This window comes from Glaciibacter kafniensis, assembly GCF_039538945.1.
GTDB classification, from domain to species: domain Bacteria; phylum Actinomycetota; class Actinomycetes; order Actinomycetales; family Microbacteriaceae; genus Cryobacterium; species Cryobacterium kafniensis.
The window spans coordinates 115,343-230,685 of the sequence record NZ_BAABCN010000003.1; the positions used below are offsets into that span (position 1 = coordinate 115,343).

Consider the following 115,343-nt stretch of genomic DNA (forward strand, 5'->3'; position numbering starts at 1 on the left):
GCTCACTACGCGATGGGTGGCATCCCCACCAATGTCAACGCCGAAGTGCTGCGCGACAACACCACCGTCGTTCCCGGCCTCTACGCTGCCGGCGAGTGCGCCTGCGTCTCGGTGCACGGCTCCAACCGCCTCGGCACCAACTCGCTGCTCGACATCAACGTGTTCGGCAAGCGTGCAGGCAACAACGCCGTCGAGTACGTCAAGACCGCCGAGTTCGTTCCGCTGCCCGAAGACCCGGCCGGCTTCGTGCGCGGCCTGCTGGAGAGCATCCGCACCTCAACGGGAACCGAGCGCATCGCAGTGATCCGCAAGGAACTGCAGGAGATGATGGACCAGAAGGCTCAGGTCTTCCGCACCGACGAGTCGCTCTCCGAAGTCACCCAGACCATTCACCTGCTGCGCGAGCGTTACAAGAACATCGGCGTGCAGGACAAGGGTCGTCGGTTCAACACCGACCTGCTCGAAGCCGTTGAACTCGGCTTCCTGCTCGACCTGGCCGAGGTTGTCGTCTTCTCCGCCCGCAACCGCAAAGAAAGCCGCGGCGGCCACATGCGCGACGACTATCCCGACCGCGACGACGCGAACTACATGAAGCACACGATGGCCTACCTGACCGGAGACCCGCACTCTGCGGATGCCGCCGATCACATTGCGCTGGACTGGAAGCCCGTGGTCATCACGCGCTACCAGCCGATGGAGAGGAAGTACTAACGGTGAGCACTGCCACCATCGACACCCCGGTCGCCCCCGAGGCGATCCAGTCATTCACCGTCACGCTGATCGTGCGTCGCTTCAACCCTGAGGTCGACGACGAGCCGCACTGGCAGGACTTCGACGTAGAGATGTACCCGACGGACCGCATCCTCGACGCGCTGCACAAGATCAAGTGGGAGCAGGACGGCTCGCTCAGCTTCCGCCGCTCCTGCGCGCACGGCGTGTGCGGCTCGGATGCAATGCGCATCAACGGGCGCAACCGCCTGGCCTGCAAGACGCTGATCAAGGACCTCGACATCACCAAGCCCGTCTACGTGGAGGCCATCAAGGGCCTGCCGCTGGAGAAGGACTTGATCGTCGACATGGATCCCTTCTTCGAGTCGTTCAAGGAGGTTCAGCCGTTCCTCGTCGCCACCACGAAGGCGAAGGATGGCAAGGAACGCATCCAGACTGTTGCCCAGCGCGAGCGCTTCGACGACACCACCAAGTGCATCCTCTGCGCCGCCTGCACCTCGAGCTGCCCGGTCTTCTGGACCGACGGCCAGTACTTCGGCCCGGCCGCCATCGTGAACGCCCACCGCTTCATCTTCGACTCGCGCGACGAGAACGCCGCCGTGCGCCTCGACATCCTGAACGACAAAGAGGGCGTGTGGCGCTGCCGCACCACCTTCAACTGTTCAGAGGCATGCCCCCGTGGCATCCAGGTGACGCAGGCGATCGCCGAGGTCAAGCAGGCAATCCTGCGCGGCAAGGCGTAACCGCTGGTCACGCTGCTCTCCATCTGACGCATCCGCTCACGTTCTCGTGGGCGGATGCGTTTTTTGTGCGCGGATGCGTGTCCTGTGGGCCTCGAGCGCGCTAGTCGATGTCGTCGTGGCGATGGAGATACATCGTCACGGCGAAGAACACGCCCAGAACGATGATTCCGAGGCCCAACGGAACCAGCCAGATGACCGACACCCCGCTTCCGGCTAGGTGAGGATCAGGTGCGTGACTTGCCGCCTGAGTCGCTGTCTGACGAGACGACAGGGCGAGAAGAGCAGTCGGCGTCATCGCCTCGGGTTGCAATGACGCCGACTGGTTGAGGGACGCACAGCCGGCGGGAACGTCCGCGGGCAGCACGAATGGTGACTTCGACGTGGCCTCGAAAACGCAGACCTGTGAGGTGGCTGCGGAGGCGCCGGGGAGGGCAGATGCCGAAGGTGCTGTGTGCTGACCCCAACCGAGCAGGGTAAGAAGTGCAATCGACGCGACAAAACCGGGGGTCGCACGCACCGGAGAAAGAACTCCTGGAACGCGGGATCGCCACAGCATCGGTGAAAACATGATCAAACCATCCACATTCGGGTTATGGATAGCCGGCTCGGTTCGGGTCAGCAAACTGAATCCTCGCAGGATCGCAAGGCACGTCGCAAGAGGTGAGCGACGCTCATTTACCTTTTGTGCCCCACATTGGGGGCGTGTCGCTCGTCGGCAACATCGACCCACTTCTAATTTTCCGCTCTCCGCATCCGCCGAGTTTCCAGCTGGCTAGGCTGGGCTTGTGAAAATGAGCGCGGTCGTTGACAGGGTGAATGGGATCGTTCGCTGGGTCAACGGACTGCGCCCGGTACGCGTCTTCATGCACTTCGGAGCCAGTAGCGGCGGCATCCTGGCCGGTGGCATGTCCTACCAGTCCCTCTTCGCCGTCTTCGCCGCAATCTGGGTCGGTTTCTCGATCGCCGGTCTGTGGATCGGCGGAAACCCCGAGTTGATGAACGCGCTCTACGCTCTGATCAACCAGTCGATCCCCAACCTGATCGGTCCGGATGGAGTCATCCATCCCTCCGACCTCGACACCGCCACCGTGCTGAGCTGGACCGGCGCCATCGCGCTGGTCGGGTTGCTCTTCACCGCTCTCGGGTGGATGTCGACGACCGCCCAGGCCGTGCGCACCATCTTCAGAATGCCGCCCTCGAAGACGTTCTTCCTCTGGGTCAAGTTGCGGGAGCTCGGCTTGGGACTGTTCTTCGGCATCATCCTGGTGATATCCGCCATCATCTCCATCGCCAGCACTGAGGCGCTCGGCTCGCTCTTCGGGCTGCTGGGCATCCCCCAGGACTCCTTCTGGTTCACCGTGACGGCCCGCGGAGTCGGACTGGCCCTCGTGCTCGTCATCGACACCCTCACACTCGCCCTGCTGTTTCGGGTGTTGTCTGAGGTGCATATTCCGTTTCGCCGACTGATCACCGGTTCGCTACTCGGTGCCGCCGCACTCGGCGTTCTCAAGGTTCTGGGCAGTGCCCTTCTCGGCGGAGCCGGCGCCAACCCACTGCTTGCCGCATTCGCTGTCATCGTCGGTCTGCTCATCTGGTTCAATCTGATGAGCACCGTCATCCTGCTCGCCGCCTCGTGGATCGCCGTCGGAATGAACGACGCCGGGCTGACCCCGCATCAGGTCAGCGCGGAAGCACTGGCCGAGGAGAATCGGCAACGCGAGGAGGAAGCTCTTCGTATCGCAGCGGTGGTCGAGCTGCGAAACGCCAGGGATGCCCGCGCACACGCCCCCTGGTATCGAGTCTGGGCGAGCAATCGCCGCCTGCGGGCGGCCAAGAAGCGCGTGGCCCGCACCAGCCCGGGTGTCGGGCCCACGCCATAGACTTGGCACATGCCGACAAACCTTCGCATTGCCTCGATCAACACGAATGGCGTGCGCGCCGCCTACCGCAAGGGAATGGGCGACTGGCTGGCCGGGCGCGACGTTGACATCCTGGCCATTCAAGAAGTACGTGCGTCGACCGAAGACCTCGAGAGTCTGCTCGGACCAGAGTGGAGCATCCTCCACGACCCGGCGACCGCGAAGGGCCGGGCCGGTGTCGCCCTGGCAAGTCGGTCGACCGCGACGATTCACCGCGTTGAACTCGGCGCCGACGACTTCGACAGCGCCGGGCGCTGGTTGGAGGCCGACTACGAGGTCGGCGGCAAAATCGTCACCGTGGTCAGCACCTACGTGCACTCCGGCGAGGTCGAGACCCCCAAGCAGGTGGAGAAGTACCACTTTCTTGACGCGATGCTCGAACGGATGCCGGCACTCGCGGCCCACAATCCCCTCGCGGTCGTCGTCGGTGACCTGAACGTCGGACACCGCAAGCTGGACATCAAGAACTGGCGCGGCAACGTCAAGCGCGCCGGGTTCCTGCCTGAAGAACGGGCCTACTTCGATCGCATCGTCGGCGCAGAAGACGACCCCGCCTACAACGCCGGAGCCGGTCTCGGTTGGGTCGACGTCGGACGCAAGTGGGCCGGCGAGGCCGACGGCCCGTACACCTGGTGGTCGTGGCGTGGGCAGGCCTTCGACAACGACACCGGCTGGCGCATCGACTACCAGCTGGCGACGCCCGAGCTGGCGGCATCCGTCACCAACTATGCAGTCGACCGGGCTGCGGCCTACGACGAGCGATGGTCGGACCATACGCCTGTCGTTGTCGACTACGCCCTCTAACTCCATACGCCTGGCCCCACACTCCTGGCCCCACACCTTTCGCCCCACACTTTCGCCGCTCGCACTCTGTGCAGTGCGAGCGGCCCAGCACGAAAGAACGACACATGACGAAAACCCGTTTGTACTCAGGCATGCAGCCGTCGGCCGAATCTCTGCAGATCGGCAACTACATCGGCGCCCTGCTCAATTGGAAGTCGCTGCAGCAGACTCACGACGCGTTCTTCTCGATCGTCGACCTGCACGCGATCACCGTCGCGCAAGATCCGGCGCTGCTGCGCGAGAATACCCGCCGCACTGCCGCGCAGTACATCGCCGCCGGCATCGACCCCTCGGAGTCGACGCTCTACGTGCAGTCTCACGTTGCAGCCCACGCGCAACTGGCGTGGGTGCTGAACACCATCACCGGTTTCGGTGAGGCGGGCCGGATGACCCAGTTCAAGGACAAGTCGGCCCGTCACGGCCACGACGGCACCACCGTCGGGCTGTTCGCCTACCCGACTCTGATGGCCGCTGACATCCTGCTCTACGACGCCGAGATCGTGCCGGTCGGCGAGGACCAGCGTCAGCACATCGAGCTGACGCGCGATCTCGCGACCCGCTTCAACACCCGTTTCGGTGAGACGTTCGTGGTGCCGGAGGCCTCCATTCAGAAGGAGACCGCAAAGATCTACGACCTGCAGAACCCGACGGCGAAAATGTCGAAGTCTGCCGAGTCGCACGCGGGAATCATCTGGATGCTCGACGAGCCCTCTGTGACGGCGAAGAAGATCATGCGCGCGGTGACCGACGCAGACGGCGGGATCGTATTCGATCGCGAGAACAAGCCGGGCGTGGCCAACCTGCTCACGATCTATTCGGTGATGGCCGAACGCAGCATCGCCTCGCTCGAAGACGAGTATGCCGGGCGTGGCTACGGCGACCTCAAGAAGGGTCTCGCCGAGGTTGTCACCGGCACGTTCGGTCCGATCCGTGAGCGGGTGCTCGAACTGCTCGATGACCCTGCCGAGCTCGACCGTTTGCTCGCGCAGAACGCGGACAGGGCGGCATCCGTTGCCGATGCGACGTTGGCCAAGGCCTACGACCGCGTCGGCCTCTTGCCGCGGGTGTAGCCATGCAGCCCATCTCGCTCAGCTCGCCCCTGCTTCTGCTCGACCAACCGGTGCTTGCCGACGCCACGTTGATGTTCGAATTCTGTCAGGACCCTGTTTTCGAACGATTCCTCACCGTTCCGTGGCCCTACAACGCCTCCGATGCCGAAACATTCATCTCGCGGTATATACCGGGGGCGTGGAAGTCTGACGAAGAGTACACCTGGGCGCTGCGCGCTCCGGGCTCCACCGACCTCATGGGAATCATCTGTCTGCGGGTGCCGAGCGGGTCGATCGGCTTCTGGCTGGGAGCTTGCCATCGCGGCAATGGATTCATTCCCGAGGCCCAGCGGCTCGTCGCCGATTGGGCGTTCGCCGAGGGCATCGTCGAGGCAATCCATTGGGAGTGCCTGGTCGGAAACATCGCCTCGTCGCGGGTGGCTCGAAAGTCGGGGTTCACCTTCACCGGGGTGGGTCCGTCGCTGGCCGCCTATCGCGACGGCTCGCATCCGCCATCGTGGCAAGGCTGGCTGTATGCCGACGACGATCGTTTGCCGAAGGACGGCTGGCCCCAGGAGGTTCTGGCTCCATGACCGACATTTCGCCTCGTGTCGTGTTGTTCGACCTCGATGACACACTGTTCGCTCACCGCAACGCGGTGGCCGAGGGAATTCTGCGGCATATGCAGATGGCCGGCGGCGTCTTCGGCACCGCGGAACCGGCCGCAGCGATCACGCTCTGGAATTCGCTCGAAGAAGAGCACTATCACTCGTATCTGGCGGGACGGCTCGACTTTCAGGGTCAGCGCCGGGCCCGGGCTCGAGACTTTGCTGCGGCGCACGGCGTGGAGTTGGACGAGGCGGATGCCGGCGCGTGGTTCGACGCCTACTTCGTTCACTACCAGGAGAGCTGGAACCTGCACGAAGATGCCCTCCCCTGCCTCGACGCGCTCGAGCAGGCGGGTGTGCGGCTCGGTTTGATCACCAACGGCGATCTCGCCTTTCAGCGGCGCAAGCTGCAGGCGACCGGGCTGGAGTCGCGCTTCGAACAGGTGGTCGCCTCTGGATCAGTGGGCGTCGCAAAGCCCGACCCTGCCATCTTCATTCTCGCCTGCGAACTCTTCGGGGTGGCGCCGGCATCCGCCGTGTATGTCGGCGATCGCTTGCGCACGGATGCGATCGGTGCGGCATCGGCGGGTCTCACCGGGGTGTGGCTTGACCGCCACGGGGCGTCAGAGGCCACTCTCGCGTCGGCGGAGGCCTCGAAGGCCTCACCGGCCGCCTCCACTCCCCCTGTGGCAGGAGTCGGCACTCTCGAGGCGCCTGGGGCTGCCGGGGCTGCTGAGGCTGCTGAGACGGCTGAGGCGGCTCGTCTCGGCGTCATCCGCATCACGGGGCTGGCGGAGTTGCCCGCTGTGTTGAATCTGCCTCGCTCCCACTGACCCGTCGAGCGGTCGATCGGCTCGACCACCGCCATCCGTCGCGCGGGTTGGGTGCCGCTGCGCGCATTGGGGCCAACGCGCGCAGCGGCACCGGACCCGCGCAGCAGCTTTCGGCGGGAAGTGCCCCGCCTCCAGCGCAGTTGCACGGCTGCGAACGACAGAAGCCCGGGGCCACCTGAGTGGCTCCGAGCTTCCAGAGTGATCGAACTCGTGCCGGTTAGCGCACGTCGTCGTCGACCCAGTCGAGCGTCTTCGTGACCGCCTTCTTCCAATTGCGCAGCAAGCGGTCGCGCTCAGCGGAATCCATGTTCGGCTCCCAGCGTGCGTCTTCCTGCCAGTTCGCGCGCAGGTCGTCGAGGCCGTTCCAGAAACCGACGGCCAGGCCGGCCGCATAGGCCGCACCCAGTGCCGTCGTCTCGGCCACAACCGGACGCACCACCGGCACGTTCAGGATGTCCGCCTGGAACTGCAGCAAAAGGTTGTTGGCCGTTGCGCCGCCGTCAACCTTGAGCTCCGTCAGTGGCACACCGGAGTCGGCGTTCACCGCATCCAGAACCTCACGGGTCTGGAATGCGATCGCTTCGAGCGCAGCACGGGCGATGTGCCCCTTGTTCACGAACCGGGTCAGACCGACCAGCGCGCCACGGGCATCCGCTCGCCAGTACGGCGCAAACAGGCCGGAGAACGCCGGCACGAAGTAGGCGCCACCATTGTCGTCAACCGAAGCGGCGAGCGTCTCGATCTCCTCTGCGGAACCGATCATGCCGAGGTTGTCACGCAACCACTGCACGAGCGAGCCGGTCACCGCGATCGAGCCTTCGAGCGCGTAGTGCACCGGAGCATTGCCGAGCTTGTAGCCGACGGTGGTGAGCAACCCGTTCTTTGAGTGGATGATCTCGGTGCCGGTGTTGAAGATCAGGAAGTTGCCGGTGCCGTAGGTGTTCTTCGCCTCACCCTGGTCGAACGCCGCCTGACCGAATGTCGCGGCCTGCTGGTCGCCCAGGATGCCGGCCACCGGCACCTCGCGCAGCAACGAGTTCTGCCCGACGGTGCCGTAGACCTCTGACGAGCTCTTGATGGTCGGGAGCATCGACTTCGGCACGTTGAATGCAGCCAGGATCTCGTCGTCCCAGTCGAGGGTCTCCAAGTCCATGAACATCGTGCGCGAAGCGTTGGTCACGTCGGTCACGTGCACACCGCCGTCGATGCCGCCGGTGAGGTTCCAGAGAACCCACGAGTCGGTGGTGCCGAAGAGCAGGTCGCCGGCTTCCGCCTTTTCGCGAGCACCCTCGACGTTCTCGAGGATCCAGACGATCTTGGTGCCGGAGAAGTAGGTCGCCAAGGGCAGGCCGACCTTTTGCTTGAAGCGTTCGACACCACCATCGGCGGCGAGTCGGTCGACGATCGGCTGAGTACGGGTGTCCTGCCAGACGATGGCGTTGTAGACCGCCTCGCCAGTGTTCTTGTCCCAGACCACCGCGGTCTCACGCTGGTTGGTGATACCGACGGTGGCAATGTCATGGCGCGTCAGATTGGCCTTCGATAGTGCCTGACCGATGACCTCGCGAACGTTGTCCCAGATCTGCTTCGGATCGTGTTCGACCCAGCCGGCCTGCGGAAAGATCTGCTCATGTTCGAGCTGGCCGGTCGAGATGATCGACCCGGCCTTGTCGAAAATGATCGCGCGACTGCTCGTCGTGCCCTGATCGATCGCGATGACGTAATCGCCCATAGGTAACTCCTTCGTTATGCGTTATGAATGCGGTTCGTAATAAGAAAATTGAGTCGGCGACCGGGTGGTTGCCGGCGGATGCCGTCGGTTACGTCAGGAGCGGCAGCAGCACGATCGACAACCAGCCGGCGAGCAAACCGCCGATGATCGGGCCGACCACTGGAACCCACGAGTAGGACCAGTCAGAGCCGCCCTTGCCCTTGATCGGCAGGATGAAGTGCGCGATACGGGGGCCGAGGTCACGGGCTGGGTTGATGGCGTATCCGGTCGGGCCACCGATTGAGGTACCGATGACGAGCACGAGTAGAGCGACAGGCAATGCACCGAGAGCGGCAAGTCCGCCCTCACCCTGTCGTCCGCCACCGAAGGCGATCACCACGAACACCAGCACGAACGTGCCGATGATCTCGGTGATGAGGTTCCATCCGTAGGAACGGATGGCCGGACCGGTCGAGAAGACCCCGAGCTTGTTTGCCGCTACCGGCTCCTCGTCGAAGTGCTGCTTGTAGGCCAACCAGACAACGATGGCACCGATGATGGCCCCGATCAGTTCCGCTGCAATGTACGCCAGCGTTGAGCCGACGTTCACCGGGACCTGCGCACCACCTCCGAAGTTGTCGGCACCTGAGGCGATAACGCCGAGAACGACAGCCGGGTTCAGGTAGGCACCTGAGTTGTAGGCCACGATCACACCGGAAAAGACTGCGAAGCCCCATCCGATTGTGACCATCAGAAACCCGCCGCCGAGTCCCTTGGTCTTGGCCAGAGCGACGTTGGCGACGACGCCACAGCCGAGCAGCACGAGGAGGGCGGTTCCCACGACCTCCGACAGAAATGCAACACCGAGATTGTCCACTTTGACCCTTTTCCTAGAGGCGCGAGTAAGAAGTCACACTCTCGTGATTCTTGTGAAACCGTATCGGCTCCGCCTCACCCCTTTGGGGGGATTTCGATGCACATTTGTGCAACGTTCCGCGACCTGAAGGGCACCGGAGGACGTCAGTGACCCCTCCGGCCGGTCACGCTCAGGCGCTCGCGAGGGCCTCCTGGCGGTGCGGTGCCAGCACAACGCCGTGTGCTTCGGCGAGTTCCTGAACAGCAGCGGCGATCTCGGCGGTCGCCTGCACATCGTCCCAGCCGAGCACCGGTGCGACAAGCCCGGCGATCTCGGTGAGCAGGTCGAGGCTCAGGCCTCCGACGAAGGCCATACTGGTGCGGCGCAGAAGCACATCGACCAGGTGCACCACTGACTCGCTGGCCGCGAGGTACTCGATTTCCCGGCGGGAGTAGTCGGCGTTGTGACGGAGCGGCGCATCTGGCGCTTCGACAATCGAGGCGATCACGTCGGCAGCCCTGGTTCCGTAGCGGGCGAGCAGAGTGGTGGCACGCGGCACGCCCACCTCGTCGCCGTGCGCGGTCACCCAGACCTGGTGCGCGGCATCCGTGGTCGGAAAGCCCTTGCCGCCGCCGATGGCGAGGCCTTCGGTCGAGACGACGCGCGGCAGGTTGAGCAGGGTCAGGATGTCGCCGCTCAGGTGCTCAGCGAGGGCGCGGAAGGTGGTCCACTTGCCACCGACGAGGCTGAGCAGCGTGCCGGCGCGGGCGCCGAGCGGACGGGACTCGATGCGGTAGTCGCGGGAGACGAAACCGGGCGCTTCGTCGTCGTGCCGCGGAAGCGGGCGCACACCGGAGAAACGGTAGACGATGTCGGAGCGGTCGACGGCGACCTGCGGAAAAACGTGCGCGACGAGTTCGAAGAAGTAGTCGACCTCGGCCTCAGTGCAGCGGATGGGCTGGGTCATGTCGTGCTCAAGGTCGGTGGTTCCGACCAGAACGCGGCCCTTGAGCGGGTAGATCAGCACGATGCGTCCGTCGCTGTGCTCGAAGAAGATCTCCCGCCCGCCCGTTGCGGCCAGAAGTGCCGGGTTGTCGAGCACGACGTGTGAGCCCTTGGTACCGCCCATGAAGGTGCTGGCTTCGCCGAGCGCCTGATTGGTGAGGTCTGTCCACGGTCCGCTGGTGTTGACCACGATGTCGGCGGCAAAGCTGAATTCCTCGCCGGTGACGGTGTCACGCAGGCGCACACCATCCGCATCCATTCCGACAGCCTCGACATAGTTGGCGGCCCGAGCGTGCGGGCCGGCGTCGAGACCGTCGCGCAGCACGTCGAGGGCCAGTCGCTCAGGATCGTGCATCGATGCGTCGTAGTAGGTGGCCGTGTACTTGAGTGCCGGGTTCAGCTCGGGAAGCTGGCGCAGCGACTCCTTCGCACCGCGGAACTCGTGCCGGGGCACGCTGCCGCCGTCGCGCGAGAAGGAGTCGTAGAGGCCGAGGCCGAGCTTGATCAGCAGCGCACCGCGTTCCTGCGGCTTGCCCTGCTTGTGGGTGAGAAAACGCAGTGGGGCCGACAGCACACCGGAGAAGGTCGAGAAGATCGGCACGGTGGTCTTCAGCGGCTTGACGTAGTGCGGGGCGATCTTGATCAGCCCGTTGCGTTCTTCAACCGATTCCTTGACCAGACGGAATTCGCCATTTTCGAGGTAGCGGATGCCGCCGTGAATCATGTGCGACGACGCGGCCGATGCGCCGGAGACGTAGTCACCGCGATCGACGATCGTCACATCGACGCCCTGCAGGGCCAGGTCGCGGAATGTCGCAATGCCGTTGATCCCCGCACCGATGACGAGCACCTGGGCGTTCGGACGCTCCGTGAGAGCTGACGTTGATTTTGACCTTGGCGTGACGTTTGAAGACTTCACGGACTCACCTCTACTGTCGTGTCGGCTTGCAGCGGGGCGAGCCGTGTGTATGAATACAGCTTGAACAATCCGTCACAAACGGTCAAGCTGGATGAACATACGTGCAAGGAGTCACAATGGGTCTGACAGACGACGAAATGCAGTCCGATCGCACCCGCGGTGCGCTCACTGCCGCACACCTGTATTACATGCAGGACCTGACAATGGATGCGATCGCGCAGGAGCTCCACACCTCCCGATCCTCGATTTCACGCCTTCTCAGCCATGCTCGGGCCAGCGGATTGGTGGACATCCAGATCCACTCCCCCCTCGAGTTGCCTGCTCGCCTGCAGAGCGAGATTCTCACCAAGTTCGGGGTCACCGCGCACGTCGTTCCGGTGCCAGACCAGGTCAGTGACGTCGACAGGTTGAACCGTGTCGCGCTCTCCACTGCACGTATTCTCGGACAGTTCTTTGACTCGAACATGTCAATGGGAATCGCGTGGGGTTCAACGGTCAGCGCGATCTCGCGCCACTTGGTTCCGAAGCAAACCCACAATTCGCACATTGTGCAGCTGAACGGCGCAGGCAATACCCGCACGACCGGCATCGGCTACGCGAGCGAGATTCTGCGGCGATTCGGCGACTCGTACGGCGCCCACGTTCAGCAGTTTCCTGTGCCGGCATTCTTCGATGACCCCGGAACGAAATCGGCGATGTGGCGAGAGCGCAGCACGCAGCGCCTGTTGGAACTCCAATCGAAGATGGATGTCGTTCTGTTCGGCATCGGATCTCCGTTCGCCGAGATTCCCAGTCACGTCTACAGCGGCGGCTACCTCGAGTCGGCAGACTACGACGAGCTGAGTCAAGACGGGGTCGTCGGCGATGTGGCGACCGTCTTCTATCGCTCAGACGGCTCGACGGACGGGATCGCCTTGAACGCTCGCGGAACGGGCCCCGAGTTCAGCGTGCTCCGTCGAATCCCGCGGCGTATCTGCGTCGTATCTGGCCGATCAAAGGTCTCGAGTCTGCTCGGAGCGCTTCGAGCAGGACTCGTGACCGATGTGATTCTCGACGAAGGCACGGCCCGGTTGCTGTTGGAATCCGCCGACAGCACACCGACCCGCGAGTAGCGCTACCAGCGGCGGGCGACCTCTTCAGCCCACCCGAAGACCCGTTCGACCCGGTAAACCCGACCCGATTCCGAGGTCACCGTTCCGTCGAAGTAGCCGAAGACCTGATCTTCCCTGCTGAGAAAGATCAGTCGGTTGTAGCGGGATGCCCGGTTGTAGACGGGCGTGAAGTGGAGGTCGACTCTGTCGCTCGTGATCGTCCACGGTGCGAGCCAGTCTGACGTGTCATAGTTCCAGTCGATGTCGGAGCTGATCTTCTCGATTCGGCCGTCGATGCGCAGTGCGTTCTCGGTCGACGGGGTGCCGTCGGTCCATTTTGCCCCGAACTGCAGACCGATCTCATGGCCATCGGTTGTTCCGCTGCCGGATGCCCAGTTCCACAGAATCGAGTACGGCCACCGGCCGCGACCGTGATCAAGCGTCGCATACGCGCCTTCGCCGCGCTCGATGGCGTGCTGGACTCCGTCGACGGAGATGACACCCTGCACCTGCAGGCAGTTGTCTTTGCGCGTGTATTGAAAGCGTCGGTCGTCCCACGGAACGACAACCCCCATGAACTCATGGTCGCGCGGCTCGAAGACGTCGAGTTCGGCGCTCAGTCGCTCGCCGACGAGGGAGAGGTGGGTGCCCGTCGCCGTGGGAGTCATCCGAATTGTCAGCCGTTTGCCCTTGCCCTCCATGGGAATGACCCCCGTCACGCCGGGCAGAGCGTTCTTGCGCGGTGGCAACCACCGCACCTCGACCTCAGACACCGCCGTCAGGGTGTGCAGGTCGAGGGAGAAGGCAGCCAACGTCGACCGATAGTCAGAATGGGAGATGTTGAGCGCGAAGACCTGGGTGGGGGTCGCAATGCACCAATATTCAAAGCGCTTGTTGCGCCCCCAACCCCGGAGGTTCGGGCGAACCATGGCGCTGCGACTCCAGCCGACGGCCTGCGGATTCAGCCTTCCGTTCGGCAGGCAGAGATCAACAGGTTCGAGAAGTTCGATTTCGTGCTTCGCCACTGTCTGGGCGCGGCCATTACCAGTGCGACTGTCGTGCGTGCGGCTCATCGTTATCCCTTTGTCGCGCTCTCGGCGAGTCCCTTGACCAGCCACTTTTGCACCAGCAGAGCGAACACGATCAGGGGAAGAACCGTAATCGTACCGACGGCGGCCAGCTGACCCCACATCGCACCGTTCTCGGTGTCGGCGGCCATGCCTGCGATCGCGACCGGAATCGTCGCCGCATTGCGGTTGGTCAGAACGAGGGCGAACAACAGTTCTTCCCACGCCAGAATGACGCTGAAGATCAGAGTCGAGATGAGGCCCGGCATCGAAATGGGCACGATGATCCGAAAGAACGCGCCGAGCCGGGAGGTGCCGTCGATCATCGCCGACTCTTCGAGCTCCTTCGGCAGCGCCAGGAAGAACGACCGCATCAGCCACATCACATAGGGAATGAGGAAGGTGCAGTAGGCCAGGATCAGGGTGATGTGCAGGTCGGTGATGTTGAGTTTGCGCGCGACCAGAAACATCGGCACGGCGAGGGCGATCGGCGGCACTCCGCGTGAGACCAGGATGAGCACGCCGATTGTCGCTGCCCCCTTGATCCGCAGGCGCGACAGCGCATACCCGGCCATCGCACCGGCGACGACCGAGAGAACCGAGGCGCCGATCGCGACGATCACGGTATTCATCATGCGGTGCGGGATGTCCGCGGCATCCATGTAGCTGCCGTAGTTCGAGAAGGTGATGGGGGCGAAGAACGACGGCGGCGTGGTGAAGATGTCCGTCGGAAGTTTGAATGAGGTGGCGACCATCCAGATCACCGGAACGAGAAAGAGGAAGCAGGCGACCACGCCGGAGATGATCCTGACGTTGGCCCCTGTGCGACTCTTCAAACGTTTGCGGGTGGGTCGGAGCGTGAGAGTGCTCAAAACCTGTCCTCCAATTTCTTGCTCATGGCCAGGAAGATGAGCGTGAGTATCACCGTGATGATGAGGATGATCACGGCCATCGCCGACGATTCTCCGAACTTGAGCGAGCGGAACGCCTGTTCGTAGATATACAGGTTTACGACGTTGGTCGACTGTCCAGGCCCACCGCGGGTGGCGGCGAGGGCGATGTCGAACATCTTGACGGCACCGAGCCAGCGCACGACGAAGGTGGCGGCAATGATCGGTGCCAGCAACGGCATCGTGATGTAACGCAGCGTCTGCCACCAGCGGGTGCCATCGACGGCCGCGGCTTCGAAGACATCCTGCGGCAGCGCCATCAGAGCGGCGGATGCGATCAGCACGATGAACGGGGTCCAGCGCCAGGTGTCGATCATGACGATGCTGACCATGGCCAGGGTCGGGTCTCCCAGCCAGTCAACGGTCGGCAGTCCGACCAGACTTCCCATCCAGTTGAAGACGCCCCAGAGCGGGTCGAGGAGCATTTTCCAGACCCCACCGGCAACAACGGGAACGATGACCATGGGGATGAGGAAGAGGGCGCGGATTAGGCCGCGCCCCCTCCACTCGGCATTGATGAGGAATGCGATCCCAAAACCGAGGAACATCTGAATCGGGAGGGCCAGCACCAGATAGATGGCGGTGACCTTCATCGAGTTCAAGAAACCGCGGTCAGTGAGCACTGTGGCGTAATTCTCCCAGCCCACCCATTCGGAGGGGGCAAAGGTCGCCAGGTCCAACTTCGCAAAGCTGATCTGCACCGTGTACAAGAGCGGGTACGCGAGCACAGCGAGGAGCAGGACTGCAGCGGGGACCATAAACGTCCAGCGGTCGAAGAAATCGAGTACTCGATACTTCTGGAATCGTCGACCGGACTTCGACTGCGCAAGACCGCTGATCGGCTTTGCAATTTGGATCGCATTCATAGTGTTACTTCAGGAGTTTCGTGATGTCGGCGGACATGGTGTCCACTGCTTCTTGTGCGGTGATCTGGCCGGGGATGGCTTCGCCTGTCTGGTCAGCAAGGATCTGCTGCACAGCGTCGGATTCGACCATGCGCGGGCGCCACATCTGTCCAGCGTCGACGGCCTCGAAGCCTTCCTTGATCGCGGCGAAGACCGGAACGAGCCATTCCTGCTCCGGAGTCGAGTTCAGGGTCGACTGGCGCGCGGGGAAGACTCCCAGGGTGTTCGACTGCCATTTCTCGCCGGCCTTCGAGGTCAGCCACTGCACGAGAGCCCAGGATGCCTCGGGGTGGGCGCTCTTGGAGCTGATCGCTGCGCTCCACACACCGCGGTGTGCGCCGGCGGATGCGCTGCCGACGGGGAGAGTCTGGATGCCGACCTGCTCAGGGGTGAGCGTGGTCGTTGTCGGGTCGACAGCGGTTCCACGGTAGACGCTTCCCCAGGTGAACATCGTGGCGAGGCGGCCCTGACGGAATGCCTCGAGCGGCTCGTTGAACTGCCAGGTTGACGCTCCGGGAGGGGCGTACTGCAGCAGATCCATCTGGGTCTGAAGCGCTTCGACGCCCTTCTTGTTGTCGAAGGCAACCGTGCCGTCATCGTCGAGCAGCTTTCCGCCATTCGAGTTCAGAATCGTCTGCCAGATTGTCGGCGTCAGGCTGTCGCGCACGAAGTAGGTTCCGACAGCCCAGGCGTCGACGGCGCCATCGCCATCGGTGTCCTGCACCAACTTCGGAGCCTGCTCCATGTACTCATCCCAGGTGATCTCCGGGGTGGGCGCCTCAAGGCCGGCCTTTTCATAGAGCGACTTGTTGGTGAACATCATCAACAGGTTGCTGCGTGTGGGAACGCCGTACTGCTTACCGTCCCATTCGCCGGCGGCGAGCGCGGCCGGGTAGAAGTCATCCCAGTCGTAGTCCTCGTCGGTCCACGCGGCAGCGCCGGCCTTCAGGTCAAGCAGCCCACCGGTCGATGCGATCTGCGGAATCCAGTTGTCATCGGCCATCACGATGTCGTAACGCGGCTCCGGCGCTGTCATCTCCAGCAGCGTCTTCGAGAGCTGGTCGCCATAGGGAACACCTTCGATGTTGACCTTGATGTTCGGGAATTCCTTGTTGAACTCCGGAACCATGTTCTCTTGCCACTGCTTGGCGTATCCGTCGTTCGCGATCATGGTGATCTCGACCGGCTTGTCGGCCGTGCCGAGCCCGCCGCCGTCGACGGCAGCAGGAGCATCGTTCGATGCCGTTGCACAACCGCCCAGGCTGAGGGCGAGCGCGGCGGTGACGCCACCGGCGATCAGGGTACGACGCATCCGCCGCCCGTTTCCGTGATTCATCTGCATCATTGCAACCTCATTGTTTTCTGTGGTGGGGATGGAGCTAGGGGGATGGAGCAGCTGTGGGGGCACCGCTTTCACCCACGCTGCAGTGCAGCGGTGGGACTCTGCGGGTGAAGCGGTGGCGCCAGAGTTCGGCTCAGATTACGAGTGGTTAATCACGGCGGCCAAACGCCCTGCACAGGTGTGCAGGAAAGTAGCTGGCGGGCGGTTGATTCGTCGATGATCAGGTCGGTGATGAGCCGTCCGGCCAGGGCGCCGTGCAAACTGGCGAGCTTGCTGGCATCGCTGACGACGCAGATTCGCCGAGGCACCGACCGCAGAAGATCCAGGCTGGGACCGCTCGAGCGAGAGTTCATCGCGATATCGGCCCAGGAGCCGTCCGAGCGGTAGAACACCGTCGCGACATCGCCGACCACGCCCTGCGTCTGCAGCTCGGCGAAGTCGGCAGGGTCGATGTACCCCGACTTGTACACGTGCCCGGGAATGTTGGAGTACGGGTCACCCACGCCGAACAGAGCGACATCCATGCGCGATTGCACATCGAGAACGCGACGGATGCTGCGCTCCTCCCACATCGCAACCCTGGTCGACGGGTTATCGAAGAACGCAGGTGCGGGAAACTGTTGCACGTAGGCGCCATAGGCATCACCGAAACGGTGCAGGATCTCGCTGGCGTAGACGATGCCGGTGCTGCGGGTGTGGGCGGCGCCATTGAGCTGAACGATCGTCGAATTGTGGGTGGTTTTCGGCACCACGTGTCGGCTGACTGCGCTGATCGTTGATCCCCACGCGACACCGATGGTCGCGTTCGATCCGACGAACATGTTCAGCAGACGGGCAGCGCTCCCGGCCACCCGTTCGAGCCGGTCGGCGCTGTTCACCTGGTCAGGCACCGGCACGATGTAGGCGTTCACCCCGAAGGCAACCTTGAGACTGTGTTGCAGACGAGGAATGCGCTCGTGCGGCGACTTGACCTGAATGTCGACGAACCCGCTCTTGCGCGCATAGGAGATGAGCCGCGAGACCGATGATCGCGACGTGCCCAGCTCCTCGGCGATGGCCCCCATGGTGAGGTCCTGGATGTAGTAGAGATGTGCGGCTTTCAGCGCCGACTTCGTCTGCTCTGCGATCTCGGTCATGCGGCACCTCCCCTCGTGCTGCTCGCTACGGCTCGGTGCGTCATCAGAACGCCGCCAAGCCGGTCAGCGCCCGGCCGAGGATGAGGGTGTGGATGTCGTCGGTGCCTTCGTAGGTGCGCACGGATTCAAGGTTGGCCATGTGTCGCATCACCGGGAACTCCGAGGTGATCCCGTCACCGCCGAGGAGTGATCGTGCCGTCGATGCGATGGCGATCGCTTCGCGCACGTTGTTGAGTTTTCCGACGCTGATCTGTTCGGGGGTGAGCGTTCCGCGCTCTTTCTGACGACCGATGTGCAGGGCCAGCAGCATCCCCTTTTCGTACTCGACGAACATCTCGGCCAGCTTCTGCTGCACCAGTTGGTTTGCACCGAGGGGACGACCGAAAACGCTGCGCTCGGTGGAACGGGTGACGGCAGCGTTCAGGCAGGAGCGGGCTGCGCCCATTACTCCCCACACGATGCCGAACCGCGCCTCGTTCAAGCAGCTGAGTGCCGCGGAGAGCCCCGTGACGCCGGGCAGGAGCGCATCGCCAGAGACGCGAACGGAGTTGAACTCCACGTCGCACTGCACGGATGCCCGCATGGACAGCTTCGTGTCGATCGGGCGGGCCACGAAACCGTCGGCGTCAGTGGGAACGATGAAGCCACGGATGCCCTCGTCGGTGCGGGCCCAGACAATGGCGAGGTCGGCCTCAGAGGCCAACCCGATCCACCGCTTCGTGCCCGTGATCACCCAACCATCGCCGTCTCGGTCGGCTCTGGTCACCATGGCAGCGGGATCACTGCCTCCGTGCGGTTCGGTGAGGGCGAAGCACCCGAGCACCGCTCCGGTCGCCATATGCGGAAGAAACTCTTGCTTCTGCTGCTCTGAACCGAAATGCCAGATGGCCGACATCGCCAGTGAGCCTTGCACGGAGACCAGAGTGCGCCATCCGCTGTCGACTGCTTCAAACTCCAGGCAGGCGAGGCCATAGCTGACGGCACTCGCCCCGGCACAGCCGTAGCCGGTGAGGTGCATTCCGAGGAATCCGCCGGCGCCGAGCTCGGCGACGATCTCCCGCCGAAAATGCTTGTTCTCGAAGTCGGCGTCGATGACGGGCGCAATCAGCGTCGTGGCCAGGTCGCGGGCACGCGTCTGCCAGTCGATCTCTGCGGGCGAGAGCAGAGCGGTGAGATCGAAGAGGTCGTCGATGCGGTTCACTGGGCGTCTCCTTCGACGTTCGCTGTCTCTGTGCTTGTCGCTTCTGTGCTTGTCGCTTCTGTGCTTGTCGCTTCTGTGCTTGTCGCTTCTGTGCTTGTCGTTTCTGTGCCCGCTGTTTCTGGGGCCGCCGGCCGCCGGGCGTTCAGCCAGTCCATGACCAGCCCGTGTGCACTGCCGAGAAGCGGTGGGGCGACCTCGTAGCTCGCCGGGGTGCGCGAATAGCTCACCGGATGCCGAATGGTGCGGATCGCGCGCTCGTCGGTTCCCGCGACAACAATCGGCTCCAGACCGATCTGGTCGGCAAAGTCGATGCCCTGCCCCAGGGTGTTGATCGGGGCGCAGGGAACGCCGAGCGCCGTCAACTCATCGAACCAGTGCTGCACCGACTCGGTAATCAACCGGCGGCGAAGAAGGATGCGCAAGTCATCGCGGTGGGTGTTGCGCCCGAGCACGGTCTGAAAGCGGACATCGTCTGCCAACTCGGGCACCTCGACCAACGTACAGAGGCGCCGAAACTGCGCGTCGTTGCCGACGGCGACGATGATGTCACCATCGGCAGCCGGGAACGGCTCGTAGGGGTAGAGGCTCGGATGCTGGTTACCCATGCGGGTGGGAACGACACCGGCCATCGCGTACGCGGCTGACTGGTTGACCAGGCTCGACAGCGCAGACGTCAGGAGGTTGAGTTCGATCTGTTGGCCGGCGCCCGTTTCGTCGCGATGGTGGAGTGCGCCGAGAATTCCGATGGCGGTGTGCATCCCCGTCATCACATCGAACAGGGCAACGCCGACGCGATACGGCTCGGTCTCTGCGCCGCCGGTCAGGCTCATCATTCCCGAGATGGCCTGCACGCTGAGGTCGTACCCGGCATACTTCGCGCCGAGTCCGGTTCCAAAGCCCGTGATCGAGGCATAGATGAGGCCGGCGTGATCCGCCGACACCGTGTCGTAGTCGAGACCGAAGCGAGCCATTCCGCCCGCCTTGAAATTCTCGACGACAACATCGGCGTGAGAAATCAACTCGGCGGCCGTTGCCTGATCGGCCGGGTCGGCCAGGTCAAGCACAACGGAGTGCTTGTTGCGGTTCACGGAGAGAAAGTAGGTGGCCTCATCATCGACGACCGGGGGCATCCACGATCGAGTGTCGTCGCCGGCAGGGCTTTCGACTTTGATGATCGTGGCGCCCATGTCTCCGAGAAGCATGGTGCAGTAGGGGCCGGCGAGCACCCGGGTGAAGTCGACAATGACAACCCCGCTCAGCGGACCGCTGCGTGGCTGGTCGAACTCATGGGTGTGCGACTCGCTCATGCGTGCTGCTCCGGGCTGATTAGGGTGAGCGTCTCGGCCACGCACGCCGGTTTGTCGCTGCCTTCAAGCTCGATTTCGTGTCGAATCGTCACCATCACCCCTGCGGGCGACGGAACAACGGAGAGCAACTGTGCTCGATCGCGGATGCGGGCCCCCGGACTCACGCGGGCGGGAAACCGCACTCGGTTGAAGCCGTAGTTCACGGTCTTCGAGATCCCGGTGATCGCATACGCCTTGCGGGACAGCTGCGGAATCAGCGAGAGAGTGAGCAGCCCGTGAGCGACCGTTGCGCCGAACCCGCTGGCCGCCGCGCGCTCGGCGTCGACGTGAATCCACTGGTGATCGCCCGTCGCATCAGCAAACGCGTCAATGTGCTGCTGCTCGATAGCCATCCACTGACTCATCCCCAGCTCGGCACCGACGAGCGTCTCAAGCTCGCTCACTCCCGCGATGGCACGCACCCGACGACTCCTGTTCCGCGGCTGACAGGAGAACGTCAGCGCATTAGTGTAATTAGTATACTAAACCCACTTAGCCCTGATGTCTACCTGAATCACGGGACCCCACCACGACCGATGAATGCGCAGGACATGCTCAGCACGCCGATCAATCTCGACTTCTACCTTCTGAACGATCTTCTCAGTGATGACGAGCGCGCTCTTGTCGCGCGGGTCAGGACGTTCGTCGACACCGAACTCCTCCCTGTCATCAACGACTACTGGGAGCGCGCCGAGTTTCCGATGCAACTCGTGCCCCGGCTGGCGGAGCTCGGCATCATCGGCACGACGATCGAGGGGTACGGATGCCCCGGAATGTCGCGTCTCGCTGCGGGCATGGTGGCCTTGGAGATGTCGCGCGGCGACGGCAGCATCAACACGTTTCTGGGAGTGCAATCCGGCCTGTCGATGGGGTCGATCAACCTGCTCGGCAGCGAGGAGCAGAAGCAACGCTGGCTTCCGCAGATGGCAACCCTCGACAAGATCGGCGCTTTCGCCCTCACCGAGCCTGACCACGGTTCTGACTCCGTCGCCTTGGAAACCACGGCACGACTCGACGGCGACCACTACGTCATCGACGGCCACAAACGGTGGATCGGCAACGGTCACATCGCCGATGTCGTCGTGCTCTGGGCGCGCGACGTCGCAGACAACAAGGTCAAGGCATTCATCGTCGAGAAGGATGCCGCCGGCGCCTATCCGCACGGCTATGTGCCCGAAGTGATCACCGGAAAAGTCGGCAAGCGGGCGATTCTGCAGGCCGACATCCGAATTGACGGGCTGCGGGTTCCCGTCGCCAACAAGCTCGCATACGCCGAGTCATTCCGCGATGCCAGCACGGTGCTGGCAGCCACGCGAAGCGGCGCCGCGTGGGAGGCCGTCGGGCACGCCACCGCCGCATACGAGGCTGCGGCGCGCTACGCGATGGAACGCATCCAATTCGGCAAGCCGATCGCCGCACATCAGCTGGTGCAGAACAAGCTCGCCAATATGCTCACCGAACTCACCGCCATGCAGCTGATCTGTTTTCGCGTCGCCCAGCTTGCCGACCTCGGCCAGCTCACCGGACCCATGTCGTCGCTGGCGAAGATGCACACCGCACAGAAGGGTCGCTGGATCTGTTCGTCGGCGCGAGATCTCCTGGGCGGCAACGGCTTGCTTCTCGACAATCACGTTGCCCGCCATCTGACCGACATGGAAGTTGTGCACACCTACGAGGGCACCGACTTTATTCAGTCGCTTCTGATCGGCCGAGATATCACCGGCATCTCGGCCTTCAGATAGGCCGCGAGCCCCATTTTCGAACCGAGGAGAATCATGACTTTTCAGAACAAGAGCGCCATCGTCACCGGCGCCGCACAAGGAATCGGGGCTGCTACAGCCCTCCGTCTTGCGGCAGGCGGATGCGTCGTCGGCGTCGCCGATATCAATGCAGAGGCCGCGCAGGCCACGGCCGAGCGGATCTCTGCCGACGAACGGGTGGCCGCCGCCGGAGGCCGAGCGGTGGCACTTGCCGTCGACGTCACAGACGAGAACGCCGTCACCGACGCATTCGATCGCTTCGCCGGCGCACACGGCGGTCTCAGCATCCTGGTCAACAACGCCGGCATCACCCGGGACAATCTGCTGTTCAAGATGAGCGCCGCCGAATGGAATCTGGTGCTGAGCACCAATCTCACGAGCGCCTATCTGTGCACGAGCGCGGCACAGCGTTTCATGGTCAACGCGAAGTACGGGCGAATCGTGAACTTGAGCAGTCGTTCGGCGCTCGGAAACCGGGGGCAAGCCAATTACGCGGCAGCCAAGGCCGGCATTCAAGGGCTGACTGCGACCCTGGCCATCGAACTTGGCCCGTTCAATATCACCGTCAACGCCGTCGCGCCCGGGTACATCGCCACACCGATGACGGAGGCCACCGCAGAGCGGCTGGGCTTCGACGCCGTCGAACACCAGCGCATCGTTGCGGAGCGCACTCCGCTCGGCCGGGTCGGTCAACCAGACGAGGTCGCCGCCGCCATCGCGTTCTTCGCGAGTGACGACGCCTCCTACGTGTCGGGTCAGACTCTCTACATCAATGGGGGCGCGCGCTAGAGAGCCCAGCCGCCGTTGGTCGAGGAGCGAGCGCCAGTGAGTGTCTCGAGACCTCTCGAGCCGATGTTCGAACTCACGCCGAGTTCAAGGATTGGCTCGCGAGATCTCGAGACGCGGCCTCCTGCGTCGGCTGCTCCTCGATCAACGAAACGGTCGCGCGGGTCGGCTGCCGCTGCGCGGGTCGGGGCCGACCCGCGTGGCGGCGCCCGACCCGCGTGGCGACCCGGCAGCTCGCGCTAGCGTGCGACGCGCGGCGGCCAATCCCCGGCCCTGAGCACTGTCGCATCCAGGTTGCCCCTGGAATCGACGACTGCCTCGAACGCGCGCAGATGCTTCTCCATGGCAGAGGCGGCCCGGTCGCCGCGGCCGGCGGCGATGTGTTCGACAACTCGTCGGTGGGCGGCATGAGCGCCGTGGAGGTCGGCAGAGTCGAGCCCCTCCTCTGGAGTGTGCCAGGCGGCGATCTCCAGAATCACCTTGACGGTGACTCGATAGAACTCATTTCCGCACGCCTCGGCAATCAGATCGTGAAACGACACGACGGAGTCGAGCGGGCCCAGATCTTCCGCGGTCGCGCGCACCATGCCCGCGATCTGCTCCGGCGTGGCTGCGGATGCCGCGAGACGCGCCGCCTGCGGCTCGACCACACAGCGAAACTCGAACAGCTCCCGCAACGTGGCATCGGAGAGCGCAAGCAGCACAGCCATCGAGCGCGTGCTCTGATTGACGTCTGGTCGGCTGACCTGGATCCCGCCCTGCGGTCCGCGCCGAGTGACGATGAGCCCCTCTGACTCGAGGAGGCGCAATGCCTCGCGCACCGTCGCCCGGCTGTAGCCAGTGGTGTCGATCAGCTCGCTCTCACCCGGAAAGTTGGTGCCACTGGGCAATTTGCGTCGCAAGATGTCGTTGCGCAGATCGTTCGCGAGCAGCGACGACGCTTTGGGAATTCGGGACTTCGGCCAGGGCTTCGCGACTGCATCCGTCGATCGCATTGTGTCGCCCCCCTCGTTGCTCACCATTGTCGTCTCATCCTTGTAGTTTCATGTCTGCAGTTCGGTCATGCGCGCGGCCCGATCCCGAGCGCGATGGTCTTCGAGTGCAGATAAGAGTCCAACGCCTCCGTGCCGTTCTCTGCGCCGATTCCCGACAGATTCACTCCGGAGAACGGCACCTGGGCCAGGCTCACCGAGAAGGAGTTCACGCCGACCATTCCGACTTCCAGCTCTTCCGACGCCCGCGTCGCGGTGGTCAGATCGTTGGTGAACAGATACCCGGCGAGCCCATAGGGAGTGCTGTTGGCCCGCTCGATGGCTTCGCCGAAACTGCTGAACGTCGAAATCGGCGCCACCGGACCGAAGGGTTCAGTCTGCATGATCGCGGCGTCGTCAGGCACGTCGAGGAGCACCGTCGGAGAGTAGAAGGAGCCAGGGAGCTCGGGGATGCGCGCTCCCCCGACGGCGACGGTCGCCCCGTGCGCCACGGCATCCGCCACGAGCTCTTCGACGGCCACGAGCCGCCGCTCACTCGTCAACGGTCCGACCTGGGAGCCCTCGTCGAGTCCTGGACCCACCCGAAGTGCAGCGGCCACCGCGATGAACTCGGCGATGAACGCTTCGGCAATGCTGTCGTGCACGTAGAAGCGCGTGGGCGCGACGCATACCTGTCCGGCATTTCGAAACTTGCCGATCGCACACATCCGCGCGGCCGCAATCGGGTCGGCATCGGCGAAGACGAGCACGGGGGCATGCCCGCCGAGTTCCATCGACACATTGGTGATGTTGTCGGCGGCAGCCTTCATGAGGTGACGGCCCACCTGCACCGATCCGGTGAGGCTCAGTTTCTTGATCACGGGCGAGCTGAGAAGATGCGCGCTGATCTGGGCTGGATCGCCCAACACCACTCCGAGAACACCATCAGGAAGCCCGGCGTCGGTCAGAGCGCGTGCCAGTTCCAGCGCGGCGCTGGGCGCCTCCTCCGCCGGCTTGAGAATGATTGAGCATCCGGCGGCGAGCGCAGGGGCAAGCTTGCGTGCCGGCAACAACGCGGGAAAGTTCCACGGGGTGAACGCCGCAACGGCGCCGACGGGCTCCCGCACCACGAGCAGGCGCAGGTCCGCTTGGGCCGAGCCGACGCTGCGACCGTAGATCCGTTTCGCCTCGTCGGCGTACCAGTCGAACTGGTCGATCGCGGCCCCCACCTCCAGCCGAGCTTCGGCGAGAGTCTTGCCCTGTTCGGTCGTCAGCACACGCGCGATGTCTTCGTGCCGTTCGGCCAGGATCCGGGCGGTGCGTCGCAGCACTGCGCTTCGCTCCCACGGCGTCGTGGCCTTCCATACGGCGGCGCCACGGCTCGCTGCCGCGAGAGCGCGGTCGAGGTCCTCAACGCTGGCCACCGGAATTGTGCTGACGACGGCGCCGTCGGCAGGGTTGATGACGTCCTGTGTGCGCAGGGTCGATGATGCAGTCCAGGTTCCATCGATCAGCATTGATTCGGTCCGCACCTTGGCCGTCACTTTCGTCTCTAGTCCGCCACGGTCACTCCGATGTCGGCGAGGGCACCCGCCACTCCTAGCCCAAGAGTAACGAGTCGCCTCCGAAATGGATGATTCGGTGCACACACGTGCGTCACACGGCCCAACAGCTGCGTTTTCTGCACACTTGTGCTCCCGACAACGCGGCCCGCCCGCGATTGTGTGACGTCACATGCCGCATCTGTTTCGCGGGAATTATCTCGGTTGAGCCTTCGTTGAGCTATAACTGAAGATAAGAAACGTGCTCCGGGGTCGGTGAGAATCCGAACCGGCGGTGAAAGTCCGCGAGCCGAGTCGGTTGAACAGCGAGAGCTGAACAGTCGAGACGGTTGAGCTGGTGAAATTCCAGCACCGACGGTTAAAGTCCGGATGGGAGGCGCACGAGTCGAAAGGTCTGTCAGACCTCTCGACGGGTTTCGTCAACGCTCGACGCCCAAAATCCCCCGGAGTTTCGTTACCGAAACGAATGAGGGTGGAGATGGCGCAGCAGTCAGATCACGAAGCTGCAATTCTCGACGCTGCAACGCTTGAAACTGCAATGCGGCGAGCGTTGGAGTTGGCGACTCAAGGGCCGGCCAGGGGCGTGAATCCTCAGGTCGGCTGCGTGATTCTTGACGCCGACGGCCGGCAGATCGCCGGAGGCTGGCACCGCGGAGCCGGCACCGCCCATGCCGAGGTCGACGCCCTCTCTCAGCTGGCGCCCGGCGCCGCGCGGGGCGCTACGGCAATCGTCACGCTCGAGCCGTGCAACCACACCGGGCGCACCGGCCCCTGCGCCCAGGCTCTCATCGACGCCGGAATCACCCGCGTCGTCTATGCCGTGTCAGATCCGGGTGTTGCCTCAGCGGGTGGTGCCGAGCGGTTGCGCACGGCGGGCGTCGCCGTGCAGGCCGGGCTGCTCGCCGACGAAGCGACGGCGTTGATCGCCGATTGGCTGGCCGCTGCCCGGTTGGGGCGCCCCGTTGTCACACTCAAATGGGCGTCGAGTCTCGACGGACGTGCCGCAGCAGATGATGGCAGCAGCCAGTGGATCACCGGACCGGCGGCCCGTGCCGACGTGCACCGGCGTCGTGCCGCCTCCGATGCGATCATCGTCGGCACCGGCACGGCCCTCGCCGACGATCCGTCACTGACCGCTCGGGATGCCAACGGGGAGTTGCTGAGTGAGCAGCCGGTTCCCGTCGTCATCGGCACGCGCCCCATCCCCGACAGCGCCGCGCTGCGCCGGCACCCACACACGCCGCTGTTCTTCGACACCACTGACCTGGCCTCCGTGCTGCGCGAACTGCATGCCAACGGCATCCGTCACGCCTTCATCGAGGGCGGACCGACACTGGCCAGCGCCTTCGTCGCGGCCGGCCTGGTTGACGAATACCTCATCTATCTCGCACCCACCCTGCTCGGCGGCAGTCGCACCGCACTCGGCGAGATCGGCGTCGGACGCATCGACGAGCAGCACCGCCTCACCATCGACCGCATCGAACAGCTCGGCGACGACTTTCTCGTCGTCGCACGACCAGAGAAAAGGAACTGACATGTTCACCGGAATCATCGAGGAACTCGGCCGCATCGAACGGGTGGAACGCAGCGCCGACGCCGTTCGGCTGACCATCCGCGGCCCCCTCGCCGTCACCGGCGCCGCCCACGGCGACTCGATTGCTGTCAGCGGGGTCTGCCTCACCGTCGTCGAGCAGACGCCCGTCACCTTCACCGCAGATGTGATGGAGCAGACCCTGCGCATGTCAACGCTCGACGGTGCAGTCGCCGGAACCGCGGTGAACCTCGAACGCGCCGCGCTGGTCGGCGACCGACTCGGCGGGCACATCGTGCAGGGTCACATCGACGGCACGAGCACACTCCTCGCCATCACCCCTGGCGATGCCTGGCGCGTGCTGCGGTTCAGTCTCGACCCGACCCTCGCCCGACTCGTCGTCGACAAGGGCTCCATCGCCATCGACGGGGTGTCCCTGACCGTGAGCAGCATCAGCGACGCGGCCGAGGCCGACCAGTGGTTCGAGGTCTCGTTGATTCCTGAAACTCTCACCGCCACGACCCTCGGCGAGCGCGTGGTCGGCGACAAGGTCAACATCGAAACCGACATCGTCGCCCGCCATGTCGAGCGCATTCTCGCGCTCTCCTCCCCCTCGCTCGTCTCGTCCACCGCAGCATCCTCCGCCCCCGCCACACCCGTCACGCCGAATGAAGCAAGGAACGCATCATGAGCCTCACCGACATTCCCACCGCCATCGCCGCGCTGCGGCTCGGCAAACCGATCATCGTCGCCGACGACGAGGGCCGCGAGAACGAAGGTGACGTCATCATCTCGGCCGAGCTCGCCACGCAGGAATGGCTGGCCTGGATGGTGCGCGTCACCTCCGGATTCATCTGCGCGCCCCTGACCAACGAGCTCGCCGACAAGCTGGCCCTGCCGGTGATGGTGACGACCAATGAGGATGCCCGCGGCACGAACTACACGGTCAGCGTCGATGCCGCCGACCGCACCAGCACCGGTATCAGTGCCGCCGACCGCGCACACACCCTGCGGGTGCTGGCCGACCCGAACTCGGTGGCGTCCAGTCTGCACCGGCCCGGCCACATCCTGCCGCTGCGCGCGGTCGACGGCGGTGTGCGTGAACGCAACGGTCACACCGAAGCGGCGGTCGACCTGATGAAGCTCGCCGGGCTCAGCCCAGTCGGCGCGATCTGCGAGATCGTCGCCGACGACGGCGAGATGATGCGCCTGCCTGGCCTGCTCGAAATGGGCGAGCGGGAGAACATTCCGGTGATCACCATCGCCGCGCTGATCGACTACCTGCAGGAGTTCCACTGCGACACCCCGCTCGAGGCCGCAACCCCGATCGCGGAGTCGCCCCGGGTCGACTTCGAGGTTGAGACGACCGTGCCGACCGTGCACGGCGAGGTCAAGATCCGCGCCTACCGCGACCGGATGACCGGTGCAGACCACGTGGCGCTCGTCGCCGGCGATCCAGTCGACGGCGCTCTGGTTCGCGTGCATTCCGAGTGCCTGACCGGAGAAGCCTTCGGCTCGCTGAAATGCGAATGCGGGCCTCAGCTCGATGCGGCGCTCGACGCGATCACGACTGAAGGCGGCGTCGTCGTCTACCTGCGTGGGCACGAGGGCCGCGGCATCGGTCTGATCAACAAGCTCCGTGCCTACAAGTTGCAAGAAGAGGGACTCGACACTCTCGACGCGAACGTCGCGCTCGGTTTGCCGATCGACGCCCGCGACTACAGCGCGGCGACGGGAATCCTCACGCAAATGGGAATCTCCTCGATTCGCCTGCTCACCAACAATCCCGAAAAGGTGCGCCAGCTTGAGGCGCACGGTGTCACGGTGACCGAGCGGGTTCCGCTGATCGTCGGTCTCGATTCGCACAATGAGGGCTACCTCAACGTCAAACGTGACCGGATGGGTCACCACCTCGCAACAGAAATCCTGAAAGGAAACGCATCATGAGCGGAGCCGGCTCCCCCACCATTGAGGTCGACGGCACGGGGCTGAACGTTGTCATCGTCGCCGGCCAGTGGCACGACGTCATCAGCGACGGGCTGATTGCCGGCGCAACTCGCGTGCTGGAGGCCTCAGGGGCGACCTACTCGCTCGTGCGCGTGCCGGGCAGCTTCGAACTGCCGGTCGTCTGCAAGGCGGCGCTGGAGAACGGGGCGGATGCGGTAGTCGCGTTGGGCGTGATCATTCGAGGCGGCACGCCGCACTTCGAGTACGTGTCGGCGGCGGCGACGGATGGCCTCACTCGCGTGGCGCTGGACACCGGCAAGCCGGTCGGTTTCGGACTGCTCACCCTCGACGATGAGCAGCAGGGGCTCGACCGGGCCGGGCTGCCCGGCTCGAAAGAGGACAAGGGCGACGAAGCGGCGACGGCCGCGCTGCAGACGGCGCGGGTGCTGGCGGGGTTGCGCGGCTAGTCAGCACTGAGCCCGCCACCCATTCGACGGAGATTTTTCACGACGCGCCGGCAATTCTTGCCGATCGGTCGCGAAACAGGCAGAATCTCCGTCGAATGGGTTCCGCAGTCTGCCGCGTTCTGACGGGAGGACCGGGCTACCGGGTCTCGAGCTGTGGCGCCTCTGCGCGGCATGGTGGTGAACGAATCTGACCATTTCGGTGGTCGAGGAGCGAGCGCCAGCGAGTGTCTCGAGACCTCGCGAGCCGACGTTCACACGCAACCCAAGTCAAGAGATCGGCTCGCGAGATCTCGAGATGCGGCCTCCTTCGTCGGCTGCTCCTCGATCAACGAAGTGGTCATTTGCCTCATAGACGCGGCCGACTTCGTCGGGCGCTCCTCGACCGCCGAGTCTGCTTGGAACTACGGCTTCCAGACCATCAGCACGACGACAGCGACGAGCAGCAGCGACGCAATGCCGCTTCCGGCAGCGATGGCCGGGTAGCTGGCGCGACCGGCTGCGGCATCCGTGCCCGGCGTGCCCTCGAGGGCGTCGGCCGCCTTGCGCATCGTGGGAACGACGAGAAACAGCGTGAGGCCGAGGGCCACGACGTAGAGGATGATCGACCAGAGGATCCACCCGGTGGTGATCGACAGGTTGAACTTCTCGTCGGCCATACCCATCACGCCGAACCCGAAGATGACGACCAGCAGCGACAGCCAGCTGAACAGGTTCGTCGATTTCGCCAGCATGGCGACCTGACCGGCGTTGCCGGCACGAACGGCGCGCATGGCGCTCATGGGGAGAATGGCCATCGGACCAACGATGAAGACAGCTCCGACGACGTGCAGGATGCTCATGACAGTTTCCATGGGTTCAGCCTAGCGACGAGTCTCCGCGTGGTGAGAAGGCGCGCGTTGCCCACCGGTCGACCAGCGGGCATAGGCTAGTGCACGGACGCCACAAGCGGCCACCCCCAATTCTGCCGAGTCACCCGCTGAATTCTCCGCCTGAACGGCGTACGCCGGTGTGGCCGACTTCCGTCTTATCGAAAGCGCCCCACTTTCATGTCAACACCCTCAACATCCGCACCTCTGGCCTCGACGGCCACGCCGGCGAATCCGCGCAGTCGGGTCATTCTTGCCAGCCTGATCGGCACGACAATCGAGTTCTACGACTTCTACGTCTATGCCACGGCGGCAGTTCTCGTCTTTCCGCACCTCTTCTTTCCGACCGGCAACGAGACGACCGCCCTGCTCGCGTCGTTCGCGGTGTTCGGCGCGGCAATGGTCGCGCGCCCGCTCGGCGCCGTCTTCTTCGGTCACCTCGGCGACCGGGTCGGACGCAAGACCACACTCGTTGCGGCACTGCTCACCATGGGAATTGCGACATTCCTGATCGGCCTGCTGCCGACCTACGCGATGATCGGCTGGTTCGCGCCGCTGCTGCTCGTGCTGCTGCGTCTCGCCCAGGGCTTCGCGCTCGGCGGCGAGTGGAGCGGGGCCGCCCTCGTGGCGACCGAGAACGCCCCGGTCGGCAAACGGGCTCGGTACGGAACCTTCCCGCAGATGGGAGCGCCGATCGGCTTCATCATTGCCAACGGCCTGTTTCTGATCATTGCGGCGGTTCTGCCGTCGGACGACCCCACGCGCCCGTCGAGCGCCTTCCTCGAGTGGGGCTGGCGCATTCCGTTCCTCTTCTCGGCGGTCATGGTCATCATCGGCCTGTGGGTGCGTCTGCGCCTGGTCGAGAGCGACGCGTTCACGAAGACGGCGGCGGCCGGCAAGATCGTTAAGCTTCCGCTCGCGCTCGTTTTCAAGTCCAACTGGCGCCAGCTCATCCTCGGCACGTTCTTCATGCTGGCCACCTATGTGCTCTTCTACCTGATGACCACGTTCTCGCTCAGCTACGGCCGCGCTCCGGCGACCCCGGCGGAGGCGACGGTGCTGCCTGGCCTCGGCTACAGCTACAACACCTTCGTGCTGATGCTCATCGCCGGCGTGCTCTTCTTCGGTCTCTTTACCTGGCTGTCCGGCCCGTGGGCCGACAGGTTCGGCCGCCGCAAGACGCTGATCTGGGTCACGATCGGAATCATCGTGTTCGGCCTGATCTGGGTGCCGCTGCTCGGCGCCGGATTTGCCGGTGTGATGATCTGGCTGGTCATCGGCTTCAGCCTGATGGGCATGACGTTCGGGCCGATGGGCGCGTTGCTGCCCGAGCTGTTCCCGACCAACGTGCGCTACACCGGCTCCGGCATCTCCTACAACGTCAGCTCGATTCTCGGTGCCGCCGTAGCCCCGTTCATCGCCGTCTGGCTGTGGGGCCTCGCCGACGGCAGCCCCTTCTTGGTCGGCCTGTATCTCGCGATCATGGGCGTGATCACCCTGGTCGCCTTGCTGCTCGGCAAAGAGACGAAAGACATCGACATCGACCGCTAACCGGTTGGCTCCTGAAGGCCGCGCTGTGCATCCGTCTCGGATTCGCGGCGCGGCCTTTTTCGTGCTGCCTCCCACTCTGGCGTGGGGAATCCCGCTGGGCGCGGGAGCTTCCGCGCGCCAGGGGGGATTTCGCGTGCCAGACTCCGCGAACTGCTCACCGTCTGGCGAGCTGCGGGGCACCGGAGGCGAACCTTCGCCCGCTCCACAGCGGTTAAACTCGATTGGTGAGCACCTCCACCAGTTCGACACGCAGTTCAACGCCCGCCGCCGACGCATCCGAGACATCCGCCGGGTCGTCCCCGAGCGACAAGCGCGCTCCCGCCGCGCCACGCCCGTCGGGGCGCTCGCGGTTCGGACGCCGCGGAGCAGAACAGGTCGGCCCGCGCGCCAGCTTCAAGCAGCTGCTGCCCTACCTGCTCGAGCACAAAAAGGTGCTGAGCGTGGTCATTGTGCTGAGCGTGATCGGTGCAGCGGCGAGCCTTGCCCAGCCGCTTCTGGTCAGTCAGGTCATCAGCATCGTGCAGAAGGGTCTCCCGCTCGGCTCGCTCGTCTGGGCGCTGATCGCCCTTGTTGTCATCTCCGGCGTGATCAGTGGCTACCAGCACTATCTGCTGCAGCGCACTGGCGAGGGAGTCGTGCTGTCCAGCCGCCGCCGACTCGTCGCACGGATGCTGCACCTTCCGATTTCGGAGTTCGACACGCGTCGCACCGGTGATCTGGTCTCCCGTGTCGGTTCCGACACGACCCTGCTGCGCGCCGTGCTCACCCAGGGCCTGGTCGACTCGGTCGGCGGAGCGCTCACCTTCGTGGGCGCACTCATCGCCATGCTCATCATCGACCCGGTGATGCTCGGACTCACCGCACTCGTGATCGCCGTCTCCATCGTGGCGGTGACCCTGCTGTCGCAGCGCATCCGTACGGCCAGTCACGCGGCTCAGGCCAAGGTCGGCGACCTGGCCGCCAGCGTCGAACGCGCGATCAGCGCCGTACGCACCGTGCGCGCCGCCAACGCCACGGAGCGCGAGATCGCCGTCGTCGAGAAAGATGCGGAAGGCGCCTGGCGGATGGGCATCAAGGTCGCGAAGATCTCAGCTCTCGTCGTTCCGATCGCCGGGATCGCCATGCAGGTGTCGCTGCTCGTCGTGCTCGGGGTCGGTGGCTTCCGCGTCGCCAGCGGTGCGATCACCGTCGCCGATCTGGTCGCGTTCATTCTGTTCTTGTTCATGATGATCATGCCGCTCGGCACCGCCTTCGGCGCCCTCACCTCGGTGAACTCGGCGCTCGGCGCTCTCGGCCGGATCGAGGAAATCATCGCACTGCCGTCGGAAGACCAGTTCGACCGCGAGATCGCTCCGCTCGCGATCACCGTCGGGGCAGCCAATGAGCTGGTGAACCCGGATTCGGCGGCGATCGAGTTCGAGAACGTGCACTTCGGCTATGCCGCTGCCGTCGCGGCGGTCGATGCAGAGGCCGAGGTGACCAAGCGGTCCGCGTCGGGGGGGAAGGCTGCCGCTGCCGCCGCCTCCGCTGCTGCCTCTGCTGATTCCTCCTCGCTTGCCGAGTCCGCTGCGCCCCGCGAACCCGTTCTGCATGGAGTGTCGTTCAGCGCGCCGCGCGGGCTCCGCACCGCGCTGGTCGGCCCGTCTGGAGCGGGCAAGAGCACGATTCTGGCGCTGATCGAACGCTTCTATGACCCGACCAATGGTGTCGTGAAGCTCGGTGGCCTCGACATCCGTTCGCTTGATCGCACCGCGTTGCGTTCACAGATCGGCTACGTCGAGCAGGATGCGCCGGTGCTGGCCGGCACGATCCGTGACAACCTGACCTTGGCGACGCCCGATGCGACCGATGAGGAATGCATCGCGGTGCTGCACGCCGTCAACTTGACCGAGGTGCTCGAGCGCGACCCGGCCGGGCTGGGCGCAGCGGTCGGTGAAGACGGAGTCATGCTCTCCGGCGGAGAGCGTCAGCGACTCGCGATCGCGCGGGCGCTGCTGGCGGCCCCGCCCATCCTGTTGCTCGACGAGTCGACGTCGAGCCTCGACGGTGTCAACGAGCAGAAGATGCGCGAGGCCATCGACGCCGTTGCTGCAGATCGCACACTGATCGTCATTGCGCACCGTCTGTCGACGGTGGTCGATTCCGACCAGATTGTGGTGCTGGACCACGGTCAGGTCGTCGGAACCGGCACGCACTCGGAGCTCGTGGCCTCCACCCCGCTCTACCGCGATCTGGCGAAGCACCAGCTGCTGGTTTAGTTTCCATGGGTTGCCCATTCTTGCTAGTGCGCATGCCCCTCTCACTAGCAAAAGTGGGCGACTCTTAGTCCGCCCCACACAGACGGGCCGCCCCGGCCGTCTCGCTCTCTCAGGAGACGCTGACGCTGATGCGATGCCAGCCCGTCGCCCCGTCGGGCACGGGTGGCGCCTCCGCGTTGGTCTGGGTGTACCCGGAGGCGTCGGTCGCCCGTACCTCGATCGTGTGGTCGCCAGCGGATGCGTCCCAGTCGAGCACCCACTGCCGCCAGGTGTCAGCGGAGGCCGAGTCGGCCAGCCGCGCCCGCTGCCAGCTGCCACCGTCGATGCGTACCTCGACCCGGTCGATGCCGGTGTGCTGGGCCCACGCGACTCCCGCGACGGCCGTGCGCCCCGGAGACAGGGCGGCACCGCTTCGGGGCGTGTCGATGCGTGATTCGGTCTTGACCGGGCCGCGGGCCGACCAGCCCTTGTCTGTCCAATACCCCATCTCGTCGGCGAATCGCGTGAGCTTCAGCTCCACGACCCATTTGGTCGCCGACACGTATCCGTAGAGTCCCGGCACGACCATTCGCACCGGGAACCCGTGCTCCAGCGGCAGCGGCTTGCCGTTCATCCCGACGGCCAGCAGGGCATCCGTGTTCGGATCGAGAAGCACGTCGAGGGGCGTGCCGGCTGTCCAACCGTCAGCGCTCCGGGAGAGCACCATGTCTGCGTCGCCGGACGGCCCGGCCCGCTTGAGGATCTCGCGGATCGGATAGCCGAGCCAGGACGCGTTGCCGATCAGGTCGCCGCCCACCTCGTTCGAGACGCACGCCAGGGTCACCATGTGCTCGGTCAGCGGCAGCGCGAGCAGTTCGGCAAAGCTCAGCGTTGTCTCGCGATCGACCATCCCCACCACCCGCAAATGCCAGTCGTTGGGGTTCACCGCTGGCACCTGCAACGCCGTGTCGATGCGGTAGAACGCGGCGTTGGGCGTGACATACGTCGCCAGCCCCGGCAGGTCGAGTTCGGCCCCCGCGGGGACCGACGGAGCAGGGACCGCCGGCTTCGGCAGGTGCAAAGCCTCGCGCACCGTTACCACCGCGGAATTCGCGGCGCTGGTCAGCTGAGAGCCGATACCGACGATCAGGGCGGCAGCTGCGCCCACCCCGACGAACGTGAGGAACGACCGCCGGTCCACGCCAGCCACCGCGGCCGCGCTCTCTCCCGTGCTCTGGCTTTCCCGCCATCGACGCAGCCGGGCGATCGACTGCCGCAGCACCCAGACGCCGACCGCCGCGCCGAGGGCCGTTGGCAGTGCCCAGACGATGGATGCCGACGGCCGCGTCACGACCGCCAGCGCCCCGATCGCTGCGACGGCCACCAGCACGATGGTGCCTACCGGCGGCCTCTCCAGCTCGGCCACCCCGGTGACCAGCGCGAGCACGAGCAGGAGCACCCCGAGGCAGATGAACAGCACGAGCTTGTCGGCTGTTCCAACCAGTCCGATAATCCAGGTCTTGAAACCGAGCGGCGTCAGGTCGACGATCCAGGCGCCGACCGCGAAGAGCGGGCTGCTGGCCGGGGCGACAAACAGCGACGCCAGTTCGGCGAGGGCGAGGGTGACGACCGCGCTGAGCATCCCACAGGCCGCAGCCAGCCAGCGCCATCTTCTCGCATGCACTCCCGTTGAGGACACGGCACCAGACTACGCCCCGGGGTACCGGCGCGACCGGGCAGTCGCCGCAGGTAAGCGTGCGCGCAGGCTCGCGCACGGTTCGACCGTTGAGCGAGTCGAAGAACGCTCACCGAGAACGAGCGAACCGCAACGTCAGCAGCTGGAAGGGCCGCAGCTCCAGAGTGAACGACGCCGGATCGGCTGGGTCGAGATCGAGCAACGCACGCTGCTCGGCCACCTGGCGTTCGAGCAGGTCGGTTTCGGTCACCGTCGCCTCGAAATGACGGATGACGCGGGCCCGCGAGAGCGACCCGTGCGCCTCGTAGAGGCGCACGATGACATCGCCGCTGCGGTCCTCGGCCAGTTTCACCGCCTCGATCACCACGGCCGGATTGTCGACGCTGAGCAGAGGTTCGATCACGGCACCGCCGACTCCCGTCACGGTGCGGAGCGGCAGATTCAACCGGTAGCCCTCAGCGATCGCCTCGGGGATTCCTGCTCCGACACGCACGCTGAACCGAAAGTCATGACGCCCTTGATCGGCGTCGGGATCGGGATAGAGCGGTGCGCGCAGCAATGACAGACGCACCACGGTGCCCACGCGGCCGGTGGCATCCGTCGCCCGACCGATCGAGTGCCCGTACGTCGAATCGTTGGCGATGGCGACCCCGTATCCCGGCTCGCCGACGTGCACCCAGCGGTGGGCGACGGTTTCGAAGCGGGCGACGTCCCAGGACGTGTTCGCGTGGGTGGGACGAAAGAGATGCCCGAACTGAATTTCGGATGCCGCCCGTTCGGCCTGCAGATCGAGCGGGAAAGTGAGCTTGAGCAGCTTTTGGCGCTCGTGCCAGTCGATCGAGAGGGCCACGTCGAGCGTGGGCGAATCGGGGTCGAGAGTGATCTCCTCGACCACCTGCGAGGCGCCGAACGAACGGGTGATTCGCACGCCGACCCGCCCTGTCACGTTCGCGTCGATGATCTCGACGCTGTCGGCATCCGTCACATCGGTCACGACGTGGGTGTAGTTCGCGTCGAGATCCCAGGCGTCCCACTGGTTCGGGATGTCCCGGTACAGCTGGAGCAGGTTGCCGCGGGCGCCGGCCGGGATCAGCTCGCGGTCGGCGCGCAGATCGCGCAGTGACACGAGGAGCCCCTCGGCATCGAACGTCGCGGCGACGAGGGAGTTGGCGATCACGATTCGGCCTGGAGTGCGGGTGGCCGACGCGTCGGGTGCCACATGCGGCCCCATCAGCATGTGAGGGGTCGCAATTCGACCTTGGTTGGGTTCGGGAAGGTCGATTTGCGACCCCTCACCGAGCACCGCCCCCGTTTCATCGGTTGTGTGGATGTTGCCCCCGCCCAGCGCCGGCACCCCGCCCAGCGCATACGGCCCGGCGTTCAGCGCCAGCGTCGCATCTCCCGGACCGGCCAACTCACGCACCGATTCCTCGATCACCCGGCCCAGCGCATCCGCAATCGCTGCGTAGTTCTGCTCGGCCTCACGGTGCACGCGGGCGATCGACGACCCCGGCAAAATGTCGTGGAACTGCTGCAGTAAGACCGTCTGCCAGGCCGACTCGAGTTGGTCATACGGGTAGGCGGCACCTGAACGGATGGCGGCCGTCGCGGCCCACAATTCGGCCTCCCGCAGCAGATGCTCGCTGCGCCGGTTTCCCTGCTTGGTGCGCGCTTGTGAGGTGTAGGTTCCTCGGTGGAACTCGAGGTAGAGCTCCCCCGACCACACCGGCGGCCGGGGGTATTCAGCCTCAGCGGTCTCGAAGAACCGCCGGGGGTTCGACAGTTCGACCGTCGGCGATCCTTCCAACGACGCGGTGCGCCGGGCAGCCGCCAGCATTTCGCGCGTGGGTCCTCCCCCTCCATCACCCCAGCCGAAGGGAATCAGCGAGGTGTTCGCGTGCCCCTTCTCGGCGTAGAGACGCTCCGCCCTGGCCAGTTCGGCGGCAGACAGCCGGGCGTTGTAGTCGGCGACGGGCGGAAAGTGGGTGAAGATGCGGCTGCCGTCGATACCTTCCCAGTGGAAGGTGTGGTGCGGAAAGGTGTTCGTGTCATTCCAGGAGATTTTCTGGGTGAGAAACCAGCGCGACCCCGCTGCGAGCGCGATCTGCGGCAGCGCAGCCGAGTAGCCAAACGAGTCGGGCAACCACACCTCCAGCGGTTCCACGCCGAACTCCTCGATGAAGAATCGTTTGCCGGCCACGAACTGTCGCACCAGAGCCTCACCTCCCGGCAGGTTGCTGTCCGACTCCACCCACATGCCCCCGACCGGAACGAAGTTGCCGTTCGTCACGGCCTGGCGCACCCGTTCGAACAGCTCCGGGTAGTACTGCTTGAGCCACGCGTATTGCTGGGCCGACGACGCGGCGAAGACGAAATCAGGGTTCTCCTCGATCAGGCTGAGCACATTCGAGAAGGTGCGCGCGACCTTGCGCACCGTCTCCCGCACTGGCCACAACCACGCGCTGTCGATATGCGCATGGCCAACCGCGTGAAGGCGATGCGCGCTCGCCGATGCCGGGCGTGCGAGCACCTCCCCCAGCGCGAGGCGAGCGGATGCCGCGGTGCCGGCCACGTCGTCGGGATCGAGACGGTCCAGGCAGCGGTCGAGCGCCTGCAGAATCTCTGCGCGCCGGGGAAGCGTCGCGGGCAACTCCCGCGACAGCCCGAGCAGTGCAACGATGTCGTGGGTGAGCTCGAACACACCGATGTCGCGCACCGCGACATCCGCTTGCCGGAAGGTGTAGATCGGGTCGCTGCCCGCCGTGGCCGAGTCGCCGAGCGGGGTCGGCGCGAACGTCCAGCCCTGGGCGAGGTCGGGATTCGAGGCGGCCTCAATATAGAGGTCGATCGGTGACCCGTGCGGTCCAGGGAGCGGAATCCATCGGTTTTGCGACTCGACAGCCTTCAGCAGTATGCCGTTCGGGGCATACGCGGTTCCTTCGGCTTGGAATCCCGGATCGGCGGCGCTGAAACCCAGATCGACGACGATCTCAATGCGGGCGTCGGGCGCGGCCACCCAGGCCTCAGGGATGGTTCCGGTGAGGTGAAACCACGTGGTGCCCCACGGTTTGCCCCATGGCTGCCCCACCGAGAACGGTTCGAACCGCTGGCGGATCGCCTCGGCGAACGGCACCGGTTCGCCGGGCGCCTCCCAGACGTCGAGGGAGAGTGGGGATGCCGCGCGATAGAGCGCCGGCTGCAGCCGTTCGCGCAGAAACCGATCGACTCGCATCTGAACACGTTCGCTGTCGTCGTGCATGCCTGCATCCTACGACCGCGGGCCGTGGCCCCGACAGGCATGCCGCCGGATGCTTGAGCAAACGAGATCGACAATGTTCAGCTGTGAGGGTGCGCAGCCTCCCGGGAGTGCTGCAGGTGCTCAGGGCTGAACATTATCGACGCGCAACCGCGATTGCAGCACGCTTCGAGCCCGGGAGCGGGGAATCCCGCGGGGCGCGGGAGCTTCCACACGCCAGGCGGGATTCCCCACGCCCGGGCGGATCGCTTGTCACCAGGCATCAGACCGGCTCCCCTACCCGGGTGATCGAGGGCACCAGTTGTCGTGCCGGCACACTGCGCGTTCGCGCGATCGCCAGCGTGCTGACGAGGAGAGAGCCGAGCGTCCAGAGTACGAGGCCGACAAGCGCGCCGACGACACTGCCACCAGCGCTGCCGCCGTTGAGTATCGCGTGGAAGGCATCAACGGCCGGCTGCGTCGGCATCAGGCTGCCGAGCGTGAACAGTGCAGCAGGAGCCGTGGCGATGATGCTGGTTGCAATCAACACCAGCGCAACAATCATCGAGAGAAACCGGCCGGCCCCGCCGAACAGAGCCACCAGCGATTGGTTGGCCGCCGAGAAGGCGACGCCGACGAGAACGGCGATGCCGGCGAGGGCGAACCATCCGCCGGTGTTCAGGGTGACGACGCTCGACAGGATGGCGGTGACCACGAGTCCCTGCACGGCGCCGACTGCGGCGACGGGCAGGAACGAGCGCACCGCCAGCGCGAGCGACGACTTGGTCGACCCGAATGCTCGGACGGGCGTGGCCCGCAGGACCATCAGGCTGGCCAAGCCGCCGAGCCACAGCGCCAGCACCGCGTAGAACGGCACGCTGCTGGTGCCAACGCCCAATCCGCTGGAACTGCCAACCACGACCGGGGCGGCAACGACCCCGGCCAGATGGGTGCTCTCGCTCTCGGTAAAGCTCGGCACCTGCTGTACCGAGCTGTGGAGTCCTGTCGCTAGCTCGGCGGCGCCGGAGTTTGCGCTTGCCGCACCGTCGGCCACTGACTGGGCGCCGGTCGCCAGCGACCCGGCCGAGGTCGCCAGCGAGGCCGCCCCCGAAGCAACGCTCGCGCCGGCCGAGTCCAACGTCGCCGCAGCGGATGCCGATTGGCTGATTCCCGCAGAAACGGACGGCATGCCGGCGGCCAGCTGCGACGCCCCTGCGGCAACCTGGTCGGCAGAGGAAGCAAGCGGGGCCAACGCGGCCAGCGAGCTCAACGAGGTGAGATCGGCCGTTGCGGCCGCGAGGGCTGCCTTCGCCGAGGCGCAGGCATCCGGAAGCAGACCGGGCGCGCAGATGGTCTGAACCTGCGTGGTCAGGGTGGCGATTTGCGCTTGGAGGTCGGCAATCTTCTGAGCGAGGGCGGCGTTCACCGCATGAAGTGCGTTGGCCAGCCCCTGTGCTCCGTCGGCGAGTTGGCTGGTCTGCGCCGGCAACGATGCCGTTTGCTGCTGCAGGGTATCGAGCCCTCCCGACAGCTGGTCGAGCCCGCCCGAGAGCTGCGACGCCCCCTCTGACAAGCTGGAGGCGCCGGCGGCGAGCTGCGTCGCACCACTCGAAAGCTGGGCCGACGCGCTCGCCAGTGAGGTGGTTCCCGCCGCCAAAGAATCTGCCCCGCTCGCCGCTTGCCCGAGCTGGGTGCCGAGCGTGGTGAAGCTCGTGTACACGTTCTCGAGGTAGGTCGTGGTGAGCTGGTTGCCGGCTACCGAGGCGGCGGTCGTCGAGATGACCTGGCTGATCGCGTTGTCGACGACCGTGCTCGTGCCGCTCATCGTCACGTCGATCGTTGCCTGTTTCGCGTCGGCCGCAGGCCCGGTGTAGGAGGTCGCCGCCGCAGAGAAGTCTGAGGGAATCGTGATCACCGCCGCGTAGCTACCGTTGGCGAGCCCGGCCTTCGCATCGTCGGCGTCGGTGATCACCCAGGTGTAGTTGAGCGTCTCGTCGCTGCCGGAACCACCGATCGGAGAGACCGGCATCGCGGTATTGGTGGGCGCAGGGGTGGGAGTGGGGCTGGGCGCGCTCGGTGTCGCCGTACTGGGTGCCGCGGTGCTCGGCGCTGATGAGGTGGGCGCTGCGGTGCTGGTCGAGGTCGTACTCGTTCCGTCGACCAGGCCCGCGGCGAGTTCACGCCCCAGCGGAACCGTCTGGCCATTGATCGTGACGGGCACATCATTGTTGACGATCGCGGCGGTGACGTGGTCGAGTCGCTGGGCCGGGTTCCAGAGGGCCCAGATCAGAATTCCGGCCACCACCACCGGAACCAGAACGATTCCGATCAGGGCCGGCCAGCCCAGCCGGCCGGCCGTGCGGGCGAATCCGAGTCGTTCAAGCAGGGTGCTCATGGTGTCACCTTTGTTGTCGGTTCAGTTCTGTCGTTTCAGTTCTGTCGTTTCAGTTCGAGTCGCTTCGGTTCAGGTCGAGTCAGGTCGGTCGAGTCAGCTCGATGCCGGCACGACGTCGAGGGCGAGATCCGGGATGATCCGGGTGACGACGGCAGTGTCGCGGGCGGCGATCACGTCGGCGACGCCGGTGACGGATGCCGTGCCGACGACGATCGCGAGGGTGCGGCCCTTCTGGTTGGCCGCGTCGCCGGCCGCGATCAGCGTCTCGCCGAGAGCGCGGCGAGCCGACGCATCCGTCACGTGGTCAAGCCCGTCGATGACGAGGAGCACTGGTTTCTCACGCAGCGCTTCGCTCACGTCGGCGACGGGATCGCTCGAGCGCACGAGCGAGACGAAACCGACCCGCGACCGCACAGACGCCGCACGCACCGGCACGACGAAGCCGGCGACCTTCAGCAGCCCGGCGTCTGGTTTCGTGCGCCCGGCGAGGGTGAGGAGCAAGGAACGAACTCCGGCCTCCTGATCGCCTTCGACGATGAGGGTTCCGTTGGGCGGCAGCGAGAACGAGACATCCGAGTAGAGCGACACGGTGTCGACAGAGAGCGACAACCCGTCGGCTGTCACGATGTCTCTCGAATGAGGCTCCGGCCAGTCGCGGAGTTCGAGCTCGCGGTGCAGGCCCTCCCCCTCGATGTCGAATTCGGGGAGCGCCTTGTCGAGCCAGGCGGGCATCCACCAGGCCTTGTCTCCAAGCAGAGTCAGCACGGCCGGCACGAGGGTCATGCGCACCAGGAAGGCGTCGACGAAGACACCGACGGCCAGGCCGAGTGCGATCGGTTTGATGTTGGCGTCGCCCTCTGGCACGAAGGCCCCGAAGACACCGATCATGATGATCGCAGCGGCGGTGACGACCTTCGCCGAGCCGACGAACCCGGTCTTGACCGACTGTTTGGCGAGGCCGGTGTGCACGTAGTCCTCTCGCATTCGGGAGACCAAGAAGACCTCGTAGTCCATGGCAAGGCCGAAGAGAACACCCATCAAGATGATCGGCATGAAGCTGATCACCGGGCCGATCTCCGCCACGTTCAGAGCGTCGGCGAACCAGCCATCCTCGAAGACGAGGGAGACCACACCGAATGCCGCTGCGACGCTGAGCAGGTAGCCGAGCGTCGCCTTGATCGGAACGGCAATCGAGCGGAACACCATGGTGAGCAAGATCAACGACAAGCCCACGACGATGAGTCCGAACGGGATCAAGGCCGCGGCGAGCTTGTCAGACACGTCGATGCCGACGGCGGTGACGCCGGTGACCGAGAGGGAAACGCCGTACTCGGCCAGAAAGTGGTCGTGCAGCGACCTGATTTCGTTGACCAGCGCCTTGGTTTCTTCATTGTCTGGCCCGGTAGTCGGAATCACCTGCACGATCCCGGTATCCGCCGATTGGTTGGGGGTCGACAGCGGCACGGCCGCGACGCCGTGAAGCGCCGCAAGCTCCGCCCCGAGCTTGTCCATCAATCCGACCGGGTCGTGACTCGACACGATGCTGCCCGTGACGATGAGCGGGCCGTTGAATCCCGGGCCGAAATGCTCGGAGATGAGATCGTAAGTGACGCGCGCCTGGTCGTCTTCAGGAAGAGAACCGGCGTCAGGCAGGGCCAACCGCAGGCCGACGGCCGGCGCGGCGACGATGAGGAGCACCCCGACGATGCCGATGATCGTGACGATGGGGTGCCAAGTGACGACCCGCACCCAGCCGACATAGAACCGGTTCTTCCCGGCTAGCGGCGATAGCTCTGGCTCTGGTTCCTGCGGAATCTCGACGGATGCTGCGGGTTCGGGCTCGCCGGCCGTCGCGAACTCGGCGATCAGCACGGTGAGCCCATCGGGCTCGGCCTCGGCCGCTGGTACGAGGTCGGTGGTCTGCCTGAGATCCGCAGTCTGCACGACGTCGAGCGCCTGCTCGCCGGCAGGCACGACATCCGCTGCCACGGCAGCCTGGCGGTGATTCTTCTGCCTGCGCGGGTTGCGTTTCGGCTTGGGGCGCAGCCGTTCGCCGGCGAAGCCGAGCAGCGCTGGAATGAGAGTGAGCGAGACAATGACGGCGATCATCACGCCGACCGCCGCTGCAATGCCCATCGTCGTCAGAAACGGAATGCCGGCGACGCTGAGGCCGATGAGCGCGATCATCACCGTGAGCCCGGCGAAGATGACAGCCGAGCCGGCCGTCGCCACCGCTCGCGACGCCGATTCTCTGAGCTCGAGTCCGGCCTTCAACTGCTCCTGATGCCTCGAGATGATGAAAAGTGCGTAGTCGATGCCCACTGCCAGCCCGAGCATCAGGGCCAGAACCGTGGTCGTCGAGGTGATCGGCCCGAAGGCCGTCGCAACGTAGATCAACGAGATCGAGATCCCCACCCCGAGAAACGCCGTCATCAACGGCATGCCGGCGGCCACGAACGAGCCAAAGGTCACGATCAACACGACCAGTGCCACGGCGATGCCGATCAGTTCGATCAGGCTCACGCCGGCGAGACTCTGGCTGAACAATTGCCCGCCGAGCGAGACGACTGAGTCGGCCGGGAGCGCTTTCTGCAACTCAGCCGCCACGTCTTGGAGGGCACTTTGGGTGTCGGCGGTGATATTGGAGACGGTGTCATTGAGCTGGATGCTCACAAGACCCGAGGACCCGTCGGTGCTGATCGCGTCGGCAATGTCCGGATCAAACGGCGATGTGGCGTTCGAGACCTGGTCGACCGCGTTCAGCTCAACGACGGCATCGTCGATCGGAGCCTTCACGTTTTCGTCGGTCACAGCGCTTCCGGGGGGAGCCACGACAATCATCTGTGCGGTCGCGCCACTCACCTGCGGAAACGTGTGTGCGAGAGTGTCGAGGGCCTCCTGCGATTCGGTGCCAGGCACGGTGATCGCGTTGTTGAGGCCCTGATTGAACAGTGCGGCGCTGCCGCCGACCAGCACGAGAACCACGATCCAGAAGCCGAGCACCCAGCGTCGGGCCGTGAAAGCCCAGCGACCGAGTGAGTACAGCAATGAGGACACGAGGTCTCCCCAGGAGGATGACTGCCTGTGTCGGGTTTCCACTCTGCACGGGCGGCCGCGCGCGGAATAGATTCAGCGGCGAATCTATTCGCAACCTCGGCCTGCCGCAATGCTCAGGGCAGTCCGCGTTGGTCGAGGAGGCCGCCCGCGGCCGTCTCGAGACCCCGTGAGCCGACGTTCAAACGCAACCCAAGTCAAGAGATCGGCTCGCCGGGTCTCGAGACGCGCGCTCCTTCGTCGCGTGCTCCTCGACCAACGAAATGGCCCAAATACCTCAGAGACGCGGCCTCCTTCGTCGGCTGCTCCTCGATCAACGGGGTTGGGGCTCAGGCACACGCAAAGGGCCCGACCGCTGATCGCAGTCGAGCCCTCTGATACGCGCGTGCGCTACTCCTTCAGCTGGTAGCGCAGGCTCGCCAGCTCGGCGTTCAGTGCCGGCGGAACGCGGTCGCCGAACCGAGCGAAGTACTCCTCGGTCAGATCGCACTCGACCTGCCAGGAGGCATTGTCGATCTCGAACAGCTGACGCGCAGCATCCGCCGAGAGGTCAAGACCGTCAAGGTTGAGGTCTTCGACGTCGGGCAGCAGGCCGATCGGGGTGCTCACTGCGCCCGCTTGGCCCTCGAGACGGCGCACGATCCACTCGATCACGCGCGAGTTCTCGCCGAATCCGGGCCAGAGAAAGCTGCCGTCGTCACCCTTGCGGAACCAGTTCACCTGGAAGATAGCCGGAGCCTTCGTGCCGAGCGACTTGCCGACCTGCAACCAGTGCGCCCAGTAGTCGGCCATGTTGTAGCCGCAGAACGGGAGCATGGCGAACGGGTCGCGGCGCAGCTCGCCGACGGTTCCCTCGGCGGCAGCGGTCTTCTCCGATGAGATCGTCGCGCCCATGAACACGCCGTGCTTCCAGCTGCGCGCCTCGGCGACCAGCGGAATGTTCGTCGCACGACGTCCACCGAAAAGGATGGCGTCGATCGGCACGCCACCGGCGGCCTCCCAGTCCTCGGCGATCGAGGGGCACTGCGCGGCAGAGACGGTGAAGCGCGAGTTCGGGTGGGCGGCCGGGCGAGCCGAAGCCGGCGTCCAGTCGTTGCCTTCCCAGTCGATGAGGTGGCTGGGTGCGGTCTCGGTGAGGCCCTCCCACCACACGTCACCGTCGTCGCGCAGGGCGACGTTGGTGAAGATGGTGTTGCCCCAGAGCGTCTGTACGGCGGTCGGGTTGGTGAGTTCACCGGTGCCGGGCGCGACGCCGAAGAATCCGGCTTCCGGGTTGATGGCCCACAGGCGGCCGTCTTCACCCTGACGCAGCCAGGCGATGTCGTCGCCGATTGTCTCGACGGTCCAGCCGGGGATCGTCGGGCGCAGCATCGCCAGGTTCGTCTTGCCGCACGCCGACGGGAATGCCGCGGCGAGGTGCGAGACGCTTCCCTCTGGCGAGGTGACCTTGACGAGCAGCATGTGCTCGGCCAACCAGCCCTCGTCGCGGGCCATCACTGAGGCGATGCGCAGTGCGAACGACTTCTTCGACAGCAGCGCGTTTCCGCCGTAGCCGGAACCGAACGACCACACCTCGCGCGTCTCAGGGAACTGCACGATGTACTTGGTGTCGTTGCAGGGCCAGGCCACGTCGTCGCGGCGCACGCCCTCGTCGGAGACAAGCGGGAATCCGACGGAGTGCAGTGTGCGCACCCAGGGCGTGCCGTCTTCGATCATCTGCAGCACCCGGTCGCCCATGCGGGTCATGATGCCGAGGTTCAGCACGACGTAGGGGGAGTCGGTGATCTCAACCCCGAGCTGTGAGATGGGTCCGCCGAGCGGGCCCATCGAGAAGGGCACGACGTACATCGTGCGCCCGCGCATGCTGCCGGCGAACAGGCCGGTCAGCTCGGTGCGCATCGCGGTGGGCTCTGCCCAGTTGTTGGTGGGGCCGGCGTCTTCCGGATCTTCGGAGCAGATGAAGGTGCGGTCTTCGACGCGCGCGACATCTTTCGGGTCGGAGCGGGCCAGGTAGCTGTTGGGGCGCCATTCCGGGTTCAACCTGATGAGCTTGCCCTCGGCGACGAGCTGCTTCGAGAGCAGGTCTGCTTCGCGCATCGATCCGTCGCACCAGACGATCTCGTCTGGACGGGTCAGCCGGGCAATCTCGTCGACCCAGGCTTGCAACTGCGGGTCGGTCGTTCCCGACTTCTTGGGTTCTTCATTCCCATTGGTCTGAACTGAGAGAGCTGCGATGGTCATCTCCTGGCCTTTCGTCTTCGGGTGACTTCACGAGTGGGGTGAAACTTTGTTCCGTTCCTCCACAATGCGCCCGAAAATACGGCCTGGGTCAGAAAAGAACCGTTAAGAAACCCAGTTCTTTCGCTATTCTTAAGAAATGGCGCTCCTCGCATCCGATCTCATCACCCTGGGACACCGCATCCGTCACTATCGTGGCGAGCGCGGGTTGACCCTCGACCAGCTCGGCGAGCGGGTCGGTCTGGCCGCAAGTCAGCTCTCACTGATCGAGAACGGCCGGCGCGAACCCAAGCTCGGGGCCTTGCAAGAGGTGGCCGCCGCCCTCGGCGTGGAACTCACCGACCTGCTCAGCCGGGAGGCCCCTAACCGCCGCGCCGCACTCGAGATCGAGCTGGCGCGAGCGCAGAAGAACGCGCTCTACGGAGCGCTCGGCCTGCCGCAGGTGAAGGTCACCAAGGGCACGCCCACCGAGGCCATCGAGTCGCTCGTCGGCCTGCACCAGGAGCTCGCCCGCCGTGCCAACGAGGCGATTGCCACCCCAGAAGAGGCACGACGGGCCAACACCGAACTGCGTGAGCGGATGCGGGAGCGCGCCAACTACATGCCAGAGATCGAGGCGCTGGCCGAAGAGCGAGTGAAGGCATCCGGACATGTGTCGGGCGCGCTGACCCACCGCGAGGTGAGCGTGATGGCCGAGCAGCTGGGCTTCAGTCTGATCTACGTCAACGATCTGCCGAACTCGACCCGCTCGGTGACCGACCTGGCCAATGGGCGCATTTACCTGCCACCGGCGTCCATTCCGGGCGGCCACGGCCTGCGCTCGATGGCGTTGCAGGCGATGGCGCACCGACTGCTCGGCCATGAGCGTCCGGGTAGCTACGCCGAGTTTCTCTGGCAGCGACTGGAGATCAACTATTTCGCGGCGGCCTGCCTGATGCCGCAGGAGGCGGCCCTCAAGTTTCTGACCACCGCCAAGAACAACCGGGAGCTCGCGGTCGAGGACCTGCGGGATGCCTTCGGGGTCACCCATGAAGCCGCGGCCCTGCGACTGACGAACCTGGCGACATCCCACCTGGACATGACGCTTCACTTTCTGCGGGTCAACGGTGACGGTGCCCTGCAGAAGGGCTACGAGAACGATGGGCTGCCGCTGCCGACCGATGTGACCGGGTCGATCGAGGGCCAATACGTCTGCAAACAGTGGAGCGCGCGCAACGCCTTCACCCACACCAACCGCACGACCGAGTTCTACCAGTACACGGATACGCCGGCCGGCACGTTTTGGTGCGCGACCCAGACCGGTTCGACGTCGGCCGGGGAGTTCTCGATCAGTGTCGGGGTTCCGTTCAATGAGGCGAAGTGGTTTCGGGGGCGCGAGACCACGCAGCGCGCGGTCTCCCGCTGCCCCGACGAATCGTGCTGTCGCAAGCCGAAGGGCGAGGTCGCGTCGCGCTGGGTCGGCAACGCCTGGCCGAGTGCGCGCCTGCACGCGCATGTGCTCTCGCCGCTGCCCTCTGGCACCTTTCCCGGGGTCGACGACACCGAGGTCTACGAGTTTCTCGAGGCGCACGCGGCAGAGTGAAGCGCCCGTTGATTGCGTGTTCAACACGCGAAGCAGGCTGGTCGGCGCCGGCGCCAGATGCACGCATCTAACCGCGCGAGCGGGACCGTCCGATAGTCCCCGGTGATGCCGCGGTGATTGCGCCGCGTACCAGGCGAACGTCGCACACACTCAGCGGCGCGCGCCACCCGCCTGGCCGCATCAGCCGCTGATGCACCACGCCACGGCTTCGACCTCCCGGCGGTGCGCGGCGGCGAACCGGTCGATCTGTTCGCCGCAGCCTCGGCCGGCCCGAAGTGGGGGCACGGGACCGGGCAGATCAGCGATTTCGTTCCCACCCCGCCGATACGCTGGTGACGCGCAGAAATGTGCTGCGCTTGGGACGATCCTGCGCGTACGATCAGGGAGATCCCGGATGCCTACACGCACGACACCCCTCTCACGACCCGGCGGACGCATCCGTCGCTCACTCACACGACTGGCCTCGGTACTCACCGCCAGCCTGCTGGTCGGAGCCGGCTCCCTGGCCTTCGTGGCACCCGCGTACGCTACGACCACTTCAGTGACACAAGGCGACATCACTTTCAGCTTTGACCCGGACGACAGCTCCGCCGGCGCAACGGTCGTGGACTATACGCCCAGTCCACTCGACATGACAATTCCGGACACCATTTCCGTCGACGGCACTGACTATGACGTCACCGCGATCGGGGCGGGGGCATTCCAGGAGAAGGGCCTCACATTGGTCGTCATCCCTGACTCCGTCACCACCATCGGCGAGGGTGCTTTCTCCGGGAACTGGCTTTATGCACTGACGCTGGGCAGCGGCCTCACCACCATCGGAGACAACGCTTTCAACAGCAACCAGCTCACCGAGCTCACCATCCCCGATTCCGTGACCACCATCGGCGGCTCTGCTTTCAGCAACAACCGTTTGACGTCCGTTGGCCTCCCCGAGGCTCTCACCACCATTGGATCTAGAGCTTTCTTCACCAACCAGCTGACCGACGTCGTCATCCCCGACTCCGTCACCACCATCGGATCGGACGCCTTCTCCGGGAACACACTCGCGACACTGCAGCTCGGTAGCAGCCTCACCACCATCGGCGACTATGCTTTCGCCAGCAACCGACTGACCGACATCGTCATCCCCGACTCCGTCACCACCATCGGATCGGAAGCCTTCTCCGCGAACACACTCGCGACGCTGCAGCTCGGTAGCAGCCTCACCGCCATCGGATCCAGTGCTTTCGCCAACAACCAGCTGACCGACGTCGTCATCCCCGATTCCGTCACCACCATCGAATCAAACGCCTTCTCCGCGAACACACTCGCGACGCTGCAGCTCGGTAGCAGCCTCACCACCATCGGCGACTCTGCGTTTTACAACAACCGGTTGACCACCGTCACCATCCCCGACTCCGTGACCGCCATCGGCCAGCGTGCTTTCTCATCGAACTTGCTTGTTACCTTGACGCTGGGCAGCGGCCTCACAACCATTGGAGACGACGCTTTCAACGGCAACCAGCTGACCGATCTCACCATTCCCGACTCCGTGACCACCATTGGCGATGGTACTTTCTGGGGGAACAAACTCGAGACCTTGACACTGGGCAGCGGCCTCACCACGATCGGCCATAGAGCATTCGCCGACAGCAAGCTGACGCACGTCACCATCCCCGATTCCGTCACCACAATCAGCAATAATGCTTTTGAATACGGTGCAATTGAGACACTCGTATTGGGTAGCGGTGTTACCACCATCGGAGGCTCTGCTTTCACCAACAATCGTTTGACGTCCGTTAGCCTCCCCGAGGCTCTCACTACCATCGGATACGGTGCTTTCTCCAACAACCAGCTCACGTCCGTCAGCTTCCCCCAGGCTCTCACCACCATCGGATTCGGTGCCTTCTCCAACAACCAACTGACGGCCGTCGTCATCCCCGACTCGGTGACCACCATCGAATGGAACGCCTTCTCCGCCAACAAAATCGCGACGCTGCAGCTCGGTAGCAGCCTCAGCGTCATCGGTGATTCAGCGTTCTCCGGCAACCTGTTGACCACCCTCACCATCCCCGACTCCGTCACCACCATCGGCAACTCAGCGTTTGCAGCCAATCGTCTGCAGGCCGTCACAATCGGTAGCTCGATCGCGTCGATTGGAGATGCCGCGTTCTCGACGAACTTTGTCCCCACGCCCGGCGATCCCAGCTTCAGTGCGAACACCGCGACCCTGAAAAACGTCTTCTTCACCGGCGCCGCCCCGACCACATTCACGAGCAAGGGGAGCAACGGCTCATTCGGTCCATTCGACGTTCTCGTGTCTTACCTTCCGAAGTTCGACAGCTCTCAGCCCGGCGGCACCTTCACGTCGCCGTGGATGGACTACGCCGCTTTCCCCCAGGTCCCGGCGACGGTGACCTTCTCGATGAATGGCCACGGTACGCAGATCCCCGCACAGCACCTCATCGCTGGTGACGTTGCCACCTTGCCTACCACGCCCAGCGCAGCCGGATTCACCTTCACCGGCTGGTTCACCGATGTCGCGCTCGGCGCAGCGTTCAGCTTCGGCACCAGGATCGCCACCGACACCACGCTCTACGCCGGCTGGACCGACGACTCCGCTACACCGACTGTCACGGCAACCGTCGCCTTCGAGATGAACGGCCACGGCACGCCGATCGCCGGCCAGACCGTCGCCGTCGGAGAGCTCGCCACCCAGCCAACCGCACCGAGCGCATCCGGATTCACCTTTGCCGGCTGGTTCACGGATGCTGCGCTCACGCACGCGTTTGCCTTCAGCACCGCGATCACCGCCGACATCACGCTCTTTGCAGGCTGGACTGAGAACACGGTTCCGCCGGTCACCCCGCCCGTCGGCACCGTCATAGTGACCTTCGAGATGAACGGCCACGGTACACAAATCGCAGCCCAGAGCATCACCGCGGGAGCACTCGCCACCCAGCCGACCACACCGAGCGCGTCGGGCTACACGTTCACCGGTTGGTTCACGGATACTGCACTCACGAGCGCGTTCAACTTCAGCTCTGCCGTCACCGCTGACACCAGGCTCTACGCCGGCTGGAACACCGACGCAGTCATCGTTCCGCCAACCGAGGATGCGCCGACCGCGACTGCCACCGAAACACCGAAGCCTGCCGGCTCACTTGCCAGCACCGGAACGACGGACATCACCGCCGCACTGTTCGCAGCTGTCGCTGCGCTCGTGCTCGGCGGATTGCTGATCGCGCGCCGCCGCATCCGCAACGCCTAACCCACGAGGCTGGACCGGTGTCGAGAGCGATCGACTCGCGGGGTCGACAGGCTCGACCGACGGGATGGGCAGGTCCGAAATGAGGAGCGGAGGGCGTGTCGCGGAAGCGGGTGCCGGCGATTCCGCGTGATTCCGCGGGAGCGCCTCGGCCGACACGCCTCCGCTCCTGATTTCGGTACCCGGTGAGGTTGGGCCTCGAGTTCGACCCACCATCTCGACGGGCTCGACCACCGAGGAGGCTCGACCACCGAGGAGGCTCGACCACCGATCAGGATGGGACAAATTGGCCCCCAGCTTGGGGGTGCAAATCCCTGGTTAGCACACAAAACTGAGCCATTTCCGCCGCTAGGCTGATGAGCGCGCTTCGTGCGCCGCGCCGGGGAAACGTCTTGTGCGCTCTCAGATCACAGGAGATTCTCATGCCCCAGCCCTTGACGATCAGTTCGCGACCCGAGGGGCGCATCCGTCGCGGGCTTGCCCGGCTCGCCTCCGTGCTCACCGCGAGCCTGCTCATCGGCGTGGGTTCGCTGGCCTTCGCGGCACCCGCGCACGCTGCGCCTGTGTCTGACACCGTCGCCGGCATGACGTTCGAGGCCGACGACACCGCTGTCGCGGCCGGCGCCACTGTGACCGACTACACGCCCAGCACGCCCGAGGCTCTCGACGTGACAATCCCGGCCACCGTCACCATCAACACGGTCACGTACAACGTCACCGCGATCGGCAACAGCGCATTCTCCGGAAAGGGGCTCACCGCGCTCAGCATCCCCCACACGGTCACCACCATCGGGCCTCAAGCGTTCTATGGCAACGCACTGACCATGCTCACCATCCCCGACTCGGTCACCACCATCGGGGAGCAAGCATTCTTTGGCAACGCACTGACCACGCTCACCATCCCCGACTCGGTCACCACCATCGACTTCGGGGCTTTCCTCAATAACCAGATCGCGGAGCTGCATCTGGGTAATGGCGTCACTGAGATCGCACGGATCGCATTCGCCGTCAACCTGCTCACCGAGCTCACGATCCCCGATTCGGTCACCACCATCGGCGATGCCGCTTTTGCCTACAACCACCTGCAGACCGTCACAGTGGGAAGCTCCGTCACGACGATTGGCGCGGCAGCGTTCTCCGGGAACTATCCCTATGATCCCGCGAATCCCGGCATCTCTCAGTTCACGGCGGAAAATGCGACCCTGAAGACGGTCACCTTCACCGGGGCCGCCCCCACGACAATCACCGACATCACGGGCGTCGTCGTCGACGCCGCCACTAACCCGATTAACGCTTCCTTCGGCCCGTTCGGCGTACTCGTCTCGTACCCGTGGGCGTTCGGCACCTCCGCCACGCTCCCCACCGGTTTCACCTCGCCGACCTGGCAGGGGTACGCCAGCCAGGCCATCGCCACGGTGGACTTCGAGCTGAACGGTTTCGGTGACGCACTTGCCGCGCAGAGCGTCGTTGTCGGCGCGTCCGCCACCGAACCGGCCACCCCCGCCTCCGCCAGCCACACCTTCACCGGCTGGTTCACGGATGCCGCACTCGCCAACGCGTTCAGCTTCAGCGACTCGATCGCCGGTGACACCACCCTCTACGCCAAGTGGGTGCAGACGCCCGCCACGGTCTCGTTCGAGATGAACGGCCACGGCGCCCAGATCCCCAGCCAGACCGTCACCGTCGGAGAACTCATCACCGAACCGACCGCACCGAGCGCATCCGGATTCACCTTCACCGGCTGGTTCACGGATGCTGACGCCACTGACGCGTTCGACTTCGACACCGCACTCACCGGCGATGTCACCCTCTACGCCGACTGGACCGAGAACCTCGTTCCGCCGGTCACCGGCACGACCGTCAACTTCGACATGAACGGCCACGGCACGCAGATCCCCAGCCAGACCGTCACCGTCGGAGAACTCGCCACGAAACCGACCGCACCGACCGCATCCGGCTTCACATTCACCGGCTGGTTCACGGATGCCGCGGCGACCGACGCGTTCAGCTTCAGCACCGAGATCACAGCGGCCACCACCCTCTATGCGGGCTGGACCGAGAACGCAGTCGTTCCGGCGACCCCCACGGCGACGCCGACCGCCACGCCGACGGCCACGCCGACGGCCACGCTCGCCGCCACCGGAACCGCCGATCCCACGCTGGGGCTGCTCACCGCCGTCGCCGCGCTCGTGCTGGGCGGACTCCTGATCATGCGCCGCCGCATCCGCAGCAACTAACCGAAGCGGGCGTGTCGAGACCGGCCAGCGAGCTCGACACGCTCGACCGCTGGGTGGGGCAAGTTTGCCCAGGCACCGGATGCCGCGCATCCGGTGCCCCTGTACCTCCGCGAGATGTCACAGATGGCCCCATGGATCGCATCCATGGGGCCATCTCTGGCAATTCGCGACGGTCACTTCAGATGGATGGCTCGTTTCAGGGTTGGCCAACGGCATCACCCCGCACCGAAATGTCCCCTGCCTTGGGGGTACAAATCCCTGGTTGGCACCTATAAATGGGCCACCTCCGCCGGTAGTCTGATGCCTGCGCTCCGTGCGTCGCACCGGAAATACGTCTTGTGCACTCTCAGATCACAGGAGATTCTTCATGTCCCAGGCACTGACGAGCAGTACGCGACCCGAAGTACGCATCCGTCGCGGGCTTGCCCGACTCGCCTCCGTGCTCACCGCGAGCCTGCTCATCGGTGTGGGTTCGCTGGCCTTCGCCGCACCCGCGCATGCTGCGCCCACGCCCGTCTCTGGCATCGTCGACGATATGACGTTCGAGGCCGACGCCAGCAATGTCGCAGCTGGCGCCACCCTGACTGACTACGCGCCCGGCGCTCACGCCGTGACAATCCCGGCTACCGTCACCATCAACACGGTCACGTACAACGTCACCGCGATCGGCAACAGCGCATTCGCTGGCGATTTTTTGACCGCTGTCACCATCCCCAACACGGTGACCACCATCGGGGATCATGCGTTCGCTGTCAACGACTTGACCGCCGTCACCATCCCCAACACGGTCACCACCATCGGGGAGCAAGCGTTCTTTGTCAACGACTTGACCGCCGTCACCATCCCCGACTCGGTCACCACCATCGGCCCCGGGGCCTTTATGATCAATCAGATCACGCAGCTGAATCTGGGCAGTGGCGTCACGGAGATCGCACCGGTCGCATTCGGCTACAACCTGCTCACCGAGTTCACGATCCCCGATTCGGTCACCACAATCGGTGATCTCGCTTTCTTTTACAACCACCTGCAGACCGTGACGGTGGGAAGCTCCGTCACATCGATTGGCGCCGCCGCGTTCTCCGCGAACTATCCCTATGATCTCGCGAATCCCGGCCTCTCCCAGTTCACGGCAGAAAATGCGACCCTGAAGACGGTCACCTTCACCGGGGCCGCCCCCACGACCATCACCGACATCACGGGCGTCGGCAACCCGGTTAACGCTTCCTTCGGCCCGTTCGACGTGCTCGTCTCTTACCCGTGGGCGTTCGGCACCGACAACGGAGTCGCCGACGGCTTCACCTCACCAACCTGGCAGGGGTACGCCAGCCAGGCCATCGCCACCGTCGACTTCGAGCTCAACGGTCACGGAACCGCGATCGACAGCCAGGCCATCACCGTCGGAAGCGTCGCCACCGAACCGGCCGCGCCCAGCGCATCCGGCTTCACCTTCACCGGCTGGTTCACGGATGCCGCCCTCACCAACGCGTTCAGCTTCAGCACCGAGATCACGGCTGATACGACCCTCTACGCCGGCTGGACCACTCCGCCCGCCGACACCGTCGACGTCAACTTTGAGATGAACGGCCACGGCACGCAGATCCCCAGCCAGACCGTCACCGTCGGAGAACTCGCCACCGAACCGACCGCACCGACCGCATCCGGATTCACCTTCACCGGCTGGTTCACGGATGCCGAGGCCACCGACGCGTTCGACTTCGACACCGCACTCAGCGGCAACGTCACCCTCTACGCCGACTGGACGACGAACTTGGTTCCACCCGTGACCGCCGTCACCGTCAGCTTCGACCTCAACGGCCACGGAACACCGATCGCCAGCCAGACCGTCACCGTCGGGGACCTCGCCACGAAGCCGACCGCACCGAGCGCATCCGGCTTCACCTTCACCGGCTGGTATGCCGATGCCTCACTCGCCACGACATTCGATTTCAGCACCCCAGTCACCGCCCCCACCACCGTCTACGCCGGCTGGAAGCAGAACGCCGTCGTCGTTCCGCCGACAACCACCCCGCCGGTCACGCCGGTCACGCCGGTCGCGACACTCGCCGCAACCGGAACCTCCACTCTCACGATTCCACTGGTCGCAGCCCTTGCCGCGCTCTTCGCGGGTGGCGGTCTCCTCATCCGGCGCCGACGCATCCGCAACCCCTAACCGACACCAGCGGGTCTCGCGCGTTGTCACAGTTGGCGCGCGAGGCCGTCGCCCTGAGCCTGACTCCCCCGCCCGTCCCGCGCGTGCGCCCGAATCGTCGCTTCGGGAGGCCACACGCCGACGATTGGAGCGCACCCTTGGGCTGAACCGCCCTATCGCTCACTGCGCGGGCGCTCGTGCGAGACCCCGACGGGTGTCGGGCGGCGCGCCCGGTGGTCGCGCTCGGCCGGTGATCGCGCGGGACCGGGTTCAGGAACGGAGTGCGTGTTGCGGATGCGGCGGCCCGGGAATCCGCGGGCAGGTCACGGCCGACACACCTCCACTCCTGAACGCGGTACCGCGCCGGCGCGCGCTGGGCCAGGTCCCGAGGTCGGCGAACGGGGTCTCGACAGGCTCGACCTACGAAAAGGGGCAGGGGCGGGTTCAGGAACGGAGAGGGTCGCGCAGACCAGGCGGCCTCCTTCGGCGCTAACTGGCGGCAACACTGTGACCCCCTCCTTTGGGGGCGCGAAATCTTGGCCAGCGTCCATAAATGGGCCATCTCCACCGTTAGGCTGATGAGCGCGCCCCGGCGCTGCGCCGGCGAATCGCCCTGTGCGCTCTCAGATCACAGGAGATTCTTGATGCCCCAACCACTGACGATCAGTACGCGACCCGTGGGGCGCATCCGTCACGGGCTTGTCCGACTCGCCTCCGTGCTCACCGCGAGCCTGCTCATCGGTGTCGGTTCGCTCGCCTTCGCCGCGCCCGCGCACGCTGCGCCCGACGTCGACGATTTGCTCGGTGGCCTCGCGATCGGCGCCGACCAGGGCGCCACTGCCTTCGCCGCTCCCGCACTGCTCGCCGCCACCTCCCCCGTCTCCGGCGTCATCGACGACATGACCTTCGAAGCCGACGCCGACAACGTGGCGGCCGGCGCCACGCTCACCAGCTACACCCCCGGAACCCTCGACGTGACAATCCCGTCCACCGTCACCCTCAACACGATCATCTACACGGTCACCGCGATCGGCGACTACGCGTTCAGCGGAACTGGGCTCACGGCGGTCAGCATTCCCAACACGGTGACCAGCATCGGGCAATTTGCATTCGCAGTGAACGCCTTGACCACACTCACCCTTCCCGACTCGGTCACCACCATCGGCAGCGCAGCTTTTGCCCTCAATCAGATCGCGGAGCTGCATCTGGGCAGTGGCGTGACCGAGATCGGACCGGTCGCCTTCATCTTGAACGTGCTCACTGATCTGACGATCCCCAACTCGGTCACGATCATCAACCAGGGCGCATTCGCTTACAACCACCTGCAGACCATCACCGCGGGAAGCTCGGTCACGACGATTGGCGGCGCGGCGTTCTCCTCGAACTACCTCTACGACCCCCTGCACCTTGAATCGGCACTATTCACGGCGGAAAATGCGACCCTGAAGAACGTCACCTTCACCGGGGCCGCCCCGACGACGATCATCGACATCACGGGCGACGGTGACCCGGTTTGGGCGTCCTTCGGCCCGTTCGGTGTGCTCGTCTCCTACCCGTGGGCGTTCAGCACCTCTGCCGCGCTCCCCGGCGGGTTCACCTCACCGACCTGGAAGGGATACGCGAGCCAGGCGGTTGCGACGGTCGACTTCGAGCTCAACGGTCACGGAACCGCGATCGACGGCCAAGCCATCGCCGTCGACCAGACCGCCACCGAACCGACCGCGCCCAGCGCATCCGGTTTCACCTTCGGCGGCTGGTTCACGGATGCCGCGCTCGCCAACGAGTTCAGTTTCAGCACCGCGATCACCGCTGACACCACCCTCTACGCCGGCTGGGCCGAGATTGTCGTCCCGCCCGCCGACACCGCCGTCGTGAGCTTCGAGATGAACGGCCACGGCACGTCGATCGCCGATCAGACCGTCACCGTGGGAGAGCTCGCCACGAAGCCGGCCGCACCGAGCGCATCCAGTTTCACCTTCACTGGCTGGTTCACGGATGTCGCGTTGACCACGGAGTTCGACTTCAGCACCGCGATCAGCGACGATACCGCGCTCTACGCTGGCTGGACCGAGAACGCTGTCGTTCCGCCGACGCCCGAGCCGACCACTGAGCCGACCGCCGCGCCCACCGCGCCGGCCCCCACCAAGCCGGCACCGGCCGCCGTGCTCGCCTCCACCGGACCTGCCGACTTCACCGCTGCACTGCTCGCAGCCTTCGCGGCACTCGCGCTTGGCGGATTGCTGATCGCGCGCCGCCGCATCCGCAGTGTGTAGGAATATCTCATGCACGCATTCGACCAGGGGGAACTTTCGGCATGCTCACACACGCAGTGACCAACACACGACCTGACGGGCGCATCCGTCGCTCACTGATTCGGCTGGCTTCCGTGCTCACCGCGAGCCTGCTTGTCGGAGCCGGTTCGCTGGCCTTCGCAGCGCCGGCCCATGCCGCCACCACTCCCGGGGCAGACGCAGGCTTCACCTTCACGTACGACCCCGCCGATGTACTTGCCGGCGCCACCGTGACCGGGTACACCCTCACTGATCTCAACGTCGTCATCCCCGAAACCGTCGCTGCCGGCGGGGTGTCCTATGACGTCACCTTGATCGGAGAAAACGCGTTCGAGGCCACGGGCCTCACCTCGGTCAGCATTCCCAACACGGTTGTCACGATCGGGTACGCTGCGTTCGCTAGCAACGCGCTGACCGAGCTCACCATCCCCGACTCAGTCACCACCATCGGGATGTCGGCATTCGCACGAAACGTTCTCCGGTCCGTTTCCATCGGGAGCTCGATCGCGATAATCATGCCAGGGGCTTTTTCCGCCAATTACCCGGGCAGCGCCTGGGCCGTGGACCCGGACGGCCTCGGCTTCACCGCGCAGACTGCGACCCTGACGAACGTCGTTTTCACCGGCGCCGCCCCATCGATCGCTTTCAAGGGGCTTGGAATCATGTCGTCCTTCGGCCCATTCGACGTACTGGTTTCCTATCCACTGGCGTTCGGCGCAACCCACGTGGCCGGTGGTTACACGTCTCCGTGGGAGGGCTACCGAACTCAGGCCATGGCCGCCGTCAACTTCAGCCTCAACGGATTCGGCAACCCCGTCGTTACTCAGAGCGTCGCCGTCGGAACAACTGCCGACGAACCCGACGTGCCGTTGTCTGCCACCCACACTTTTCGAGGGCTGGTACGCGGATGCCACCCTCGAGACCCGGTTCGACTTCGGCACCCCGATCACACTTGACACCACTCTCTACGCGAGCTGGGTGCAAACTCCAGCCACCGTCACCTTCGAGATGAACGGCCATGGCACGCAGATCGCCGCGCAGAGCCTCGTCATCGGCGACGTCGCAATGGCGCCGGGCGCGCCGTCCGCATCCGGATTTACCTTTACAGGCTGGTACACCGACGCCGAAGCCAGTCAGAAATTCGCCTTCACCACCACGCTCACCGGCAACATCACTCTCTACGCCGGCTGGACCGAGAACACCGTTCTGCCTGTCACCAGCGCCATCGTCACCTTCGAGATGAACGGCCACGGCACGGCGATCGCCGACCAGACCGTCACCATCGGACAGCTCGCCACGAAGCCAACCGCACCAACAGCATCCGGCTACACCTTCACCGGCTGGTTCACGGATGCCGCGCTCAGCAACGCGTTCGGCTTCAGCACCGCGATCACCGCTGACACCACCCTCTACGCGGGCTGGGACGAGATTGTCGTCCCGCCCGCCGACGCCGTTGTCGGCTTTGACATGAACGGCCACGGCACACAGATCCCGCGCCAAACCGTCACCGTCGGGGAATTCGCGACGGAGCCGACCGAGCCGACCGCATCCGGTTTCGCCTTCACCGGTTGGTACACGGATGCCGACGCCAGCAACGCGTTCAGCTTCAGTACCGCGATCACGACTGCCACCACGCTCTACGCCGGCTGGGGCGAGAACGCTGTCGTGCCGCCGACCCCGACGGACACGCCGACGACAGACGCTCCCACGACTGACACTCCGGCGACTGTTACGCCGAGTGCGCCGGCCGTCGTGAAGCCAACTTCGACCAACACGCTCGCCTCCACCGGAACCGCCAACCCCACGGTTCCGCTGCTCGCCGCATTGGCAGCGATGGGGCTCGGCGCGCTCCTGTTCGCTCGCCGTCGCATCCGCCGCAGCTAATCGGAGCAAGCATGTCGAGACCGAGTTCGGAGGTCTCGATACGCTCGCTCGCCTGCTCTCAACCCGTCTTTGTCTCCGCGCGTGCGCTCAAATCGTCGCTTCGCGAGGGCGGGTGGCGACGATTTGAGCGCACGCGCGCACAGCGAGCGAGGTCTCGACAGGCTTGACCAACGGGAGGACAAAGCCCCCACCTTTGGGGCACAAATCCCTGATTAACGACAGAAACGGGCCACCGGCTCCGTTAGGCTGAGCGAGCGCACAGTGCGCTGCGCCCGGGGGAATTCCGGCGCGCATCCGATTGGGGAGATTCCGGATGCTGACACTCACGACGCCGAGCGCGCGACCTGCTGCGCGCATCCGTCAGAGGCTTGCCCGACTGGCCGCCGTTCTCACCGCGAGCATGCTCATCGGAGCCGGCTCGTTGGCCTTCGCCGCACCTGCACACGCCGCGCCCGTCTCTGACACCATCGCCGGCCTGACGTTTGCGGCAGACGACACCGCCGTCGGCACCGGCGCCACGGTGACCGGCTACACGCCAGGACCCCTCGATGTGACGATCCCGGCGTCTGTCACGCTGGGCGGTCAGCTCTACGCGGTCACCGGGATCGGGGACGAAGCGTTCCTCGGCACGGGGCTCACCTCCGTCGTCATCCCTGACTCTGTCGTGCGTATCGGATCGTCTGCATTTCTCGACAACGAGTTGACGACGCTCACCATCCCGGACTCGGTCATTGCCATTGGCGACGCCGCATTCTTCAAAAACCAGCTGACCGACGTGTCGCTCGGGGATTCCGTCGTCACGATCGGCGAGACCGCGTTCACCATGAATCTGCTGACGACGCTCACGATTCCCGATTCGGTGACGACCATCGGGCACCAGGCCTTCCTCCTCAATCTTCTGACGACCGTGACATTCGGGAACTCGGTTGACAGCATCGCCAACGATGCCTTCGCCGGCAATTTTGACTACATCACCGGTGGCGCCCCTCCCCTCGGCTACACGCAAGCCAACTCGACGCTGAAGAGTGTCATCTTCACCGGCGCGGCACCCACCACGTTCTTCGCTGCCGGAACGAGCATCGACGGCATCGATTCCGGCTCGTTCGGCCCGTCCTGGGGCGTCGTGGTGACGTACCCACACGCGTTCGATGCCGACGAAATCGCCGGCGGATTCACGTCCCCCGAGTGGTACGGCTATCCGACCCAGGCAGTGGCGACTGTGAACTTCGAGCTCAACGGCTTCGGTGAGGCGATCCCCGCGCAGAGCATCCTCGTCGGCGAGCCCGCCACCGAACCGAGCGTGCCGACATCCGCCGGTCACACCTTCACCGGCTGGTACACGGATGCCGACGCGACCACGACGTTTAGCTTCGGCACCGCGATCACCGCCGACACCACCCTCTACGCCGGCTGGGAGGAGAACGCAGTGGTCACTCCACCGACAGCGGAACCCTCGCCCACGCCCACCCCTCCGACTGAGACTCCGACTCCGAGCGACGTGAAGCCGAAGCCGGCTGAAACTCTCGCCGCTACGGGAACCGCGAACCCGATCATTCCGCTGCTTGCGGGCTGCGCCGCGCTCCTACTCGGCGGGTTTTTGATCGCGCGCCGCCGCATCCACAGCACCATCCACAGCACGTAGACGAATTCCGGGTTGTCGAGCCCTGGCGCCACGGTCTCGACCCCCCGACCGACGGATGCCGGTGATCGAGCCCGTCTGGATCTCGCGCCCAGATCCTGTACAGCCCGTTGACACCGGCATCCGGCGGGGCAACCCTGAACCGTAATTCATCGATTCTCCCGATCTGGCCGATTGAGCGTCGACTGTTGCGGTGACTGTTTGTGCGGAACTCCCGCAACCTCAGCGATCGACCGGTGCCGAGCCGAACTACCGACCGGGTGACCGACGATCAATCGGAGGTTCACACGCTCATGACTTTTCCACCGATCGCCGATTATGCCTTCCTCTCCGACTGTGAGGTGAGCACGCTGATCGCTCCAGACGGTTCGGTCGAGTGGCTCTGTCTTCCCCGGCCCGATGCGCCGAGCGTCTTCGGTGCTCTGCTCGATCGTTCGGCCGGCAACTTCCGGTTCGGCCCGACGAACACGATGGTTCCGCAGCAACGCCGATACCTTCCGGGAACGATGGTGCTGGAGACGACGTGGCACACCCCAACGGGATGGATGAAAGTCGAGGATCTCCTCGTGCTCGGACCGCTCGACGCGACGAGACGAGACGGATACCGACGCTCCCCCGGAGACGCGATCGCACAGCGCACCCTGCTACGCATCGCCACCTGCCTGGACGGCCGGGTCGAATTGGGGGTGAGTTGCCTCCCTCTCTTCGATTATGGGCGCAACCCCGGAACCTGGAAATTTGACGGCGCCGGCTATAACCGGGCAACTGTGACCGAGGACGACGTGACGCTGACGCTGAGCGGCAGTATCGCGCTCGGTGTGCTCGGCTCCCGCTGCATGGGACGAACAACTCTTGAGACCGGCGACTCGGCCTTCGTCGCGCTCAGCTGGAACGGGGACGCCCCTGTTGAGCTCGACGAGGCGTTGGGCCAGCTGCAGTGGACCGAGCGATACTGGCGCGATTGGATGAGCATGGCTCGCCTGCCAGACCATCGTTTCCGCCCCTATCTGGAGCGCAGCGCCCTCGCACTCAAAGGCCTCAGTTATGCCCCAACCGGGGCAATCATGGCGGCTGCCACCACGTCGCTACCCGAAACGCCAGGCGGCGAGCGCAACTGGGACTACCGGTACACCTGGATCAGGGACACCGGATTCATGCTGCGGGCCCTGCATGGACTTGGCTTCGATTGGGAGGCATTCGACTACTTCGCATTCATTCTCGATGCCGTCAAGTCCGGCGAGTCCGATGCCCCGTGGGCCCTGCAGATCATGTACGGGATCGGGGGTGAACGGGAGCTGACTGAGCACACCCTCGATCACCTCAGCGGATATCGAGATTCGCGCCCCGTGCGCACCGGGAACGGGGCATACGACCAGCACCAGCACGATGTCTGGGGCATGCTTCTCGACTCGGTCGAAGAGCATCTCCGCGGAGGCGGCCAGATCGCTCCCGCCGTGTGGGAAGGACTCGCCGGCCTGGTAGACACCGCGATCGCACGCAGTTCAGAACCGGATCAAGGCATCTGGGAGATGCGAGGAGAGCCACAGCACTTCGTCGCGTCGAAGGTGATGTGCTGGGTCGCCGCCGATCGGGGAGCGCTGATTGCACAGGCCCGCGGTGACGTCGCCCGCGCACAACGGTGGCGGAGCGCCGCCGACAAGATCAAAGCCGAAGTGCTGGATCGGGGCGTGGATGATCGTGGGAGCTTCGTGCAGCACTATGACACGACCGATCTTGATGCGTCACTCCTGTTGCTTCCACTGATGGGTTTTCTCCCTCCCGACGACGAGCGCGTACGCACGACCGTTCTCGCGATCGCGAACGAGCTCACCCAAGATGGGCTCGTTTTGCGCTACCGCGTCGCGACGAGCGACGACGGCCTCAGCGGAGAGGAAGGCACCTTCACGATCTGTTCGTTCTGGCTCGTGTCGGCGCTGGAGATGATCGGCGAGTTCGACGCCGCGAGCGCGCTGTTCCAGAAGCTGCTCTCGTTCGCCGGGCCGATGCTGCTCTACGCCGAGGAGATCGACGTGTCGACCGGGCAGCACCTCGGCAACTTTCCGCAGGCATTCACGCACCTCGCCCTCATCGATGCGGCGGGGCGACTCATCGAGGCAGAACGCGTGCGGGGAGAGTTCGCCGGCGGCTGACTGGCAGCGTGGCGCCCGGTGTCGGCAGGCTCGATCAGCGGCGGGGAGTAAACCTGCCCACCGGATGCTGCGGCATCCGTCGCCCGTGTGCGCCTCCGCGAGTTGCCAGAGATGGCCCCATGGATGCGATTCAAGGGGCTATCTGTGGCAACTCGCGGCCCGCACTTTCCAGATGGAAAGTAGATGCTAGCCTGACAGTGAACTCGGGGCGCACAGCGGGCACCGCACATTGAGCAGGGGGACACTGTGGACAACGACGAGACAGACGGCGGCACGAACAAGGGCGCGGATGCCCGTGGCGTCGATGCGGCGATGGCCGCCAGCCTGCTGCGCAGCGGCGAGCAGATCGGCGTGAAGGTCTACCGATCCATCGACTTTCGCACACAGGCGCTCGTGCAGGCCGGCACTGCGGTAGCAATTTTTCTCTACGTCACGGTTTTTCTGTTTCTGATCAGCACCCAGGGCGATCACATGGCCGAGAGCGCGGCGCCCGGCAGCAACAACTTCGGAACCAACCTGCTCATCCCATTTCTCGCGCTCAGCTACCTCACTCTCGGCGTGCGGGAGCGACTCAAGGCACTTCTTCCCACCCACCGCCGCGCCCGTGCATTCGTCGTGGGGCTGCTCAGCATCGTCCCGTTCCTCGTCGTCGGGGGCGCCGCCGTATTCGGCCAGCAGATCCCCTGGGGGCTCACACTCGCCGTGGCCTGCTGCGCGGCGGCGCCCGCGGTCGCTCTCGCCATCTTCAGCGCGCGTCAGGCTCGCCACCACGACGTGCGACCGAGCGAACCCGAGCTTCGAGCCCCGCTCAGTAGCCCGGCACAGTCCATGACCGTCGCCCTCGGCCTGGTGTTCGGCGCCTCCGCGGCATCCGGCGCCTTCTTCTGGGGCGCACTCGTCGGACTCGTCGCCGCGGTCGCCCTGCTCGTGTTGATAGCCTTGAATCGAACCAAGTGGAGCCTGGCCGCGGTCGGCAGTGAGTGGGGCCGCGCTCAATGGCTGAGCTTCGGCGCCTCATTCGCCCTCCTGATGGTGGTCACGGTGCTCCTCGCCCGCACTTCCTTCAACTCGCCGCTCGTCGGGATCGTCGGCGGCATCCTGGTGGCGGTGCCACTGGTGATCGCCGCGTTCAAGGAATCCACAATTCGTGAACGTCCGGAGGAGTTCTGGGATGCATCCGCGCCACAATCTTGACGACGCGCTGCTCACTCCCCTGCGCTTCTCGGTCATGGCCGCACTGGCGACGGATGTTGAGATCGACTTCGGCGCCCTGCGTGACCTGCTCGAGGCTGAGGATTCGGCGCTGAGCAAGGCCATCAGCCACCTGAGCGGCGTGGGCTACCTCGCGGTGCGCAAGGGATTCGTCGCGAATCGACCGCGCACGTGGGTGAAGGCGACGCCCGCCGGCAAGGCGGCCATGCGCATCCATGTCGATGCGTTGCAGGCGATTGCGCACGGAATGACCGCGGGCTAGCGGCTAACGACTAACGCACCGGTCGGTCCGACCGATAGTACCGAGCGACAAGAGCAGAACATTAAGTGAACGTTGCGTACACTAAATGCAACACGCCACGCGCCGGGTACGTCAGTTGCCCGTGCACCCACCGACACAAGGGGTTTCTGGATGAACACGTCCACGCTCGATCACACGCGCCCGACTGCGCGCACCCGTCAACGCCTAGCCCGCGCGGGCGCGCTGCTGATGGCCGGCCTCCTCGCGAGCGGTGCGTTGCTTGCTACCGCCGCACCGGCGCAGGCCACCCCCAATTCGATCACGACGATCGACGGCATCACCTATACCTACGACCCTGTCGCAGCGGAGTCGGGAGCGACCGCATCCGCCTATGACGGCGCGACGCAGGGAACCACGGTGACGATCCCTCGGGTGGTTGCATTCGCGCCTGACGGTCCCACGCTCCCGGTCACAGCCATTGGTGACTTCGCATTTGCGTCACAGGACGAAGACGGCGAGCCACTTCCGGGATTCGAGAAACTGACCGCTGTCGAGATTCCCGACACGATCACCGCCATCGGTGACAGTGCCTTTCTCAGCAACCGCCTCGAAACGTTGAGCCTTCCTGACAGCGTCGCCACAATCGGCGAAATGGCGTTTCTGGACAACAAGCTGACGTCGGTCGACCTTCCGTCAGGTCTGACTGAGATCAACACGGCAGCGTTCGGCATGAACAGCCTGACCGGCATCGACATCCCTGACACGGTGACCCGGATCGGGGAGTCTGCCTTCCTCTACAACGAGCTGCAAGCCCTCGACATCCCCGACTCGGTGATCAGCATCGAGACCCAGGCGTTTCTGAACAACGCGTTGACCTCTCTCACTCTCGGCAATTCGGTTGAATCAATCGGACTCGGCGCATTCATGTGGAATTCTCTCGAGTCGATCGTTATTCCGGCCTCCGTGCACACCATGTTCGGGGTGGCATTCGGTGAGAACAACACGTACTTTCTCACTCGCCCGCTCGCTCCCGACTTTGATCCCGACATTCTGAAGGATGAGGATTCCACGCTCACCAGCGTGACGTTTCTCGGCCGCCCGCCGACCACCTTCGTGCCCACGACCGGCCCGAGCACCCTCCCCAACCCGGACAACGACTATGAGCTCATGGGTTCGCTGGGCTCCGGCACTTCCTTGACCGTGAACTACCCGTATGCCTTCGAAACTGCCGACCCGAGCACCGGCTTCACATCCGGAACCTGGCAGGGCTACGCCAGCGCCGCCTACGCCGCGGTGAGCTTCGAGATGGGCGGGCACGGCGACCAGGCAGCGCCGCAGCGCATCACCGTCGGTCAGACCGCGACGGCTCCTGCGACTGCACCGGAGGGATCCGGCTACACCTTCACCGGCTGGTTCACGGATGCCGCGGCGACGATGGCTTTCAACTTCAGCTCTGTGATCAGCGGAGACACGATCATCTACGCCGGCTGGACGAAGAACCCCGCCCCCACTGCGAACGTGATCTTCTCGATGAACGGTCACGGCGCGCAGGTCGACAGCCAGGCCATAGCGATCGGATCGCTCGCCACCGCGCCGAAAACACCGAGCGCCTCTGGCTACACGTTCACCGGTTGGTTCACCGATGCAGCGGCCACCCAGAAGTTCGACTTCATCACACCGATCAGCGGCACGACCAGCCTCTATGCAGGCTGGACCAAGAATCCTGTTGTCACAACGACTACGGTGAGCTTCGCGATGAACGGTCATGGCAAGCAGATTGCGAGCCAAACCGTCACCCTCGGAAAGCTCGTCACAAAGCCGACCTCACCGAGCGCATCCGGTTATGCCTTCACCGGCTGGTTCACTGACACCAAGGCGACCAAGAAGTTCAGCTTCACCACCAAGATCACCGCCAAGACCACCCTCTACGCCGGCTGGAAGAAAACCGCAGCCGTCACCTTCAACATGAAGGGCCACGGCAAACAGGTCGCCGCCAGAACCGTCATCCTCGGAAAGCTCGTCACGAAGCCGACCTCACCGAGCGCATCCGGCTATGCCTTCACTGGCTGGTTCACCGACACCAAGACGACCAAAAAGTTCAACTTCTCCACGAAGATCACCGGCAAGACCACCCTCTACGCCGGCTGGACGAAAACCGCAACCGTCACCTTCAACATGAAGGGCCACGGCAAGCAGGTCGCAGCCACAACCGTCATCGTCGGAAAGCTCCTCACCAAGCCGACCTCACCGACCGCATCCGGCTACGCCTTCACCGGCTGGTTCACCGACACCAAGACGACCAAAAAGTTCAGCTTCACCACCAAGATCACCGCCAAGACCACCCTCTACGCCGGCTGGAAGAAGAAGCCTTCCGCTCGATAGCAGGTGCTGCGCACTGTGCCCCTCAGCCCCTGTTCACGCAGGGGCGGAGGGGCACTGTCGTCTCCGCAGGATCGGTGACCGTAGGTACGGCTACCAGTGGAACGAAATGCGACGTCTGCCGGCAAGGCGGCGATGCGCATCCACGTCGCCGCGCTGCAGGCGATCGTGAATGGGCTGACCGCACTGATCTTCAGCGTGTGAGACATGCCGCGTGTGGAGGGGCCGCGGTCGCGGCCCGAAGTGGGGGCACCGTTGGTGCACAGAGCCCAAGTTTGGTCGAATTACCCAGCTAGGCTCGATAAGCGCTGTCTGCGCAGCGCTCGGGATTGAACGACGTGCGCGTATTCCTCACAAAAGATTCCGGATGCCCATGCGCACGACACTCGCCACGCCCTCCCGTTCACACCGCGCGCCCCTCCGCCGGGTGCTCGCCGCTGTAGCCACTACGGCAGCACTCCTCGCCGTCAGCTTCGTCATCGCGCCGGGCGCTCCGGCATCCGCCGTCGGCACCGCAACCGACGGCGTCACCGCCACCGACGCTGCCACGCTGGCCGCCGCCTTCGCCGGCGGCGGAGACGTCACCCTCGGAGAAAGCTTCGGAGTCACAGCGGATGACGCACCGATCGTCGTTCCCTCTGGAACGAGCGTCACCCTCAACCTCAACGGGTACGAGCTGACAGTTGCGGGTGCAATAAACCAAGCCGGCATCGGGGTGCCGGATACCGCCACCCTCACCATCACTGACAGCTCCGCCGGCAACGGAATCCTCGCTGCCACCGGCGGCGAAAACGGGGCAGGAATCGGCGGCGGTCAGTACGGGGCTGGCGGAAGTATTGCGATCACCAGCGGCACCGTCACCGCCACCGGGGGCTATGGCGGTGCAGGAATCGGCGGCGGCTATTACGGGGCAGCAGACCGAAACATTACGATCACCAGCGGCATCGTCACAGCCATCGGCGGCGAAAACGGCGCGGGAATCGGCGGCGGCTATGGCGGGGCAGGCGGAAAAATCACGATCGCTAGCGGCACCGTCACCGCCACCGGCGGCCAATACGGCGCAGGTGTCGGCGGTGGGTTTTTCGGGTCAGGCGGAAACATCACGATCGCCGGCGGCACCGTCGTCTCGACCGCCGGTCAATTCGCCGCAGGAATCGGCGGCGGCTATTTCGCGGACGGGAAAGACATCATGATCACCGACAGCACCGTCACCGCCACCGCCGGCGGCCAAAGTGCAGGAATTGGCGGCGGCTATCGCGGGGCAGGCGGAAACATCACGATCACCGACAGCACCGTCACCGCCACCGGCGCTGAATGGGGCGCAGGGATCGGCGGCGGTCAGACCCGGTCAGGCGGAGACCTCACGATCACCGACAGCACCGTAACCGCCACCGGCGGTCTCTTCGCCGCTGGAATTGGCGGAGGCTACGACGGTGCAGGCGGAACCACCGAAATCACCAGCAGCACCGTTACCGCCACCGGCGGCGAAAACGCCGCGGGAATCGGCGGCGGCCAGAACGCGGCAGGCGGAAACACCGTGATCACCGACAGCACAGTCACCGCCACCGGCGGCCGATTCGGCGCGGGAATCGGCGGCGGCTATAACGGCGCAGGCGGAGGCACCGAGATCACCGGCGGCAACGTCACCGGCGGCAACGTCACCGCTACCGGGGGCTATGGCGGTGCAGGAATCGGCGGCGGCTATGGCGGAGCAGGGGCAGCCGTCGTCATCGGGACGGATGCTCGTGTCACCGTCAGCGCATCACCCGTCACTCCGTCCATCGTGATCGGCGCGGGCCAGGGCGGCAGCGGCTTCGGCAGCCTCGCCAACGCCGGCACCCTGACCATTACGGCCGGCAGCACCCTAGTCATCCCGGTTGGCACCACGGTAGCCAACAGCGGTGTGATCCGAAACCAAGGCACGATCGCCGTCAACGGAACAATTACCAACTCCGGAAGCATCATCACCGCGGCCGACAGGGTTACCAGCCCCGTCAACGTGACCGGCCGCAACTACCTGGTCACGTTCGACGGCTCGCCCGGCGACACACCGTCCACTCTCGCTCCCCTGTACGTCTTCTCCACGACTTTCGCCGACGCAGAGCTCGATCTGCCCCCCACTCCAGTCGCGGCCGGGCACAGCTTCGGCGGATGGTTCACGGATGCCGCGCGAAGCATCCCGATGACAACGACGACGGCTCTATCGCCCGACTTCACCGTCTACGCAAAATGGACGACCGACCCACGCACCGTGACGTTCAGTTCCGAGGGCGGAACCGACATCGGCCCCGTCACGACTGATTACGGCACGACGATCACCCCACCCGCCAAGCCGACGCGCACCGGCTACACCTTCGCGGGTTGGTACACGGCGGCCACAAGCGGCTCGGAGTGGGACTTCACTGCCGCAGTGACGACGGATGCGACGGCCTACGCGCACTGGACGGCCGAGAAACGCACGGTCACGTTCAGCTCGCAGGGCGGTAGCGCGGTGAAGGCGATCATCACGAACTACGACACGGTAATCAAGGCACCGAAGTCCACCCGCACCGGCTACGCCTTCAAGGGTTGGTACACGAAGTCCACCGGCGGCAGCGCCTGGAACTTCAACGCCAAGGTGACCAAGAACGCCACCGCGTACGCACACTGGACCGTGCAGAAGCGCACGGTCACGTTCAACGCTCAGGGTGGCAGCAAGGTTGCCACGGCGAGCACGAACTACAACACTGCGATCAAGGCGCCGAAGTCTCCGACGCGCACCGGTTACAGCTTCGCGGGTTGGTACACGAAGTCCACCGGCGGCAGCGCCTGGAAGTTCACCTCGAAGGTGACCGCGAACACCACGGCGTACGCGCACTGGACTGTGTTGAAGAAGAACGTGACGTTCAACACCCAGGGCGGCAGCAAGGTCGCCACGGTGAGCACGAACTACAACACCGCGATCAAGGCGCCGAAGTCGCCCACCCGAAGCGGCTACACCTTCACGGGCTGGTACACGAAGGCGACCGGTGGCAGCGTGTGGAAGTTCACCGCCAAGGTGACGGCGAACACCACGGTCTACGCCCACTGGACGGTAAAGCGGTAACGCTCACCATCTCGGCCCGCACTCCCATCTGGGCGCGGTTTATCCCCGCTGGCGCGCGCTATACCCCGCGCCAGCCGGGATACACCGCGCCCAGCTGAAATCACGATGGCCAGTCCCCAACGAGGGGCTAGCGCGGCTGCATCCGAATCGCCCCATCGAGACGGATCGTCTCCCCGTTCAGCATCGAGTTCTCAACGATGTGGCACACCAACGCCGCATACTCAGAGGGGTCGCCGAGGCGCGACGGATGCGGCACCTGAGCAGCCAGGGAGTCGCGCACCTCCTGCGGCAAACCCTTCAGCATCGGCGTATCGAAGGTGCCAGGGGCGATCGTCATCACCCGAATCAGCGTCTGCGCGAACTCCCGCGCCAACGGCAGCGTCATCGCCGCGACGCCGCCCTTCGACGCCGAGTAGGCGGCCTGCCCGATCTGCCCATCGAAGGCTGCGACCGAGGCCGTGTTGACGATCACACCGCGCTCCGGCGTTTCCCCGATCGGCTTCGTGGCCTGCATCGCCGCGGCGGCCAGCCTGATCACGTTGAAGGTTCCGACCAGGTTGACCCGGATGACGCGCTCGAAGTCCTCGAGCGGGATCGGCCCCTCCCGGCCCACCGTGCGCGCGCCGGGCGCGATGCCGGCGCAATTCACAACGATGCGCAGCGGACCGAACTTGCTCGCCGCATCCACTGCCGCCTGCACATCGGCGGCCTTCGTGACGTCCCCGGCGATGAAACGGGCCCGGCCGCCGAGCGCCTCGACGATCTGCTCACCGGGCGCACCCGGCAGGTCGAGCAACACGACCCACGCGCCGGCATCATGCAGAGCAGTGGCGGTGGCCAAACCGAGGCCTGACGCTCCCCCGGTGACGAGCGCGACGCATCCGTGGATCAACATATCTAAAGCCTTTCGATGATTGTCGCGTTGGCCATGCCGCCGCCTTCGCACATGGTTTGCAGGCCGTAGCGGCCGCCGGTGGCTTCGAGCTCGCCCAGCAGGGTGCCGAGCAGGCGCGTGCCCGACGAACCGAGCGCGTGCCCGAGCGCGATGGCGCCGCCACGCGGGTTGAGTTTGGCGAGGTCGGCGCCGAGCTCACGCTGCCAGACCAGCGGCACGCAGGCGAAGGCCTCATTGACTTCGTAGGCGTCGAGATCGTCGATGCTGAGACCGGCCCGATCCAGGATGCGTCGGGTCACCGGGATCACGCCGGTCAGCATGAGCAGCGGGTCGCTTCCGGTGACGGCGAAACTGTGGAAGCGTGCGCGTGGGGTGAGCCCGAGCTGTTCGGCCCTGGTGGCGCTCATGATCAGAGTGGCGGACGCGCCGTCGGTGAGCGGCGAGGAATTGCCTGGCGTGATCTGCCAGTCGAGGTCGGGGAAGCGGTGGGAGTCTCTCTCACTGTAGAAAGCGGGTTTCAACCCGGCCAGTGACTCGACGGTGGTGCCGGCGCGGATCGTCTCGTCGGCGGTGACCACGACGCCCTCTGGGGTGGTGACTGCGAGGAGCTCTCGGTCGAAATCGCCACGGTCCGCAGCCGCGGTGGCGAGCTGGTGGGAGCGAGCGGCGAACGCGTCGAGTTCGTCGCGACTGAGGCCCCACTCCTGGTTGATCAGTTCGGCGGACACTCCCTGGTTGACCAGCCCCTTCGGGTAGCGCTCGTGCATGAGCGAGCCGAACGGGTCTGGTCGCTGCTCGCCCTGGCCGGCGCTCTGGCCGAGGGAGGAGCCGAGCGGAACCCTGCTCATCGATTCGACTCCGCAGGCGATCACCACGTCATACGCGCCGGCGATCACCCCCTGTGCGGCGAAGGTCGCGGCCTGCTGGCTCGAGCCGCACTGGCGGTCGATGGTGGTGCCCGGCACCGAATCCGGAAAGCCAGCGCTGAGCAGCGCGGTGCGCGTGATGTTGTAACTCTGCTCGCCGACCTGGCTGACGCATCCGCCGATCACGTCGTCGACGAGGGCCGGGTCGAGGTCGTTGCGGGCGACCAGCTCGCCGAGAACTCCGGCGAGGAGGTCGGCCGGATGCACAGTGGAGAGTGCGCCGCCCGGTTTTCCCCGGCCTGACGGCGTGCGCACCACATCGACAATGACGGCATCGTTGCTCATGGCTCCAGCGTAGGCTCTGGGGCTGTTTCTGGCCGTGCGAATGTGGCTGTCGGCGACGAGAGTGTGGCTAACTCCGGCAATCCTGCCCCGGCCGTTCAAACAGGCCGCGGAGCAGTGCGGAAGCACCGATTCTCCAGCCAGGATTGCCGGAGTTAGCCACACCCCGAGCAGGGGTCGACCCACCGGGTGGCCGCGATTCACGCGAGAAATCGAACCGGTTCTTCCCCAGAACTGGGGCCAGCACGGGCCCGCTGTGCGCGGGGTCGCGCCGATACCCTGTGAGTACATACTTCGCACCTCTGGGGGAATTCACCGATGATTACCGCTCGACGTCACGCGCCTGCCCGCGCTCCGCACGCATCCGTTGGTCGAACAGCGGCAACCCTTGCCGCCACAGCGGCACTACTCGCGTTCAGCTTCACCGCTGCTCCGGTGCCGACCGCGTCTGCGGCGACCCTGACCGTGACGACCGCCGCCGACCTGGCGAATGCCTTTTCGACGGCCAGCGCGACGGATGTCGTCACACTCGGGGCCACTATCGACATTGTCTCAGCGGGTCCCGCTCTCGCCGTGCCCAGCGGCCACGCCGTCACGCTCGACTTGAACGGTCAGAAACTGACGGTCGCCGGCGGATATATGCTCGCTGCGATCGGAGTGCCCGCGGGTACCACGTTGGTCATCACCGACGGGGGAACGGGCGGTTCACTCGATGCCACTGGCGGAGAGGGCGGCGCCGGAATCGGCGGCGGACTCTTTGAGGCCGGCGGCGCTGTCACGATTAACAGCGGAACAGTGGCCGCGCAGGGAGGAGATTTCGCTGCCGGAATCGGCGCCGGATTCGCCGCCGGCGGCGGAACCACCACGATCACCGGCGGGACCGTCACTGCAGAGGGCGGAGAGAGCGGCGCAGGAATCGGCGGCGGCTTAGATGGCGACGGCGGGACAACCATCGTCAGTGCAGGAACCGTCACCGCAGTGGGCGGAGACTTGGGTGCCGGAATCGGCGGCGGGAGTGAAGGCGACGGCGGAACCACCACGATCACCGGCGGGACCGTCAGCGCTGAAGCAGGAACCTACAGCGCCGGAATCGGAGGCGGCCGGTTGGGCGCGGGAGGAACCACCACCATCACCGGAGGAGTGGTGACGGTCGACGGCGGTCTCGAAGGTGCGGCTATCGGTGGCGGCAGCCTCGGCAACGGCGGCACGGTGACCATCGGAACCGGGGCCCAGGTCACGGTCTCCGCAGACCCCACAGCCGACTCCTTTCTGATCGGCGGCGGCTCGGGCGCGTCTGACTTCGGCTCGCTCTCGAATGCTGGATCGCTGACGATCACGTCCGGTAGCACCCTTGTTATTCCCACGGGCACCACCGTGCTGAACTCTGGCACCATTGTGAACGCCGGAGCGATTGACGTCCTCGGGGCGATCACCAACACCGGCGCGATCGTCAACACCGGCTCGGTCGCCGGGGAGCTCCGCATCACCGTGAACAACTTCGTGCTCTCCTTCGACATCACGGCGAGCCCCGACGTCGCTGCACTGCCGATCCCTTCACTGCGCGTGTATGCCAGTACTCTTGCCGCGGCACAGCTCACCCTTCCGACGCAACCCGTGGTCGCGCACCACAGCTTCAACTGGGTCACGGATGCCGCACCCCCCGTCGTCATGACGCCCACGACGGTTCTGACCGGTGATCTCACCCTCTACGCTGCGTGGACCCTCGACAGCCACACCGTCACCTTCGATGCGCAGGGCGGCAGCGCTGTCGCATCCGTCACTGCCGACTACGACACCCGGATCACCGCACCCGCCGACCCGACCCGCACCGGGTACACCTTTGACGGCTGGTCAACGGATGCCGACGGCACCGACCCCTGGAACTTCGCCACGTCGACCGTGACCGCGTCCACCACGCTCTACGCGCAGTGGACGATCGACACCTACGCCGTCACGTTCGACTCGCAGGGCGGCAGTGCGATCAAGTCGATCACGGCCGACTTCGACACTCCCATCACCGAACCCCGCGCGCCAACCCGCACCGGATTCACCTTCGACGGCTGGTTCACTGCGGCGAATGGCGGCTCAGCTTGGGACTTCGCCGACACCGTGACCGACGACCTGACTCTCTACGCCCAGTGGACCGCGGTCGCAGTGGTCACCCCGCCGACCTCGACGCCGACTCCGACTCCGACAGCCGTTCCCGCACCGAGCGGCACGCCGAAACCTGCTGCCCCGTCGCTCGCGTCGACCGGGTTTGACGGTGGCGCCGCCGGTCTCGGCGCGCTCGTTCTCGTCGTCGCTGGCCTGGCCGGTCTGATCGTGCGCCGCCGACGTGTCGGTGACGTGTAGCCGAACAACCGGGTGACCATTTCGTTGATCGAGGAGCGGCCGACGCAGGCGGTCGCGTCTCTGAGGTATATGGGCCATTTCGTTGATCGAGGAGCGCGCGACGAAGGCGCGTCTATTAGGTATATCGGCCATTTCGTTGATCGAGGAGCGCGCGACGAAGGCGCGTCTATTAGGTATATCGGCCATTTCGTTGATCGAGGAGCGCGCGAGCTTGCGAGCACGCGTCTCGAGATCTCGCGAGCCAATCCTTGAACTCGGGTTGCGTTTGAACGTCGGCTCGCGAGTCTCGAGACACTCGCTGGCGCTCGCTCCTCGACCAACGAGATGGTGATATTCGTCCACCACCATGCCGCGCAGCGGCCCGGAAGCTCGAGACCGGGCCAGCTGATCTCTTGACTCGGGTTGCGTTTGAACGTCGGCTCGCGAGGTCTCGAGACACTCGCTGGCGCTCGCTCCTCGACCAACGAAATGGTCAAATTCGTCCACCACAATGCCGCGCAGCGGCCCCACAGCTCAAGATCTCGCGAGCCGATCCTTGAACTGAGGTTGCGTTTGAACGTCGGCTCGCGAGGTCTCGAGACACTCGCTGGCGCTCGCTCCTCGACCACCGAAATGGTGATATTCGTCCACCACGAAGATTGGCCGGCCACCTCGACCAACGAGATAGGTCAGGCCGAGAGCGCCCACATCGCAACCGCGCTGGCGGCGGCCACGTTGAGCGAGTCGATCCCGTGCATCATCGGGATCTGCACCACGGTGTCCGACGCGGCGAGGGCGTCGTCGGTCAGGCCGGGACCCTCGGCTCCGAGCACCAGCGCGAGCTTCTCGTAGCCGGTGGCCTGAAAATCGCGCAGGCTCACCGCATCCGGAGTCAGGGCGAGCGCTGCAACGTGAAAGCCGTGCCGGGTCAACAGTTCGCGGGTTGACGCCCAGTCGCCGGTGCGGGTCCACGGAACCTGCAGCACCGTGCCCATCGAGACGCGGATGGCCCGCCGGTAGAACGGGTCGGAGCAGCGCGGGGTGACCAGGACCGCATCGGCGCCGATGGCGCCTGCCGAACGGAAGATCGCGCCCACATTGGTGGGGTCGGCCACGTTCTCGAGGATCACGATGCGGCGGGCGCCGTCGAGCAACTCATCGAGATCGGGCAAAGCCGGCCGGTGCATCGAGGCGATCAGGCCGCGGTGCAGGATGTACCCGGTCAGCTCGGCGAGGAGCTCCCCCGGCCCCGAGAAAATGGGCACGTCGTCGCCGACGAGCGCGATGGCCTCGTCGACGGTGCCGCCCAGGGCGAGAACCGAACGCGGCCGGTGCCCTGCGCGTAGCGCCCGCTCCAGCACGAGCGCCGACTCGGCCAGGTAGAGACCGTGCTCGGTGCTGCTCGCCTTCTTGAGTGCGACATCCGTCAGGTGCGAGTAGTCGCCCAATCGTGGATCGCTGAGGTCGGAAATCTCGATGACGGGCATCCGTCGATCTTATCGAGCGCCCCGAAATCCCTCGCCAGACTCCGGCACACGCAGCTCGCGCGTGCGCTCAAATCGTCGCCAGATGTAGACGAAGGCGACGATTCAGGCGCACGCGCGGAAGGAGAGGAAGAAAGACGCGACCACGCGTGCGCTCAAATCGTCGCCAACCAGCGGGTCGAGGCGACGATTCAAGCGCACGCGCCGAAAACTGGCGCAACGCGCAACGCGAGACGCGCAACGCGCAACGCGCGACGCGCGACGCGCGACGCGCGACGCGTGAAACGCGAGCGACGGGCGAGAAAAAGCGCTAGACCGCGAACGGATCAGGCGTCAGCGTGTACTTCGTCGACAGATACTCGTGGATCCCCTCGAAGCCACCCTCGCGCCCCAGACCCGACTGCTTGACCCCGCCGAACGGTGCTGCCGCGTTGGAGATGACGCCCATGTTCAGGCCCATCATCCCGGTCTGCAGGCGCTCGATCATGCGCTGGCCGCGGGCGAGATCGTTCGTGTAGACGTAGCTGACCAGGCCGTATTCGGTGTCGTTCGCGAGCCGCACCGCGTCGTCTTCATCGGTGAAGGAGGCGATGGCGAGCACCGGTCCGAAGATCTCTTCGCGCAGGATGCTGCTGCCCGCGATGACGCCACTGATCACGGTGGGCTGGTAGAAGGTTCCCTCTCCGGCGATGGCCGATCCGCCGGTGAGCAGCGTCGCCCCGCGACCGACGGCATCCTGAACCAGCTCGTCAGCCTTGGCGACCGCCTTGTCGTTGATCAGTGGGCCGATGGTGACACCGTCTTCGGTGCCGCGGCCGATCGCGAACCCGTTGACTCGCTCGGTGACCCGGCGGGCGAACTCGTCGGCGATCGACTCGTGCACGATGAACCGGTTGGCGGCGGTGCAGGCCTGGCCGACGTTGCGGAACTTGGCTGCGATGGCCCCGTCGACGGCCTTGTCGAGGTCGGCGTCTTCGAAGACGACGAAGGGTGCGTTGCCGCCGAGCTCCATCGAGGTGCGCAGCACGCCCTGGGCCGACTGGCGAATGAGCGCCTGGCCGACCGGGGTCGACCCGGTGAAGCTGAGCTTGCGCAGGCGCGGGTCGGCGATGATCGGGTCGGAGACGGCGCCGGAGGTCGAGGTGGTGATCACGTTGACGACACCGGCCGGAAGCCCTGCCTCTTCGAGAAGCGCGACGAACAGCAGGGTGGTCAGCGGGGTGAGCGAGGCCGGCTTCACGACAACCGTGCAGCCGGCGGCGAGCGCCGGCGCGATCTTGCGGGTCGCCATGGCGAGCGGAAAGTTCCACGGGGTGATCAGAAAGCACGGGCCAACCGGCACCTGGGTGACGATCATGCGCCCGGTACCCTCTGGATTGGTGCCGTAACGGCCGGTGATGCGCACCGCCTCCTCGCTGAACCAGCGCAGGAACTCGCCGCCATAGGCGACCTCACCCAGTGCTTCGGCGAGCGGCTTGCCCATCTCGAGCGTCATCAGCAGGGCGAAGTCCTGTTTGCGTTGCTGCATCAGGTCGAAGGCACGGCGCAGAATCTCACCGCGCGCGCGGGGCGGTGTCGCGGCCCAACTATCCTGTGCGGCCACCGCGGCATCGAGCGCGGCGGCCCCGTCTTCGACGCTGGCGTCGGCGATCGACTTGATCGTCTTGCCCGTTGCCGGGTCAATGACCGCAATCGAACGCCCCGAGCTGCCGGCGACCCACTGGCCACCAATGAACAACTTGTCGGGAACGCGGGCCAACAGTTCGGTTTCGCGTGACTCACTCACGGGGACTCCTTCATCGTCTTTAATGATCCGGTTCGAGCATAACGACAGCGGCTTCGCGGCGAGTGCGCATCGGCAGGTTCGCGCGCACGGGGGCAATCCGCGTGCGCGGGCGGTCAACGGATGCGGCGCAACGAGCCGCGGGGTCGCATCCGTCGCGACGCGGGTCGGGCCCGCCACGCGCGCTGACCCGCCCCAACCTCTGGCGCGGGGTATCCCCGCTGGCGCGCGCTCTACCCCGCGCCCACCGGGATACCCCGCGCCGAGACCGCGCCGAGACCGCGATGGGTCGCGACGTGCACGAGCGGGCGCAGACGGTCACTGGCTGCGAGCCGGAGGCAGCAGCGCTGGGCAATCACATCGTGTCGAGGATGCCCGTGAGCTGGTCCAGCGTCGTCATCGGGTTCAGGATCGCGAAGCGCGTGTTGGTGCGTCCGGCATGCGAACTGGGGGTCACGAACGCGCGTTGCTCGCCCAGAAGCCGGGCCGACCATCTCTCATAGTCGGCGGGAAGCCATCCGTCTCGCTCGAACACCACCACCGACAATTGCGGCTGGCGCACGAGCCGGAGGTGCGGGCGGCGCTCGATCTCGTGCGCGATCTCCCGCGCGAGCCGGAGCGCCGCGGTGATGGCCTCGCGATAGGCGCCGGCGCCGTAGGTAGCCAGCGAGAACCACAACGGCAGCCCGCGTGCGCGTCGGGTGAGATGCGCTGCGTAGTCGGAGGGGCTCCAGTCGGAGGTCTGCGTGAGCGTGTCGAGGTACTCGGCGTGCTGGGTGTGCGCCTGGCGGCCGGCCTCAGGGTCTCGGTAAATGAGGGCGCAGGCGTCGAACGGAGCGAACAGCCACTTGTGCGGGTCGACGATCACGGAGTCGGCATGCTCGACGCCGGCGAAGAGCGGTCGCGCGAGCGGGGAGAGCATCGCCGCCAGTCCGTAGGCGCCGTCGACGTGGAGCCAAAAGTCAAACTCGCCCTTGAGCGCGGCGATCGAGGCGACGTCGTCGACGATTCCGAAGTTGGTCGAACCGGCGGTTGCGACGACGGCGAACACCGAGCCGGCGTGCTCCTCCAGTGCCGCCCGCACTCCCTCGCTGCCGAGAGAGCCGGTGTCCCGTGGCTCGACCGGAACGACGTCGACGTCCATGACCTGCGCCGCCGAGGCGATAGAGGAGTGTGCTTCGGCGCTGCAGACGATCATCCAGCGCGCCGGCATCGCAGCCCCTGACTCGCGCACCCGGCGACGGGCGTGCTCGCGGGCGGCGACGAGGGCCGAGAGGTTTCCGAGTGTGCCGCCCTGCACGAACACCCCTCCAGCGGTCGCCGGCAGTCCGAACTCGTGGGCCAGCCAGGTCAGAGCCTGGTTCTCCGCGTACACCGCACCTGATCCCTCGAGCCAGGATCCGCCGTAGACTGCGCTGGCCGAAACAACGAGGTCGAACGCTGTTGCCGCCTTCCTCGGAGCCGTCGGAATGAACGAGAGATACTGCGGATGGTCGGTGGTGATGCAGGCGGGCGCCAGCACGTTCTCGAATAAGGCCAGCGCCGAGCTCGCCCCGATGCCCTCTTCGGTGAGTGCGCCGGCGGCGAGCCGGTCGAGCTCGGCTTCGGTCTCTGGCTTGTCGAGTGGAGTGTCGCTCGCGAGCATCCGGCGGCGCGAGTAGTCGAGCACCAGGTCGACGAGCTCCGTGTTCTCCGGGGAGACGGAATGCATCCGGCTCGGGTTGCGTGCGGCCGCGTTGCCCGGCGAGCTGTGATTTTCTCGAGTCATCGGTCTGCACCCTTCATCGGCCCCATCGCCCGTCAGGCCGACTGTACTTCACCCGCCTGACGCGGACACAGAGAACTCCCACCCCGGCACCCGACCTGCTCTCACCCGCAACCGGCGATGGCGTCGCGCTCAATCAGGAGCCCGCATCGTATACGATCTAATCCAGAGGTGGCCAGCCGCATCCGCAACGATGCTGTTGACGCCCTGTTCCCATCGACACAAGGAAGTGGTGCAGAACGTGCTTGAGACCTCCCGGATTGCCGAGATCGCCGACGAACTCTTCGAGGCCGACCGATCCCGCACCACCGTCCCCCGGCTCACCGCTCGCTTTCCTGAGATGACCGTCGAAGACGCCTACGCGGTGCAGAGCCTCTGGAAAGAACGCGGCATCGCGGCCGGTCGCCGCCTGGTCGGCCGCAAAATCGGCCTGACCTCCAAAGTGATGCAGGTCGCGACCGGGATCACCGAGCCCGACTACGGTGTGATCTTCGACGACATGGTCTACGAGAACGGGTCAAGCATCCCGTTCGATGCATTCTCGAACGTGCGCATCGAGGTGGAACTGGCCTTCGTGCTCGGCAAGCCGCTCGAGGGCCCGAACTGCACGCTGTTCGATGTTCTCGACGCCACCGACTATGTCATTCCGGCTCTCGAAATTCTGAGCTCGCGCCTTGAGATGGCCGGACGCACGATCGTCGACACCATCTCCGACAATGCGGCGATGGGCGGCATGGTGATGGGCGGCAACCCGGTCAAGGTCGGAGACGTCGACCTGCGCTGGGTCTCGGCGCTGCTCTACCGCAACCAGACGATCGAAGAGTCGGGCGTCGCGGCCGCCGTGCTCAACCACCCCGCCGCCGGGGTCTACTGGCTGGCCAACAAGCTCGCCCAACACGGCACCCGTTTGGAGGCGGGCGAGATCATTCTGGCCGGCTCCTTCACGCGCCCGATGTGGGTCGAAAAGGGCGACACCATTCACGCCGACTACGGACAGCTGGGAGCAATCACGTGTCGTTTCGAGTAACCCCCGACCCCACTTTTCGCGACGCGCTGGCCGCATCCGACCGCCCACAGATCGGGATGTGGGTCTGCTCAGGCAGCGCCCTCGTCGCCGAAATCTGCGCCGGGAGTGGCCTCGACTGGCTCCTCATCGACACCGAGCACAGCCCGAACGGTTTGGAGTCGACGCTCAGCCAGTTGCAGGCCGTCGCCGCCTACCCGATCGTCCCGCTGGTGCGGGTTCCGGTCGGCGACCGGGTGATCGTGAAGCAGCTACTCGACCTCGGCGCGCAGAATCTGCTGATCCCGATGGTCGACGACGCTGAGCATGCCCGCGAGATGGTCGCCTCTGTGCGCTATCCGCCGCACGGGGTGCGCGGTGTCGGCAGCGCCCTCGCCCGGGCCGCACGCTGGAACCGCATCGACGACTACCTGGCGGCCGCCGATTCGACGATTTCGCTGTTCGTGCAGATCGAGACGGCGTTGGCTGTCGAGAACGTCGCGTCGATCGCGGCGGTCGATGGCGTCGATGGCTTGTTCATCGGACCGTCAGATCTGGCCGCATCCATGGGCCTGCTCGGCCAGCAGGATCACCCCGATGTCGTCGCTGCGGTTGAGCACTGCATCCGCACGATCTCGGCGCTCGGCAAGCCGGTCGGCGTCAACGCCTTCGCGCCGGCCACGGCCGAACGCTATCTCGCGGCCGGCGCGAACTTCGTGCTGGTCGGGGCGGATGTCGCGATCCTCGCGCGCGCCTCGGAGGGGTTTGCCCAGACCTACATTCATGATCGTGCCGGTTCAGTGTCCGCCCCGGCCTCCGGCTCCGCGTCCGCATCCACGCCCGCATCCACGCCCGCGACCCCGAGGGCACCGCGCGCGAGCTACTAGATCCCGCGAGTTGTCAGAGATGGCCCCTTGAATCGAGCTCAAGGGGCCATCTCTGACAACTCGCGGGGCGGCGTCCGCGCGGCATAGTGGTGAACGAATCTGACCATTTCGGTGGTCGAGGAGGCCGCCCGCGGCCGTCTCGAGACCTCGCGAGCCGATGTTCGAACTCAACCCGAGTTCAAGGTTTGGCTCGCGAGATCTCGAGACGCGGCCTCCTGCGTCGGCTGCTCCTCGATCAACGAATTGATCGAATACCCCCTAGAATCGTCAGGTCTGACGGCTTCGGCCGTCGCGCCCGGAAAAGGGGCGCTGAGCGATCGTGAATCGCATCGCGAGGCATATACGGAAAATCACCCGCTATATGACTCGTTAAGGATTCGACATGACCACTGTGTCAACGCGCGTTGCCGACGCCATTTCCGCCCACGTCACCGACGTGTTCGGCGTGATGGGCAACGGAAACGCCCACTTCATCAACGCGCTCTTCAGCAGCGATTCGAACACCGATTCGGGCAGCAGTTCGAGCACCGATTCGGGCCCGGTGCGCTACACCGCCGTACGCCACGAAACGGCCGCGGTCGCCGCCGCCGACGCGTACTTTCGAGCATCCGGTCGCATTGCGGTGGCCACCGTCACCTATGGCGCCGGCTTCACCAACATGGCGACCTCCCTCGCCGAGTCCGTGCGGGCCGGCATCCCCCTCGTCGTCGTGGTCGGCGAGGCCCCGACCGCCGGGCTCCGCCCCTGGGACATCGACCAGGTCGCCCTCGCCACCTCGCTCGGAGCCGAGACATTCACCGTCGGCGCCGACGATGCCGGCCGCACCACCCTCACCGCGCTGGAGCACGCTCTCAACAACCGCACCGCCGTCGTTCTGGCCATCCCCTACGACCTGGCCGCGGCAACAGCCGGCGACGAAACGCTTCCGGCCGAACTCCGCCTCACCGCCCCTCTGGCTCCCACCGCCACCGAAACAGATGCCGCGGCGGCCGTGCTCGCACAGGCCAAGCGCCCGTTCATTCTGGCCGGCCGCGGCGCCTGGGTGTCCGGCGCCGCCGACGCGCTCGGCGAACTCGCCGACGCGCTCGGCGCCGTCACCGCCTCGAGCGCTCTCGGCCGCGGGATCTTTGCGAAGCAGCAGTTCGACCTGGGCGTCACCGGCGGCTTCGGACAAGACGCGGCGATGGCGCTCGTGCGCACCGCCGACGTCGTGCTCGTCGTCGGCGCGAGCATGAACCAGTTCACGATGAGCTTCGGCACACTCGTGGCAGCAGACGCGACGGTCATCCGCATCGACGAGGCGGCCGACGTGAAGCATCCGTTGGTCAGCTCGCTGATCGTCGGCGACGCCCGCCTCACCGTCGAGGCGATCGTGGCCGACCTGGCCCGCATCGACGCCCCGGCGTCGGGCTGGCGCGAGTCGATCGACGGCTTCGCCGACGGTTCGCTGCACCGCCGCGATGCCGGCGAGGAGACCCTCCCCGACGGCCTGCTCGACCCGCGCCGAGTCGCCACACGCCTCGCCGAGCTGCTGCCCGACGACCGCGTTGTCGTCTCAGACGGCGGCCATTTCATCGGCTGGGCGAACACCTACTGGCCTGTCGCAGCCCCGAACCGGATGATGATGGTCGGCACCGCGTTCCAGACCATCGGTCTGGGTTTTCCGAGTGCCGTCGGCGCGACGACGGCGCTGCCCGACCCACTGCTCGTGATCACCACGGGTGACGGCGGTGGCCTGATGGCACTGGCCGACCTCGACTCCGTCATCCGATCGACCCGGCGCGGGGCGATTGTGGTCTGGAATGACGCCGCGTATGGCGCCGAGATCCACATGTACGGGCGCATGGGGCTCGACACCCGCCCGATGATGATCGAGCAGGCCGACTTCGCCGCGCTGTCCCGCGCGCTCGGCGGGCACGGCGACGTGATCAACACGCTCGACGATCTCGACGCGTTCGAGCAGTGGCTGGCCTCGGGCGCCGACGGCGTCTACCTGCTCGACTGCCGCATCTCCGGCACGATCATGGCGCCGTATCAGCTCGAGATCTACGCGCACGCGACGGGCCAGAAGCACTAATCGACTCGCGATCTCGGTGATCGAGGAGCGCGCGAGCGTGCGAGCACGCGTCTATGAGGCAAATGGGCCATTCGTTGATCGAGGAGCGCGCGAGCGTGCGAGCACGCGTCTCGAGATCTCGCGAGCCAATTCTTGAACTCGGGTTGCGTTCAAACATCGGCTCGCGAGGTCTCGAGACGGCCGCGGGCGGCCTCCTCGACCAACGAGAAGCCTCTAAACCACCCGCACTCGACCCGATCGCGGGCGGCCTCCTCGACCACCGAGAACCCTCTAAACCACCCGCACTGCCGGGCTCTCCGTGAGGGCAGGGTCGCGCACCACAACCGTCCCGAGTGCCACATCGATCGCCGCCATCTGCTCGGCCGGGATGCGCACTCCGCCGGCCTTCACGTTCTCTGCAATCTGCTCCGGCCGGGATGCCCCCACGAGCGCGGCAGAAACGTTGTCGTTCTGCAGCACCCAGGCGATCGCAAGCTGCGACATCTTCAGCCCGAGCTCGTCGGCGATCGGCCGCAGCTTCTGCACGGCGGTCAGCACTGGCTCCTCCATGAGCCGGGAGATGAAGTTCTTGCCACCCTTCTCGTCGGTGGCCCGGCTTCCGGCCGGCGCCGGCTGACCTGGCAGGTATTTGCCCGAGAGCACGCCCTGGGCCATCGGCGACCAGACGATTTGTGAGATCCCCAATTCCTTCGACGCCGGAATGACCGCGGCCTCGATGACCCGCCATAACGCTGAATATTGCGGCTGATTCGACACGATCGAGAATCCGGCCTGCTTCGCCAGGGCCTGACCGGCGCGCAGCTGCTCGGCGTTCCACTCCGAGACACCGATGTAGAGCGCCTTGCCGGAGCGCACGACATCCGCGAACGCTTGGATCGTCTCCTCCAGCGGGGTCTGGTGGTCATAGCGGTGCGCCTGATAGAGATCGACGTAGTCCATCTGCAGACGACTCAGCGAACCGTCGATGCCCTCCATGATGTGCTTGCGCGAGAGCCCCGTGTCGTTCGGACCCTTCGGCCCGACCGGCCAGAAGACCTTGGTGAAGATCTCGAGCGATTCGCGGCGCTCACCCGCGAGCGCCGCCCCGAGCACTTCCTCGGCTGCGCCATTGGCATAGACATCGGCGGTGTCGAAAGTCGTGATCCCGGCGTCGAGAGCTGCCCTGACGCAGGCGGTCGCGATGTCGCTTTCCACCTGGGACCCGTGGGTCAGCCAATTACCGTAGGTGATTTCAGAAATTTTGAGGCCAGAAGTGCCCAAGAAGCGATAATCCATGGGGCCAGCCTACGGAGATGATCACGAGCAGAATAGAGCGGATGTCGTCGATCGCCAGATTCTTGGTGGTCGAGCTCGTCGAGACCCGCTCCTGAGATCTCTGACAGGCTCGATCACCGGTTCTTTGTATCCGTCGCCGGATCGTATATCATTTGTGATACCACGATCGACGAGGACAGATGAGCAACGAGACCTTCACCACCCCCGGCAAGATCATCGCCGTGCACCTGAACTATCGCTCTCGTGCCGAGCAGCGCGGCCGCATCCCCGCCCAGCCGTCATACTTCCTCAAGCCGAGCTCCTCGATCTCCGCGACCGGCGACGTGCTGGAGCAGCCGGCCGGCACCGAACTCCTCGCCTACGAAGGCGAAATCGCCCTCATCATCGGCGAGCGCACCCGCCGCGTCTCCCCCGCCGAAGGCTGGTCACGCGTCTCAGGGGTGACCGCCGCCAACGACTTCGGCCTCTATGACCTGCGTGCTGCCGACAAGGGCTCGAATCTACGCTCGAAGGGCGGCGACGGCTTCACCCCAATCGGCCCCGGCGTCATTCCCACCTCCGACCTCGACCCGGCCGCCCTCCGCGTGCGCACCTGGCTCAACGGCGCACTCGTGCAAGACGACACCGCCGACACCCTGCTCTTTCCGTTCGGCCAACTCATCGCCGACCTCTCCCAGCTGATGACGCTCGAACCCGGAGACCTGATCCTCACCGGCACCCCCGCCGGCTCATCGGTCGCCCGCCCCGGCGACGTCGTCGAGGTCGAAGTGGATGCCCCCACCGCGCCAGGTGCGCCGACCACGGGTCGCCTGGTCACCACGATCACCGCCGGCACCGAACCGTTCGGCGACTTCGGCACGAAGCCGAGCGTCGACGACCTGCAGCGCACCGAAGCCTGGGGCAGCGCACAAGCCGCCGGCCTCCTGCCCGCCGAACCGCAGCCATCCGCCCCCGCGTTCGAGCTGACGCCCGAGTTGCGCGAGCGCATCCTCAGCGTCGGGGTCGCAACCCTGAGCGCGCAGCTACGCCGACGCGGCTACAACGAGGTCTCGATCGACGGCGTGGCCACCAACAAGCCGGGAGCGAAGATGGTCGGGCTCGCTCGTACTCTGCGCTTTGTGCCATTTCGCCCCGACCTCTTCGAGTCGCACGGCGGCGGTTTCAACGCCCAGAAGCGAGCATTCGATTGCGTCAATCCCGGCGAAGTCCTCGTCGTCGAGGCGCGTGGCGTGCGCGAAACCGGCACCGTCGGCGACGTTCTCGCCCTGCGCGCCCAGGTGCGCGGCGCCGCCGGAATCGTCACGGACGGCGGGGTGCGCGACTTCGACATCGTCGCGTCGCTCGACATCCCCACGTTCTCGCAAGGCCCGCACCCGTCCGTGCTCGGCCGCCGCCATGTGCCCTGGGAGACCGACGTCACAATCGCCTGCGGCGGCGCGGCAGTCCAGCCCGGAGATGTGATCGTCGGTGACGGCGACGGCGTCATCGTCATCCCGACCGCGCTCGTCGAAGACGTCGTCGAGTCGGCAATCGTGCAAGAACGCGAAGACACCTTCGTCGCTGAAATGGTCGCAGCCGGCGAACCCGTCGACGGCCTGTTTCCGATGAACGCAGTGTGGAAAAAGCGCTACCTCGAATGGCCGGGCGTCTGATGAATTCGCTCAGCAAATCCCAGCTGGCCCACCAGTGGATCAGCGAGCGTATCAACGACGGCCGCTACGTGCCGGGGTTCCGCCTCGTGCTCGGCCAGATCGCCAAGGAGCTCGACGTCAGCGTTGTTCCGGTGCGCGAGGCGATTCGCCTGCTCGAAGCCGAAGGGCTCGTCACGTTCGAGCGCAACGTCGGCGCCCAGGTGGCCATGATTCAGGAGACCGAGTACCTGCACACCATGCAGACCCTGAGCATTGTCGAGGGCGCGGCGACCGCGCTGTCGGCGCCGACGCTCACACCAGATCACTTCGCCAGGGCCCGGGAGATCAACGCACAGATGATCGCCTGCCTCGATGACTTCAACCCGCGTCGTTTCACCGAACTCAACCTTGAGTTTCACTCGGTGCTCTTCGAGGAGTGCCCGAACCCGCACATTCTCGATCTCGTGCACCGGGGCTGGAAGCGCATGAACGTGCTGCGCGATTCCAGTTTCAGTTTCGTGCCAGGACGCTCGCGGGCCTCTGTACAAGAACACGAAGACCTGCTGCAGATGATCGAGGGCGGGGCACCGGCGCTGCAGGTCGAACTGACGGCACGGGCTCACCGCACGGCCACCCTCGATGCGATGTTGGCCTACCAGGCCGAGCACAAGCATCCGTCTGCTGCCCCACCCGCCGACCAGCCGGCCAGAAGCTCCGCACCGACCGCGTACTGACTTTTTTCGCTCTCTGCTTGATCCAATGGAGGAAAGACACAGATGAACCACTACATTCCCGACGGGCTGCCGTCGTCGATTCAGCATTTCATCGGCGGCGCATTCGTCGACAGCGTCTCTGGCAAGACCTTCGACGTGCTCGACCCGGTGTCGAATCAGACCTATGCCACGGCCGCGGCCGGCCAGCAGGAGGACATCGACCTCGCCGTTGCTGCAGCGAAGGATGCCTTCGACAACGGCCCGTGGCCGCGCCTCAAGCCGCGTGAGCGCTCACGCATTCTCAACAAGATTGCGGATGCGATCGCAGCGCAGGATGCCCGCCTCGCCGAACTCGAATGCTTCGACACCGGCCTGCCGATCACCCAGGCGCTCGGCCAGGCGCAGCGTGCCGCCGAGAACTTTCGCTTCTTCGCCGACCTGATCGTCGCGCAGGCCGACGACACCTACAAGGTGCCAGGCAGCCAGATCAACTACGTCAACCGCAAGCCGGTCGGCGTCGCCGGACTGATCACACCGTGGAACACCCCGTTCATGCTCGAGAGCTGGAAGCTGGCCCCCGCCCTCGCCTCCGGCTGCACGGTCGTGCTCAAGCCGGCCGAGTTCACCCCGTTGTCGGCGAGCCTCTGGGCCGAGATCTTCCGTTCGGCCGGACTGCCAGACGGCGTCTTCAACCTCGTCAACGGCATCGGCGAAGAGGCCGGCGACGCGCTCGTCAAGCACCCCGATGTTCCGTTGATCTCCTTCACCGGTGAGACCACCACCGGCCAGACCATCTACCGCAACTGCGCGGCGAACCTCAAGGGAATGTCGATGGAGCTCGGCGGCAAGTCCCCCGCCGTCGTCTTCGCCGACGCCGACCTCGAAGCCGCGATCGACTCGACCCTGTTCGGCGTCTTCTCGCTTAACGGCGAACGCTGCACCGCCGGCAGCCGCATTCTCGTCGAGCGAAGCATCTACGACGACTTCTGCGCCCGCTACGCCGCCCGCGCCCAGAACATCGTCGTCGGAGACCCGCACGACCCGAAGACCGAGGTCGGTGCTCTCGTGCACCCGGAGCACTACGCCAAGGTGATGAGCTATGTCGAGATCGGCAAGGGCGAAGGCCGCCTGCTTGCCGGTGGCGGCCGCCCCGAGAATCTGCCGGAGGGCAACTATGTGGCACCGACCGTGTTCGCGGATGTCGCCCCCAGTGCCCGCATCTTTCAGGAGGAGATCTTCGGACCGGTCGTCTCGATCACCCCGTTCGACACCGACGAGGAGGCACTGGAGCTCGCCAATGGCGTGAAGTACGGCCTTGCCGCCTACATCTGGACGAGCAACCTGCAGCGGGCGCACACGTTCGCCCAGTCGATCGAGGCCGGAATGGTCTGGCTCAACTCGCACAATGTGCGCGACCTCCGCACCCCGTTCGGCGGCGTCAAGGCCTCAGGCCTCGGCCACGAGGGCGGCTACCGCTCGATCGACTTCTACACCGACCAGCAGGCCGTGCACATCACGCTCGGCGCGGTGCACACGGCGCGCTTCGGCGCCACCAACAATTCGTAAATTCACCATTCCGTTGGTCGAGGAGGCCCGCCAGGCCGTCTCGAGACGCGGCCTCCTGCCGCTCTTCGATCAACGAAATCGTCACCCCACCCGCATCCACTCAACGAGGAGACTTACATGACTAACCTGAACCCCAATCCGATCCACACCCCCGACTGCGCTCCGCCGGACATCCTCCGCTGCGCCTACATGGAGCTCATCGTCACCGACCTCGCCAAATCGCGGGAGTTCTACGTCGACATCCTCGGCCTCTATGTCACCGAAGAGACCGAAACCGAGATCTACCTGCGTTCGTTCGAGGAATTCATCCACCACAACCTGGTGCTCAAGAAGGGTCCGGTCGCCGCTGTCGCCGCGTTCTCTTACCGGGTGCGGACCCCCGAAGACCTCGACCTCGCTGTCGAGTTCTATACCCAGCTCGGCTGCCGCGTCGAGCGCCGCACGGAGGGTTTCGTGAAGGGAATCGGCGACTCCGTGCGCGTTGAGGACCCGCTCGGCTTCCCGTACGAATTCTTCTACGACGTTGAGCACGTCGAGCGCCTCGCCTGGCGGTACGAGCTGTACGGGCCCGGTGCCCTCGTGCGCCTCGACCACTTCAACCAGGTCACGCCCGATGTTCCGCGGGCGCGCAAGTACATGGAAGACCTCGGCTTCCGGGTCACCGAGGACATCAAGGACGAAGATGGCGTGACCTACGCCGCCTGGATGCGCCGCAAGGACACTGTGCACGACACCGCCCTCACCGGCGGCGACGGGCCACGGATGCATCACATCGCGTTCTCCACCCACGAGAAGCACAACATCCTTTACATCTGCGACAAGCTCGGCGCGCTACGCAAATCAGATCTGATCGAGCGTGGTCCCGGCCGCCACGGTGTCTCCAACGCCTTCTACCTCTACCTGCGCGACCCCGACGGGCACCGGATCGAGATCTATACGCAGGACTACTACACCGGAGACCCGGACAACCCCGTCGTCACCTGGGACGTGCACGACAACCAGCGCCGCGACTGGTGGGGCAACGCTGTCGTGCCGAGCTGGTACACCGACGCGTCCCCGGTTCTCGACCTCGACGGCCGACCCCAGCCGCTGGTCACTCGTCACGACCCGGGCGAGCTCGACGTCACCATCGGCGCCGACGGTTTCTCGTACACCCGCAAAGACGATGTGGAGAAGGGCTTCAAACTCGGCCACACGCTCTAAGCGGATGCGGCGGCCCGGATGCGACGGCGGCTCTTCCTCAGAGCCGACCCGACGCACCCTGCCGTCGCGCGGGTCGGGCGCCGCGGCGCTGGCCGGGGCCAACGCGCGTGACGGCGCCCGACCCGCGCGTCGCGAAATGCGCCGATTCCCTGCCGCGGATGCCCCAGAGTGCATGCTCGCAATCTCCCGTGGACATGCCTATGGTGTGAGCAGCACGCTCAACCAAGGGAGCCCCGCATGGCTACGACCGTTGCCGACCAACTCATCGCCCAGCTGACCGCGGCGGGTGTGCGCCGCATCTACGGGATCGTCGGCGACAGCCTCAATCCGATCGTCGACGCCGTACGCCGCACGGGCGGCTCGGCGTCTGGAGGCATCGACTGGGTGCATGTGCGCAACGAGGAGGCGGCCGCATTCGCCGCCGGCGCCGAAGCCCAACTGACCGGAAAACTTGCCGTCTGCGCCGGCAGTTGCGGGCCGGGCAATCTGCACCTGATCAACGGGCTCTACGACGCGCACCGCTCTGGCGCGCCCGTCCTGGCGATCGCCAGTCATATTCCGAGCGCGCAGATCGGCAGCAGCTTCTTTCAGGAGACGCACCCCGACCGTCTGTTCGTGGGGTGCTCGAACTACTGCGAGCTGATCAGCACCGCCGAGCAGGCGCCGCGCGTGGTCAGCATGGCGATGCGACACGCGCTCAGCCTGGGCGGAGTGGCCGTCGTCACGCTGCCAGGAGACGTCGCCGAACTCGCCGCGGTGGGCTCGGCGCCGACCTTCGAGCGTGCGGGCACGCCCACCCTGATGCCGTCGACGACGGATGTCGAGGCGCTGGCCGCTGCGATCAACAACGCCAAGCAGATCGCCCTGTTCGCCGGCATCGGAGTCGCCGGCCTGCACGACGAGGTGGTGGCGTTCGCCGATCTGCTGGCCGCGCCGATGGGGCATTCGCTGCGGGGCAAGGAGTGGATCCAGTACGACAATCCGTTCGATGTCGGCATGACCGGCCTCATCGGCTACGGCGCCGCGCACGACGGCATGCATGACGCCGACCTGCTGATCCTGCTCGGCACCGACTTTCCGTACACCCAATTTTTGCCAGACGGAAGCGACGTCGTGATCGCACAGGTGGACATCCGGGCTGAGAACCTCGGCCGGAGGGCCAACGTGAGCGTGCCGGTGCACGGCGACGTCGGCGCCACCATCCGCGCGGTGACCCCGCTGATCACCCGCACGGCGAACCGCAGGTTTCTCAACAAGACGCTCAAACGGCATGACCAGCTCATGAACAAGGTCACCGGCGCGCCACGGAACGTGGAACGCCGCACGCCGATCCACCCCGAATACGCGGCGTCAATTCTCGACGATGTCACCGACGACGACGCGATCTTCACCGCAGACACCGGCATGTGCAATGTGTGGGCGGCCCGCTACATCAATCCGAACGGCAAGCGACGGATGCTCGCCTCTCTGTTGCACGGTTCGATGGCCAACGCGCTGCCGCAGGCCGTCGGAGCCCAAGCCAGCCACCCGGGCCGACAGGTGGTCTCGCTCTGCGGCGACGGCGGCCTGTCCATGTTGATGGGCGAGCTGGTGACCGTGGCTGCGCACCAGCTGCCGGTCAAGATCGTCGTCTTCAACAATTCGACGCTGGGCATGGTCAAGCTGGAGATGCTCGTCGACGGGTACCCCGACTTCGGGGTCGATGTGCCCGCGGTCGATTTCGCGGCCGTGGCCAATGCGCTCGGCATTTATGGTCAACGCGTCGAGCAGCCGAGCGAGATCCGTGCCGCATTCGAACGCGCCCTCGAGCATGAGGGGCCCGCGCTCGTCGACCTCGTCACCGATCCGCTCGCTTTGAGCATGCCGCCGACCGTCACCGGCGCACAGCTGCGCGGTTTCGCCCTCGCGATTTCCAAGGTCGTCATGAATGGCGGCGTCGGTGAGGCAGTGCAGCTGGCGAAGACAAATATCCACAAGCTGTAGCCGGTCGTTTCTCAGAGGAGAAGGAGGCGGCGCCCGGACCCGAACCGAGCGCCGCCCAATTCCGCCGCTGTCTCAGCGGCGGAATACGTGGGTGTGCCGAAAACGCGATGTGGCGCTCTCGCCACGTGTGGGCTAGTAGCTCAGCTCGTCAACGATCACCGTGTCGACGGCATCGAACTCCCAGGCCCGATACTCCGAGCCGTCGCTGGTGCGCGCACGCAGAAGGTCGAGTTCGAGTGGGTCGATGCTGTCTGGAACATCAAGGTCGGCATCGAAGGCTGCCGAACCATTTTCAAGAAGGAATTGCTTCATCGCCAGACTCCCGAATCCTCGCGATACGAATGGAACAGTAAGCCGGGGTCTGGGGCTTCTCTTAAATATAGGTCTGCATCGAATCCAACGCTACCGTCGTTGCTGCTGCGCTAGACCTCAAGCGTGCGTGCGACGATTTCTGCGGCGACATCGCCGAGCGCAACCTGGTGGGCGCGCGCATAGGTGCGAATCAGCACGAACGACTCTTCCATCGTCGTGTTCCGCGTGTGGGACACCACACCCTTGGCCTGTTCAATCAAGACCCGGCTGTCGAGAGCCCGTTGCAGCTGTTGCCGCGCAACGTCGCTCTCCCGAATCGCGCGCTCTTGCAGGATGCTGATGGTCGCCACATCGGCCAGCGCCTGAGCGATGTCGACGTCACGCGGATCGAGTACTCGCTTCTGCTCCCAGAAGAGGTTGAGTGAGCCGATCGTCATCGCGCGCAGACGCAGCGGCACGGCTTGAACTGACAAAAACCCCTGTTCACGCGCTGCGGCCCGAAACTGCGGCCATCGAGGCCCGACCTGGTCGATATCGGGTACCGCGATGGGCTTGCCCGTTGTCACGCATTCGAAACAGGGCCCGCCACTGACCCGCAACTGCATGAGCTCCACCAGGAGGCTTCGTTCGTTGGTGGAGGCGACGACCTCAAGCTCACCCTCGGCGTCGGCGAGGAGAATTCCGGCGGCGGATGCGTCGAGGAGCTCCGCACAGCTCTCAACGAGGGTGTGAAGCAAATCGACCACGTCGTAGCCGCCGACGAGCGTGTCGGCGAGCGTGACAAACGTCTCGATGAGGTGACTTTCCCTGGTCTTCAAAGCCATACCTATATTCTAAATCTCGACATTCGGAGACGATAGATCAAGTCGTCTTTCGACAATCGCGTTTGCTGTCTCGCGCACCGACCGGTCGTGTGCATAGGCATGGGCCCGAATGATGACATGGGCGTCCGCGGCGGAAACATTCAATTGCGCCAAGACCATTCCCGTTGCTTGATGCTCAACCCGACGGGAGTATTCCTTCTCGCCTGGCACAAACTGTGCGTCCAATTCGTGCGAAGTCATTGCTCGCTTGAGCACCTGCACCGCCGCGAGATCGGCCAGGGCCAACGCGTCACTCACCTGTGCGGGTGTGAGCTCGCCCGGAACCTCGGAATACATGCCAATTGCCCCGATTTCCAGGGATCCGACCGCGAGCGGAAAAGCGTAGAGAGCGCCGACCGCGTCGGCAGAGAGTGCCGCGAGCAGCATCGGCCACGCCGGGGCACTGAGTTCGGTCAGGTTCGGGGCAAAAACTGGTGATCTTCGGGTATAGGCGTCCCAGCTGGGGCCTTCCCCGAGGTCGATCTGCAATTCGTCGACCCGCGCGGCTTGTGGGTTTGTCGCACACACCGTCTCGATGCCGAACGGTGCCCCCAGCATCGAAATCGCGGCTCCCTCAATGGGTAAGACCGACAGAAAAGGGCGGCACAGGCTGGTGCGGCGCTCGAAAGCGCTCGACAACTCACGGGAGGCGGTAGCCATCGTCTCGCGGTCAGACACTGCACTGCCCCCGTTCTGCGGACTGACGATACCGAGCTTTCACGTCACCCTCACGATTCTGTGCGGCCGCGGAGAGCGTCGAAGAACGTTCGTCACGCGCTGTCATGAGTTCAGATTACAACGTGCGCCGTCGCCGAATAGACTATATTCAATTGTAACTTTTAGCGCCTGGTGCGATCCCCGTTGCCTCGCGCATCATTCAGATCGCGCATCATTCAGAATGGACGAGCCATGGACGAATCTCCCACCACACCCTCAACCGACACGACTGCTGAATCCAGCCAGAGCCAGACGCACCGCATCCGCATCGGCGACCGTGACATCGACTACGTGGCCACCGCCGGCACCGTGCTCGTGCGCGACGCCGAACACGAGCCGCTGGCCAGCGTCTTCTATCTCTCCTACGTCGCAGAGCAGCCGGTCGGAGCACCGGCGCGCCCGGTCACCTTCTTCTTCAATGGCGGCCCCGGCTCTGCCAGCCTCTGGCTGAACATCGGTGGCTTCGGCCCCAAGCGCGCACCGACGGCGACGCCGGCCGCGACCCCGCCAGCGCCGTACATCGTCGGCGATAACCCCCACAGCCTCATCGACACCACCGACATGGTCTTCATTGACGCCGTCGGCACCGGGTACTCGCGTCTGGCCGGCTCGGCGACCGGAGCGGATGTCTGGGGCGTCGACCAAGACGTCGACGTCTTTGCGCGCGCCATCACGCGCTACCTCACGATCACGAACAACTGGAACGCACCGCGCTTTCTTTTCGGCGAATCGTATGGAACGACCCGCTCTGCCGCCCTCGTGCACAAGCTGCAGAACCAGGGAATCGACTTCAACGGCGTCGTGCTGCTCTCGACCCTGCTCAATTGGACGACCATGCAGGCGGGCGCTGACCAGAGCTACGTGAACAGCCTTCCCTCGTTCGCCGCCGCAGCCTGGTACCACAAGCGACGCGACGACCACCCGGACAACCTCGACGCCTACCTCGACGAGGTGCGCGCGTTCGCCCAAGGCCCGTACGCCGCAGCCCTTCAGCTCGGCGACCGGCTCCCCGCCGAGCAGGAGAACGCGGTGGCCGAGCAACTGGGCCGCCACATCGGCCTCGATGCCGGCTACCTGAAGCGCACCATGCTGCGGGTCGACATGGAGCAGTTCCGCCGGGCACTCCTCGACGAACAGGGCATCGTGATCGGCCGTTTCGACACGCGCTTCACCGCGGAGAACAACTACATTATCGGCAACGGCTCGCACGACCCGGCAACGGATGACGCGGCCACGGCCGGTGTGAACAGCGCGCACCTCTCGACATTCCGTGACCACCTCGTGTCGGACATCGGGTACACGAGCGAGCTGCACTACCTGCCGCTCAACAACGTCGTGATCGCCCAGGCCTGGGACTGGAACCACAAAGCACCCGGCTTCGATGCGCCGATGCAGATTCCGAACGTCACCCTGGATCTGGCCGCAGCCCTGCGTCGCAACCGCAGCCTGCGGGTCGCGGTGATGGGCGGTGTCTACGACCTCGCAACGCCGTTCTTCGGCGCCGAGTACGACTTCGCTCACATGTTCCTCAGTGCGGAACTGCGAGAAAACGTGTCGTTCCACTTCTACGAATCAGGTCACATGACGTTCGTCGACGAGGTGGCGATCACGAAGATGAAGGCCGACCTGATCGAGTTCTACGCGACAGCCACGCGCACGGCGTAGCCGCACGGATGGTCCGGGTGGCGGCTGAAAGCGGCCTCACCCGGGCCGCAGCCCGAGCCGCAGGGCTCAGGCCACACCCAGATGCGACCAGGCCAGCTCCGCCAGTGCCGCGGCCTGATCGGCGAGCACGCTGTCGTCGAAGAGCACGCGCGATGAGTGATTGGGCGCCGCCTGCTCGAGGTCGATCTCGACAGGGGTCGCCCGCAAGAAAATGAACGCACCGGGAACACGTTCCAAGACGTGTGAGAAGTCTTCAGACCCCATCACCGGTGCGGCGCTCTCCCAGACCCGTTCGGTGCCGAACAGCGCCCGCAGCGTGGCCAGCGCCGCCGGCGTCAGAACGACGTCGTTGACCGTGGCCGGGCTGACCAGTTCGAACTCCAGTTCTGCCGTGCAGCCGTGGGCTGCGGCAATCCCATTCACCAGCCCGGGAAGCTCCCGTTGCAGGCGCCCACAGGCCTCCGCGGACAGAAACCGCACGGTGGCACCGAGCGTTGCCGCGTCGGCCACAACGTTGCGCGCCACGCCCCCGGCGGCAAGCTGAGTGACGCTGAGCACGACCGGGTCGAAAACATCGAACCGGCGCGTCACGAAGGTCTGGAGCGCGGTGATCAACTCGGCGATGACCGGCACCGGGTCACGCGTGAGATGCGGCATCGAACCGTGACCGCCCCGTCCGTGCACCGTGACCACAAGCTCGGCTGCGCCGGCCATCAAGGCCCCGGGGCGGGTGGAGAAGATTCCGCGCTCGCCGGGCACGACGTGGATGCCGTAGGCCGCGACAGGAGCAGAGCCTGCAGCATCGAGCAGACCCTCGGCCAGCATCATCGCGGCCCCGTCGCCGAGCTCCTCCCCCGGCTGGAACATGAAAATCACGTTCCCGGCCAGGGTGTCGCGGCGTGCGTGCAGCAGTCGCGCGGCCCCGACGAGTCCGGCGACGTGAAGATCGTGGCCGCAGGCGTGCATTGCCGCGCAGGTTGACGCGTATTCGAGCCCGGTCTCCTCCACCATCGGCAGCGCATCCATGTCGCCCCGCAGAACGACCGTCGGGCCAGGGTGCGCGCCGCGCAAGACGGCGACGACCGAACTCAGCCCGCTGCCCGTCTGCACCTCAAGCCCGAGCGGTGTGAGCGCGTCGAGTACCCGTCGTTGGGTGCGGGGCACCTCCAAGCCGAGTTCCGGGTCGGCATGGATCGCGCGCCGAAGCCCGATCAGGTCGGGCAGAATCAGCTGGGCGTCGTCGACGAAGCTCATCTCGTTCTCATTCCGTGATGCTGTTGATCAACGCGTCGGTTCCGGCGTTGCTGATTCGTGGGATCGCGTCGATGAGTGTGCGGGTGTACGGATGCTGCGGATTCGCGACCACCTCGTCGGACGGCCCGAATTCGACGATGCGGCCCTGACTCATCACCGCCGTGGTGTCGGCGATGTACCGCACGGCGGCGAGGTTGTGGGTGATGAACACCATCGACAGCTCCAGCTCGCTCTGCAGATCGCGCATCAAGTTGAGCACCGCACCCTGCACCGACGCATCGAGCGCCGAGGTGATCTCATCGGCCACGATGAGTTTTGGCCGTGCCGCCAGACAGCGCGCAATCGCCACGCGCTGCCGCATCCCGCCCGACATTTGGCTCGGGTACTGCTCAAGGGCTGAGGTGCGCAGCCGCACCAGCTCGAGAAGCTCCTTCGCCGAGGCCAGGCGGGAAGCCCGGTCGGCGTCGGTGTGTGTGAGCAGCACCTCGTCGATGGTCTCGCCGACCGTCATCCGTGGGTTCAATGACGAATACGGGTCTTGAAAGATCATCTGAACTTGCTTGGCCCGCGCCTTGCGCGCAGCGCCACGGGTGCGCAGGATATCGACGCCGTCGATCTGCACGCTGCCCGCGGTCGCCGGCTGCAACCCCGCAATGGTGCGTGCCACAGTTGATTTGCCGGAGCCCGACTCGCCGACGAGCCCGACAACGGTGCCATGCGGCACGGTGAGAGAGACCCCGTCGACCGCGTTGAATTGGCTGGTGCCGTGCCCGAAGGTCACGACCAGATTGTCGACTGTGAGTTCGGCCATCAGAGCACCGCCCCTTCGAGTGTGCGTTGCCGGTCAAGCGGGCTGTCCTGCGGATGCCAACACGCCACCCGCCCACCGTGCTGGTGGTCTTGGGCGATCGGGGTTTCGGTGCGGCACAGATCGGTGGCGAACGGGCACCGCGCGGCAAACGCGCAGCCCGGCAGCTGCTCGGTCAGGGCCGGAGGCTCACCGGGAATGGTCGCCAGAGGCCGGGTGCGGTCGGTGTCGAGGTCGGGCAGCGACGCTGCGAGCGCCCGTGTGTATGGATGCGCCAACAGCTCGGGGGTGGCGAGCAGTCGCACATCGACGTCCTCGACGATCCGACCGGCATACATCACCAGCACGCGCTGGCAGAGCTCGGCCAGCACGGCGATGTCATGGGAAACGACGATGGCCGCGGCCCCCGTCTCCTCGCATTCGCGACGCAGCAGCGCGAGCACGCGTTGCTGCACCGTCACGTCCAGCGCGGTGGTCGGCTCGTCGGCGATGATCAGTGACGGCTTGCCCATCTGAGCCATCGCGATCAAAGCGCGTTGGCGCATCCCGCCGGAGAATTCGTGAGGAAACTGGTTGGCCCGGCGCTCAGGCTCCGGAATGCGCACGGCATCGAGTGCCGCGACGGCCGAGCGGTGCGCCGAGGCGCGCGACGCCTTGCCGTGCACGCGCGGCACCTCGGCGAGCTGGCTGCCCACCCGCATCGCCGGGTTCAGCGCGGTCAGGGAGTCTTGAAAGATGACGCCGATCTTGGTGCCCAGCGTGCGCCGGCTCTCTGACGATGAGGCCAGCAGATCGTCGTGGCCGAAGCGCAATGTGCGCGCGGTCACCGCTGCTCCGGCATCCGCCAACTGGGCGACCGCCATCATCGTGACGCTCTTGCCGCTGCCGGATTCCCCGACGACGCCGACGATCTCGCCCGGCGCGATGCTGAAAGTGACGTCGTGCACCGGACGGATCCAGCCGTGGGGGCCGGGGAACGCAACCGACAGTCCCGTCACTTCGAGGAGGGCCGTCGGCGCGGCCGGAACATCCGTCGCCGGGACCGGAGCCGTCGGTGCGGCACCGAGCTTGCGGCGCGACAGCACCTTGCCGCCGCCCTGCGTGCGCAGGTGGCCGGCCAGTGCTTCGCCGAGCATTCCGAACGTGATGCCGGCGAGCACGACGGCGACGCCGGGTCCGACTGCGGCGGCCGGGGCGGTGTAAACCTGGGCGAAGGCTTCGCTGAGCAAGCGACCCCAGTCGTACTCAGGCGGTTGCACGCCGACACCGAGAAAGCTCAGGCTCGACAGCGCCAGCAGGCCGCCACCGATCGAGATAGTGACATTGACGATCACGGGCTCCGCGATGTTCGGGAGCACGTACTTGGTGAACTGTCGCGACCGCGAGACGCCGAGCATCCGCGCAGCAGCGAGATACTCTGAGCCGCCGACCCGCGACGACAGTGTCTGGGCCAACCGGGCGAAGGAGGGGGTCATCGTCAAGGCGAGCGCGATCACCGCGGTGTTCGAGCCGGCTCCGAGCAGAATCACGGTGAGCATGGCGACGAGAAGCACCGGAAAGGCGAGCCAGGTGTTGATCACGCTGCTGAACAGTCGCTGCGCCCGCGGCCCGAGCACGGTGGGGAGGGCGCCAATCAGCAGCCCGACCACCGCCCCCATCACTGTGGCCACGAGTGCCATCACCAGTGAGAGCCGGGTTGCGACGAGGGTGCGCAGCAAGATGTCGCGGCCGAGGGCATCGGTGCCGAGCGGATGCCCCGGACCGGGCGGCGTCAGGATCGCCGAGGGGTTTGCGACTGTGGCCTGCTCTCCCCAGAGGATCGGGGCGACAATCGCCACGACGATGAAGAGCAGCGTGAAGGCCAACGAGAGGATGGCCATCGGCGACCGGAGGAAGCGGCCGAGAGAACGAGTGTTCATGCGGTTTCCAGAAGTGTCGTTCGACGGTCGAGTATCGCGATGACGATGTCGACGATCAGATTGATGACCAGAATGATGGCGGCATAGACGAGGGCGAGCCCCTGAACGATGCCGTAGTCCTTCGAGACGATGGCCTGCACGAACGCGGTGCCGAGTCCTGGCCAATTGAAGACTTGTTCGACGAGCACGCTCGACGCGATCATCGTGGCCAACAGCGTGCCGCCGAGGGTCAGCGTTGCAGTGAGCATGTTCGGGAGGGCGTGCCGAAAGTAGATCATCCAGGCCGGCAGTCGCTTCGACCGCGCGGTGCGCACGTAGTCCTCTTTCAACGTGTTCAGGGCTTCGACCCTGGCGATGCGAGAGAGGGAGGCTGCAGAGCCGATCGAGAGGGCCAGAACGGGCAGCACGTACGAGGCGGGTGTACCCCGCCCGGCGACCGGAAAGATCTGAAAGGTGATGGCGAACACGATGACGAGGGCCACGCCGAGCAGGTACTCGGGGATCGCAGCAATGAAACCCGAGATGCCGGTGAATGCCAGCTCTGTTCCACGACGGCGCATGCCCTGAGTCAGGATGGCCACGGCCAGGCCGACGGGGATGGCGATCAGCAGCACGACCAGAAAGGCGATTCCGGCTAGCTCGAGGGTGGCCGGAAGACGATTCTGCACGAGCTCTGACACGGATCGCCCGGTGATCAGCGAGACTCCGAAGTCGCCGCGGAAGAGCCCGCCGAGATAGTTGAAGAACTGCACGATGAGCGGGTCGTTGAGGCCGAGCTGGTCGCGGCGCGCCTGCACCACGCTCTCGTCGGCGGTGGCACCGAGGGCGGAGCGCACGGGGTCTCCGCCGGCCCAGCGGAGAACAAGGAAGGCGGCAGTGACGATGACGAGCATCGCAATGAGCATTCGCCCGGTACGGCGGAGGAAGAAGCGCAACCAGCGGTTGCCGCGGCGACCCCTGGTGGGGGTCGCCGCGGCGGAATCCGCCTGCACGAGCAGGGTTGTGGTCATCGGGCTACTTGGTCAGCCGCAGCGAGGTCGGGTCGATGACCGTCTTCGAGAGTCCGAAGGTCAGGTCCTTGCCGTACATCGTCGAGGTAGACGAGTAGGTGGGCAGCACCTCGAGGTTCGTGAACAGCGAGTCCTGGGCCGCGGTCCAGGTCTCACAGCTCTCTTCGCCGGCGAGGGTCTGAGCCTGTGCAGCCAGGTCGAAGTACTCCTGGTTGGTGTTGTAGGTCCAGTTGCCGCCGTTCGGCGGGAAGTCTCCGGAGAGAATGCCCTGCCAGTCGCTGGGGAGCGAGGTGTAGATCGGAGCCCAGACGAGGTCCCAGTCGCCGCCCTGGAAGATGACGTCGGTGTACGAGCTCGACGGAGTCGGCACTGCATCGACGCCGATCACGGCGAGCTTCTGCTGCAACAGTTCGATTGCGGCGGTCACTCCGGCGCTCTCTTCTGCGGGGAAGAGCATCTTGACGGTCAGCGTCTGACCGTTCTTGGAACGGATGCCGTCGGTACCGGCGACCCAGCCGGCTGCGTCGAGGATCGAGTTGGCCTTGTCCACGTCGAATTCGGGCAGCGCGTCGGCACTGTCGTAACCGAGGCACACAGAGGCCATGGGCGAAACCAGGTTGGTGATCGGTTCGCCGCGTCCCGACGAGGCAACGGTGCCGACCTCGTCGCGGTCGATGGCCGCGCCGATCGCCTGACGCACCTCGAGATCGTGGGCGGGGCGACCCTCGGCCTGGTTGAAGAAGATGAGTCCGGGGCGCAGAGGCACGTCGAGGGTGGTGTAGTCGTCGTTCTTCAAACGGTCACGGTCGGCGCCGCCGACGGTGGCCAGCTGAATCTCACCCGACTGCAGAAGATTCACCTGGGTCGAGGCGCTGGCTACGACCTGCGCCTTGACGGTCTTCGGGAGCCCGGCGGTCTTCGAGGTGACCGCGTTGGGGCCCCAGGTGTAGTCGTCGCGCAGGGTGAAGCTGTAGTCCTGGCCTGCCGAGGAATCGGTCAGCGTGTATGGACCGGTTCCGAACGCCTCGGTGTCGAGTTTGCTGGGGTCCGCGAGGCCAGAGGCGCAGACGATCGGCAGGGCACCGATGGTGCGCACCAAGAAGCTCTGCGGCTGCTCGGAGGTGAAGGTGACGGTGTTGGCGGCTTCATCGGGCGTCACGGTCAGGCCCTGGGCCGGAAAGTACACGCCGCGGTAGGGCGAGCCCGTCTCTTCCTTCTCGGCGTACTCGAACGTTGCAGCGACATCCGTGGCGCTGAACGCTGAGCCGTCACCGCAGGTGATGCCGTCTTTGAGAGTGAACGTCACCTCGGTGGGAGACTCCACCCAGCTGTCGGCGAGCAGCCCGACCGGGTCGGTTCCGACCGGAAAGCTGACGAGCGACTCATAGGTGAACGCGGCCACATCCTGACCGGCCTGGGTGGCGTTGGTAATCGGGTTGATCTTCCCTGGGTCAGTGGACAGGGCGAAGTTGAGTGTGGATCCGTCGCCGGTTCCGGCTCCTGAACCTGCACAACCGGAGAGAGCAATGAGCGCTGTCCCCGCAACGAGAGCGACAATGCTTCGTTTCATGGTGTTCCCTTCTCGGGCGCCGACCATCTGGCGCGAAAATAAGTGTTAATTGATTATTATCAATATTCTTTATATCGGTGTATCAACTGTGTAACAGGTTTGTTTCGTATTTTTCGAAACGCCTCCGGAGGGCGCACGTGCCTTGTGAGCGCGCGCGACATCCGTCGGAGAACTAGTGGAATGCAGCGGCGCCCATGATCGACTTGACCTCGAGAAATTCCTCGAATCCGTGGGTTCCGCACTCACGACCGAGGCCGGATTGCTTGTAGCCACCAAAGGGAGCACCAACGTCGAGGCCGGCGCCGTTGAGGCCGACGGTGCCTGTGCGCAGTTGCAGGGCGACCGTCAATGCTCGCTCCGAATCATTCGACCACACGCCGCCCGACAGCCCATAATCGCTGTCGTTCGCCAGTGCGATGGCTTGCGCCTCTGTGTCGTAACCGGTGATCACCAGGACAGGCCCGAAGACCTCCTCGCGGAAGATCGCCATCTCCGGCGTGACGTCGGAGAAGATTGTCGGGAGCACGTAGGCTCCGGCCTCGAATTCTTCGGTGACCTGTGCGCCACCGGCCAGCAGGCGGGCACCGTCGTCGATCGCGCGTGAGATGAAACCTCGCACGACCCCCTGCTGCTTGTGCGAGGCGAGGGGCCCCACCGCTGTGCCTTCGACGGCAGGGTCTCCGAGCTGCCAACCGGCGAGCGCGGCCACAGCCGCCGACTCCCACTCGTGTTTCATAGCGTTCGGCACCAGCACCCGGGTCAGCGCGGCGCAGGTTTGACCGGCATTGGCGAAACAGGATCGAAGAACACCGGTGACGCTGTCGGAGATCGGGGCGTCGTCGAGGATCACAGCGGCAGATTTTCCGCCCAACTCGAGGGCAACCTTGGTGATAGTGCGCGCTGCCGCGACGGCGACGCGCTCCCCCACCGCGCGTGACCCGGTGAAGGTGACCATGTCCACGTCGGGATGCGCGGCAAGCGGCTCCCCGGCCTGCCCGTCACCGAAGACGACATTGACCGTTCCGGCGGGCAGATCCAGCTCGGCAATGAGCTCGGCGAGACGCACCGCATTGAGCGGCGCAACCTCGCTCGGCTTCAGCACCACAGTGCATCCGGCCAGGAGGGCGGCACCCAGCTTCAGCGCGATCTGGTGCAACGGGAAATTCCAGGGCGTGATCGCCGCCACCACACCGATCGGCTCGCTGACGACGAGCGAATTCGAGACACTCCCGCGTTCCTGGTGAGCGCGGGCGGCGCCGACGAGGGCGTGCAGGTCGGCGATGGCAACGCCCACCTGGGCTTGACGGGCGAACGTGATCGGGGAACCCATCTCGCTGGTCAGGATGGCCGCGAGGGTGTCGCGGTCACGGTCGAGCAGGGCGGCCAGCGCCTCGACGACCGCGATGCGGTGCTCCATGGTTGTTGCCGACCACGGCGCGAAGGCCGAGCGTGCGGCCGCGACCGCGCGGTCCACATCTACCGCGTCGCCGGCCGGTACCGCGCCGACGAGTGACCCGTCAACCGGATTATCGACCTCGATCAGCGTGGTGCCGTGCGCGGGCAGCCATTCTCCATTGATGTAGTGCGTGCGGGTGACGACGCTCATGCGAAGCTCGGCTGCTGAACGAGGTGGGCACCGGGAGCCAGCGGGGCCGGGCGGGGAATGCCTTCGTGCACCAGGTGCCACGGCGACGGGAATTCGCCGACCGGAACATCGATCAGGATGGGTTCGTTGGCGGTCAGCGCATCGGCGAGCACGCCGGCCAATTGTTCCGGGTTCACCGCACGGGCCGACTGCACGCCGAATGCGGCGGCGAGCTGCCCGTAGTCGGGGTTCGTCAGGTCGGTTGCAAAGTAGCGGGCGCCGTATCGGTTTTTCTGGATGCGACGCACGTTTCCGAAGAATCCGTCGTTGAAGACGATGCTGACGAGGCCCAGGTCGTACTTGCGCGCGGTCGACAGCTCCTGCATAGTCCAGGCGAAACCGCCGTCGCCGCTGACCGAGACGACCGAACGGCTCGGATCCGCGGCCTTGGCGCCGAGCGCCGTTGCGAAACCGTAGCCGAGCGTTCCCTGGTAGCCAGGCCCAATGTAGGTGTTGGGCTGGTAGGTGGGAAAGCAGGTGCTCGCGGCATAGCCGACCTGAGTGAACTCACTCACGAAGACGCCGTCTTCCGGCAGCGCCTCACGGATCACGCCGAGGTACTCACGCTGAGGGGCGATGTCATTGAACTGTTCGGCGAGCCAGCTGCGCACCGACTCCAGTTCCGTGCCACGGCTTTCGCGCGCGGGGCGCCCGATCTGGCCGGCGAGTGCTTCCAGGCCGAGCCGGGCGTCGGAGTGCACGCGCACCGCGGCGGTGCGCGGCCCATGCAGGTCGGCTTCCTCGGCGTTCAGCAGGATCACCTGGGCCGCACCCGTATTCACCTGGGTGCCGAAGGTCGTCATCATCCGGGTGCCGACCGCAAGCACGACGTCGGCTTGTTCGCGCAGCGCACGCAGGGCGAGCTGGTCGAAGGCGAGGCGGTGGCGAGCGTCGATCGCGCCGCGACCGTTCTCGGTGACGACGACCGGTGCTTCGAGCGCTTCGGCGAGGGCTGTCAAGGCCCGAGAGGCTCCGGAGGCGAGCACTCCGCCGCCGACATAGATGAACGGGCGCCGGGCGCCGGCCAGTAGTGCAGCGGCCGCATCGATGTCGGATGCCGTCGGCTGTAGCGGCCGGGGGGCTACGTAGTCTGGAATAGCTGCCGTCGCCGTCGCAGCGAGGACATCGGGCGGAACCTCGAGGGCGACCGGGCGGGGCCGACCGCTCCGCAGCTGAATGAATGCCTCTTCGACAAGTCCGGGGATGTCCTCCGGACGCCGGGCTGTCCCTGTCCATTTGGTGAGACGCTCGAGAATGCCGGTCTGATCGGGAAGCTCGTGCAATGCGCCGAGACCCTGACCGATGGCGTTTGAGTCAATCTGACCGGCCAGCAGGAGCACTGGCGAGTTAGCCGAGTAGGCCGTCGCGAGGCCCGCCAGGGCGTTCAAGACACCGGGTCCGGGGACGACCATGGCCACGCCGACGTCGCCGGTGCTGCGGGCATAGCCATCGGCCATGTATGTCGTGGCCTGCTCGTTGCGGGCGCAGGTGAAGGCGATGCGGTCACTCTGCGCATAGAGCGCGTCGGCGGCAGCGTCGAGCTGAACTCCGGGAATCCCAAAGATCTGATTTACGCCCTGCTTGGCCAAGGATTCGACCAGAAGGTCGCCGCCGGTCTGCTCTGTCATGAGTTTCCTTTCGTGAGCCGCTTCGCTCGTAAACAATGTATTCGTTATTATGATTTATAGCAACTATTCACTCGCCGCATTCACTACCCGACTTTTGCCCCGCCGCTCCATAGGATGTGAATGCACAGCGGTCGTTCCAGATGTGAACCGCGCGCGTCAACCTTCAGGAGTAGCAATGGCACTGTCCCCGACACCGCCGGAACAGGCTCGGTCGAACCAGGGCGCGCCCTTCAACCGACTGCGCAACACGCACTCGGTCGCCGATAGCGTCGTCGAGGAGATCGAAGCAGGCATCGCCAGGGATAAGCTCCCGGCCGGCCACCGAATCGGCACCAAACAAGACCTCTGCGAACAGTTCGGCGTCGCCCCCGCAACACTGGGCGAGGCGATGCGCGTTCTGCGTGAACGTGGACTGATCGAGGTACGCCCCGGCCCCGGTGGCGGAATCTTCGTCGCCTACCAATCGCCTCTGATCAAGCTCGCACACGGCGTCTTGCAGCTCCGCCAGCGCGGGGCAACCGTCAACGAGGTGCTTGAGGTTCTCGATGCGCTCGATGAGGGCATCGCCCGGGATGCGGCCATGTTCCGCACCGAGGCCGATCTTGCCGATCTCGACGCGTTGATGGTTGAGCTCGCCGCGGTGTGGAACGACCCGATCGAGGGCCTGCACTGCAACTGGAAGCTGCACCGCCGCATCGGCGAGATCTCCCCCAATGCCGTTCTGAAAACCTTCTACCTCAACTTGATCGACTACATCGAGGGCGAGAGTACCCACTCCGCAGGACCGGACTCCAATCTCGGGGTGCCCGGTTTCCAGCAGGATTCCACCGAGAGGCTCCGCATCCACTACGAGCTTGTCGACGCCATCCGCTCGTCAGACCAGGAACAGGTGCGAGTCGCCGCGCTTCGTCACCGCACGCTGGGACGCACCGGCCACTGACCGGGTCAATCGGCGTTTCCGTCTGGTCCCGCTGCACCCAGGTGAGACCAGGCGAGGGCGGCCAGTGCGGCAGCCTGAGAACCGAGCACGCCGTCGTCGAAGAGTGCGCGCGGAGAGTGGTTCATCTCGACGGTGTCGGACAGCGCCTCGGCCGGCGTCGCTCCGAGGAGCACAAAGGTGCTCGGCACTTGATGCGCGACGAAGGAGAAATCCTCTGACGCCATCATCGGGGCCGCAATCGCCTGTACCCGTGCTGCGCCGAACTCGGCGCGCAGGGTGGCCAGCGCATTCGTCGCCGTCGCCTCGTCGTTGAGGGTGACCGGGTAGACAACCTCGAAGAGCACCTCCGCCGTGCAGCCGTGGGCCGCAGCGATTCCGCCGACCAACGAGGGAAGCTCCTCCTGCAGCGTGACGACGGATGCGGCCGAGAGCGTGCGGACCGTTCCGGCCAGCGTCGCCTGTTCGGGGATCACGTTGAGCACGTCGCCGGCAGAGAGTTTCGTAACTGAGATCACGACGGGGTCGAAGACATCGAAGCGGCGGGTCACGAATGATTGCAGCGCGAGGATGATCTCGGCCAGAACGGGCACGGGGTCCACGGCGAGGTGGGGCGCAGAGCCGTGCCCGCCCTGGCCGCGCACGACGACACGCAGGCCGTTCGCCCCGGCCATGATTGCGCCGGCCCTGGTGCGGAAGACGCCGGGCTCACCCGGCACGACATGGATCGCGTAGCCGGCTATTGGTCGCTCCCCCGTCGTTTCGAGCAGACCCTCATCGATCATGAGCTGGGCGCCGCCCCCTGATTCCTCGCCGGGCTGAAACATGAACAGGACTGTTCCCGCGAGTTCATCGCGGTGTGCCGCGAGAAGACGGGCGGCACCGAGGAGCCCGGCGACATGCAGGTCGTGCCCGCAGGCGTGCATGGCGCCGTTCGTCGAGGCGAACGCGAGCCCGGTCTCCTCCTCGATGGGGAGCGCATCCATATCGGCCCTCAGCAGCACTGTCGGCCCGGGCTTGCCTCCGCGGAGTACGGCAGTGACCGACGTGCTGCCGCTGCCGAGGTGCAGCTCGACGTCGAGCGGCGCGAGCGCTCTCCGCACCACGCTCTGTGTACGCGGAAGGTCGAGACCGATCTCGGGGTGGGCGTGAAGATCTCGCCGGATCGCGATCAGCTCGGGCAGCAGAGCTCTGGCTTCTGCATCGAAGTTCATGCGGCGCTCCGTCTCGTTGTCATTCCTCGTTCGGCGACGACGTAGCCGTCGTTCTCCCATCGGCAGACTTCGATGCCGTCGATGAGCACCAGTTCAGCACGGTTCATCACGTCGAGCGGGTCGCCCGACCAGAGCACGATGTCGGCGTCACGACCGACAGTGAGAGCTCCCACCCGGTCGGCGATGCCCGAGATCTCGGCGGCCCGAATGGTCATCGCCTCCAGCGCGGTCTGGCGGGGAAGTCCGGCCTTAACGGCGAGCGCGGCCTGCAACACCAGGTGGGTGATCGGCACGACGGGGTGATCCGTGGTCAGTGCCACTCGAACTCCGGCCGCGGCGAGAGTGACGACATTCGAGATCGACGCCTCTCTCACCTCAACCTTTGAGCGCCCAGAGAGCAGCGGCCCATAAATGACCGGGATGTCGCGCTCGGCGAGCACGTCGGCCAGCTTGTGGGCTTCAGTGCCGTGGTTGATCACCAGCCGATAGCCGAACTCGTCGGCCAACCGCAGGGCCGTGGCGATGTCGTCATGCCGGTGCACGTGCTGGTCGAGCGCCAATTCTCCGGAGAGCACCCTGGCGAGGGCATCTTGTGCCAGATCGTGAGCGAACGGCTCGCCGGCGGCGAGCGCTGTGTCGCGCGTCGCGGCATAGTGCCGGGCCGCGTGGAACGCCTGACGAATGACAAGGGCGATTCCGAGCCGGGTGCTCGGTAGCTGTTTGCGATCGCCATACGCCTGCTTGGGGTTTTCGCCGAGCGCCGACTTGACGCTGACCTCCGCCTTGATCACCTGCTCGTCGACCGTGCGCCCGCCCCACGTCTTGAGGGCGACGGTCTGGCCTCCAATCGGGTTGCCTGACCCCGGTTTCACCACGGTGGCGGTGACGCCCCCGGCGAGCGCATCGCGAAATCCCTCGTCTTCGATGTTGATGGCGTCGAGGGCGCGCACTCCGGCCATATTGGGACCGGTCAGTTCACTGCCGTCCGCTCCGGCCCAGCCGTTGCCCTCTTCGTGCACACCCACATGGCTGTGCGGGTCGATGAAGCCTGGCAGCACCCATCGTCCATGCGCGTCGATGATCGTCGTGCCCGCCGGCACCTCGATCGCGTCGCCGATGTCGGTGATCACGCCGCCGGCGATGAGAATCGTGCCGTTCGGGATCGGTTCGCCGACCACCGGCACGAGATAGCCGTTGACAATGGCGCAATCTGGTTTCGTGGCTGCCACTCGTTACTCCTTGTGATTCGGTGCGTTGTTCTCTGAGACGGGGTGAGCTGTCGCATTCGGCGAGCCCAGCGCCTGCACGGCGGCGAGCAGGTCGGCAGGAATCAGCCCGCTGATTCCGATGCGCGGATCGACCCGAATGACGACGCCGTCGGCGCAGATGGGCGGTTCTGCGGCGAGGTCGGCCAACTCATCGTCAACCCACACCCACGGCCAGCCATCGGCGTATGCCCTGATCGTGGCCAACTTGTCGAATTGCACAGGCAGGAACGCCCAGGGAGTCTCGGGCAGGTCGAGCACAGCACGAAATGCGGTATGGGCGTTGTGACCCCATTCCGAGGCCCAGACGATCTCGAAGACCTCGCTGAGCTCCTTGATCCGGGCCGGAGCGTCGTCGGCGATTGCCACGTCGCGCACCCATTTGCCCCAGGCCGAGATGTGGTGCGTGCTCGTCGGCACGCGCGTGTCCCCCTCGAGTACGATCACGTCGCTGATCCCGAGCACCAGGAGCGGCTTCTCGCGCAGCGCCGGGCGCGGCTCGTACTTGCTCACGGCTGGGCGGTCTGGCTCGCGCCGACGAGGTCGCCCTCGAAGTAGTTTCCTCCCTCGATGGGCACGACCAGGTCTGCTTCGTCGTAGATGACGCCGGGCGGGTTGCCGCCCTGGGCAACGGCGCGAATCTGTTTGGCCATCATCCGTCGCAGCATCGCGACTCCCTGGTCGGTCGTCGTGAGGTGATCCTCGCCGTGCAGCGAGATCGGACCCTGGCTTTTCTGAGCCTCGTAGTCGCCCGGCATCCGTTGGTGTTCTTCGTCGGTGAGTGATGCCCAGGACTTGCCGTCGTGGGTAGACCTGAGTTTGCGCAGGAAGTCGGGGTCGGTATCGCGGGCGATGGTGAAGATCACGAAGGAGGTGTCGTCTTGCGGCACCACCCAGCCGATCATATTGGTCTGTCCGGAGGACAGTTTGGGACTGGCGACGACGCGCATGTTCGGGAACATGACCTCGGTCACCCGGCGGAGCGAGCGCCCGTCGCCGAGTTCGCGCATCTGGATGGAGCGCACGCCGCGCTCGGTGTATTCGTAAGTCACCTCGGGAATGAGCGCCATTTCCGGCGTGAACTGGTTGCCGCTGAAGCGGGCGTGCAGGATCGGCACGTGGAACGGGTCGAGCACGTTCTCCCAGTGCTGCAGCCAGTTGAAGTCGAGCAGGGCCGGTCCGCCGCCGCCGACGCCGGAGTCGTCGGTGATGAGCTGCTCGCCATCCGCCAGGTTTTCGAAGGTGTCGTAGCGCGGGAGCAGCGGCTTCTTGGCGGGATCGCCGAGGTAGGCCCAGAGCAGTCCGTATCGTTCCTCGACGGGATACCAGGGCTGCCGCACGCGGTCGCGGTGCAAGCCGAGCTCTGGCTCGCAGGGCTGCTCGAGGCAGTGGCCCTGCGGGTCGAAGACCCAGCCGTGGTAGCAGCAGCGGATGCCTTCATCTTCGACTCCGCCGTAGAAGAGCGACGCCCCGCGGTGGATGCAGCGCGGGTGAAGCAGCCCGACCTTGCCCTTGCGGGTGCGAAAGAGAATGAGCTCCTCGCCCAGGATCTTGACCGGGATCGGCCGGGTGGTCGCGTTCTCCACCTTGGCAACGGGGTGCCAGTAGCGGCGCAGCACTTCGCCGTACGGCGTGCCCCTGCCTACCTGTGCGAGATCGAGCAGCGGCTCGCCCAGCGTGAGGTCGTATGCGGTTCCGGTGTCCATCTGTTCTCCCATACTTCGTCAGATCGTGGTTTAGATATCGAGCACGAGGCGCGAGGTCAGTGCACGGGAGACGCACACCATCATGGTGTCCTGCGCCTCTCGCTCGTCGGGGCTCAGAATCGAGTCGCGGTGCTCCGCTTCCCCGTCGATCAGCGGGGTCTCACAGGTGCCGCATACGCCTTCCAGACAGGAACTCGGCACCCCGATTCCGGCGGATTCCAGCATCTCGAGGATGCTGCATCCGTTCTCGACGGTCAGGCTGACCCCCGAGCGCCGGCACTCGACCTCGAAGGCATCAGCAGACAACGGCTCGGCCAAGGCCTTGGCCTGGAACCGTTCGACGTGCAGGGTTCCGCTTGGCCAATCGGTGGCGAGGTCTTCGAGCGCTTCGAGCAGCCGCTCGGGTCCGCACGCGTACACGACGGCATTCTCGACGGTGCCGATCCAGGTCGCCAGATCGATCCGGGCGCCGCGGTCGCGCGCGAAAATCTCCACATCACCGCCGGCGAGCAACGGATGCCCGCGGAACGCCATCCGCTCTTCCTCCCGCCCCAGGTAGGCCAAGCTCCAGCGCGCGCCGCTCGCCTCTGCCGACTGAATCATGGGCAGCAGTGGCGTGATTCCGATTCCGCCCGCGATGAAGACATAGCGGGCAGCACTCGCTTGCGCGAAGGTATTGATCGGCGAACCGACACTCACGAGGTCGCCCGGCCGCAGGCTCTCATGCACATACTGCGAGCCCCCGCGACTCGGCTCCTCGCGCAGCACGGCGACTCGCCATTCGAAGCGGTCGGAGGGGTCAGAGCACAGTGAGTACTGGCGCTCGACGCCAGTGGCGAAGCGCACGTCGAGGTGCGCCCCCGGCTGCCACGCGGTCAGCGCCTGCCCGTCGGGACGCTCGAGTCCGATCGAGAGCACCCCGTCCGCTTCGAAACGAAGGTCGCGCACGCGCAGGTCGAGGCGTTCGCCCGTCGGTTGAGAACGCGGGGACGGTGACACTCTGCGCCGCCTTTCAATGTCTGCAATGACATGGATCAAAATCAAAACAATGGTTATAGTTAATTATGGACACTACGGTTTGACCTCGCCCCTGTCAACCTGACGAGCGGCACCGAGAACCACAGAGAACCACCGAGACACACCAAGGAGACCCGGAATGACAGCACCGCGCCTGCGCAGCGATCTTGAGAGCATCCCCGCCTACAAGCCGGGCAAAGCTCCCGCCCCGAGTGAAACCCCTGCGCACAAGTTGTCGTCGAATGAGAACCCCTATCCGCCGCTGCCCTCCGTCGCCGCCGCGATCGCGGACTGCATCGGCGGCATCAACCGCTACCCCGACATGTCGGGCCGTGAGATCACCGCGCTGATCGCCGAGCGCTTCGCGGTGGACCCCGCCCAGGTCGTGCTGGGCAGTGGCTCCGTGGAGATCGTCTCTCAGCTGATGCGGGCCACGGCGGGCCAGGGCGATGAGGTCATGTTCGCCTGGCGCTCGTTCGAGGCCTATCCGCTGCTCGCGCGCGCCGGCGGTGCCGTCCCCGTGGCCGTCCCCCTCGATTCAGACCACCGTCACGACCTCGACGCGATGCTCGCGGCGATCACCGAGCGCACACGTCTCATTCTGGTTTGCAACCCGAATAACCCGACCGGAACCACCGTGAGCAGCGCCAAGCTCGACGCATTTCTCGCCGAGGTGCCGAGCGACATCGTCGTCGTGCTCGACGAGGCGTACCTGCACTTCAACCACGACCCAGAGAGCCCGGTCGGGATCGACTTCTTTCGCCGCTACCCCAATGTGGTGCTGTCGCACACCTTCTCGAAGGCATACGGTCTGGCCGGACTGCGAATCGGCTATGCGATCTCCCCCGCTCACATTGCCGAGGCCCTGCGCAAAGTCGCGATCCCGTTCGGTGTCACTCAGCTCGCTCAGATCGCGGCGGTTGCGTCGTTCCAGGCCGAGAATGAACTGGCCGTGCGCATCGACGAGCTCGTGGCCGAGCGCGATCGACTGACGGAGGCCTTGAGCGCGATGGGCTGGTCACTTCCGGAGTCCCACGCCAACTTCGTCTGGTTTCCGCTCGGCTCAGACACTGCGCGCGGCGTGGAGGTGTTCGAGCGGCACGGCCTGCTGGTGCGGCCGTTCCCCGGCGAGGGGATGCGCGTCTCGATCGGTTCAGTCGCGGCCAACGATACGGTGCTCACCGCTGCTGCCGAGTTGGCCTCGCTCGTGCTGATTCCTACCGATGCTGCTGAAACGAGTGCGGCCTAGCGTGATCGATCGCGACCGCGCGGGCTGCAAGGTCGGCCCGCGGGTCGTAGTCCTCTTCTACGGGAGCGCGTCGCGACCGACAGGCTCATACTTGAAGGGTGTACCGCGAAACCCCCTCTCGCATCGCCGGCGCGACGCTCTGGAGCAGTGATTCCGCTGAGGTCGCCGGCGAAACGCGCATCATTCCCGACGGCTCCATCGACATCATCTGGCTCGGCGATCGGCTGATCGTGGCCGGCGCCGACACGCACGCCCAGGTCGCCGAGAGCCGGCCAGAATTCGCAACGGCCGGCATCCGGTTCGCCCCAGGGTTCGCGCCGGCGCTCCTGGGCATTGCGGCCCACGAACTGACCAACCGGCGCATCCCCCTCGACGCGATCTGGGCATCCAGCGTGGTCGGGCCGATGAGGGATCGCCTGGAATCGGCTGGTCCGACGGATGCCGACGCGCTCGCTCTCACCCTCGAGCAGTTGGTTGTCGGTCGTCTCGACGCTCTCGACCTCAGTCGTGCGCACCGCAGCCGTGGGCTGCTCCGCCTGGCAGAGGCAGGCATGCCGGCCGGTAACATCGCCGACCGGCTCGATCTCTCTCCTCGGCAACTTCACCGTCGCGCCATCGACGATTTCGGCTACGGGGTGCGCACGCTCCAACGCATCCTCCGCTTTCAGCGCGCCGTCGAGCTCCTGTCTCGGGGCCTTCCCCTCGCCGCAGTGGCGGCGACGACCGGATTTGCCGACCAGCCTCACCTGAACCGGGAGGTGAAGGCCTTCGCCGGGGTCACGCCCGGTCAGCTGGCCGGCGCGTCAGGCAGCGCCGCGAACAGATCAACTGAGTTGCCGTCAGGGTCGAGAATCGTCGCGTAGCGCTGCCCCCAGAAGGCATCCCACGGTTGAACGTGCGCGGCGAAACCGGCATCCACCATGTCGGCGTATGCGGCGTCGACCCCGGCCGGCGACTCGCAGTCGAATGCCAGCGCCACCCGGTGGCTCCCGGTCGGCGCGCTCCAGTTCGGGTCGAAGGTTCTGATGGTGTCGATGGTGTCCCAGCCGAGTCGCAGACCGCCGGGCAGGGTGGCCTCGACGTGCGGTTCGGCATCGGAGTTCTCGGGAACAGCAACCCCGAGTCGACGATAGAAGGCGAGGGAACGGGCCATATCGGCGACGACCAGGCCGATGAAACTGAAGTGAATGCTCATACCGACAGACTACAAAGCGGCTCCCCCGCCGTCTTGAACGATTCGGACATGGTGCCGATTCGGTCGTGCGGTGGCGACCCTAGGAGTGCCCCGACCATTCGTCGGCGTCGTTGTCGGCAGCGTCGCTCTCGGCAGCGTCGTTGTCGGCAGCGTCGCTCTCGGCAGCGTCGTTGTCGGCAGCGTCGCTCGCCGCGGCATCGCTCTCCGCCGCGTCGTCGCGCGTCGGCGCCTCCGCCGCGCCGCTCTCACCAGCCGCGCCAGCCGCGCCGGCCACAGGTTCGTCGACGATTGCTGTCGACAACGCCAGCACCGCCCCGGCATGCGCGACCTCGGCCAAGGCCGCTTCGCTCGGTGCCACGGCGACGCCGGCGATCAGATCGGTGAGCACGCGTACGTGCTGGCCATGCTCGAGCGCATCAAGCACTGACGCCCGCACACAGTGGTCGGTAGCGAGGCCGACGATGTCGACATCCGTCACACCGCGCGCAGTGAGCAGCGCGCCGACCGTCTCACCGGCCTCGGTGGTTCCTTCGAAAATCGAGTATGCCGGCTTGCCCTGACCCTTGCGAATGTGAAAAGTGACGGCATCGGTCACGAGTGCCGGGTGATATTCGGCACCGGGGGTGCCGGCCACGCAGTGAACCGGCCAGGTGTTCACGAAGTCTGGCGCGGCGTCCCTGGCAAAATGCCCGCCGTTGTCGTTGTCGATGTCGTGCCAGTCCCGGGAGGCGAAGACTGAACTGTAGTACCGCGGATGCTGCGCCAACAGCTCACTCACACCGGCGGCAACCTGCGCACCCCCGTCAACACCGAGAGCGCCGCCCTCGGTGAAATCGTTCTGAACGTCAATGATGAACAGTGCTCTGGCCACGGTTCGCTCCTCTTCACCCATTCGCTGAATCACCTCTGATTCAGCT

84 protein-coding genes, 1 pseudogene and 1 riboswitch (1 of these 86 cut by a window edge) are annotated in these 115,343 nt (G+C 65.4%); of the genes and pseudogenes, 42 read left to right on the top strand and 43 right to left on the bottom strand.

Annotated features, from left to right (window positions below; translation table 11 throughout):
• Both sdhA and ABD791_RS08540 read left to right on the top strand, forming a co-directional pair.
• A protein-coding gene (gene sdhA, locus ABD791_RS08535) for a succinate dehydrogenase flavoprotein subunit (protein WP_345064855.1) crosses the window boundary here: on the top strand, positions 1–711 show its final stretch. Its footprint begins 1,107 nt before the window's first position; 711 of the gene's 1,818 nt are visible here — the last part of the coding sequence; its start codon lies off the left edge, out of view; it ends in the stop codon at positions 709–711.
• Between the two features lie 2 nt (positions 712–713).
• The gene (locus ABD791_RS08540; RefSeq protein ID WP_345064858.1) at positions 714–1,472 is read left to right on the top strand and encodes a succinate dehydrogenase iron-sulfur subunit; all 759 of its coding nucleotides are present in this window, start codon (positions 714–716) and stop codon (positions 1,470–1,472) included.
• A gap of 100 nt (positions 1,473–1,572) precedes the next feature.
• Here ABD791_RS08540 and ABD791_RS08545 read toward each other — a convergent pair whose 3' ends face one another.
• Positions 1,573–1,989, bottom strand: coding sequence for a hypothetical protein (locus tag ABD791_RS08545; protein WP_345064861.1), 417 nt, complete (start codon positions 1,987–1,989; stop codon positions 1,573–1,575).
• A gap of 274 nt (positions 1,990–2,263) precedes the next feature.
• On the opposite strand from ABD791_RS08545, the gene ABD791_RS08550 reads away from it, so the two are divergent.
• The 5 genes from ABD791_RS08550 to ABD791_RS08570 all read left to right on the top strand — a co-directional run bounded on the left by ABD791_RS08550 (position 2,264) and on the right by ABD791_RS08570 (position 6,724).
• On the top strand, positions 2,264–3,352 hold the full coding sequence (locus ABD791_RS08550) for a YihY/virulence factor BrkB family protein (RefSeq protein ID WP_345064864.1): 1,089 nt from the start codon (positions 2,264–2,266) through the stop codon (positions 3,350–3,352).
• Between the two features lie 9 nt (positions 3,353–3,361).
• On the top strand, positions 3,362–4,195 hold the full coding sequence (locus tag ABD791_RS08555; RefSeq protein ID WP_345064867.1) for an exodeoxyribonuclease III: 834 nt from the start codon (positions 3,362–3,364) through the stop codon (positions 4,193–4,195).
• Positions 4,196–4,299: 104 nt separating this feature from the next.
• On the top strand, positions 4,300–5,304 hold the full coding sequence (gene trpS, locus ABD791_RS08560) for a tryptophan--tRNA ligase (RefSeq protein ID WP_345064870.1): 1,005 nt from the start codon (positions 4,300–4,302) through the stop codon (positions 5,302–5,304).
• Between the two features lie 2 nt (positions 5,305–5,306).
• Positions 5,307–5,876 (top strand): GNAT family N-acetyltransferase, encoded by a 570-nt coding sequence (locus ABD791_RS08565; RefSeq protein WP_345064873.1) that lies wholly within the window; start codon positions 5,307–5,309, stop codon positions 5,874–5,876.
• Positions 5,873–6,724: an HAD family hydrolase gene (locus ABD791_RS08570; RefSeq protein WP_345064875.1), complete on the top strand. Its 852-nt coding sequence runs from the start codon at positions 5,873–5,875 to the stop codon at positions 6,722–6,724. Before ABD791_RS08565 ends, ABD791_RS08570 begins: the two co-directional genes overlap by 4 nt.
• A 217-nt stretch (positions 6,725–6,941) precedes the next feature.
• Here ABD791_RS08570 and glpK read toward each other — a convergent pair whose 3' ends face one another.
• The 3 genes from glpK to ABD791_RS08585 form a co-directional block, all read right to left on the bottom strand.
• A complete protein-coding gene (gene glpK, locus ABD791_RS08575; RefSeq protein ID WP_345064878.1) occupies positions 6,942–8,456 on the bottom strand; it encodes a glycerol kinase GlpK in 1,515 nt (504 codons plus the stop codon).
• An 88-nt stretch (positions 8,457–8,544) separates the two neighbouring features.
• Positions 8,545–9,312, bottom strand: a complete 768-nt coding sequence (locus ABD791_RS08580; RefSeq protein ID WP_345064881.1) for an MIP/aquaporin family protein — start codon at positions 9,310–9,312, stop codon at positions 8,545–8,547.
• 169 nt (positions 9,313–9,481) lie between these two features.
• On the bottom strand, positions 9,482–11,215 hold the full coding sequence (locus ABD791_RS08585) for a glycerol-3-phosphate dehydrogenase/oxidase (RefSeq protein ID WP_345064884.1): 1,734 nt from the start codon (positions 11,213–11,215) through the stop codon (positions 9,482–9,484).
• A 116-nt stretch (positions 11,216–11,331) separates the two neighbouring features.
• Here ABD791_RS08585 and ABD791_RS08590 point away from each other — a divergent pair, with 116 nt between their 5' ends.
• Positions 11,332–12,327 carry a sugar-binding transcriptional regulator gene (locus ABD791_RS08590; protein ID WP_345064887.1) on the top strand — a complete coding sequence of 332 codons (996 nt, stop codon included), beginning with the start codon at positions 11,332–11,334 and terminating at the stop codon, positions 12,325–12,327.
• 2 nt (positions 12,328–12,329) lie between these two features.
• Here ABD791_RS08590 and ABD791_RS08595 read toward each other — a convergent pair whose 3' ends face one another.
• The 8 genes from ABD791_RS08595 to ABD791_RS08630 all read right to left on the bottom strand — a co-directional run bounded on the left by ABD791_RS08595 (position 12,330) and on the right by ABD791_RS08630 (position 20,675).
• Positions 12,330–13,379: a DUF2804 domain-containing protein gene (locus tag ABD791_RS08595; RefSeq protein WP_345064890.1), complete on the bottom strand. Its 1,050-nt coding sequence runs from the start codon at positions 13,377–13,379 to the stop codon at positions 12,330–12,332.
• A 2-nt stretch (positions 13,380–13,381) separates the two neighbouring features.
• Positions 13,382–14,245: a carbohydrate ABC transporter permease gene (locus ABD791_RS08600; protein WP_345064893.1), complete on the bottom strand. Its 864-nt coding sequence runs from the start codon at positions 14,243–14,245 to the stop codon at positions 13,382–13,384.
• Entirely contained in the window at positions 14,242–15,189 is a 948-nt protein-coding gene (locus ABD791_RS08605) for a carbohydrate ABC transporter permease (protein ID WP_345064895.1), read from the bottom strand. The genes ABD791_RS08600 and ABD791_RS08605 overlap by 4 nt, the downstream gene beginning before the upstream one ends.
• Positions 15,190–15,193: 4 nt before the next feature.
• The gene (locus tag ABD791_RS08610; protein WP_345064898.1) at positions 15,194–16,573 is read right to left on the bottom strand and encodes an ABC transporter substrate-binding protein; all 1,380 of its coding nucleotides are present in this window, start codon (positions 16,571–16,573) and stop codon (positions 15,194–15,196) included.
• 149 nt (positions 16,574–16,722) lie between these two features.
• Complete coding sequence (locus ABD791_RS08615; RefSeq protein WP_345064901.1) at positions 16,723–17,706, bottom strand: sugar-binding transcriptional regulator; 984 nt, start codon at positions 17,704–17,706, stop codon at positions 16,723–16,725.
• A 43-nt stretch (positions 17,707–17,749) separates the two neighbouring features.
• Positions 17,750–18,907, bottom strand: a complete 1,158-nt coding sequence (locus ABD791_RS08620; protein ID WP_345064904.1) for an acyl-CoA dehydrogenase family protein — start codon at positions 18,905–18,907, stop codon at positions 17,750–17,752.
• A complete protein-coding gene (locus ABD791_RS08625) occupies positions 18,904–20,214 on the bottom strand; it encodes a CaiB/BaiF CoA transferase family protein (RefSeq protein ID WP_345064907.1) in 1,311 nt (436 codons plus the stop codon). Before ABD791_RS08625 ends, ABD791_RS08620 begins: the two co-directional genes overlap by 4 nt.
• Positions 20,211–20,675 (bottom strand): MaoC family dehydratase, encoded by a 465-nt coding sequence (locus ABD791_RS08630; RefSeq protein ID WP_345064910.1) that lies wholly within the window; start codon positions 20,673–20,675, stop codon positions 20,211–20,213. Before ABD791_RS08630 ends, ABD791_RS08625 begins: the two co-directional genes overlap by 4 nt.
• Before the next feature lie 114 nt (positions 20,676–20,789).
• Here ABD791_RS08630 and ABD791_RS08635 point away from each other — a divergent pair, with 114 nt between their 5' ends.
• The gene (locus ABD791_RS08635) at positions 20,790–21,995 is read left to right on the top strand and encodes an acyl-CoA dehydrogenase family protein (protein WP_345064912.1); all 1,206 of its coding nucleotides are present in this window, start codon (positions 20,790–20,792) and stop codon (positions 21,993–21,995) included.
• 33 nt (positions 21,996–22,028) lie between these two features.
• Positions 22,029–22,802 carry a 3-oxoacyl-ACP reductase FabG gene (fabG, locus tag ABD791_RS08640; RefSeq protein ID WP_345064916.1) on the top strand — a complete coding sequence of 258 codons (774 nt, stop codon included), beginning with the start codon at positions 22,029–22,031 and terminating at the stop codon, positions 22,800–22,802.
• A gap of 236 nt (positions 22,803–23,038) precedes the next feature.
• Here the strand turns inward: fabG and ABD791_RS08645 are convergent, their stop codons facing one another.
• The gene (locus ABD791_RS08645; protein WP_345064919.1) at positions 23,039–23,821 is read right to left on the bottom strand and encodes a FadR/GntR family transcriptional regulator; all 783 of its coding nucleotides are present in this window, start codon (positions 23,819–23,821) and stop codon (positions 23,039–23,041) included.
• Positions 23,822–23,859: 38 nt separating this feature from the next.
• Positions 23,860–25,287, bottom strand: coding sequence for an NAD-dependent succinate-semialdehyde dehydrogenase (locus ABD791_RS08650; RefSeq protein ID WP_345064922.1), 1,428 nt, complete (start codon positions 25,285–25,287; stop codon positions 23,860–23,862).
• Positions 25,288–25,570: 283 nt separating this feature from the next.
• Positions 25,571–25,717, top strand: a riboswitch (FMN riboswitch).
• 93 nt (positions 25,718–25,810) lie between these two features.
• Between ABD791_RS08650 and ribD the strand changes: the two genes are divergently transcribed.
• The 4 genes from ribD to ribH are packed head-to-tail and all read left to right on the top strand — an operon-like array spanning position 25,811 to position 29,277.
• Positions 25,811–26,866 (top strand): bifunctional diaminohydroxyphosphoribosylaminopyrimidine deaminase/5-amino-6-(5-phosphoribosylamino)uracil reductase RibD, encoded by a 1,056-nt coding sequence (gene ribD, locus ABD791_RS08655; protein ID WP_345064925.1) that lies wholly within the window; start codon positions 25,811–25,813, stop codon positions 26,864–26,866.
• A gap of 1 nt (position 26,867) precedes the next feature.
• Positions 26,868–27,554 (top strand): riboflavin synthase, encoded by a 687-nt coding sequence (locus tag ABD791_RS08660; RefSeq protein WP_345064928.1) that lies wholly within the window; start codon positions 26,868–26,870, stop codon positions 27,552–27,554.
• On the top strand, positions 27,551–28,810 hold the full coding sequence (ribB, locus tag ABD791_RS08665; RefSeq protein ID WP_345064931.1) for a 3,4-dihydroxy-2-butanone-4-phosphate synthase: 1,260 nt from the start codon (positions 27,551–27,553) through the stop codon (positions 28,808–28,810). Before ABD791_RS08660 ends, ribB begins: the two co-directional genes overlap by 4 nt.
• Complete coding sequence (gene ribH, locus ABD791_RS08670) at positions 28,807–29,277, top strand: 6,7-dimethyl-8-ribityllumazine synthase (RefSeq protein WP_345064934.1); 471 nt, start codon at positions 28,807–28,809, stop codon at positions 29,275–29,277. The genes ribB and ribH overlap by 4 nt, the downstream gene beginning before the upstream one ends.
• 401 nt (positions 29,278–29,678) lie before the next feature.
• Here ribH and ABD791_RS08675 read toward each other — a convergent pair whose 3' ends face one another.
• The gene (locus ABD791_RS08675; protein ID WP_345064937.1) at positions 29,679–30,128 is read right to left on the bottom strand and encodes a DUF2269 family protein; all 450 of its coding nucleotides are present in this window, start codon (positions 30,126–30,128) and stop codon (positions 29,679–29,681) included.
• A 195-nt stretch (positions 30,129–30,323) separates the two neighbouring features.
• On the opposite strand from ABD791_RS08675, the gene ABD791_RS08680 reads away from it, so the two are divergent.
• Positions 30,324–31,694, top strand: coding sequence for an MFS transporter (locus ABD791_RS08680; protein WP_345064940.1), 1,371 nt, complete (start codon positions 30,324–30,326; stop codon positions 31,692–31,694).
• A 224-nt stretch (positions 31,695–31,918) separates the two neighbouring features.
• Entirely contained in the window at positions 31,919–33,952 is a 2,034-nt protein-coding gene (locus ABD791_RS08685) for an ABC transporter ATP-binding protein (RefSeq protein WP_345064943.1), read from the top strand.
• A 109-nt stretch (positions 33,953–34,061) separates the two neighbouring features.
• Here ABD791_RS08685 and ABD791_RS08690 read toward each other — a convergent pair whose 3' ends face one another.
• The 5 genes from ABD791_RS08690 to ABD791_RS08710 all read right to left on the bottom strand — a co-directional run bounded on the left by ABD791_RS08690 (position 34,062) and on the right by ABD791_RS08710 (position 46,552).
• A complete protein-coding gene (locus ABD791_RS08690; protein ID WP_425562242.1) occupies positions 34,062–35,573 on the bottom strand; it encodes a molybdopterin-dependent oxidoreductase in 1,512 nt (503 codons plus the stop codon).
• Between the two features lie 163 nt (positions 35,574–35,736).
• Entirely contained in the window at positions 35,737–38,886 is a 3,150-nt protein-coding gene (locus tag ABD791_RS08695) for an alpha-mannosidase (RefSeq protein ID WP_345064949.1), read from the bottom strand.
• A 259-nt stretch (positions 38,887–39,145) separates the two neighbouring features.
• Positions 39,146–41,257, bottom strand: a complete 2,112-nt coding sequence (locus ABD791_RS08700; protein ID WP_345064952.1) for a hypothetical protein — start codon at positions 41,255–41,257, stop codon at positions 39,146–39,148.
• Between the two features lie 93 nt (positions 41,258–41,350).
• Positions 41,351–44,314, bottom strand: a complete 2,964-nt coding sequence (locus ABD791_RS08705) for an MMPL family transporter (RefSeq protein ID WP_345064955.1) — start codon at positions 44,312–44,314, stop codon at positions 41,351–41,353.
• A 387-nt stretch (positions 44,315–44,701) separates the two neighbouring features.
• Positions 44,702–46,552, bottom strand: a complete 1,851-nt coding sequence (locus ABD791_RS08710; RefSeq protein ID WP_345064958.1) for a phosphoenolpyruvate carboxykinase (GTP) — start codon at positions 46,550–46,552, stop codon at positions 44,702–44,704.
• A gap of 136 nt (positions 46,553–46,688) precedes the next feature.
• Here ABD791_RS08710 and ABD791_RS08715 point away from each other — a divergent pair, with 136 nt between their 5' ends.
• The 13 genes from ABD791_RS08715 (at position 46,689) to ABD791_RS08775 (ending at position 70,648) form a co-directional block, all read left to right on the top strand.
• The gene (locus ABD791_RS08715; protein ID WP_345064961.1) at positions 46,689–48,131 is read left to right on the top strand and encodes a helix-turn-helix domain-containing protein; all 1,443 of its coding nucleotides are present in this window, start codon (positions 46,689–46,691) and stop codon (positions 48,129–48,131) included.
• Between the two features lie 394 nt (positions 48,132–48,525).
• On the top strand, positions 48,526–51,384 hold the full coding sequence (locus tag ABD791_RS08720; protein ID WP_345064964.1) for a leucine-rich repeat protein: 2,859 nt from the start codon (positions 48,526–48,528) through the stop codon (positions 51,382–51,384).
• 419 nt (positions 51,385–51,803) lie between these two features.
• Positions 51,804–53,618 (top strand): InlB B-repeat-containing protein, encoded by a 1,815-nt coding sequence (locus ABD791_RS08725; RefSeq protein WP_345064967.1) that lies wholly within the window; start codon positions 51,804–51,806, stop codon positions 53,616–53,618.
• Positions 53,619–53,985: 367 nt separating this feature from the next.
• Entirely contained in the window at positions 53,986–55,788 is a 1,803-nt protein-coding gene (locus ABD791_RS08730; protein ID WP_345064970.1) for an InlB B-repeat-containing protein, read from the top strand.
• Positions 55,789–56,411: 623 nt separating this feature from the next.
• A complete protein-coding gene (locus ABD791_RS08735) occupies positions 56,412–58,040 on the top strand; it encodes an InlB B-repeat-containing protein (protein ID WP_345064973.1) in 1,629 nt (542 codons plus the stop codon).
• 56 nt (positions 58,041–58,096) lie between these two features.
• Complete coding sequence (locus ABD791_RS08740; RefSeq protein ID WP_345064976.1) at positions 58,097–59,014, top strand: leucine-rich repeat domain-containing protein; 918 nt, start codon at positions 58,097–58,099, stop codon at positions 59,012–59,014.
• Positions 58,932–59,942: an InlB B-repeat-containing protein gene (locus tag ABD791_RS08745; protein ID WP_425562243.1), complete on the top strand. Its 1,011-nt coding sequence runs from the start codon at positions 58,932–58,934 to the stop codon at positions 59,940–59,942. Before ABD791_RS08740 ends, ABD791_RS08745 begins: the two co-directional genes overlap by 83 nt.
• Before the next feature lie 313 nt (positions 59,943–60,255).
• Positions 60,256–61,584, top strand: coding sequence for a leucine-rich repeat protein (locus tag ABD791_RS08750; RefSeq protein ID WP_345064982.1), 1,329 nt, complete (start codon positions 60,256–60,258; stop codon positions 61,582–61,584).
• A 290-nt stretch (positions 61,585–61,874) separates the two neighbouring features.
• Positions 61,875–63,731: a glycoside hydrolase family 15 protein gene (locus ABD791_RS08755; protein WP_345064985.1), complete on the top strand. Its 1,857-nt coding sequence runs from the start codon at positions 61,875–61,877 to the stop codon at positions 63,729–63,731.
• 246 nt (positions 63,732–63,977) lie between these two features.
• A complete protein-coding gene (locus ABD791_RS08760) occupies positions 63,978–64,925 on the top strand; it encodes a hypothetical protein (protein ID WP_345064988.1) in 948 nt (315 codons plus the stop codon).
• The gene (locus ABD791_RS08765; RefSeq protein WP_345064991.1) at positions 64,903–65,205 is read left to right on the top strand and encodes a transcriptional regulator; all 303 of its coding nucleotides are present in this window, start codon (positions 64,903–64,905) and stop codon (positions 65,203–65,205) included. The genes ABD791_RS08760 and ABD791_RS08765 overlap by 23 nt, the downstream gene beginning before the upstream one ends.
• A 150-nt stretch (positions 65,206–65,355) precedes the next feature.
• Complete coding sequence (locus ABD791_RS08770) at positions 65,356–67,566, top strand: InlB B-repeat-containing protein (protein ID WP_345064992.1); 2,211 nt, start codon at positions 65,356–65,358, stop codon at positions 67,564–67,566.
• 370 nt (positions 67,567–67,936) lie between these two features.
• Positions 67,937–70,648: an InlB B-repeat-containing protein gene (locus tag ABD791_RS08775; protein WP_345064995.1), complete on the top strand. Its 2,712-nt coding sequence runs from the start codon at positions 67,937–67,939 to the stop codon at positions 70,646–70,648.
• A gap of 127 nt (positions 70,649–70,775) precedes the next feature.
• Here the strand turns inward: ABD791_RS08775 and ABD791_RS08780 are convergent, their stop codons facing one another.
• Together ABD791_RS08780 and ABD791_RS08785 are read right to left on the bottom strand one after the other, a co-directional pair.
• On the bottom strand, positions 70,776–71,543 hold the full coding sequence (locus ABD791_RS08780) for a 3-hydroxyacyl-CoA dehydrogenase (RefSeq protein WP_345064998.1): 768 nt from the start codon (positions 71,541–71,543) through the stop codon (positions 70,776–70,778).
• Positions 71,544–71,545: 2 nt separating this feature from the next.
• On the bottom strand, positions 71,546–72,754 hold the full coding sequence (locus ABD791_RS08785; protein ID WP_345065001.1) for a thiolase family protein: 1,209 nt from the start codon (positions 72,752–72,754) through the stop codon (positions 71,546–71,548).
• A 315-nt stretch (positions 72,755–73,069) separates the two neighbouring features.
• Between ABD791_RS08785 and ABD791_RS08790 the strand changes: the two genes are divergently transcribed.
• Positions 73,070–75,103 carry an InlB B-repeat-containing protein gene (locus tag ABD791_RS08790; protein ID WP_345065004.1) on the top strand — a complete coding sequence of 678 codons (2,034 nt, stop codon included), beginning with the start codon at positions 73,070–73,072 and terminating at the stop codon, positions 75,101–75,103.
• Positions 75,104–75,771: 668 nt separating this feature from the next.
• On the opposite strand, the gene ABD791_RS08795 is transcribed toward ABD791_RS08790, so the two are convergent.
• From ABD791_RS08795 to ABD791_RS08805, 3 genes are all read right to left on the bottom strand, one after another.
• Positions 75,772–76,569: a TrmH family RNA methyltransferase gene (locus tag ABD791_RS08795; protein WP_345065007.1), complete on the bottom strand. Its 798-nt coding sequence runs from the start codon at positions 76,567–76,569 to the stop codon at positions 75,772–75,774.
• Positions 76,570–76,876: 307 nt separating this feature from the next.
• Entirely contained in the window at positions 76,877–78,352 is a 1,476-nt protein-coding gene (locus tag ABD791_RS08800; protein ID WP_345065010.1) for an NAD-dependent succinate-semialdehyde dehydrogenase, read from the bottom strand.
• A gap of 352 nt (positions 78,353–78,704) precedes the next feature.
• Positions 78,705–80,117, bottom strand: a complete 1,413-nt coding sequence (locus ABD791_RS08805; protein WP_345065013.1) for a pyridoxal phosphate-dependent decarboxylase family protein — start codon at positions 80,115–80,117, stop codon at positions 78,705–78,707.
• A 238-nt stretch (positions 80,118–80,355) separates the two neighbouring features.
• On the opposite strand from ABD791_RS08805, the gene hpaH reads away from it, so the two are divergent.
• From hpaH to ABD791_RS08820, 3 genes are all read left to right on the top strand, one after another.
• Entirely contained in the window at positions 80,356–81,141 is a 786-nt protein-coding gene (gene hpaH, locus ABD791_RS08810) for a 2-oxo-hept-4-ene-1,7-dioate hydratase (RefSeq protein WP_345065309.1), read from the top strand.
• A complete protein-coding gene (locus tag ABD791_RS08815) occupies positions 81,126–82,004 on the top strand; it encodes an HpcH/HpaI aldolase family protein (protein WP_345065016.1) in 879 nt (292 codons plus the stop codon). Before hpaH ends, ABD791_RS08815 begins: the two co-directional genes overlap by 16 nt.
• 382 nt (positions 82,005–82,386) lie before the next feature.
• Positions 82,387–84,081: a thiamine pyrophosphate-binding protein gene (locus ABD791_RS08820; RefSeq protein ID WP_345065019.1), complete on the top strand. Its 1,695-nt coding sequence runs from the start codon at positions 82,387–82,389 to the stop codon at positions 84,079–84,081.
• A 270-nt stretch (positions 84,082–84,351) separates the two neighbouring features.
• Here the strand turns inward: ABD791_RS08820 and ABD791_RS08825 are convergent, their stop codons facing one another.
• Entirely contained in the window at positions 84,352–85,356 is a 1,005-nt protein-coding gene (locus tag ABD791_RS08825) for an aldo/keto reductase family protein (RefSeq protein ID WP_345065022.1), read from the bottom strand.
• A 179-nt stretch (positions 85,357–85,535) separates the two neighbouring features.
• Between ABD791_RS08825 and ABD791_RS08830 the strand changes: the two genes are divergently transcribed.
• The 5 genes from ABD791_RS08830 to ABD791_RS08850 all read left to right on the top strand — a co-directional run bounded on the left by ABD791_RS08830 (position 85,536) and on the right by ABD791_RS08850 (position 92,452).
• A complete protein-coding gene (locus ABD791_RS08830; RefSeq protein WP_345065025.1) occupies positions 85,536–87,008 on the top strand; it encodes a fumarylacetoacetate hydrolase family protein in 1,473 nt (490 codons plus the stop codon).
• Positions 87,008–87,721: a GntR family transcriptional regulator gene (locus ABD791_RS08835; protein WP_345065027.1), complete on the top strand. Its 714-nt coding sequence runs from the start codon at positions 87,008–87,010 to the stop codon at positions 87,719–87,721. Before ABD791_RS08830 ends, ABD791_RS08835 begins: the two co-directional genes overlap by 1 nt.
• Before the next feature lie 42 nt (positions 87,722–87,763).
• Positions 87,764–89,266 (top strand): 5-carboxymethyl-2-hydroxymuconate semialdehyde dehydrogenase, encoded by a 1,503-nt coding sequence (gene hpaE, locus ABD791_RS08840; RefSeq protein WP_345065029.1) that lies wholly within the window; start codon positions 87,764–87,766, stop codon positions 89,264–89,266.
• Between the two features lie 117 nt (positions 89,267–89,383).
• Entirely contained in the window at positions 89,384–90,469 is a 1,086-nt protein-coding gene (gene hpaD, locus ABD791_RS08845) for a 3,4-dihydroxyphenylacetate 2,3-dioxygenase (RefSeq protein ID WP_345065031.1), read from the top strand.
• 237 nt (positions 90,470–90,706) lie between these two features.
• Entirely contained in the window at positions 90,707–92,452 is a 1,746-nt protein-coding gene (locus tag ABD791_RS08850) for a pyruvate dehydrogenase (protein WP_345065034.1), read from the top strand.
• A 132-nt stretch (positions 92,453–92,584) separates the two neighbouring features.
• Here the strand turns inward: ABD791_RS08850 and ABD791_RS08855 are convergent, their stop codons facing one another.
• From ABD791_RS08855 to ABD791_RS08865, 3 genes are all read right to left on the bottom strand, one after another.
• Positions 92,585–92,764 carry a hypothetical protein gene (locus ABD791_RS08855; RefSeq protein ID WP_345065037.1) on the bottom strand — a complete coding sequence of 60 codons (180 nt, stop codon included), beginning with the start codon at positions 92,762–92,764 and terminating at the stop codon, positions 92,585–92,587.
• 110 nt (positions 92,765–92,874) lie between these two features.
• Positions 92,875–93,588 (bottom strand): GAF domain-containing protein, encoded by a 714-nt coding sequence (locus tag ABD791_RS08860; RefSeq protein ID WP_345065040.1) that lies wholly within the window; start codon positions 93,586–93,588, stop codon positions 92,875–92,877.
• A gap of 9 nt (positions 93,589–93,597) precedes the next feature.
• The gene (locus tag ABD791_RS08865; protein ID WP_345065043.1) at positions 93,598–94,305 is read right to left on the bottom strand and encodes a GAF and ANTAR domain-containing protein; all 708 of its coding nucleotides are present in this window, start codon (positions 94,303–94,305) and stop codon (positions 93,598–93,600) included.
• A 231-nt stretch (positions 94,306–94,536) separates the two neighbouring features.
• On the opposite strand from ABD791_RS08865, the gene ABD791_RS08870 reads away from it, so the two are divergent.
• On the top strand, positions 94,537–96,009 hold the full coding sequence (locus tag ABD791_RS08870; RefSeq protein WP_345065046.1) for a S10 family peptidase: 1,473 nt from the start codon (positions 94,537–94,539) through the stop codon (positions 96,007–96,009).
• A 66-nt stretch (positions 96,010–96,075) separates the two neighbouring features.
• Here ABD791_RS08870 and ABD791_RS08875 read toward each other — a convergent pair whose 3' ends face one another.
• The 7 genes from ABD791_RS08875 to ABD791_RS08905 all read right to left on the bottom strand — a co-directional run bounded on the left by ABD791_RS08875 (position 96,076) and on the right by ABD791_RS08905 (position 105,843).
• Positions 96,076–97,263 carry a M20 metallopeptidase family protein gene (locus ABD791_RS08875; RefSeq protein ID WP_345065047.1) on the bottom strand — a complete coding sequence of 396 codons (1,188 nt, stop codon included), beginning with the start codon at positions 97,261–97,263 and terminating at the stop codon, positions 96,076–96,078.
• Between the two features lie 7 nt (positions 97,264–97,270).
• The gene (locus ABD791_RS08880; protein WP_345065049.1) at positions 97,271–98,074 is read right to left on the bottom strand and encodes an ABC transporter ATP-binding protein; all 804 of its coding nucleotides are present in this window, start codon (positions 98,072–98,074) and stop codon (positions 97,271–97,273) included.
• Positions 98,074–99,990, bottom strand: coding sequence for a dipeptide/oligopeptide/nickel ABC transporter permease/ATP-binding protein (locus ABD791_RS08885; protein ID WP_345065052.1), 1,917 nt, complete (start codon positions 99,988–99,990; stop codon positions 98,074–98,076). Before ABD791_RS08885 ends, ABD791_RS08880 begins: the two co-directional genes overlap by 1 nt.
• Complete coding sequence (locus ABD791_RS08890) at positions 99,987–101,000, bottom strand: ABC transporter permease (protein ID WP_345065055.1); 1,014 nt, start codon at positions 100,998–101,000, stop codon at positions 99,987–99,989. Before ABD791_RS08890 ends, ABD791_RS08885 begins: the two co-directional genes overlap by 4 nt.
• Positions 101,001–101,004: 4 nt before the next feature.
• Entirely contained in the window at positions 101,005–102,570 is a 1,566-nt protein-coding gene (locus tag ABD791_RS08895; protein WP_345065057.1) for an ABC transporter substrate-binding protein, read from the bottom strand.
• A 172-nt stretch (positions 102,571–102,742) separates the two neighbouring features.
• A complete protein-coding gene (locus ABD791_RS08900; protein WP_345065059.1) occupies positions 102,743–104,176 on the bottom strand; it encodes an aldehyde dehydrogenase family protein in 1,434 nt (477 codons plus the stop codon).
• Complete coding sequence (locus tag ABD791_RS08905; RefSeq protein ID WP_345065063.1) at positions 104,173–105,843, bottom strand: thiamine pyrophosphate-dependent enzyme; 1,671 nt, start codon at positions 105,841–105,843, stop codon at positions 104,173–104,175. Before ABD791_RS08905 ends, ABD791_RS08900 begins: the two co-directional genes overlap by 4 nt.
• 175 nt (positions 105,844–106,018) lie before the next feature.
• On the opposite strand from ABD791_RS08905, the gene ABD791_RS08910 reads away from it, so the two are divergent.
• Positions 106,019–106,783 (top strand): FadR/GntR family transcriptional regulator, encoded by a 765-nt coding sequence (locus tag ABD791_RS08910; RefSeq protein ID WP_345065067.1) that lies wholly within the window; start codon positions 106,019–106,021, stop codon positions 106,781–106,783.
• A 5-nt stretch (positions 106,784–106,788) separates the two neighbouring features.
• On the opposite strand, the gene ABD791_RS08915 is transcribed toward ABD791_RS08910, so the two are convergent.
• Genes ABD791_RS08915 through ABD791_RS08935 form a run of 5 tightly spaced genes read right to left on the bottom strand, consistent with a single transcriptional unit; the run spans position 106,789 to position 111,964 of the window.
• Complete coding sequence (locus ABD791_RS08915) at positions 106,789–107,994, bottom strand: M20 metallopeptidase family protein (protein ID WP_345065069.1); 1,206 nt, start codon at positions 107,992–107,994, stop codon at positions 106,789–106,791.
• Positions 107,991–109,223: an amidohydrolase gene (locus tag ABD791_RS08920; RefSeq protein WP_345065072.1), complete on the bottom strand. Its 1,233-nt coding sequence runs from the start codon at positions 109,221–109,223 to the stop codon at positions 107,991–107,993. The genes ABD791_RS08915 and ABD791_RS08920 overlap by 4 nt, the downstream gene beginning before the upstream one ends.
• Positions 109,224–109,226: 3 nt before the next feature.
• A complete protein-coding gene (locus ABD791_RS08925; RefSeq protein ID WP_345065075.1) occupies positions 109,227–109,772 on the bottom strand; it encodes an HAD domain-containing protein in 546 nt (181 codons plus the stop codon).
• Entirely contained in the window at positions 109,769–110,965 is a 1,197-nt protein-coding gene (locus tag ABD791_RS08930; protein ID WP_345065078.1) for a Rieske 2Fe-2S domain-containing protein, read from the bottom strand. Before ABD791_RS08930 ends, ABD791_RS08925 begins: the two co-directional genes overlap by 4 nt.
• Positions 110,966–110,995: 30 nt before the next feature.
• Entirely contained in the window at positions 110,996–111,964 is a 969-nt protein-coding gene (locus ABD791_RS08935; protein WP_345065081.1) for a PDR/VanB family oxidoreductase, read from the bottom strand.
• 157 nt (positions 111,965–112,121) lie between these two features.
• Here ABD791_RS08935 and hisC point away from each other — a divergent pair, with 157 nt between their 5' ends.
• Complete coding sequence (gene hisC, locus ABD791_RS08940) at positions 112,122–113,231, top strand: histidinol-phosphate transaminase (RefSeq protein WP_345065084.1); 1,110 nt, start codon at positions 112,122–112,124, stop codon at positions 113,229–113,231.
• A 98-nt stretch (positions 113,232–113,329) separates the two neighbouring features.
• Positions 113,330–114,094, top strand: coding sequence for a helix-turn-helix domain-containing protein (locus ABD791_RS08945; protein WP_345065088.1), 765 nt, complete (start codon positions 113,330–113,332; stop codon positions 114,092–114,094).
• Here the strand turns inward: ABD791_RS08945 and ABD791_RS08950 are convergent.
• On the bottom strand, positions 114,019–114,426 hold the full coding sequence (locus ABD791_RS08950; protein ID WP_345065090.1) for a VOC family protein: 408 nt from the start codon (positions 114,424–114,426) through the stop codon (positions 114,019–114,021). The two genes, ABD791_RS08945 and ABD791_RS08950, sit on opposite strands and share 76 nt — an antisense overlap.
• Positions 114,427–114,721: 295 nt before the next feature.
• A pseudogene (locus ABD791_RS08955) lies at positions 114,722–115,297 on the bottom strand (isochorismatase family protein); the annotation flags it as partial.
• Between the last annotated feature and the right edge of the window lie 46 nt (positions 115,298–115,343).

Bases quoted from the DNA above. Each gene is read 5' to 3' on its own strand.
- ABD791_RS08880 (WP_345065049.1), bottom strand. From the start codon at position 98,074: ATGGCCGAACTCACAGTCGACAATCTGGTCGTGACCTTCGGGCACGGC.
- ABD791_RS08890 (WP_345065055.1), bottom strand. From the start codon at position 101,000: ATGACCACAACCCTGCTCGTGCAGGCGGATTCCGCCGCGGCGACCCCC.
- ABD791_RS08675 (WP_345064937.1), bottom strand. From the start codon at position 30,128: ATGGAAACTGTCATGAGCATCCTGCACGTCGTCGGAGCTGTCTTCATC.
- ABD791_RS08570 (WP_345064875.1), top strand. From the start codon at position 5,873: ATGACCGACATTTCGCCTCGTGTCGTGTTGTTCGACCTCGATGACACA.
- ABD791_RS08730 (WP_345064970.1), top strand. From the start codon at position 53,986: ATGTCCCAGGCACTGACGAGCAGTACGCGACCCGAAGTACGCATCCGT.
- ABD791_RS08610 (WP_345064898.1), bottom strand. From the start codon at position 16,573: ATGATGCAGATGAATCACGGAAACGGGCGGCGGATGCGTCGTACCCTG.
- ABD791_RS08830 (WP_345065025.1), top strand. From the start codon at position 85,536: ATGAGCAACGAGACCTTCACCACCCCCGGCAAGATCATCGCCGTGCAC.
- hpaE (WP_345065029.1), top strand. From the start codon at position 87,764: ATGAACCACTACATTCCCGACGGGCTGCCGTCGTCGATTCAGCATTTC.
- ABD791_RS08795 (WP_345065007.1), bottom strand. From the start codon at position 76,569: ATGCCCGTCATCGAGATTTCCGACCTCAGCGATCCACGATTGGGCGAC.
- ribH (WP_345064934.1), top strand. From the start codon at position 28,807: ATGAGCGGAGCCGGCTCCCCCACCATTGAGGTCGACGGCACGGGGCTG.
- hpaD (WP_345065031.1), top strand. From the start codon at position 89,384: ATGACTAACCTGAACCCCAATCCGATCCACACCCCCGACTGCGCTCCG.
- ribB (WP_345064931.1), top strand. From the start codon at position 27,551: ATGAGCCTCACCGACATTCCCACCGCCATCGCCGCGCTGCGGCTCGGC.
- ABD791_RS08950 (WP_345065090.1), bottom strand. From the start codon at position 114,426: ATGAGCATTCACTTCAGTTTCATCGGCCTGGTCGTCGCCGATATGGCC.
- ABD791_RS08905 (WP_345065063.1), bottom strand. From the start codon at position 105,843: ATGACAGAGCAGACCGGCGGCGACCTTCTGGTCGAATCCTTGGCCAAG.
- fabG (WP_345064916.1), top strand. From the start codon at position 22,029: ATGACTTTTCAGAACAAGAGCGCCATCGTCACCGGCGCCGCACAAGGA.
- ABD791_RS08850 (WP_345065034.1), top strand. From the start codon at position 90,707: ATGGCTACGACCGTTGCCGACCAACTCATCGCCCAGCTGACCGCGGCG.
- ABD791_RS08855 (WP_345065037.1), bottom strand. From the start codon at position 92,764: ATGAAGCAATTCCTTCTTGAAAATGGTTCGGCAGCCTTCGATGCCGAC.
- ABD791_RS08785 (WP_345065001.1), bottom strand. From the start codon at position 72,754: ATGAGCAACGATGCCGTCATTGTCGATGTGGTGCGCACGCCGTCAGGC.
- ABD791_RS08860 (WP_345065040.1), bottom strand. From the start codon at position 93,588: ATGGCTTTGAAGACCAGGGAAAGTCACCTCATCGAGACGTTTGTCACG.
- ABD791_RS08820 (WP_345065019.1), top strand. From the start codon at position 82,387: ATGACCACTGTGTCAACGCGCGTTGCCGACGCCATTTCCGCCCACGTC.
- ABD791_RS08790 (WP_345065004.1), top strand. From the start codon at position 73,070: ATGATTACCGCTCGACGTCACGCGCCTGCCCGCGCTCCGCACGCATCC.
- ribD (WP_345064925.1), top strand. From the start codon at position 25,811: ATGGCGCAGCAGTCAGATCACGAAGCTGCAATTCTCGACGCTGCAACG.
- hisC (WP_345065084.1), top strand. From the start codon at position 112,122: ATGACAGCACCGCGCCTGCGCAGCGATCTTGAGAGCATCCCCGCCTAC.
- ABD791_RS08780 (WP_345064998.1), bottom strand. From the start codon at position 71,543: ATGTTGATCCACGGATGCGTCGCGCTCGTCACCGGGGGAGCGTCAGGC.
- ABD791_RS08910 (WP_345065067.1), top strand. From the start codon at position 106,019: ATGGCACTGTCCCCGACACCGCCGGAACAGGCTCGGTCGAACCAGGGC.
- ABD791_RS08765 (WP_345064991.1), top strand. From the start codon at position 64,903: ATGCATCCGCGCCACAATCTTGACGACGCGCTGCTCACTCCCCTGCGC.
- ABD791_RS08770 (WP_345064992.1), top strand. From the start codon at position 65,356: ATGAACACGTCCACGCTCGATCACACGCGCCCGACTGCGCGCACCCGT.
- ABD791_RS08635 (WP_345064912.1), top strand. From the start codon at position 20,790: ATGAATGCGCAGGACATGCTCAGCACGCCGATCAATCTCGACTTCTAC.
- ABD791_RS08915 (WP_345065069.1), bottom strand. From the start codon at position 107,994: ATGAACTTCGATGCAGAAGCCAGAGCTCTGCTGCCCGAGCTGATCGCG.
- ABD791_RS08755 (WP_345064985.1), top strand. From the start codon at position 61,875: ATGACTTTTCCACCGATCGCCGATTATGCCTTCCTCTCCGACTGTGAG.
- ABD791_RS08645 (WP_345064919.1), bottom strand. From the start codon at position 23,821: ATGGTGAGCAACGAGGGGGGCGACACAATGCGATCGACGGATGCAGTC.
- ABD791_RS08550 (WP_345064864.1), top strand. From the start codon at position 2,264: ATGAGCGCGGTCGTTGACAGGGTGAATGGGATCGTTCGCTGGGTCAAC.
- ABD791_RS08870 (WP_345065046.1), top strand. From the start codon at position 94,537: ATGGACGAATCTCCCACCACACCCTCAACCGACACGACTGCTGAATCC.
- ABD791_RS08825 (WP_345065022.1), bottom strand. From the start codon at position 85,356: ATGGATTATCGCTTCTTGGGCACTTCTGGCCTCAAAATTTCTGAAATC.
- ABD791_RS08775 (WP_345064995.1), top strand. From the start codon at position 67,937: ATGCGCACGACACTCGCCACGCCCTCCCGTTCACACCGCGCGCCCCTC.
- ABD791_RS08565 (WP_345064873.1), top strand. From the start codon at position 5,307: ATGCAGCCCATCTCGCTCAGCTCGCCCCTGCTTCTGCTCGACCAACCG.
- ABD791_RS08595 (WP_345064890.1), bottom strand. From the start codon at position 13,379: ATGAGCCGCACGCACGACAGTCGCACTGGTAATGGCCGCGCCCAGACA.
- ABD791_RS08690 (WP_425562242.1), bottom strand. From the start codon at position 35,573: ATGCTCAGCGCGGTCGTCACCCTCGCCCTCGCCGAACTGGCGTCGCTG.
- glpK (WP_345064878.1), bottom strand. From the start codon at position 8,456: ATGGGCGATTACGTCATCGCGATCGATCAGGGCACGACGAGCAGTCGC.
- ABD791_RS08725 (WP_345064967.1), top strand. From the start codon at position 51,804: ATGCCCCAGCCCTTGACGATCAGTTCGCGACCCGAGGGGCGCATCCGT.
- ABD791_RS08590 (WP_345064887.1), top strand. From the start codon at position 11,332: ATGGGTCTGACAGACGACGAAATGCAGTCCGATCGCACCCGCGGTGCG.
- ABD791_RS08615 (WP_345064901.1), bottom strand. From the start codon at position 17,706: ATGACCGAGATCGCAGAGCAGACGAAGTCGGCGCTGAAAGCCGCACAT.
- ABD791_RS08660 (WP_345064928.1), top strand. From the start codon at position 26,868: ATGTTCACCGGAATCATCGAGGAACTCGGCCGCATCGAACGGGTGGAA.
- ABD791_RS08895 (WP_345065057.1), bottom strand. From the start codon at position 102,570: ATGAAACGAAGCATTGTCGCTCTCGTTGCGGGGACAGCGCTCATTGCT.
- ABD791_RS08750 (WP_345064982.1), top strand. From the start codon at position 60,256: ATGCTGACACTCACGACGCCGAGCGCGCGACCTGCTGCGCGCATCCGT.
- ABD791_RS08720 (WP_345064964.1), top strand. From the start codon at position 48,526: ATGCCTACACGCACGACACCCCTCTCACGACCCGGCGGACGCATCCGT.
- ABD791_RS08930 (WP_345065078.1), bottom strand. From the start codon at position 110,965: ATGGACACCGGAACCGCATACGACCTCACGCTGGGCGAGCCGCTGCTC.
- ABD791_RS08695 (WP_345064949.1), bottom strand. From the start codon at position 38,886: ATGCACGACGACAGCGAACGTGTTCAGATGCGAGTCGATCGGTTTCTG.
- ABD791_RS08805 (WP_345065013.1), bottom strand. From the start codon at position 80,117: ATGACTCGAGAAAATCACAGCTCGCCGGGCAACGCGGCCGCACGCAAC.
- ABD791_RS08735 (WP_345064973.1), top strand. From the start codon at position 56,412: ATGCCCCAACCACTGACGATCAGTACGCGACCCGTGGGGCGCATCCGT.
- ABD791_RS08650 (WP_345064922.1), bottom strand. From the start codon at position 25,287: ATGCTGATCGATGGAACCTGGACTGCATCATCGACCCTGCGCACACAG.
- ABD791_RS08700 (WP_345064952.1), bottom strand. From the start codon at position 41,257: ATGAGCACCCTGCTTGAACGACTCGGATTCGCCCGCACGGCCGGCCGG.
- ABD791_RS08710 (WP_345064958.1), bottom strand. From the start codon at position 46,552: ATGACCATCGCAGCTCTCTCAGTTCAGACCAATGGGAATGAAGAACCC.
- ABD791_RS08605 (WP_345064895.1), bottom strand. From the start codon at position 15,189: ATGAATGCGATCCAAATTGCAAAGCCGATCAGCGGTCTTGCGCAGTCG.
- ABD791_RS08875 (WP_345065047.1), bottom strand. From the start codon at position 97,263: ATGAGCTTCGTCGACGACGCCCAGCTGATTCTGCCCGACCTGATCGGG.
- ABD791_RS08885 (WP_345065052.1), bottom strand. From the start codon at position 99,990: ATGAACACTCGTTCTCTCGGCCGCTTCCTCCGGTCGCCGATGGCCATC.
- ABD791_RS08715 (WP_345064961.1), top strand. From the start codon at position 46,689: ATGGCGCTCCTCGCATCCGATCTCATCACCCTGGGACACCGCATCCGT.
- ABD791_RS08680 (WP_345064940.1), top strand. From the start codon at position 30,324: ATGTCAACACCCTCAACATCCGCACCTCTGGCCTCGACGGCCACGCCG.
- ABD791_RS08900 (WP_345065059.1), bottom strand. From the start codon at position 104,176: ATGAGCGTCGTCACCCGCACGCACTACATCAATGGAGAATGGCTGCCC.
- ABD791_RS08555 (WP_345064867.1), top strand. From the start codon at position 3,362: ATGCCGACAAACCTTCGCATTGCCTCGATCAACACGAATGGCGTGCGC.
- ABD791_RS08835 (WP_345065027.1), top strand. From the start codon at position 87,008: ATGAATTCGCTCAGCAAATCCCAGCTGGCCCACCAGTGGATCAGCGAG.
- trpS (WP_345064870.1), top strand. From the start codon at position 4,300: ATGACGAAAACCCGTTTGTACTCAGGCATGCAGCCGTCGGCCGAATCT.
- ABD791_RS08625 (WP_345064907.1), bottom strand. From the start codon at position 20,214: ATGAGCGAGTCGCACACCCATGAGTTCGACCAGCCACGCAGCGGTCCG.